We start from the raw sequence: 115,343 nt of genomic DNA on the forward strand, positions 1-115,343 counted from the left end.
AAAATTGAAGCCAGGTCGTATGTATTGGATGGATTAAATGCCGGTGTGCCGGGAGCAGGATTTGAAAAGTCGAATGTTAACATTTCCCACTGATTGGCTACTGTTGTTAAAACATCTGTTTCAACAGAAAGACCATTGTTGGGATTTGAGTGATTATCTACCTTTAATTTAATGTCTAACCCCGCTGCCGGTGAATACACCATCACCGTCATTTTTTTATTACTGTTAGTTAACGGTATAGGATGTGCGAACCCTAAAGATGTACCAATGGTTGTTCCTGCCCAAGTTTGTGCTCCGGCAGTTTTTACTACTTTCATTACATGGTTATTACTATTTACAGGATCAACAGTTAGGGTAGAAACATCACCCCCAAAATCAGACATGGTATAATTTGTATTCGGATCTTCGAAAGTTACCGGTAAGTCTATTTGTTTTGAAACCTGAATAGTATCGGTATATTGAGTGGTTGCACTACCCCCACTTAATGCTATTACTTTTACAACATACGTTCCTGCATTTAGGTAATTGTGGGTTATAACCTGCCCCGGTAGCGCTGATGTATAGGGCTCAGGGGTAATATTGGTTGAATCACCAAAATAAATTTTGAAGAAAGTAGCATACTTAGCTGTGGCACTAACATTAACCGTTAAATTACTGGTTGTTAAATTTACTTGTAAGTTTTGTGGTGCAATAAATGATACTACTAAAGGCTGTGTGAAGGTAGTAGTACCGCCTTTTAAATCGTGTCCCACAATTTTAACCTGATAATTCCCTTCTTTATAAATGTGCTGCACACTTGCACCTGCCCTAATGTTAACCGGAATTGTAGTGGTATCGCCAAAGTACACATCATAACTTACTGCACCCACGCCATTAGGGGTAATGGTTACCAGCCCGGTATTATCCTGCGTAATATTAAACATTACAGATAAATTACTTGCTGTTGCAGCCGTTGAAACGAAAGAAGTGTCAGTAAATGCTTTTTTACAAGCACTAACAACAACAATCAGCATTATAAAAAATGTTATTTGTTTGATTATTTTCATAACAAAATATTTTATGTGTTTAATAGCCTGGATTTTGTGTTAAACCCGAAACCAGAATTTCTTGTTGCGGAATGGGGAATACTTCATTTTTACCCACAACAAACTTTGGCCCTAATACAGTAGCTGCCTGGCCGGTACGAACTAAGTCAAAAAAGCGTTCTCCCTCCATGGCCAATTCTAATCTTCTTTCATTTAAAATAGCATTATACAAAGCCGGTCCTGAAGCAGTAACATCATGGCTGGCATCATTTACTTGAAAAGCTCTTCTTCTTACCATATTAAGGTATTGACGTGCTAATGCATCATTAGGTGATGTGCTTTTATTCAATGCTTCGGCAGCCATTAACAAAACATCGGCATAACGAATGGTTCGGAAATTGTTCAAGTAGTTTAATTCAGGCTGACCACTGGTTTCACCAATACGAGGTAAATACTTTTGATTGTATAAGCCTGTGTTTTTATAAGGAGCCACCTGATAAGTTATACCCCAGGTAGGATGCGCAGCAATATATGCTTCAATATCAAAACAGGTAGCAGCTTTGCGCTGATCGCCATTTTCATAAGCATTATTTAAGTTTTGAGTAGGCAAATTAGTACTCCATCCCGGAGCATAGGGCATTAAAGGAGAAGTAGCTTTTAAATTACGTACACCGCATTGCTGTACTGAATAGTTACCCTGACCTTGCAACACGTTTGACCACTGATAGTATGGTGATGTATTGGTGTATTGTATTTCAAATACTGACTCAGGACCATTTTCGCCGGACTTTAAAAATATGGAAGCAAAATCATTTACTAACGTAAACGCATTGGCGTTAATAACACTTTGTAATACAGTTGCTGCAGAATCATATTTGTTTTGATACAAAAACACTTTTCCCAACAATGCCTGTGCGGCATATTTTGTAACACGTCCCGGCTGTAATTGTACAGTAGGAAGCACTCCAATGGCACTATTCAAATCACTTTCAATTTGCAAATAAACATTTGCTTTGGGCGATCTTTTTAGCGTACCTGAATTGGCAAAGTCTAAACGTTTATCAACAAACAAGGGTACATCGCCAAACATTTTTACAAGTGTAAAATAATAGTAAGCACGTAAAAAGTACACTTCACCATACATGGCATCCTTGCCGGCAAAATTGATGGTATTACCTGCAGGATTTTTGTCTTTGTACTGTACCAAATAGTTGGCACGGTTCACTCCTTCATAAGCATATTGCCAAATTTGGGCTAACGTACCATTTACAGGAGTTAGCGTATAATCATCAATTTGCTGCAGATCTAGCACATCAGAAGCACTTTCGCCACCGGCAACTGAATTATCAGAAGCAATATCGCCAATAGGCACTACCTGATTTAACCATTGCAAGGGTGTATAAACACTAATTTCCATTGTACGGTAATCAGACTCAGACTGCAAATAATCTAATGCAGTAACAAGAAAGGCATCGTGTGGATTATAGTCTATATATCTTTTGCAGGAAGCAAGTATGACTATCACACTAAAAAACGTAAAAATTTTTATATATTTTTTCATAACTGTTAGCATTTTATAAAAGTTTTAAAATCGCAGATCAATACCAAAGTTGTAAGAACGTGCTTGAGGATAAGCACCTAAGTCAACACCGGTATTTAAAATGCCGCCTGATATTTCTGGATCGAATCCGGAATATTTAGTGAAGGTGTAAGCATTCTTAACCTGCATATATATACGCACTTTATTAAATGCATTTTTTGCAAACGATTTGGGGAAAGTGTAACCCAACTCTAAATTTTTAATTTTTACGAATGAACCATCTTCTACATATCTATCAGAAACCCTTGCATTATTATTGGGGTCAGTAAATGAATAGCGGGGATAGCGAGCATCATTGGTAGTTCCGGGGCCGGTCCAACGTGCCAATATGCTTCTGAATTTATTGGTGAAGCTGGCATTACGTTCATAGGCACGATAAATATTATTACCTACTGATGCATACAAGAAAGCAGAAAAATCCCAGTTTTTATATTCTAAATTTAAGCCCCAACCCATTGTAAATTTTGGAAATGGATCGCCAATTTTTGTTTGGTCTTTACTATCAATAACCCCATCGCCATTAATATCAACATATTTAATATCGCCTGGTTGAGCACCGGGTTGTGACGCCCATTTGGCAATATCGGCAGCAGTTTGGAATAAACCCGCTGTTTTATAGCCATAAAAATATCCGGGCGACTGGCCTTTTTCAAACACCGTAACAGTTTGCGATTGACCATTGAAAAAACTTCCACCTACTAAACGAGCCGTATTATCAGAGTTAGTGGCTGTAACTAAATTTTTTGAACTGGTGAAGGTTACGGATGAATTAATGTGAAAATATTTTCCAATATGGTCATTATAAGTTAGTGTTGCATCTACTCCACGGCTGGTAGTTGAACCAATATTGGCTAACGGAGCCGGTATTGTACCCAAGTACAATGATTGTGAAGGAGTGAATAACAAACCATTTACATCTTTTCTAAAATAATCGGCAGTAATTGAAAAGCGATTATTAAAGAAATTCATATCGAAACCCACATCAAACTGTGCTTGTCTTTCCCAAGCCAAATTAGGATTGGCTTGTGAACCCAATGATGAACCGGGCGTAAACATATTACCAAAGCTGTAACCATTACTATTACCTATATTATTATAAGGTCCGCCGGTAATAATGGTAGTACTTTGAGGACTGGTATTGCCGTCATTTCCGGTAGTACCATAACTGGTTCTTAATTTCAGGTAATTAATAAAGTTAGAATGGAAGAATTTTTCATTGGAAACTATCCAACCGGCAGAACCTGCAAAAAAGTTACCAAATTTATTATTAGCGCCAAATGCATAGGAACCATCTCTTCTGGCACTGAATGAAGCAAGGTATTTTCCTTTATAATCGTAGTTAATGCGTGAGAAATAGGATATGTTTTTTCCGAAATATTGATAATAATATCCGGTTTGTGCATTGGTATTAGTAGCTGTATTTACACCTGTTGCAGCAGTATAATCGGCAAAAGTCCATGAATTAAACGGAACATCTTGCCTTGATACACCAATTTGATTACCGGAATTACGCAAGAATACAATACCTGCCACTGTTTCAAAATGATGATCATTTCTCCATTTAAAATTATAATTGGCAAATGTTTCCCAACGATAATTAAAATTACTGTTACGGGTTGACGAAACTGAATTATGCCTTCCTGTAACTGTACTGCCATCAGCATTCAATGAATTATCAACATTCAACGGACCATAGAATACTAAGGGATAAAATGCTTTTGCATTATCATTATAAGCAGTATAACCAAAACGAGAGGTAATTTTAATATTCTTCACTACATCATACTGCAATTCAAACTTTCCATAAATTTTATTACCGGCATCTTTATTATAAGTATTGGCCAAATCGGTTAATGGATTATGCACTTCCTGCAGCAATAAATTACTGAAACCGTAAGTTCCAATGGTATTGGGTACGGTATTGTAAACCGGTACAGTAGGGTCAAAGTTTAAGGCTTCACCAATAATACTATTAAATGAATTTTCAGCAACACCCTTTGAATTCAACAATACCCCGGTTGTATTCAAAATAAACTTCAACTTAGGCATTAATTGGAAATTGAGGTTTGCAGTAAAATTGCCTCGTGAATAATCACTCTTACTTCCGCCACCTACAATACCTGCCTGATCGGCATAGTTTGCGGAAAGAAAATAGGATACTTTATCAGAGCCGCCCGTTACTGAAAAGGAATACAATTGCAAGGGTGCCTTTTTAAAAATTTGGTCTTGCCAATTTGTTCCAACGCCCACTTTACTTAAATCCGGGAAAATTACCGGACCACCGGATGTAGTGCTGCCCTCATTTACAATAGCTGCATATTCCGTAGCATTTAAAACACCAATGGTATTGGCTACTTCTTGCATTCCATAGTTCGCATTTAAATTGAATTGTGTTTTTTGATTGCGACGTCCCGACTTTGTGGTAACTACAATTACACCATTACCACCTTTCACACCATAAATTGCTGTGGTGGCGGCATCTTTTAATACGTTAATGGATTCAATGTCTGATGGACTTAAAGAGTTAAAATCAACCAATGATTGCTGAACCCCATCAATAATCACCAGTGGGTCAGATCCGGAATAAGAAGGAATACCGCGAATTAATACAGTTGGAGTTACACCCGGCGAACCACTTTGTATAATGTTAACCCCCGAAGCTCGTCCCTGAATAGCATCTTCAACCCTTACCGGATTAGCTTTTTCAATATCGGCTGCTTTTACCGTAGAAATGGCACCGGATACATTCGTAAGCTTTTGTGTACCATAACCAATAACAACTACATCATTCAAATCATTCACCGATTCTTCCAATGCAAAATTTTCTATCCCGCCGGCATCAACCGTTCTGGTAACTGTTTGCATGCCCACATGCTTTACCACAATTTGTTTCCCTTTTTGAGGTATGGAAAGTGTATAATTACCTTCCGAATTAGTAGTTGTTACAATAGGTGTGCCTTTCACCTCAACACTGGCACCAACTATAGGCGCACCGGTAGCTTTATTAATAACCTTGCCGGTTATTTTTATTACCTGTGCCCGCAACGAAAATGTTGCACTTAAAAAAATGGCAAATAGTAGCCAAAATGGCAATTTTAATTTCATAAGCAAGTAATTAAAAATGAACAATGAACAAGCAAAAAAACACGCCAAAAAGGCAGTATCTTTTTTATATGGAATAAAAAATTGGAATTAGAATGCGTAAACAGTGGCAACGAAAACCCTGCAACTTTACAATGTAGTATGGGCAGTTTGTTGAGCAACATAGCAAGCAATAAGATGGCAAATAGTTATTAAATTCTACACCGTTTAGTGTTTTGTAAAACTAATTGCTACCTTTACCATATAAAAATTTTTTGCCACATCAATACTACATCTATTCATTAAAAGCCTATATTTAAGCCTATTTTGAGTACATCAATACTACATCATGCTTTTCCCTAAAACTATTTTTCAACGATGTATGCCACAAAAACTTAGTTTAATGGTTTGCTTTGTTGCTTTTGTAATTAGTAGCATAGGACAATCATTTATTGGGCAGCGCGAAGTAGTAAATTTTACCAAACAAACCTATAATGCGGGGCGTCAAAACTGGAAAATATTACAAGACAAACAAGGCCGATGCTATTTTGCCAATAATGAAGGGGTGCTCATTTTTGATGGCAGCTTTTGGAAATTATACCCCTTACCCAACAAAACCATAGTTTGGTCGTTCGACTTTGGGAATGACAATAAACTATATGTGGGCGGACAGGATGAGATAGGCTATTTTGCTACCAACAAATATGGCAATTTGTCATATACCTCACTTAAAGAATTACTGGATACGGAAGATCAAAAATTTGCCGATGTATGGAATATTGTGCATTTAGGCAACGATGTTTTTTTTAGAACTACCTCTAAAATTTTTCGATACCATGATGGGAAAATGACGGTATTGCTTCCTTGGTCTGCATGGGGTTATATGGGTATTTATAATAACCAATTAATTGCCCACGATGAGGAAAAAGGAATTATGGTGCTTCGCAATAACCAGTGGCAAACGTTAGTACCAGAAAGCAGTTTGCCGGCAGGGTTTTATATAACCGGAATGGCCCCCTACAACAATGGAAGCTTAATTACGACAGCTAAAAACGGATTATTTGTTTTAAACGACAAAGGCATTAACAGCTTTCAGGCGCAAGGCACTGCTTCACTACAAGGATTTACCGCTGTAATTCAATTAAACAATGGCAGCTATTTATTGGGCACTTATAACAATGGCATTATTCACATTCAAGCCAATGGCACTTTTATAGAAGCCTTTACCAAAGCAGAAGGCTTACAAAACAATAATATTAAAAGTTTATTGGCCGACCAATTTCACAATATTTGGGTAGGATTAGAAAACGGAATTTCATTTATCCCATTGAATAGTGCCATTAAGCATATCAATCCTACGGTATTTAATGATGCTTCCGGTTTTGCCATGGCCCTTCATGACCAACAATTATTTTTTGGATTATCAAATGGCATATATGCCTTACCTGTAACCAATACACATGATTTAAGCTTTTCGCTGAATAATGTACACCGTATTGCAGAGGGGCAAACCTGGCAATTGTACCATTATAAAAATTTATTATTGGCAGGAAAAGAGGAAGGTTTTTTTCAATACAATAATAGTCGTTTTATCCCCATCGATGTTTCAACCGGCTATTGGACCTTTAAACCGTATGATGCTCAAAACGATTCATTTGCATTAGCAGCAGGCAATTATTTAGGTTTACACTTGTTTAGCTATCAAAATAATCACTTTATTAATAAGGGAATAATTCCTAACCTAAACACCTCAGCCCGTTATGTGGCGTACGATAGTGCTTTGCATTGCATTTGGGTATCCCATCCTTACAGAGGTGTTTATAAAATTAATTTACGGAACAATGATGTAAAGTTATATACTGCCGCTAATGGGCTGCCATCTACATTAAACAACCACGTATTTAAAATTAAAAATGAAATTCTTATAGCTACCGAAAAAGGAATTTATACTTACAATGCAGCAGCCGATAATTTTCAACCATCTGCGGGTTATCAACCCATTTTCGACAGTTTAAGTATTCGATATTTAAAAGATGATGCTGCAGGTAATATTTGGTTCGTTCACGAAAAAACGATTGGAGTTGTTGACTTTTCCACTTCAAAACCGTTTATTGTTTACTTACCTGAATTAAGCGGTAAAATATTAAGCGGATTCGAGCATGTATTTCCCATTGATCAAAAAAATATTTTTATAAGTGGCGAATCGGGATTTTACCATTTAAACTACTTACAATACAAACAAAACATTCATCCGCTAACAGTATATATTAGAAATGTGAATGCCAAAAACAAAGAAGCCAACATGGTTTTTGGTGGCTTTTATGGCGAACCTAATGCCGATGTTTCGCAAAGTGCAGCAAACTTTCCTTCTATTACACACAAGTACAACTCCGTTCAATTTCAATATTCCGTTGCGTTTGATGAACAACAAACCAGCATTGAGTATAGATATTGGTTAAAAGGATTTGACAAAGAATGGTCAGAATGGACAAAAAAAACAGAGAAAGAATACACTAATCTTCCTGCCGGGTTTTACACATTCCAAATTCAAGCACGCAATAATTTAAATAACACTTCGGCCATTAGCAGTTATTCCTTTTATATTTTACCGCCTTGGTATAAAACTATTTGGGCTTATTTGGTTTATGGCATTCTACTAATTGCGCTAATCATGTTTTTGTACAAGTTTCAAGAAAATAAAATTCAGCAAAAGCAGGAAAAACGAATGTTGGAAGAACGAAAAAAATACGAAGAAGAACAACGTAATTTGGCATACCAACATCAGTTGGCTTTAGAAAAAGCGGAAAAAGAGTTAATACAATTAAAGAATGAAAAACTTGAATCAGAAATAAATTTTAAAAACGCTGAATTGGCATCAACCGCCATGAACCTGGTGCAGAAAAAAGAATTTTTATTGAAAATTAAAGACGAGTTAAGCAAAATAAACAAATCAGGAAAAGAACAAATTGAACTTAGTGAACTAAAGAAAATTTTGAAAGAACTTTCTGAAGAAAAAAATTTGAATGATGAATGGGAGCAGTTTTCTGTACATTTTAATCAAGTTCATAGCAACTTTTTATTAAAACTAAAATCACTTTATCCCGACCTAACAGCGAATGAATTAAAATTGTGTGCTTATTTACGCATGAATTTATCGAGCAAAGAAATTGCACAATTAATGAGCATTTCAACCCGTGGTGTTGAAATAGGTCGTTATAGATTAAGAAAGAAATTACAAATTCCTTCCGATACTAATTTGTTTCGTTTTTTGTTGGATATTGAAGAAAGTAATACAGACAGTGACAATGCTTCTTCCAGCAACGAAAAAAATGATTAATCATTATAAAACACACTAAATAAACGCTACATTAAAAGAGGGGCTAAAATTTTTTGCCATATATGATACCCATTCGCATTCATGTGTAATTCATCACTTAAAAAAATGGATTGATTAATAGTACCATCTTTATTCAACATGGCATCAAAGACATTGACAAATTGGGTATTAGCTTGTGTTTTCAAATATTGTTGAATCAATTGATTAGCAGCTCGCATTTTTGATAACCATTGAACACGACTTGGGCTTGGCTTTATAGAAACATAATCAACAGGAATAGTTGGATACTTTTCACGAATTAATTTTAAAACTGTTTTTACTCTATCCAGTATTTGCATTGGCGTAATCGTAGTATCCTCAGCAATATCATTTTCACCACAATAAATAACAATTTGTTTGGGATGATAGGGCCAAACAATATCAGGAATATAATGAATTAAATCGGGCAGTGTAGAGCCGCCAAAACCTCTATTAATAATTGTATGATTTGGAAAATAACTCTGCACATCGGTCCATTTTCTGAACGATGAACTACCTACAAATAAAATAGCATTTTTAGGAGGAAAGTGAATGCTATCCTGTTTTTTAAAAGCGGCTATTTCGTCATAAAATCTCGGTGACTGTGCATTTGTTATACCTAAACTCATTATGCACAAGCATACAATTAAAAGCTTTTTCATGTTATTTATTTTTTACCAAACATAAGTGGCCACACTGCCTGCAGGCAGCACAGCTGCAGCATATTTGTTATTAAATTGAATACCAAATGCCTGAGTAGTATTGTTTGAATTAAAAACAATTAATACTTTTTTGCCTTGTGGTGTTAAAAAAGCAACATTAGGCAAGTTATTAATCATATTCGAAGCAATTCGGTACGAGCCGTAAAGTACAAACTTTGATGCATGTGCTATGATATAGTATGCCACATTTCTGATAATACTATTTCCTTGTATAGTTAAAGCGCCTAAACATTGTGTACATCCGCCGGATGTGTGTGGTTCATCATTCGCATCCGCAGCAAGATTCCACTCAAGCACTGTTTTACTCCAATTTCTTGGCGCACCAATAATTAAATTTTGGATGTGCCATTGTAAGTTAGAAGCAAAATCGCCGGGTGCACCTACCCACTGTTCTGTAAAATAAACATGCTTATTAGGAAATGCATCATGCACCTGGCTAAGTGCACTAATATTACCAGCATACAAATGAAAAGCTGATCCGGTAACATACTGCGCAGCACTTGGGTTATTTAAAATTGTTAATGGATAATCAGGTCTGTCGCAATTATGGTCATATAACCAAATTTGCGTAGTAATATTATTGTTTTTAAATGCCGGACCAAGTGCATTTTGAATAAATTTTGCTTGTTCATCGGCTTGCATTACCATACTGGGATTATTGTTTGGATTTAACGGCTCATTTTGTATGGTAATAGCATAAACGGGAATGCCTTGCTGTTGCATAGCCACTATGTACTTAACCAAATATTGTGCATAAACCTGATAATATTGTGGTAATAAACTTCCACCAACGGTAGCGTTATTGCTTTTCATCCATGTGGGTGCAGACCAAGGAGAACCTAAAATTTTTATGTTCGGATTGATTTGTAAAATTACTTTTAAAATCGGAATTAAATCAACAGTATCAGCAGCCAGACTAAAATGTTGCAGTAAAGTATCTGTTGTTCCGTTAGGCACATCATCGTAAGAAAAAACCGAACTATTTAAATCAGATGCACCAATGCTAATGCGTAAAAAATTAATGCCAATACTACCAGAATCATTACCAAATAATTCATTTAATAAAGCTGATTTTTGTGAGGTTGGCAACTGATTAATTAAAGCAGCACTGCCACCGGTTAAGGTAAAACCAAACCCATCCATTGTTTGGTATTGTTGAGTACTATCAACTGTTATAACTGCATTGGTTTTGTTTGTTGAACCGAAATAAATAACAGGTTGCTGCTGCAAACGGACAGTACCGGAAGCATTAGTTAACCAACTATACACTTCACCTGCATATGGCTTTAAAAAATTACTTTGCGCACTGGCACCTATACCGCTTAACAATGTATAGCTTAACCCTGCCAATAAAAGCAACAATTGAATAGAACCAATTTTGCGAAGCTGCATGTATTAAAAATACAAAATACTATCTAAATGCTAACGCTACACCTGCACCAATACCATTATACTTGGCAAAAGTATAATCGGCATAAATTTTCAAAATAGCTAAGTTAAGGCGTACACCCCAAGTATTAGAAATACCCGAAACTGTATAGTTCATTGCTAAAGGGTCGGTAGTGTTCACCACAACGGTATTATTGGGTGGTGGAAAGTTTGTATATAAAGTAGCTTGATATGTTCCATTTACATTAATATTTGATTTTCCTGAATTATAACCGATAGATGTATAAATTTCAAGAATTGAAAATTTTGCAGAAGCAATGGCTTGCACAGTAAAAGCAGAAATGTCATACTGCAGTACAGCATTGTTGCTTTTTATATTGGTTGAATTAGTCAAATCGGGATAATAATCCGCTGAAAGGTGATTGTACGCTGCTAACGCAGACAAATGCAAGAAGGGAACTTTTTTAATAAAGGGTAAATAGTTAGAAAACTCATGTTGCAAACCCACACCAAAAACTCCCATTGATACATTGCTTAAATCAGTTTTGGGAAAATATCGAACTTTTAAATCAGTATGTTTAAAAATACCAACCCCCACTTGCGCTACCGGTAAAGGAACCGATACCGGCAAAAATGAAATATTCTTCTTAAAATCATTACCTATACCCGAAGGGGCAGTAAAATCGGTATAAGCCTGTTGTCCATTTTCTGTAACATTAACATGAATGCTTTGAGAAGAACTTCCACCCATAAATGTAGGTAAGCTTGCACTAGTAGCCCCACCATTTAATTTGAAGGTAGTATAATCAGCATTATTAAAGGTGAAACTTTGTTTACCGGTTGGTACAACTGCTGCTTGTAAACTAACAGATACATCTACACCTAAAAATTTATGAGTTCTTGCTGTACTGAACCAACCTCGGTTCATGTTATAAATTTCACCTTCACCAAAGGGTTGTAAATAATTTCCAACAAATTTGTTGGCATCGGCAGTAGCAGAAGCTATTCCTTGGGCTTTTGATTGTGTTGCAGTAAGTGCAACCAAACAGAGCAGGGCAATTTTTTTCATATTCATGCATTTAGGTTTTATTGAATAGCAGTACTTATGGGCAAATGCTAAATTAGCAAAGCAACTTTTTACTTAATAACTTTTTAAGCAAAATTTGAATATGGCTGCTAAATAATACATAAATGATTGAATTAGCGCAAATATTGCTGCTTATCAAAAAAGAATAGTACAAATTTATGATAGGATTGTTGCTACTTTTTCTTCCGCTAGGCCAAATGAAAGCGTCATCCCGGCTCCACCCAATCCATTTAAAATGTAAACATCGGGCAAGGGTTCTAAAAACACTTCAGTAGCGCCATTGGTCATTTTTGCATAAATACCATTCCAGCTTTGTAATAAATTCCATGACTGAGCATGTACAAACTGTTTTAAGTATTGGGTAACCAAATTATTTAAATAGGCACTGTCAAAAGGATCAAAAGTTAATCCATATTCATGCGTATCACCCACCGTAAATTCTCCTAAATGATTTTGAGAAACCATTACATGTATGCCCCATTTTACATATTCTGACATTTCGGCTTCATAACGTGCTTTTAACTGAGGCAATGAAGGTGCGGCTTTAAAGCTTTGATAATGAATTAAAGAAAGACCGCCACATAATGAAGTACCAATATGCATACCATCGGCACCGGCATTGTAACGCAACATTTGCAGCTTGCATTTGGTAATTGCCAGGCCATTAAATTGCTCAGGAAAAAGTGTTTCAAAATCGGCGCCTGAACAAACAACAACTACATCAGCCTGCAAACATTCTTTACCCAAATAAACTTTACCTGATTCAATGTTGGTGACTGCTTTGCCCCAAATAAATTTTACTTCTAAAAACTCGGATAAATATTGTGGAATTGCAGCAATAGCTTCCCGTGGATCAACAATCATTTCTGTAGCACTATACAAACCTCCTAATAAACCGTTTTCTACTACACCTTCAAATTCTTCTATAATATCTTTTTTCCGCATTAATTCAACGGGCCGGCCGTCAGCATGAAAAGCATCATACAACTCTTCTAATACTTGCATTTCATCATCGTAATAAGCAACATGTAAACTACCCGATTCCCTGTACCATAAACCTATACTGTCCGCAACCTCTTTCCAAATAGCTTTACTGCGCAAAGCACGGTTGTATAAAGTACCCGATGGCTGTCCAATTGGCCATATCATTCCAAAATTTCGAACAGAAGCTCCAACAGCTCTTTCACTTCGTTCAATTATGGTAACACTAAATCCTTTTAAACTCAATGCCCTTGCCGTAGCTAATCCTACAATGCCGGCACCAATAACAATTGCTGATTGCTTATGCATATTGAATACTTGTTTGCGAATACTTTAATCTGAAATAATACAAAGCCATTGCCGTTCCAATAATGCCAATTACTGAAAAAACCATTACGCCCAGCCCATATAATTGCGACCATTGCATTTGTGCATTTGAAAATGTTTTAACCATAATTACAGCAACACTTCCCAAGTAACCAAACGAATCGGCTACGTACATTAAAAAACCAACATTGCCGGTTTGACGATACGTGCCAATCATTCTATCAAACAACATACAATTAAAAGGAATATAACCAATGTATAAGCCTAAACCAACCAGTGTTATCCAATAAACAGGAGGTAATATTTCTTGCAAAAACAACCACGAACAAATACCGGAAATTAAAAAACCGATAATAATTAAGTAATGGGTAATAAAAAATGCTTTGGCATTATTCTTAATTAGTATCATGGAACCAATGAGTAATAATACCATTAATGAAATAGGTATTTCTGTTTCAGTAAAAATAGCGGCATTTTTACCCAAGCCCATTTCGCGAAACATATCAGCGGCGAAATTGTCGCGTATATCACGAAATACCGTTAAAATAACATACACAGCAATTAGCAAAACCAAACCAACACTAAATTGCTTAAAAAAGTGTTTACGTTGTTGTTTGTCTAATACAGTTCTGATAACCCGTTGCGCTTTATCTTCATCAGTGGGGGGTGGAATTTTTTCTAATAAAAAAACCAACCCCACCATTGGTATAGCAAAAACAAGACCTGTTACAAATGGCATCCAAAGTTCATTCACATGGAATTCAACCAATAAAGTTTTTCCTACAGATTTCACAAAACCTGATGAAAAAATAAAACTAACAGCTAAGGCTGCACCTATGAAATCGGTAGCCTTTCTGCCTTCTACAAATGAAAATACAATTCCCCATATAATTCCCAACGGAAACCCATTGATGAATAAAAAAATAATATTGTAGGGTGAAGGTGTAATTGCAAAAAATAAAAGAGCTATCCAGGCAATGGCCACCAACAACAAAATAACCTTACCACGACCTACTTGTTTTAATTCAGCAATGAATTTGATACCATAAAATTTACTAAACATGTATCCTAAAACCTGGGCAATTACTAAGGCATCTTTGTATGGCAATCCAAATACATTGGGCATATCATGAAAAGTTCCCGCAGTAAAAGGCTTTCGGAAAGCATATACCGTTGCATACGTTAAAAATGTAATAACGGCAGCATACAAAGCCACTTTTATATCATTAATCTTTTTGTATGACAAATTCTTTAATGACATTCAATAATGGCTTTCAGTTGTTCTAAAGAGTGTATAACATAATCCGGCGAAAGCACATTTAATTGTTCTTCACTACAAGCACCTGTTGTAATGGCTATTACCAAACCACAATCAGCATTTCTCCCTTCTAAAATATCAACTTCTGTATCACCCACTTTAGCAATATGCTTTGTATTTTGAACACCCGTTTGTTGCATAATTGCTTCAATCATATATTTAGCCGGTCTACCTTCCGGCACCTCATCACTGCATACTACACAACTAATATAAGGATGATTAAACCAGTTTAACCTATGTAAAATAGCATTGGTAATTGGGCGAGTAAATCCGGTATCTAATGCAACTTTAATACCTAAACCTTGCAACCATTCAAATATTTTTTCGGCATAAGGCAATGGTTGTAAAGTTGGAGTTGTTTCGTAAAAGTGTACCATTCTTTTTGTAAAATCATCATGTATGGTATTAGCCGAATTACCGGGCAACAATGGCTTTTGATACTGTTGCAAAATAATTTCAATAGCTTCTATTTTTTTGTAGCCCATTACTTTGTCAACATCTTCCGGTGCAACAGATAATCCTGCTTTTGAAAATGCATCGCGAAACGTTTGATTAATATTTCCATTATCGGCAACTGTTGTTCCGGCTATATCAAAAACCACTAATTCTATTGGCATATTACTGTTGTTGTGTTAAATGTTGAATAATACGTTGGTAATAAGTTGACAATGATGGCAACGGTTTATGCGTTTGCTTTGCTTGTTCGTCCCATTTACGTAAAACAATATATAATGGGAATAAAGGGTCTGCTTCAAACAAAGCGGCTTCCTCTGCTTTCATTTTCCCACCTTGAAATGCTAAGGTTTGCTTACTAGCTTCGGATAGCTGATTGTAATATTCAGGATATTTATAGGTCAGATATCTTTTTGCATTCACATGCGACTCAATCAATTTGGCAATTTTTAATGAGAATCCTTTTTCCAGCACAAAGGCTGCGCCCAGTTTTTCATGATCAACCATACCATATTTGTCCATGTGTGCGGTTGCACTTACATCATTAGGCAATACATGCTCATATAAATGCCCTACATCGTGCAAAAAAGCTGCTAATACCACATCATTGTCATAGCCTGCATCCTCGGCTAATTGTGCACATTGACACATATGTTCTATTTGCGAAACCGGCTCTCCAATATAATCTTCGTGTCCAAATTTTTCATAAAGACCTATAATTTCCTGTGCTGTTTTTTCAATATTACCGGGTACCATACCATTAATTTTGAAACAGTTGTTGAATTGGCTTTGCAACAGGGTGATTAGCCTTAAATGTAAAACCTAAAAGTTCTGCAATAGTTGCTGCAATTTGATCTTGGTAAATCTGCATGGGTTTTTTAATTTCTCCCTCAGGAGTTATATCGGGCCCCATTACCGCCATCCATATTTGTGAAGATTCGGGAATACGGGTACCATGACTGCGCCAATTTTCTTTATTGACATCACCTCGACCATGATCGCAGGTTACTATTAAGGTAGTTTTGTTTTTATATTTCGGGTTACTTTGAATATAATTCCACAAATCGTGTATCATAGCATCTTCAGCATGTGCACTCTTCAAATATTGATCATATAAACCACCATGTGCAAAATCATCGGTTTCATCAAATGCAATGTATAATACTCGTGGTGCATAAGCTTTCATGTACTCACGAGCAGCAGTATAGGTAAATATATCAGGACGAACATTTAAAGGTTGTGCTGTTAAAAACTGCATATCATTAATTAATGATAAAGCGGCATTGTTAAAATGCAAAGTATCTGTATCTGCGTTTACAAATATTCCGCTTTCCCATTTATTTAAGATGTAAGGAAACACATCCCAGGTAGTAAAGGCAGCCACTTTTCCCGTAAAACCTTTTTGTTTATTTAAAAAACCCAATACATTTTCATTTTTGTTTTTTATTTTATCATTCGAATTAACAGCAGTATCGGGATAACCGGTAAATATTTCATTATATCCGGGGTAAGAAAAATTATATGGGTTGGCAACATTCATATCGTTTTCATACAAACGATTGCCATACAAACGACCATGTTGCTGTACGATAGACCATAAAAAAGGAAATAATTTGGCTCTACTTGCTTCAGGTGTTGGGGCTGTAAATTTTTCAGCAATAAAACTGCTGTCGCGGGTAAATTCTTTGTTGGCTAATAATGCTGCATCAACCCCTTTAAAAACTTCTTGCCAACGCATACCATCTAATGTAACAATTACTACGTTTTCTGTTTTATGTTGTGCATGTAGTTTATTTTGGGTAAATACGATTGCTACAACAAGAAATAACATTATTTTTTTCATAAATTTATTTTGCTGTTTTGAAATTAGTTCATTTTGTTAGTTCTTACATATTTTTTTAAATAGCTAATTAACTGCTCGGGTTTATCTGTTTGCAAGCCATTAACACCCATTTTCAAGTACTTATTCCAAATATTTTCATTTTCATTAGCGCTTTCTACATCTAACCAAACTTTTATACCCAATTGTTGGGCTATTTTAATTAGTTTGGGTTGATATAAATTATCAACAACCGCTAGTTTTGTGTCAGAAAAAAATTGTGCAAGCTTATCTTCGGATAAATACGATTCCGGAACACTGGTTATAATGGGTATTTGTGGAGCCATTTGTTGCCATTGCTTATATTGTTGAATATTATTGGGATACACAATAACTTGATGTTGCATGCCGTTTTTTTGTATTTGTTCCCACACTTTTTTAACCGATGCCATTTTAAAATCAAGGTAGATATTTATTTTGTTCTTACACAATTGCAACACTTCTTCTAAAGTTGGTATCTGATATTGCTTGCCATCAAGTGATTTTACAGATAAATTTTTTAGTTCATCATACATCAATGCATTAACGTTACCTATTCCATTTGTAGTTCTATTAACAGTAACATCATGCATTAATATGGGAACACTATCCTTTGTTTCTCTAACATCTATTTCAACATAGGCAGCACCTGCTTCAATGGCCGCTTTAATGGCCGCCAATGTGTTTTCAGGATAAACAGTATGATTACCTCTGTGTGCAATTACTACAAAAGCATTGGAGGAATGAGGCAAAACCCCATTCCCCTGCTGTGCATCAACTGAAACTGAACATAAACAAGTAAGCCAAAAAATTAGAATAAATACACAATGCTTTTGCATAATGCAAACTTTATTATTTTAACAACCATATTTTCTGGTTAAGATCATCTGCACTGAATTGCTGATTTTGTAATGCGGCATTCCAATTAGCTGCATTCTGTGCTTGTTCGGAAACGGGATAAGCCCAACGAATAGGAATTACACCATTATTTCCAACACCACTTCCACCCTGAAAAGCAGGCACACCTGTTCTTCTCCAATTGTAATAAGCCTCATAGCCTGAATTTTGAAACATAGCTATATATTTTTGTAAAACGATTTGCTGGATGGCCATAACCGGATTGGTTGACAATTGCACTGCTGTTTGAGCATAGTAGCTATTAAAATTAAAGCTTACCGGATAAGGGGTTACTTGTGTAGTTGATGTTTTGCCGGGAGGCAAGAAATATGCCGTAAAACCGGGCTGTGTCACATCTATTCCATAAAACTTCATCGATTCAATGATACCGGTTTTGTAAAAGTTTTCAGCATTACCTGAAATCCATCCTCTTTCAATTCCTTCAGCAATATTGAAGCATTGCTCTTTATAACCAACTATAACATCGGGTTCACCAACAAAAGTGGAATAATATCTTTTCCTGTTAGGGAAAGAATATAAATTGGCAGAAGCATTACCATACATTATAGATAATGGCAAACCTGTACTGGCACCAACAAAGTATTGAAATTTAGCAGGCTGCAAAGTATCGCTTCCTACTAATGCCCAAGCCGGTTCACAGGTTACAAAAACACGAGGGTCGTTAATTGAAGTTAATGCACTTACATAAGTACTTGCCATGTTATTGCGTTGGGCAATAGAACCAAAGTTTGTTGGGTTAAATGGATACTGTAAGTAAGTAGCATCGTACTGAGCTGCCATATCATCTGCCTGACTTGTAAATAATGGATATTTTGACGGATTATTCACAATATTGGCAAATTGTGCAGGCACATTCAATGTAGCATCATTGGCTTTATTGCTTAGTTGTATTAACACCCTAAGCTTAAATGCATTCACTGCTTTTTGCCATTTAGTTAAGTTACCTTGATAAAACAAATCTTGCGATGCTAATAATGATTGGTCGTTATTAGCTATTAATGCAGCAAAATGTGTATTAGCCGTATCTAATTGGTTCAATACGTATGCAAAAACCTGTTGTTGTGGTGTATATGACGGTGTAGGATTGCCGGAACCCAATAAAGCTTGAGTTAATGGCACATCACCAAACAACATCGTTAAATTATAAAAATAATAAGCACGAATAAATCTTCCTACCGCTTCATAAGGATTAACAGCACCTGCACCCTTAGCAGTGGCTTCATGCTCCATTTGTACTACATTTTTCAACACTAAATAAGGATCAAACGAACCATTGGTCCATGAGTAAATATTATTGCCATAATAATCGTAGTTATTACAGAAATACTGGTTCCAATTTTGCACATTATTCCAAGAGCTTAGCCCGCCAAGCGTGCCATAACTGCCATTACCGGCCACTGCTGTTAATACATTTCCCAGTATTAAGCCGGGAGGAACATTTGTAGGTCTATTTGGGTCGGCTTGCAAATCATCAATTTTTTTTGAGCATGATGCCAGCATTAGAATACCAACCAGTATAATAGCTATATTTTTAAGATGTTTCATACTGAATATTTTTAACATTAAAATGATAGGTTTAAGTTAAACCCATAACTGCGGGTTGTTGGAGTTTGAAGGCCTGATCCGCTGTCTTGTGTATATTGATCAACATCCAAATCCTTATAACGATTGGGGAAAAAGTATAATAAATTTCTACCCACCAGTGAAACACTTGCACCGCGTATAAAAGCAGTTGACTTTAATTTGTTCACCGGAATATTATAAGTAATGACCACTTCGCGCAGCTTAGCATATGTTTTCTTTATAATATCTAAATCAGGTATAGAAGCCATGCGTGTTACAAAAGGTTGCACCTGACTTTTAGTTGTATTTGTTGTTTCGGTTAATGATTTCATGTTCGTAATTTGCCCGGTAATGGGATCAAGATTAATAGGTGCGCCTGTTAAGTTTACACCTTGCCCGGTATAAGCTGCAATGTTTGCTTCATCAAAAGGCCTTGCTGCACCAAAAGCTCCGGTTGCGCTTTCAATATGGCGACCACCTTGCAATGTTTTTTTACGAACATAATCTTCCATTACACCGCCCACCATACCATCGAACTGAAAACGAAGTGCAAAATTTTTATAACTGAAAGTGTTAATAGCTGCCCAAATGAAATCCGGATCAGAATGGCCATAAATTTTTTGTGCGGATGATCCTAAATCAGAAAATCTTAAATACAATCCTGATGCCGGGTCAATGACCATTTTTCCATCGGGTGTACGCACAAAGGCATTACCGTAAACAAGATCAACACGTGTACCATTTTTTGAATAATTATTGGGATTGGAATTGTTTACCCATTTTCTAACGTAAGTGGAAACATTGGCTGTTACATGCCAACTAAATCCGTTAGCATTGCTTATTGGGTTTGCATTCATGGTAAATTCCCAGCCATCATTGGTATAAGTATTACCATTGGTTAAAAAGCTGGAATAACCCGATGCAGATGATGTTCCCTGATTAACAATTCCGGTATTTAAATAGTGGTAATGCGTAATGTCTATACCCAGTTTATTGTCTAAGAAACGAATATCCATGCCAAACTCGGTAGCTTTTCTTTCTGCAGTTTGAATATTAGCACTGACAGTTTGATTCGTATAACTGGCACTGTTGGTAAATTGATTGGTGAATGTTGGACTTAAAGTATAAACCTGAGCGAATTGATAACTAGGCCCATTATAAGGCGACATCCAATTATATCCGTAGCCGGCAGCCGGTGTTCCGCTTATATCTGGTGTAAAAAAGGCATTTGTTCCTCCACTCTTACTTTCAGCATAAGATGCACGTAATTTTAAAAAGCTAATGGCATGTGGCAAATGCAAATAATCGGATAATACTGAAGCCACATTGAATGAAGGATAAAAATAACTATTGTTATTGGCCGGTAATGCGCTTGACTTATCTACCCGTCCGGTAACGTTGGCAATTAAATAAGATTTATAACCTAAATCAACAGAATAATATGCACTTAACACCTTCATGGAAGAACGGAAAGTGCTGCCCGTTAGTGGGTATAAAGAATTGGAAAATGCGTAAATACCCGGAACATTTAAATAGTTGGTTGAGGTAAAATTCGAATTGAAATTAAAACTACGTACTGTTCCTCCGCCTAGCGCTTCCATATCTAACCATCCAAACAAACTTTTTTTATACCTAACCTGACCATCTACATAAGAATCAAAGAGAGATCTTCTGTCTTCTCTGTAATCACCCATACGTAATTCACGACCATAAGCACCTGCAGAATAAGGCATTTTTTCATAATTGAACATATCATAAGTTGATATACTTGGCCTTAATTGAAATTCCAAATTAGAAGTTGGCTTATAATTCAATGACACATATCCATACACGTTATTTTGATAATGACCTCTCAACCATTCATATGACATGAAATAAGGGTTGTTATAGCGATAATACTCTTCATATTTCTGCTGTATTCCAGCTAATCCGGGTTGCCAGTAATTACGCATATCGCTCATAGCCCAATCAGCACCGCCCCAAAGAATAATATTATAAATTATACTATTAGGTCCATACTGTACATCAGGAATATTTGGAGTGGATTGGCGGCTGTAATTAATGTAACTGCTTAAAGTAAGTTTGGGATTAAAGCGTTGCGTTACATTTCCTGTTACATTAAAATTATTCAACTGTGTATTCGGTACAATTCCTTTTTGATAAGTATTACCAAATGAAAAACGAACATCGGTTTTTTCAGTTGAAGAAGATAATGATATACTATTTGTTGAAAGTAATCCCGCTTGTATAAACTTTCTTAAATTATCTTTTCCGCGTGCTATCCAAGGAGTAGGTTGCACATGGCCAATATAAGTTGATCCGTCAGCAAAAGTGGTAGTATAAGTTTGTGATGGATCATATTTACCATCGTATTGAGGTAATAATTGCCCCTTGAACTGTGGACCCCAAACATCATAATCATAATCGTTTACGCCAACACCAATTGCGCCGGTACCTCTATAATTGGCGGGTCCTGAACCACCACCTCCAAAAGCATATTTACCATTATCACCGGGACCATATAAATCTTGATATTTAGGTAATGCTATAAATCCTTTATTGATTTGAGTACTGGAATTAAAATCAACATGCAGCCCTTTACTTTTAGCGCCTTTCTTGGTAGTTATAATAATGGCTCCATTCTTTCCCTGAAAACCATACAAAGATGCAGCATTAGGTCCTTTTAATATGGTAATGGTTTCAATATCATCGGGATTAATATTATAAGTATCCGACGTAAATGGCACACCGTCAACCACATAAATAGGTTGATCGTTAGCACCATTTTCCCCGCGAACAATAATTCCCGGTGAATGGCCAATTTCTGAATTGATATTGATGGTTAAACCTGCTGCATTTCCTTTCAAAGCGTTGATGGGGTCGGCCTCACGGGCTTTGGTTAATTTAGTTGCATCAATGGTTTGCACTGCATAGCCTAAACGCTTCGATTCTTTTTTAATACCTGTTGCTGTAACCACTACTGCACTTAAATCGGCATTTTGAGGGTTTAATGCCACCGCAACATTTTCTGCATTGTGAACAACCAGTCGCTTACTTTCAAAGCCAACATAGGTAAACTCAAGTACATCATTTTTTTCAACAGAAATACTAAAATCACCATTTGCATTGGTAGTTGTACCTCTATTGGTTTTTTTAACGGCAATAGAAACACCTTCAATAGGGGCTTGCGTTACAGCATCTACCACACGCCCTTTTAGCACAATTGCTTGTGCCTGAACGGAAGCAGTTGCCAATAAGCCTACTGCTAATAATAACAGAAGCTTAAATAGATTGGGGAGAATTTGCTTCATAAACAATTATTTTGAAGCAAAACTATCCGGCCAGTGTTACGGAATTATTGCGCAAAGATTAACAAATGGTAAAGCAATAGTTAACAAAATGAGTAATAAAAGAATATTTGTTTACAAATATTAAACTTTTATGAAAAAATTGTTAACAGAATTCCTCAATCATTATTGTGAGGTTGAAAAAAATAAACTACCAACAAAACAGCATCAGTAGTTCCTGTATTTTCCGGATTATGCCATTCATTCGCATCAAAAAATAAGGAATCACCGGCTTCCATTTCATAAACTTCTTCGCCAATAGTATAGCGTAAGTTTCCTTGCAATAAATATTTAAATTCAAATGCTCGGGTTATAACCGGTTCGCGTTTGGCATTGGGTGTAATGCGTAATAAAACAAAATCTAAATGATATTCTTCAAATGTGGTAGTAAAAATGCGCTGGTAATAAAAACCTTCCGCATTTTCTTTTTCAAATTTCTGATAGTCGTTCTTTTTTTTAAATACAACTTTACTTCCGCTTTGTTGCAGATTTATATTTTTAAAAAAATCATTCAAATCAATTTCCAAGCCTTTAATTAAATTAAGCAGTACATTTAAAGATGGAATTGTTCGGCTGTTTTCAACCTGGCTAAGCATACTTTTAGTAATACCTGCCTTATCAGCTAGTTCCTGAAGTGTAATATTTTTGTCTTTCCGAATTTCTTTCAAGCGGTTGCTTATTTGTATAATAATATCTTCCTGCATAAAAATTCATTGGGTTGTAATATACATTCGCAAAAGCAAATTATGGAACATTCCAAAAAGCTTAACCTCTTATTAAAATATGCTTATGCGCATATTATTTTGTTTTTAGAGTAGCTACTTTTGCAAAACAATATGTTAAAAAAGCTGGTTATATTACTCATGTTGGCCGGAATTGGCGGGGAAACTTTTCAAACCAATTTTATTGAATTGTATTACCGACTCAATACTGCTGCAATAACCCAACAATATTGTATTAATAAAGATAAACCGCAAATGCATTGCAATGGCCAATGCCATTTAGCTAAACAATTAAAAAAAGCAACCCAACCCGAAAGCTCAAATTCAAGCAACAGTAAAAGCTTCAAATTAATAGATTTATTTGCAAATACTTACAATGGTTATACCTACACTTCTTTGCAAGTACATCAAAAATATTATATCGTAAAAAGTGCTTTCATTCCTACCGGTTACTATAATCTCTGCTTTCATCCCCCCACCATTTATGCATAATTTTTAAAATGTAAAGTTTTCTGCGCGGTAGTTTTCAATTACTGTAGCAAACCTGTATTCACATATTATATTTAAAATAAATTTATGCATAAAAAAATATACCTTACACTTGTATTATTAAGTGTAACCTATATCACATTTGCCTGTGCTATTTGCGGCTGCGGTGGCAGTAATTTTTACCTTGGTTTAATGCCTCATTTCAGAACAAAATTTATCGGCATTCGGTACGACTATAGTAATTACAATACTGTATTAGCCAACGACCCAACACAATTCAGTCATAATTACTATAATTCAATACAATTATGGGGTGGTTTAAATATTGCCAAGCGTTGGCAATTATTGTACATAGTGCCCTTTCATTTAAACAAACAAATAGATGATGATGGCATTACCAACCAAAACGGCTTGGGCGATGCTTCGGTAATGGCGAATTATTTATTGTTTCATAAAACAAAAACTTACGAACACAAAGCAGGCATTGAACAACAGCTTTGGGTAGGCGGAGGTGTAAAATTACCCACAGGGAAAATGAATTTGAATCTCAAAGATCCCAACATTACCGTTGCCGATGTAAATGCACAATTAGGCACAGGTAGTATTGATTTTATTATGAATACTATGTATAATATACGCATTGGCAATTGGGGCATCAATACCTCATTAATGTATAAAATAAATACTGCTAAAAATGGCTACATATTTGGCAATAAATTTACCGGTAGTACTATTGGTTATTACAATATTGCCATGAAGCAAATAAACATTATGCCTAATGCCGGAATGATGTATGAAGATGTAGCTGCCAATAAATTAGATGGTACAAGCATTTCAGCAACCGGTGGCCATATTGCCAGTATAATTTCAGGAGTTGAGGTTGGCATTAAAAAAATAAATGTTGGAATTAGTGCAATGGCACCATTTAACCAATATTATGCTATGGGGCAAACAAAATTAAATTGGCGCGGTAATGTACATGTAAGTTTTAGTTTTTAACTTTACACAAAACCATGTATATGAAGCAAATTATCGTATCGGCATCAGCCCTGCTTATTTTAGCAGCCTGTGCCGGCAACAGTAACAAAACGGATGCAAAAAAAGATAGCACCGCAACCACTAGTGCCCCAATGGCTATGCAGGCAAAATTTACTGCTGATATGGTTGATAATCAACGCGACCCTTCATGTGGTATGCCCGCAAAAGCCGGGTTAGAAGATACCATTCACTATAAAGGTTATGTAATTGGCTTTTGTAGCAAAGAATGTAAAGATGAGTTTTTAAAAGACCCCGAAAAGGGTTTAACTGCAGCCGATTTAAAAAAGAAGCAATAACTAAAAAGCCGCTTTAAATTTAAAGCGGCTTTTTAATAAGTTCTAATTGACCTAAAATTCGCTGATATCTCATCCAAACTTCTTGGTAGAGTTGATGCGTAGTAACATTAGGTTCATAAGTAATGATGTTATTTGAATTCACATCTAATTGTGCATTGATTGCCTTAGCACCAATTATAGCTGCACCTAATGCCGAGGTTTCAATAGTATTGGGCAATATAACTTTCATATTGGTTATATCTGCCAACATTTGAACCCAGATGGTGCTTTCAGCAAAACCGCCACCGGCAAATAGGGTATATTCAGTATTATCATCCGTAATCAACTGCTTTATGATGGCATAAACATTTAGCAAAACACCTTCCATAACAGCTTTCATACAATGCGCTTGTGTGTGTTGCCGAGTTAAACCAACAAAAGCTGCGGTGGCTTCAGCATTCCATAAGGGTGCACGTTCCCCGGCTATATAAGGCAACACAACCAACCCATCACTGCCGGGTTCAATATTTACCGTTTCATTGAACAAATTTTCAAAACTGCTATTGGTTTTTAAAATCTCATTTTTAAACCATTGTATTACACTAGCACCATTATTGGAAGCTCCTCCCATAACATAGGATTGTTGATGCAAAAAATAACAAAAAGTTTGAGCAGATGCATTTAATATGGGTTGATGAATAGTGCGCCTTGCAGCAGCACTGGTACCAATTGTAACGGCAATTTGATGTGGCGCTGACACACCCATGCCCAAGTTGGCTAATGGACCATCGCCACCACCAATTACTAATGGAACCTTACTTATCCAATCAGGTAATAATGTATGAGTTCCATGAAATACTGTTTCCGGTGCAACAATGGTACTGAGTTGTTGTTCACTAATTTGAAGTTTATTCAATAGGTTAGTTTCCCATTGTAACTTGTGAATATTACACAAACCCGTTGCCGTTGCTATAGATGTATCAATTACATACTGTTGTGTTAGTGCAAAAAATACATATTCCTTCAAACTGATAAACTTTGCCGCCTTATTAAAAAGTTTGGGTTCATTTTTTTGCAACCATAAAATTTTACAAGCAGGTGTCATGGCATGTACCGGCACACCTGTAATTGTATAAAATTCAGCAGCGCTTTTATTTTGGTACAATTCCTCAGCTTCAGCATTAGCTCGGGTATCATTCCATAAAATACAATTTGTTAGTGCATTTCCATCCGCATCCATCACAATTAAACCATGCAAAGCTGCACTAAAGCTTATACACATGGGGGGGTGTTGCAAATAAGCTGTTACAGCATTTATACATTCAATTACCGCTAATAAAATAGTGTATGGTTCTTGTTCGGCATAACCGGCTTGGGGTTGAAGGGTTGTATTATTAACAGAATAACGATATAGCATTTCTGCTGAACCGGAAAAAGCCACTGCTTTTACCGATGTAGTACCCATATCAATAGCCAAAAAATAGCCCATAGTATCTGCTGCTTATAGTAAAAGTGAAAATAAAATAGGAACAAGTTACAGGATATATTTTTTTTTGCAACAACAAAACTTATAAAAAACAAAAAGCGCCAAATGAATGGCGCCTTTGTTGGTTTGGATGGTTGGTGATAAGCTATTTGATTCCTGCTCTTTTCTTTAGTTCGCTAATGGGCATTGCTATCATTCTGCCCATGGGTTTGTCACCTCTATAAGTAATTACTTTTAACATAACAGCATCTTCCGGCGGTGTTAATGGTGTAGTATAAACGGGATAATATTGATCGGGGAATGAGTTATCGAAACTGTAGTGTATTTGCAAGTCAGGCACTTCCGTACTCATTTCAATTTTTAAAGTGCCATCCTCATTTTTAGAAGCATTAAAAATTGGGTCATACATGCTGGGTGCATATTTTACTTGCTCAATATCTAAGCGTTTAAATTGGTGTTCAACCCTACTAACAAAATCATTCCAATTTTTATTACCTTTTGGCGACCATACAGTTTCAGAAACAGCAAATGCTCTGGGCCAAGTCATATATTGCAAATGCCTGGTATTATACACCTGTTCAGTCCATAAGTTGGCTTGACCACCTAAAATGTATTTACTATCAACACTATCAGGTACAGGTTCAAATTCATAGGCTTTCTGCAAACGTAATGTAGCATAAACTCTTGGTTCAATAATTGAATCACCTTGCATATAATCTAAATATGCAAAAGTAGTTGGGCTCATTACAACCTGGTGTTTCATTTTAGCCGCTTCAATGCCACCTTTCATACCACGCCAGCTCATTACAACTGCATTGGGTGCCAAACCACCTTCTAAAATTTCATCCCAACCCATAAATTTCTTCCCTTTAGACTCTACAATTTTCTCTATGCGTTTTTCAAAATAACTTTGAACCTCTTCCATTGTTTTCAATCCCTCTTTTTTCATCAACTGTTTTATTTCAGGACTTTTTTCCCAAAAGTTTTTCGGACACTCATCACCGCCTACATGTATGTAAGGGAAAGGGAACAACTTCGCTACTTGCGAAAAAACAGTATCTAAGAAGGTATATACTTTGGGATTAGCCGGACACAATGTATTATCAATTAAAGCAATGGGTGGTGCACCATGTGACCAATCCATAATTTCTTCACCTGACCTTACTTGGTATTTATCTGCTCCAACGGTACAGGATAAATCAGGGTAGGAAACAATGGCGGCTAAACTATGCCCCGGCACATCTATTTCAGGAAGTATATTTACGTAATGTTGTTGTGCATAAGCAACCATTTCTTTAATATCATCTTGTGTATAATAGCCACCATAATTACGTGGCTCATCGGGTCGCGGTGCCTTAAATGTTCCAAAATAACCCACCTTTTTTACATTCCAGGCTCCTACCTCTGTTAAACGGGGTAATCCTTTAATTTCAATACGCCAACCCTCATCATCTGTTAAATGTAAATGCAGAATATTGAATTTGTATTTAGCCATTTCATCAATATAATCCATTACCTGTTGTTTGGTAAAGAAGTGGCGAGCTACATCAAACATCAATCCTCTCCATTCAAACCGAGGATAATCTGTAATATTAACTTCGGGCACTTGCCATTTTATATGATTCACTATACTTTTACTTTCAATAGCGGCGGGTAGCAGTTGCCAAAACGATTGTACGCCATAATAAATTCCGGCAGGCGCATTCGCTTGTATCAAAACATTAGTAGGCGTAACGTTTAAACGATACCCCTCTTTTCCCAACAAGGTATCCCAATTATTGAGCAACTGTAATTGAATGGTAGCATCTTTTATATTTTTACTTTCAGCCAAAGAATAACCGGTTGAACGTGCAATTTTTTGCTGCATTTGTTGGGCAATAGCCTGAACTTGTTTATTGTTGGTGTAACCAATTTTAGCAGTAGGCTGCAACAAAAAACTACCCATGCCCTGCTGTACCGACACAGGTATTGGAATAATATTAATACTTGCAGAATGTTGTGTTTGTTGGGCTTTTGCTTGAAGCATTGCAATGCCCAAAAATAAAATAGCAATCGTTTTTTTCATGTATCAAGGTTTTGATGGGGATTAGAAGCAGTTTTATCTAATTGAATTGAATAAATACTGCATCAATTGGCACAAGTTATAAAATAAACACTACTACTGCAATTTAACGCAGCATATTTGTAAGGAAATTCTGATTATTTGATGAAAATCAATATGCATTTTTTTTATTACAATAACCAACCCAACACTAAGCAAACTAATACAATAACAGGCGGCGGAATTTTAGTGTAGTACAAAACGATGAAAGTAGCAATGACAACCGAAATATCTAAAAAACCATTTATTTGTAAATTCCATAATTCAACAAATAAAATATCTTTAATCAAATAAAAAGTGGCACCTGCAATAATACCAACTACCGAGGCATTGATTCCCTCTAACGAACGATAAATAACTGCGTATTTTTTTAAATTATGCCATACGGGGAAAAAGAATAATACCAACAATGCACTTGGAATAAACAAACCAATAGCACCTAAAACACAACCTACCACTTGTAGCGTAGGATCATTTTCACTTTTTAATACCATTCCACCCACAAAAGCACCGATTGAAAAAACAGGACCCGGAATAGCACGCACAATTCCTGAGCCGGTTAAAAACTCATCTCGATTCATTTTCAATACATCAGGTCTTTTTTGTAAAACCCTTTTAGTTTCGGGGCGTGTAACATATTGCTCATACATCATGGGTATTAATACATCGCCACCCCCAAATACCAAGCTGCCATTCCTATACGTGTTTTCAAACAAGTTAAATGCTTTTCGGTATTTCCAATTTTGACGAGTAGCAGTTTCAGATAAATAACCGGCAATAGCAAAAATGAGTAAAAATATTAATAAATTTCCCCATTTGGTTTGTTTAGGCGGTTCGCCTTGTTGCGGAATTCGTTTATCGCTGAAATTAGTAACAATACCTCCTAATACAATTAATGTGGGAAATATCCATGGAGTTTTAAAAGCCAAAAATGTTGCAATTGCTGCAACCACCATTATAACACGGGTTATGGTATTGTGTATGGCCACATGAAACATTCGAACAGCAGAAAACGCCACAAAACCAATTGCCATTGGTCGTATAAATTTAAACAAGGCTATATTAATACCTATTCCGTCTAAATAATTCAATAAAAATGACAGTGAACCCATTAAAATACTGGCAGGTGCAATCCATACCAACAAGGTTAAAATAGCCAATGGAATTCCACCCCGCTTATAACCGATTAAAGTAATAGTTTGAGTAGAAGACGCGCCGGGCAGCATATTGCAAAAACTCAGCAAGTCTAATAACTCATGTTCTGTTATATCTTTTCGTTTTTGCACAAAGGTTTTTAACATCATGGCATAGTGACCTTGCGGGCCGCCAAATGCCGTAATGCTATAAAAAAATACGGCCCTTAAAAAAGCCAAATGCCGTAAAAGTAACATGTGTTATAATAAGGGTGTAAAAATTAAGGCCATAAATTAAGCAAATTTATGTTTGCATAGTTACATAAAGGCATGATAGTTAGTTGAATTGTACATATTTTTAGCAATTAAGGGTTTTAAAGACGACACAACAAGCTGTTTTATTAACACATTTGTTTACTTTTAAACAAAACAAACTTATGCGGTATAGCATTATAATATTCGCAATATTTGTAATATCCTGTAATCATAGTTACTATCGATTAGCCAAAAACTATAGCGTAAATAATAACACAAATGCTACTGAAAGTCCAGACTATAGTCATTTAGATAATTGGGCTGCCATTCCATTAAAACACAACCCTTCAGATAGTGTACCCAAGCCTTTAAGGAATAATTATTTTGCTGATACTTTGGCCGATGTTTTTTTTATTCATCCAACTACCTACACAGACGCATCCAAAGCATTTGGTTGGAATGCACCTGTTAATGATGCTTTGCTAAACGCCAAAACTGATTACAGCACTATTTTATACCAAGCCAGCATTTTTAATGCAATTGGAAGAATTTATGCACCCCGATACAGACAGGCACATTTAAGTGCCTATTTCCCAAAAACACAAGCAGATAGTTTACATGCTTTGGCTGCATTTAATGAGGCTTACAATGATATAAAAAAGGCATTTGAATTTTATTTGCAACATTATAATCATGGACGCCCGATTATTATTGCTTCACATAGTCAGGGCTCAACTCATGCCATTCGATTAATAAAAGAGTTTTTTGACGGTAAACCATTACAACAACAATTGGTAGTAGCTTATGTATTGGGCATGCCCGTTCCGCAGCACAGCTTTCAAAACATCAGTGCATGCAATTCACCACAACAAACAGGTTGTATTTGCAGTTGGCGAAGTTTTAAAGAAGGATATTTACCTTCCTATGTACAAAAAGAAAAGTTCCATGCTATTGTAACAAACCCTCTTACCTGGAAAGCAAGCGAGCCTGATACAAACAGATTAGCCAATAAAGGTGCTGTACTAAGAAATTTTAATGCTGTAATACCACATGTTGTTAATGCAGTAATTGAAAAAAATGTGCTTTGGATGGATAAGCCCCATTTTTTTGGCAGTATTTTCTTACGCACCAAAAATTATCATATTGCCGACTTTAACTTTTTTTATGTGAATATTCGCGAAAATGTTGCAGAAAGAACTAAAATTTTTCTGGAAAAAAAATAGGCCCTGCTAAACAACAAGGCCATTTTTTGATACATACCCCCAATTGAAAAAAATGTATAACGAGTTTTGTTTTTTCTTTTTAGTAGACACCGATTTCAAAAAAACTGTTGCTTATGGATAGAAAAAAGATTGTTAAGTTTAACGACTTCTCTAAAAAAATTGAAGTTATTACAGTTGAAAGCAAAAACTTTCACCCGAAAGTGTGACTTTTAACATTCCTTTTTGAAGATAATAGAAATATTTTTATTTTTTTAATTCGACTATTATCATAAAAAAAGCAGCTTCTGAAAAGCTGCTTTCCTGTTAATTGTTGAATGCGTTATGAAACATTACATTCCATAAACATTCAAAAATTTAATGCGCATAATTTTTAGTTGTTCCCAAGTAAAATCAAACTCACTTAATTCTTGTTGTGCAATTTGTAAGGAAGCCGTTTCACAACTTTTAAAATAATCTAATATTTCTTCTTGTTCATCTTCATCTAACCATTCATCAATGGCATAATCTAAATTTAATTTAGTACCGCTGGCAGCAATGGTTTCCATTTCTTCCAACAATTCATGCAATTGTAAATTTTTATTTTTTGCTATGGTTTCAAGCGGAATTTTTTTATCAACGTTTTGAATAATATAAATTTTGTTACTATTTTTATTGGCCACACTCTTCACCACAAAATCGTCGGGCTTAATAATATCATTATCCTCAACATACTTTGCAATTAGCTCAACAAATGGTTTTCCGAATTTTAACGCTTTTCCTTTACTAACACCCTGACATTTCTCTAATTCTGTTAAGGTAGTAGGGTAAAGAGTAGCCATATCTAATAATGAGTTTTCCAAGAAAATTACGAAAGGTGGTAATCCTTTCTTCTTGGCTTCTTTCTGCCTTAAATCCTTTAGCATTTCAAATAAAACGCTATCGGTAGCTGCGCCGGACTGACCTGCTGAATCATTATCATCGTCATCATCTGCACCTTCTTCAAACAAACGATTTAACACAATTTTGAATGATACCGGTTTTTTCAAAAACTGTAATCCTTTGTCGGTAAACTTCAATAATCCATATTCTTCAATATCTTTACGAATAACATTTTCTAATAATGCTTGCCGAATTAAGCTGTTCCAATAATGACTGTCTTCTTCTTTACCAATACCAAACTCCGCTAAATTTTCGTGGCGGAACATGGTAACTTGTGGGGTCAGCTTTCCGGTTAAAATATTTACAATATAATCTGCAGCAAATTGTTCATCTAATGCTTTAATAACTTTTAATAGTTTCACCAGGTTGTCCTTAGCTTCAATTTTTTCTTTAGGATGTTTACAATTATCGCAGTTATTACAGTTTTCTTCCGGCCAATGTTCGCCAAAATAATGCAACAATAATTTACGGCGGCAAACGCTACTTTCGGCATAAGCCACGGTTTCATCAATTAATTGTGCACCCACCTCGCGTTCGCTTAAGGGCTTATCGCGCATTAAATGCTCTAATTTAGAAACATCTTTGTGCGAATAATACAACAAACAAAGCCCTTCCATGCCATCGCGTCCGGCACGGCCGGTTTCCTGGTAGTAATTTTCAATGGATTTGGGTATGTTATAATGTATAACAAATCGAATATCGGGCTTATCAATACCCATTCCAAAAGCTATGGTAGCTACAATTACCTGTACCTCTTCGTTTAAAAATTTGTCTTGCCGTTCCGCTCTCAACTTTTGGTCTAAACCTGCATGGTAAGCCACTGCTTTTATATTATTAGCCACCAATAATTCAGCCAACTCTTCAGTTGTTTTCCGGTTTAGAGTGTAAATTATTCCGCTTTTTCCTTTGTGACTGGTAATAAATTTTACAATGCTTTTAATGGTTTGCTCTTTACTGATTTTAGGTACCACCTCATAATAGAGGTTGGCCCTGTTAAATGATGACAGAAAAATATTCGGTTCACGCAAGCCCAAATTTTTTACAATATCACTTTGTACTTTGGGGGTTGCAGTTGCAGTTAATGCAATAACAGGTACAGTAGCATTAATAGCATCCATCATTTCGCGTAACCGCCTGTATTCCGGCCTAAAATCATGTCCCCATTCCGAAATACAATGCGCTTCATCTACGGCAAAAAACGAAATCTGCAAGTCGGAAAAGAAATCAATATGCTCTTGCTTTGTAAGCGTTTCGGGTGCTACATATAATAATTTTGTTTTACCGGCTAACAAATCTTCTTTAACCGCTTTTATTTGCCCTTTATTTAATGATGAGTTGAGGAAATGCGCTACATGATCTTTTTCACTGTAACCTCTTATCAAATCCACTTGATTTTTCATTAATGCAATTAGTGGCGATACCACAATGGCACATCCCGGTTGCATTAAAGCAGGTAATTGATAGCATAAGCTTTTTCCGCCACCGGTGGGCATAATTACAAAAGTATCTTTACCACTTAACAAACTTTGTATGGCTTTAAGTTGGGTTCCTTTAAATTCCGAAAACCCAAAATGCTCTTGTAAAGCCTCTTGTAATTGGGATAATGAAACAGTATGATTGCTTTCTTTAGTTGTGGTTGAAGCAGGAGATTTGGATTTTACAGTTTTTTTGGCAGTTGCACCAGCCTCAGTTTTTTTCTTTGTCGTTGCCATGTATGGAAATAATTTATTCTATGTTTTTAAATTTCTGCATTTATTAAATTACAACTTTTTTCTGAATTAGCAGGTTAAATTTTATTGGGAAAAAAATTGTTTTGTAAAAAGGTGGGCGAAGTTAATAAAGCAGAAGGGGAAACGCAAGAGTTTGTTGTTAAAGTTTACCTTTGCGCTGCATGAACCATCAAATTACTGAAAAAGCAAAAGAAACCATAGCCATTGAAGCTGCCGCTATTCAGCAATTAACCGGCTTTGTTAATGAACAGTTTGCAGCTGCCGTTCAGGCTATTTATAATGCCAAAGGAAGGCTGGTAGTTACCGGTATTGGGAAAAGTGCTATTGTAGGTCAAAAAATTGTTGCTACTCTTAATTCAACAGGTACACCCGCCCTGTTTATGCATGCTGCCGATGCCATTCATGGCGACTTAGGCATGGTACAACAAGATGATTTGGTAATGGTGATTAGTAAAAGCGGCGAAAGTCCTGAAATTAAAGTATTGGTACCTTTTATTCAACAATTAGGTAACCCCATCATTGCTTTAGTGGGCAATACCCAAAGTTTTTTAGCGCAAACCGCACAATATGTAATTGCTTGTACTGTTGAAAAAGAAGCCTGCCCCAATAATTTAGCACCAACAACCAGTACAACTGCCCAAATGGTAATGGGCGATGCATTGGCCATTGCCTTAATGACTTTAAATGGATTTGATGGAAAAGATTTTGCGAAATACCACCCCGGTGGTAATTTGGGCAAACGGCTTTACTTAAAAGTTGCCGACTTGTATGTGCATAACGCTATGCCTAAAGTAATGCCCAACGCTTCATTAAAAGAAGTAATTGTGGAAATTACGCAGAATAGACTTGGCGTAACCGCTGTGGTTGAAAAAAATAACGATTTATGCGGTATTATAACGGATGGCGATTTACGCAGAATGCTAAACAAGACTGATGTATTAACCAACATTACGGCAGCGGATATTTTTACCCCCAACCCCAAAACCATTACACCACAAGCATTAGCCGTAGAAGCTTTGGAAGTATTAAAAAAATACGATATTAGCCAACTGGTAGTGGCAGAAAACAACCAATACCTGGGCATTATACATTTGCACGACTTAATTCGTGAAGGCATTATTTAACCACACAAACTTTTTGATTGTGAATAAAAATTACTATGTAGCTATTATGGCCGGCGGAATTGGCAGCCGCTTTTGGCCTAAAAGCAGAACCGCTTACCCTAAACAATTTTTAGATATTTTAAATACCGGCAAAACATTAATTCAATGGACATATGAACGCTTTGCCAATTTTATTCCGACAGAAAATATTTTTGTTGTAACCTCTAATGAATACACCTCGATTGTAAAGGCGCAATTGCCACAATTAAATGAAGCCAATATATTAGCAGAACCCAGCAGGAAAAATACAGCACCTTGTATTGCTTATATGGCTTTTAAGCTGCAAAAAGAAAATCCTAATGCCGCATTAATTGTTGCACCCAGCGACCATATGATTTTGGATAGTGATACTTTTCAACAAATAGCGTTAAAGGCACTAAAATTTGTATCGGACCATAAAGCATTATTAACCTTGGGCATCAAACCCACCTATCCCAATACCGGCTATGGTTATATTCAACATGAAGTACAGGAGTTTAAACCGGGTATTTATAAAGTAAAAACATTTACAGAAAAGCCCAATCTTGAATTGGCTAAAACCTTTTTAAGCAGTGGCGATTTTTTATGGAATGCCGGAATTTTTGTTTGGAAAGTGAGCAGTATTTTAGAAGCTTTTGAAAAATACCAACCCGAAATGTATGAATTGTTTGATGCAGAAAAACAACAATTTAATACACCGGAAGAGAATAATGCACTCAACCGCATTTATCCGCTTTGCACCAACATTTCAATAGATTTTGCCATTATGGAAAAAGCGGATAACGTGTATGTATTACCGGCAGCATTTGGTTGGAGTGATTTGGGTACATGGAACAGTGCCTATGAAAATTTAGACAAAGATTATTTAGGCAATGCTGTAGCTAGCGACAATATTATTGTAATTGATGCCACTAAATGCATGATTAGTGCCGAACAAGATAAACTTGTTGTTGTACAAGGCATTGATGATTGCATTATTGTTGACACCGACGATGTGCTATTAATTTGCAAAAAAGATAAAGAGCAAGCCATTAAAGAATACGTTGCTGAAATTAAACGTAACAAAGGCGATAAATACTTGTAAAATTTTTTAACATCAACTATATGCCCCTTTGATAAGTTGAAATCAAAGGGGTTTTTCTTTTCAATTTTGTTGCTTTAATCCAATTAATTGGTTTTTAATCCATAACTTACCACACCATTCCCACAAAGCCCGACTTATATTTTTTTATTCACCCTTAAAAGCTTTGTTATGGTAACTGTAATTATACCTACACTGAATGAAGCCGAAAATATAACTGCGGTTGTAAATTTTGCCCAATCAGACAAATTAGTTTCGGAAGTAATTGTAGTTGATGATAAATCGACTGACAACACTGTTATATTGGCCCAAAAAGCCGGGGCTAAAGTAATTACCAGTACCAAATTGGGGAAAGGCGCTTCCATGAAAGATGGTGTTTTATGTGCAACCAATGATGTGATTTTATTTTTAGATGGCGATATTGACCCATACCCGCATTTCACCATTCCTTTACTTACACAGCCTATTTTGCAAAATGAAGTTGATTTTACTAAATCATCCTTTAATCGCAATGCCGGAAGAGTAACCGAATTAGTTGCTAAACCATTATTAAGTATTTTTTTTCCGGAATTAATGCGCTTTAGCCAACCATTAAGCGGTATGATTGCCGGAAAGAAATCTCTATTCCAACAAATTGATTTTAGAGACGACTATGGTGTTGACATTGGCATATTGATAGATATGTATTTAATGCATGTGCGCATGAAAGAAGTGGAAATTGGCTACATTGAAAATAAAAGTAAACCTTGGCATGCTTTAGGGAAAATGAGTAAAGAAGTAGCACAAACCATTATTTTAAAAGCAGCTACATCAAAAAATGCGCATTATAATTTAGAAGAATTATCAGTAATGAACGAAATACGTTCGCAAATGGAATTTGCCTTAACCGAACATATTCCGGAAACCAACAAATTAGTTGTGTTTGACATGGACAATACCTTGCTGCGTGGCCGATTTATTGATACCTATGCTGCAGTGAATAACATGACCAAAGAATTAATGAATATACGCGCAACAGAAACAGACCCACTAATTGTTACCAAAAAAATGGCCACATTATTAAAAGGAAAATCATTAGCCGATTTGTTGAAAATTGTTGATGCCATCCCAATTGTTGATGATGCGCAGCGTGTTATTCAAGAATTAAAGAAAAGAGGCTATTTAATTGGCATTGTTTCCAACAGTTTTGATTGTATTACCAATCATATAAAAAACAAATTAGGCATGCACTTTTCCTTAGGGAATGAACTTGAATTTTCAAAAAGCATCTGCACCGGTGAAGTAAAAATCCCTTCATTTTGGTTTAGCCGCAAAGACAGTTTATGCCGACACACCATTTGCAAAACCAATGCCATGTTGGGTATTTTAGAAAAACATCAAATTAAAAGAGAAAATACCATTGCTATTGGCGATAGCCTAAATGATATGTGTATGATTAAAGAAGCAGGGGTAGGTGTAGCTTTTTGTTCAAAAGATGAATTAGTAAACCATCATGCCGATATTATTATACAAGATTACAGTTTTGAAGAATTGCTTAAGTTGGCTAAGTAGCTATATCTTCCATAAATATTCATGCTTTCAACAAAACACAATTTCATAAAATACTTAGTTGGAAAATTTATACCTATTTATTTTACTCGCCTTATTGGCTGAAATTGCCGGAACAGTAGGTGGTTTTGGTTCTTCACTATTTTTTGTACCTATTGCTTCCTATTTTTTGGATTTTCATTCTGTGCTAGGGATAACTGCTTTATTTCATGTATCCAGCAACCTATCTAAAATTGCTTTCTTTAGAAAAGGGGTCAACGTTATGTTAATTATTTATTTGGGTATTCCGGCAGTACTATTTGTGTTGGCTGGTGCATGGCTAACGCAATTTATTGCTACCAAAACATTAGAAATTGTATTATCAATATTTTTAATAGTCATTAGTCTGGTATTTTTATACTTCAACAATATTTTTATTCAGCCATCCAAACTAAATGCCATAACAGGAGGTACGTTATCAGGTTTTATTGCCGGATTAGTAGGAACCGGTGGTGCCATCAGAGCGCTTGTATTTAGTGCCTTTCAATTAAAAACAGAAGTATTCATTGCCACATCTGCTGTTGTTGATTTAGCTATTGATGCATCGAGAAGTTTTGTTTATTGGCATAACGGCTTTGTACATGCGCACGATTTATATTTAATTCCCATATTATTATTGGTGAGCATTGCCGGTACCTTTATCGGGAAAAAAATTTTGCAGTACATATCTGAATCATTATTTAAAAAAATAGTGCTTTTTTTAATATTACTCACCGGAGTTTTTACACTTTTCAAATTACTGTATTAATACCATTGCAAAATAAACCTTAGAATTTTATCAATAATCGTCTAGCCATCTTGCTATATTCTGCCCATTTATTTTTGTTCATTGCATGCATTACTGCATTTTATCTTTACTTTTAATTTTTTATACAATCCCTTTATATGCATGTAGTTATTGTTCATAACTCAAAAATTCCGGTGCTAAAATATGGTGGCATTGAAAGGGTTATTTGGTATCTTGGTAAAGTATTGAAACAAAGGGGACATAAAGTTAGTTTTCTTGTTCCTAAAGATTCTTCTTGTTCTTTTGGGAATGTAATTATATATGATTCGAAGAAACAGTTTAATGAACAAATTCCATCTTCAGCAGATGTAGTTCATTTTAACATGTTACCAAGAGAAAAAATTGATAAGCCATACATTTTCACCATGCATGGCAATGTTGATGATAACACATTACTTGACATAAACACTGTTTTTGTATCACAAAACCATGCAGCACGTTTTGGTTCTTCATCCTATGTATACAACGGCATGGATTGGGATGATTATGGCCAACCGGATTTAAACAATGAAAGAAGCCGCTTTCATTTTCTAGGTGATGCATCATGGCGCATCAAAAATGTAAAAGGCGCCATTCAATCAATATTACGTACACCCAACGAAGAATTAATGGTATTGGGCGGTAAACGTTTAAATTTTAGAATGGGCTTCCGTTTCACACCCAGCAAACGCATTCATTTTTATGGCATGGTTGGCGGTGAAAAAAAATTAAGCTTACTCAACACTTCCAAAGGCCTGGTATTTCCCGTTCGTTGGCATGAACCTTTTGGTATTGCCATAACAGAAAGTTTATATTTTGGTTGTCCGGTTTTTGGTACACCATACGGCTCTTTACCTGAAATTGTTCAGTCGGATGTTGGTTTTTTAAGTACACATGCCGGTGAATTGGCCAACGCTATTGTTAATAGCAATGCATACAGTCGCAAAAGATGTTATGAATATGCTCGTGATGTATTTAATGCAGAAAAGATGACAGATGCTTACCTATTGAAATATGAAAAAGTAATGAATGGTGAAACGTTGAACGAAAAGCCACCACAACTACTAAAAATTCAAGAAGAAAAATTTTTACCTTGGTTTTCCTCATGAAATAACAAACATATATGTCGCTAATTATTGTTGCCATTGCCATATTGGTCTTAATACTTCTCATTAGCTGGGCTAAAGTAAATGCGTTTTTGGCGTTTCTCATTGTTTGTTTGTTAGCTGGAGTAGCCTTACAATTACCGTCACAAACCATTATCAGCTCCATTGAAAAAGGCATGGGCGACATGTTGGGTTCATTGGTTATCATTATTGCATTAGGCGCTATGTTGGGTAAGCAAGTGGCAGCAAGTGGTGCTGCACAGCAAATTGCACAAACATTAGTTCAGGCCTTTGGTAAAAAATATATTGCATGGGCCTTAACATTAACGGGTTTTGTAGTAGGCATTCCATTGTTTTACGGAGTGGGCTTTGTGTTAATGGTGCCGCTAATATTTTCTGTAACATTTCGCTATCAGCTTCCGGCAGTTGCAACAGGTTTACCATTGCTAGCAGCATTATCTGTAACACATGGTTTCTTACCACCGCATCCATCACCTTCTGCACTTGTGGCTTTATTTCATGCCAACATGGGTATAACTTTGTTATACGGTTTAATCATTGCCATTCCTACCGTTATTATTGCAGGTCCCTTATTTTCAAATACATTAAAAAAAATTAATTCAACACCGTTAAAAGCATTTCAAATTGAACTAATTCCAACAGAAAAATTACCCGGAGTATTTGTTAGTTTCTTCGTTCCTTTAATTCCGGTTATATTAATTGGCCTATCTACACTTATTCAAACATTTACAACCAACTCACAATGGTTATATCAGTTTGCTGCATTTGTAGGTAACCCTTCAGTAGCTTTATTAATTGCGTTAATCACTGCAACTTTTTTGCTTACAGGTTCAGATAGAGAAAGTATGACAATAATTATGAACCGATATGGCGATGCCGTGAAAGATGTGGTAATGATTTTATTAATTATTGGCGGAGCAGGTGCATTAAAAGAAATTTTAACACAAAGTGGTGTCAGCGACCAAATTGCACATGCATTAGAGGGCACTTCAATACATCCATTAATATTAGGATGGCTCATTGCTGCATTAATAAGGGTATGTGTTGGTTCATCAACCGTTGCAGGATTAACCACTGCAGGTATTTTACTGCCTTACATTAATGCCAATGGTGTAAATAGTAATTTAATGGTGCTTTCCATTGGTGCAGGAAGTTTGTTTTTTTCGCATGTAAACGATCCCGGCTTTTGGATGTTCAAAGAATACTTTAATGTTAGTATCAAAAACACCTTTAAATCATGGTCGGTTATGGAAACAATAGTTTCTGTACTTGGTTTAGTGGGTGTGCTACTAATTCAATTATTTGTTTAAAATGTTAAGTACAAAAGGCCCGATGCATGGGCATTCTATCGCTTCAAATTTTAATTCTAATTTAATTCTAATTTTCGCTTCAAGGTAAAGGCGCTAACTTTACAAAATCTTATAGAGTATTTTATTAATTTATTAAGCAATGCCAGAAAAAATTGCCGTAATTGGAAGCGGCAGTTGGGCAACAGCACTTGTAAAAATTTTTTCAGAAAGCGGAAACAAGGTATCATGGCTGGTTCGAAATAAAAAGCAAGCCGATTATATTGTTACCAATAAAAGAAATCCGCGTTACCTTAGTCAGGCCGAATTAGACCTCACTTTCATTCAACCCACCACACAGCCGGCTGATGCCTTGTTGCAGGCTAATTGGGTTATTTTTGCTGTTCCCGCTGCTTATGTTCAAACCACTGTTCAACAGTTAAAAAACGAGTGGATGCAACAGGCACAAATAATTGTGTCAATAAAAGGTTTTGTTCCGGGCACGGGAAAAATACCCGGCCAATACATTACTGATACTTTACACTTAAGCAATGATTATATTGTATTAAGTGGTCCTTGTCATGCAGAAGAAATTGCTTTACACAAATACACATACGTTACTTTATCTGGCCAGGATGAAAGTAAACTTATACAATTACAAAAAAATATTACATCCCCATATATCAAAACTATTTTGAACAATGATGCGGTAGGTGTAGAATATGTAGCAATTTTAAAAAACATCATTGCGATTGCCAATGGCATTGCCGATAGTTTACAATATGGCGATAATTTTAAAGCTGTACTTACCAGCAATGCCATGCGTGAGGTGCAGCAAATAGTAAACAAAGTAGCACCACAGCAACGCGATTTTTTTGACTCGGTTTACTTCGGTGATTTATTAGCCACAGCCTATTCTGACTTTAGCCGCAACAGAACACTGGGAAAATTAGTAGGAAGAGGTATTCAGGTGCGTAAAGCGTTACAAATGATGGAAATGGTAACAGAGGGATATTATGCATCGAAAGAATTACACAGCATTTTACAATCACCTCGTTTAAACGTACCTGTTATTAATAGTGTATATAGAATTTTACACGCCCATGCTAACCCATACTATGAAATGAAATTATTAGAACAACAACTTCAATAAAATTAATTAATCATGATTTTAGCAACTGATTTAGATGGGACTTTCTTAGGCGGAAAAAGTATTGATAAACAAAAATTGTATCGCCTTATCCGAAAGAACAAAACCGTAAAACTTGTTTTTGTAACGGGAAGAGGTTTGGAAACGGTTATACCATTATTGAACGACCCCATTATTCCTAACCCCGATTTCATTATTTGTGATGTGGGTGCTACCATCGTAAACGGATATACGTTAGAGCCTATTGATCCCATTCAAAACCCGATTGAACAGATATGGCCCGGTGAATTAAAAATACTGGAACATTTTAAACATGTAACCAACTTACAACACCAGGAAGTTCCACAACAAAGGCGTTGTTCATTTTATTTAGATGATGAAAATTTAATAGCACAACTTTCAACATTGGCCGAACAATTAGGATGCGATGTATTACACTCTGCAGGTAAATATTTAGATGTATTGCCCAAAGGCATTAATAAAGGAAGCACACTTACCAAATTAATTAACTACTTAAATGAAGATACAGAAAAGGTTTTAGTGGCAGGTGACACTTTAAACGATTTAGCCATGTATGAATGTGGTTTTAAAGGTGTTGTTGTGGGTAATGCAGAAACCGCATTGAAAAAAGAAGTAGCCAATAAACCTAATATTTATACAGCCAAAAATGCCGGTGCAGGGGGTATTATTGAAGCTATTGAACATTTTGAAAATTTAGCAGCAGAAATGGAAGCTTTAGATGAAATTTCTATTCATAAGGAAAGCAGTAATGTACCCCAACTGTTAATGCTGTATCATCGCTTCCCCTATGAAACCATTGAAGTAAATGGTGAAAAACAACATATACCGCCTAAAAGTCCTAATGGTATATTACCAACTCTACAAGGCTTTTTTGCAAATGGCCGATCCGGTGTGTGGATTGCTTGGGAAGAAGTGAATAAAAATAATGCGCCTTTACGCAATATTTATATTGATAAAGAAAAATATCCCAACTTGATGGCCGCCAGAATTGGGCTAACGAAAAAAGAAATTGAAATTTTTTACAAACTATTTTCCAAAGAAGCATTTTGGCCTACCATTTTTGCATTTATTGATAGAGCGAAATTCAATCATCATCATTGGGACCATTATGTAAACATCAACAAATTGTTTGCTCAAAAAGCTGCTGAGCAGGCCGATTATAATGCTATTGTTTGGATTCACGATTATAATCTGTGGTTGGTACCGGGCTTTTTACGTGAATTAAGGCCTGATGTTACTATTGCTTTTTTCCACCATACAGCCTTCCCTTCTGCCAACTCGTTCAATATTTTACCATGGCGTGGCGAAATTATTGGTAGTTTATTGCAGTGTAATTACATTGGCTTTCACATTCCCCGCTATGTTGAAAATTTTGTGGATGTTGCCAAAAGCTTATTCCCGGTAAAGGAATTAGAAAAAGTAAATTGTGCGCCACGCTATTTAACTTATAGCACTGCATTGGGCGTGCAACAAATGACTACGTTAATTGATACAGGTCAAAACAAAGTAAAATTAGGTGCCAACCCCGTGGGCATTAATGTGCAATACATTAAAACACTCATGCAGCAAGCAGAAACTCAAAAACAAATTGCTGACATAAAACAATTATTTGCAAATAAAAAAATGATAATAAGTGTTGAAAGATTGGATTATGTAAAAGGCCCATTGGAAAAGGTAATGGCGTATGAACAATTTTTAAATGATTATCCGGAATATCATGGCAAAGTTGAGCTGGTAAATATTTGCACGCCACCGGCGCAAGGAATGAAAATTTATGAAAAAACGCAGCACGATTTAGAGCAAGCTGTTGGCAGAATAAATGGGCGTTATGCAAATATGCATTGGGTACCTATTCGTTTGTTTTTCCGTTCGTTTCCTTTTGAAGAGATTATATCTTATTATGCAGCAGCAGATATTGCTTGGATAACGCCTTTGCGTGATGGATTGAATTTGGTGGCCAAAGAATACATTGCAGTTCAGGGCGAAATGCCAAATGCAAGGGGAGTGCTTGTTTTAAGCGAATTTGCTGGAGCTGCTGTTGAACTGCCTTATGCCATTCATACCAATCCGTACGATGGGCTTTCTTTAAAAGAAGGTTTAGTGCAAGCCTTATCAATGAATGAAGAAGATGCAAAAATGCGCTTGCAACGATTGTATGAACAGGTAAGCTACTACGATATTGATTATTGGGCGAAAGATTTTTTACAGCAACTCAACTAAGTTTATACCGGAATGCCATTTTTGTCACTCATTCTATCTTCAGCACAAATCAATGCAATACACGGTTGTATTTTTGATGGAAAACAGACACTCAAAAAGCAGGAATGAAATAGTTTTTATTGCATAAAAAAACGGATGTTATAAAATAACATCCGTTTTTAGTGGTGGTGTGGGGCGGGATCGAACCGCCGACACAAGGATTTTCAGTCCTTTGCTCTACCGACTGAGCTACCGCACCATCCTTTCCCCTTCGGGGCAGCAAATATAGGGAAGTACAGTTATTTTCCGGCAAGTTTAGCCAAAAAATATTTTAAATTCTACTTTTTCACTATATAACTTCTGCCCATTATAATGAAAATTAGAAATTACAGTTTTTAGGTGTGCGTGCAAAAGGGATTACATCACGAATGTTAGTCATACCGGTAACAAATTGCACCATTCTTTCAAAACCCAATCCGAATCCGGCATGTGGCACAGTTCCAAAACGACGGGTATCTAAATACCAATTCATTTCTTCCACCGGTATGTGCATGTTTTCCATACGTTGCAGCAATTTTTCTAACCGTTCTTCCCTTTGTGATCCACCAACAATTTCACCGATTCCCGGTGCTAAAATATCCATAGCAGCAACGGTTTGTTTACCGGGTTCACAACCATCATTTAGGCGCATGTAGAATGCCTTAATATCAGCAGGATAATTGGTTACAATTACCGGCTTTTTAAAATGCTTTTCTACCAAATAACGTTCGTGCTCGCTTTGCATATCAATACCCCAGCTTACTTCATATTTAAATTTTTTCTTTTTGTATGCAGGGCTATCCAACAAAATTTGTATAGCTTCCGTATAAGTTATTCGCTCAAAACGGTTGTTTACTACAAAATTCAACTTTTCAATCAAACCCATTTCACTGCGCTCATTGGCCGGCTTCTGTTTTTCTTCTTCCGCCAAACGTTGGTCTAAAAATGCCAAATCATCGGCATTGTTTTTCATTACATATTGTATAATGTATTGAATGAACTCTTCGGCTAAATTCATGTTGTCTTCTAAATCACAAAAAGCCATTTCTGGTTCAATCATCCAAAACTCGGCTAAATGGCGGGTTGTATTTGAATTTTCGGCGCGGAAAGTAGGTCCGAATGTATAAATTTCGCTAAAAGCCATAGCACCCAATTCACCTTCCAGTTGACCACTTACCGTTAAATTGGTCGATTTTCCAAAAAAATCTTCTTTAAAGTTTACAGAACCATCTTCGTTTCTTGGAGTACCATCAAATGGTAATGTTGTAACCCTAAACATTTCACCGGCACCTTCTGCATCGCTGGCCGTAATAATGGGTGTATGTAAATAAATAAAACCACGTTCATTAAAAAACTGGTGTATGGCAAAAGCCAAAGCATGACGAATTCTAAAAACAGTACCAAATGTATTGGTTCTAAAACGGAGGTGTGCTATTTCACGTAAAAATTCCAGACTATGTTTTTTGGGTTGCAAAGGATATTTTTCTGCATCACAATCACCCAATATTTCTACATTTTCAGCCAATAATTCAATTGTTTGTCCTTTTCCCACACTTTTTGCAATGGTTCCGGCAATTTTCAAGGAAGCACCGGTAGTTATGCGTTTTAAAATATCTTCCCCTAACATACCTAAAGGCACAACAATTTGTAAGTTAAGATTGGTACTGCCATCATTTAATGCAATAAATTGATTATTCCTAAAAGTACGTACCCAACCCATTACCGTAACCTTGGCATCAATGGGTGTTGTTTGTAACAAAGCTTTAATTTTTGTGCGCTGGTTGAACATTTGGCCGCTTTTAAAGTTTTAATTGATAATGAAATAAGGGGTAGCAAAAATACAGTAATAATGTGCATGGTTACCCGTTTGTAGTTGACATTGGCTTAAAAAGACATTGGTTTTACTGAAAATGCAGTAAATTTGAGTGGTTTTTAAAGAAATTTTTCGTGATTTTGAAGTTTTTACAGTATCATTGCAGCGGAAACAAACTGGTTTGACACGAATTTCAATCCCGCAGACATATCAGTTTATCTCTTTTCCACCTTTACCAATCATTTTCAAGTTTCATTACATTATTTAAAAAGAGATTGAGAACGCTAAAGAAACATTTTTCTATTTAACACATTCTATGTACGACATCTTACAACTGAACGACATGCTAGTTCCAGAATTACTGGACATTGCCGAAAACCTGAAAATTAGCAACGCAAAAAAATTAGACAAGCAGGAATTGATTTATAAAATCCTGGATAGTCAGGCTGTTGAAGCCAGTGAAAAGCAAGAAAAAAAAGGAAATAAAAAAACTTCGGCACGTGGCAAAAAAGCTGCAACTGTGAAAGCAACTACCGGCAACAGTACGGAAGAAGCGATTGTTATGCAAGATGAACCCGAGTTAGAAGCTGAAACAACAACTCATCATAAAAAAGAAGCAGAACGTCCTAACTTGCGTCATCGCAAAACTAAAAAAACAGAAGAGGAACCGCCGGCAGAACAACTGGAATTAATTCCTACCAGCTTAGATGAAAAAACGGCTTTATTGGCTCAACAAATGCTAAAAGCTACCGAAGAAAAAGAAAAAGCTGCTCGCGAAAAAGAAAAAAAATCAGGAAGAGAGCATCACCACACCTCTAAATCAGAAAATATTACACCGGAAATTACTGATTTAGAAAATGAAACCGACGCATTAATAAAAGAACCGCAGGAAGAAGCTGCTATTTTACCCGTTGAACCTATTGCGCCACAACCTAAACCACAACGCCAACCGGTTTTTAATATAGAATTTGATGGTGTTATTAATGGCGAAGGTGTTTTAGAAATGATGCCCGATGGATATGGATTTTTAAGAAGCAGCGATTATAACTATTTAAGCTCACCCGATGATGTGTACGTTTCGCCTTCACAAATAAAATTGTTTGGTTTAAAAACCGGTGATACGGTTACCGGCTCTGTTCGTCCGCCTAAAGAAGGGGAGAAATATTTTGCTTTATTAAAAGTAGATGCCATAAATGGTAAACGCCCCGATGAAGTACGCGACCGTGTACCATTTGATTACTTAACACCACTTTTCCCATACGAAAAGCTAAACCTGTTTACCAACCCCAACGATTATAGTACCCGCATCATGGATTTATTTACGCCCATTGGTAAAGGGCAACGGGGATTAATTGTTGCTCAACCCAAAGTTGGTAAAACCATGTTGTTGAAAGCCGTAGCAAATGCTATAGCTGCTAACCACCCGGAATGTTATTTAATGGTGGTTTTAATTGATGAGCGCCCTGAAGAGGTAACTGATATGGAACGCAGCGTAAAAGCAGAAGTAATTGCTTCTACCTTTGATGAACCTGCTGAAAAGCATGTAAAAGTTTCAACCATTGCTTTACAAAAAGCCAAACGTTTGGTTGAATGTGGGCACGATGTTGTTATATTGTTAGATAGTATTACCCGTTTAGCCCGTGCACACAATACGGTTGCCCCCTCAAGCGGTAAAGTATTAAGTGGTGGTGTTGAAGCAAATGCCATGCAAAAACCCAAACAGTTTTTTGGCGCTGCCCGTAAAATTGAACACGGAGGTTCATTAACCATTTTGGCTACTGCTCTTATTGATACCGGCAGTAAAATGGATGAAGTAATTTTTGAAGAATTTAAAGGAACCGGTAACATGGAATTGGTATTAGATCGCAAACTGGCCAACCGTCGTATTTATCCGGCTATTGATTTAGTAGGCTCATCAACCCGCCGCGATGATTTATTATTAGATAAGGAAACTTTACAACGTATGAATATTCTTCGTCTATTCTTAAATGACATGAATACCGAAGAAGCAATGACAGAATTACTAAAAAGAATGCGTGGTACTAAAAACAATGAAGAGTTTTTAGCCAGCATGAATCGATAAATCCTATGCCTAATGATGAAGTTAAACCCGTACCAATTCGTACGGGTTTTTTTATGAATGAATACTAATTATTATTCCGCATTGTCTTCAACACTATCATTCTTGTCAGTATCGTTTAAAGCGGGTGTATCTAAAATAGCATTTGCCTGATTTGCCGGCAATGCCTCTACGTTGCGCAACTTTCTTTCAATAGCCCTGGTTCTTACTTCCGATTTGTCAATTACATCAGTTGCTTCAATTAATTTCTTTTTGGTTTTAGCTAACACATCACCAAATTGTTTAAAATCAGTTTTAACTGCACCTAATAAATCCCAAACCTCACTGCTTCTTTTTTCAATAGCCAATGTTCTAAAACCCATTTGTAAACTGTTCAGCAAGGCGCTAAGTGTTGTAGGCCCTGTAATGGTTATTTTATATTCTTTTTGCAATAACTCAAATAAGCCGGGTACACGTAATACTTCACCAAATAAACTTTCAAATGGCAAAAACATAATTCCATATTCGGTAGTATTTGGTGGATCAATATACTTTTCTTTGATTTCTTTTGCACTGCGCTTAATAGCATTAATAAACGATTTTCGGCTTTCTTCAATTTTTTCTGCATCACCCTTTTCATAAGCATCGGTTAAAGCCTCATAATCTTCTTTCGGAAATTTTGAATCGATGGGTAACCAAACAATTTTTTCAAAATTGCGGCCATGTGGCATTTTAATTGCAAATTCAACCAGCGCACCACTGCCGGATTTGGTTTTTACATTTCGTTCATATTGTTCTGTGGTTAATAAATCTTCAATAATATTTTGTAATTGATACTCACCTAATACACCTCGTTGCTTCACATTGGTCATTACTTTTTTTAAGTCGCCTACACTTGTGGCTAATGTTTGCATTTCACCCAAGCCCTTATGCACTGCTTCGAGCCGATCACTTACCAATTTAAACGATTCACCTAATCGTTTTTCTAGGGTATCATTTAATTTTTCATCCACGGTTTTACGCATTTCTTCCAATTTCTTTTCGTTTCCTTCTTGTAAATTTTTTACCGAAGTTTCAAGGGCTTGTTTCAGTTCACGCATTTTTTCAGTATTGCCCGCATGCTGGTTTTGAATATTGTTTTCAAATAAGGCAAACTGTTCCAACATTCGGTTTTTATATTCCTTTAAAGCCTCATTTAAGTTGGTTTGAAATAAAGCTAAATTTTGCTGCAATGCAGTAATACCTGCTTGGCCATTTGCATCAATACGTTGCTGAAAATTATTGAAAGAATTTTCAAGCGTAACCCGAATGGCATTTAGTTTTTCTTCGTTAGCATTAGAAAGTTGGGTTAATTGTAATGTAATGGTTTGTGCAAAATTGTTCAACTGTAAATTAGTTTCAGTGCGTAATGCAGCCGATGCTTCAGCATTTTCTTTACGATTAATGACAAATTCCTCTTTCAAATTTTTTTCAATATCCTTTACGGTAATAAGCCATTGATTTAGCAAAAGTTTTATCTCATTCAATGCTTCATTATTTTTTTGACCGCCAATTTTGCTGAACAATAAAAATTGAACAAGCAAAACCACAATTACAATTACCAAAATAATTAAGGTTAACATGGTTACTTTTTAATTAGCAGTGAGAAAATAGATAGAAAACCATCAGCAGGTAGTTTTTAAAACTTGAATTACCCGCCTGTTTTAATAGCGTACGAATTTAGCCAAATGTGTTATTAATTTTGAATGATGAATTGGTGAAATATATTTTGCCGTGTTGATTTAATTACAATTTTTTACTGAATACTACTGCTGCCATTGCAGTTGCATGTACATTTGTATAAATGGCTATTGAAGTAATAAATATTGAAACTTTTTTACAATTAAGGCAACAATTGCCGGTTTTTGATGTTCGTAGCCCGGGTGAATTTGAACATGCCCATATACCCAATGCCATTTCATTACCATTATTTACAAATGAGGAGCGAGCCATTGTAGGAACACAGTATAAGCAAGTAGGCAAACAACCGGCAATTAAAACGGCTTTACCATTTTTTGCAGAAAAAATGGTACCGATGATTGAAACCGTTGAAAAGGTGATAACTAAAAACAAATTACCCAACGAAATAATAGTGCATTGTTGGAGAGGCGGTATGCGAAGTGCCGGCGTGGCCTGGTTATTAAATTTATACGGATTTAAAGTTTACACCCTACAAGGTGGTTACAAAGCTTTTAGAAACTGGGCATTGCAGCAATTTGAAAAAAACTATCGCTTAAATATTATTGGTGGATATACAGGCAGTGGCAAAACAGAAATTTTAAAAGTTTTACAACAGCAAGGCCATAACGTTATTGATTTAGAAGCATTAGCCCATCATAAAGGTTCTGCTTTTGGTGGAATTGATATGCCTGCTCAACCCTCACAAGAAATGTTTGAAAATAGCTTGGCTTTGCAATTATATCAGCATACAACTTTAGTGAATAATGCATCGCCCATTTGGTTAGAAGATGAAAGCCAACGTATTGGCACCGTTAATATTCCAATAAAACTATTTGAACAAATGCGGCAATCGCCTGTTTATTTTTTCGATATCCCATTTGAAGAAAGATTGAAACACATTATGGAAGGCTATGGTAAGGCCCCTAAGGAAAAATTAATTAGCGCTATTATGCGCATTAAAAAAAGATTGGGTGGCTTGGCAACTAAAAATGCCATTAATTTTTTATTGGAAGAGGATGTAAGCAATTGCTTTTCTGAATTGCTTATTTATTATGATAAACTTTATTGGAAAGGCTTACACAATCGCAACAATGTTTTGGAACTGGTGAAAACCATTCCGGCACTGAATACAAATGCACAGAACAATGCCCAATTACTACAAGAATATTTAAATAGTACAGAACATGATTGATTCAACACCTATAAAATTAACGGCCTATTCGCATGGTGCCGGATGCGGATGCAAAATTGCACCCAAAGTATTAGATGAAATTTTGCAACACAATACTGCAGCACCAAACTATGCACAATTATTAGTAGGCAATCATTTGAAAGATGACGCAGCAGCATATGACTTGGGAAATGGAACTGCATTAATTAGTACTACTGACTTTTTTATGCCCATTGTGGATGATGCATTTACATTTGGCAAAATTGCAGGTGCCAACGCTATTAGCGATGTATATGCTATGGGGGGAAAACCCATTTTGGCTATTGCTATTTTAGGATGGCCCGTTGATAAAATTCCGGCTGCTGTTGCAGGGCAAGTAATTGAAGGCGCAAAAGCCATTTGCTTAGAAGCCGGTATTCCATTAGCCGGTGGGCACAGTATTGACAGCCCCGAACCTATTTTTGGTTTGGCGGTTAATGGTATAGTTCCCATTCAACATTTAAAAAGAAATAGTACAGCTAATGAAGGCGATGTAATTTTATTTACCAAACCTTTGGGCATTGGTATTCTGTCCACTTCACAAAAAAGAGGAATACTAACGGAACCCCATTTACAATTAATGATTAAGCAATTAACACAATTAAATAAAGTAGGCGAGCAACTTGGCAGCATAAGTAATGTACATGCCATGACCGATGTTACCGGATTTGGTTTATTAGGCCACTTAACAGAAATGTGCGAAGGCGCATCACTTTCAGCAGAAGTTTTTTATAGCAAAGTGCCTGTTTTAGCTGAAGCAAAACAATATTTGTTACAAAAAGCAATTCCGGGAGGTACGAAACGCAATCAAGACAGTTACGGACATAAAATTAGTTGGAATGGAAACTATGATAAAGAAGAGGCAATGAATTTTTTAACTGATCCGCAAACCAATGGGGGATTATTGATTGCTGTTTCGCAGGAAGGTTTATCATTAGTGCAAGATGTGCTAAGAACAAACCACTTATATGCTGAAGTAATTGGAAAATTTGTTCCTAAGCAATCAACAGCAGTAGTAGTAAAAGACTAATTAGTACCTTATTCCGAATACAAAAAAGGCAACACGTTAACGGTGTTGCCTTTATGTTATAGTTTTTCGTACAATTTTCTAAGTTTATCGCGAGTCATTATTTTTTCCCAATCTTTTCCTAAAGCATTTTCCCAAAGCGGTTTCATGCCTAATGATACATTCATCATTGTTTCAAATTGTTCATCGGTAAGGCCTTTACAAATACCCGTAGGAATTTCAACCTTATTTTTTTCAACCATGCGTTTAAATTCTGCAACACCTTCCGGGTAATATTCTTCTAAATGATTCATTACAATACAATTACCAATACCGTGTTTGGTTCCTAATAAATAACTCAACCCATAACTTACTGCATGCGCTACACCTACTTGCGAATATGCTATACTCATTCCGCCGGCATAAGAAGCCATCATAAGTTGGTTATCGCTTTCATCATCCCAAACATCTTTTTCTAAAAATACGCGTTGACAAAGTTGCAAAGCTTTTTCGCCATAACTTTTACTAAACTCATTCAAATAAGTACCTTGTAAACTTTCAATACAATGAATGTAACAATCCATTCCTGTATAAAAACGTTGGTTTACAGGTGCATCTTTAATCAATTCGGGGTCCAATACAATTTGATCGAAAGGTGTAAAATCAGAATTCATTCCAAGTTTTCGGGTAGGCCCGGTTAGCACGGTAGTGCGAGATACTTCGGCACCTGTACCACTTAATGTAGGAATACCTACTTTATAAACACCGGGAAATTTTACCAAGTCCCATCCCTGATAATCGGCTGAAGATCCCGGATTTGTCATCATTAACGATACCGCCTTTGCTAAGTCCATTGTGCTACCGCCGCCAATGCCAATAATACCACTAATGGTACCAAATTCATTTTTAAGTTGTTGAGCTAAAGCATCAACCTGCGAAGTTTTAGGCTCATTAGTTACATCAGCATAAATAATAATATCTTTACCCCGTAATGGAATTCTATTAACTAATGGTTTCCCATTGAAAAAATGGTCAATTAAAAAAATCATAGGTGCATCGCCCTTGCGTTGTGGCGATAAAATTTCATCTAACTGGTTAAAACAACCACGTCCATACACCACATAACCAATCATTTTAAAATTTCTAAATTGCATAGTAAAAGTGCTTTGGGTTTTAGTACAGGTTTAATTGCTGCCGAAAGCATTACAAATATATTACCGTATTTAGTTTCTTTACCAAATTGATTTCATAGGCCAAAAAGTTACACGCTTAAATAAAGCATTTTCACCGGTGCTGTATAGAGCTACGCCATTATTTTCCTCTGCCGGAAATACTTGTACGGTAAGCACTTGTTCACCATTATTTACAAATACTTCTACAATACTTTTATCAAAAAACACCTGCAGCTTAAGTTCATTATTCAATAAACGAACCGGGGCAATACTGGTAGGCCTGGCAGCGAAAGCTGCACTAAAATAGTCGGGTGTATTGTTGCGATTAATAACGAGTTGCTTAGCAGCAGCATTGTAACTAATGTTTAATGCAAGACCGTTACCTACTGCAAGTTGTAATCCGGTTTCGCCCGTAGTGGCGGGTTGCATAATAATTTCACCTTCCCATACATTTCCTTTAAAAGGAAGCAGCTCAGTAGTTTTATTTATTTTTTTGTTGGCATAAATAACCGGCTGTTTTCTTAAAGTTGCCAAAGCAGCAACAGGTTGTTGAATGAGTTGCCAAACATCATTAATTTTTTTTAATTGCAAAGTGCGCGGTAATGATGCGGCGCCCTTCCAGGGATAAGTAGGAATTTGATTGGCATAATACCAGTTATTTACCCAACCTATACTTACCGGTTTTCCGATGGGATTACTATGATAGGCAATGGCAGCATAATAATCAGTTCCATAATCAGGTTTTAAAGTAGTGCCATTGGGTGTTTCACTGGTAAAATTTTTACCATCGAAATTGCCCACAAAATACTGCATGGTTGCATTTTGTGAAGTTAATAAAACCCATTTATAACTTCCCGGCTGGTCATATATAGGCACACGCATTAAATCGGGACATTCCCAAACACCTGTTGTATCGCCGGCAGGACCGAATATGCCAACCTGTTTCCAATCGCGTAAATTAACAGAACTATAAAATGCTATTTGATGGGTTGTAGGATACGACAAACTCATTATCCATTTTTTTTCCGGCGCATACCAAAAAACATTAGGATCGCGAAAATCTTTTTTGTTTTCATTCAACACCGGATTGCTTTTGTATTTTGCCCATTGTAAGCCATTGTCGGTACTATAAGCTAAGTTTTGTGTTTGCAAAGTATCCGTGCTACCTGTATAAATAGCCACTAACGGCGGATTTTGAATAGAGCCTAAGCCACTGGAATTTTTTGTATCAACTACAGCAGATCCCGAAAAAATCATAATTCCATTTTCTTCTTCTAAAGCTACCGGCAATTGTTTCCAATGAATCAAATCTTTACTAACTGCATGCCCCCATGACATGTGCCCCCACACGTTTGCAAAGGGATTGTATTGGTAAAACAAATGATATTGACCTTTATAAAACACCAGCCCGTTGGGGTCATTCATCCAATTGCGTTCAGGCGTAAAGTGAAATTGCGGACGATAATTTTCACCATATAATTTTAATTGTGCCATTACTGTTCCATTTAACATACAGCATAAGAACAAATAGAGTAAATGTTTTTTCATGCAACTTAATTTAATTGGCAAAGTAGGGGCAGCAAATGTGGTTGGTTTTAATGGATACCGGAAAAGTATATAGTTATTTATTTCGCAAAAATATTGATTAATAAGCCGGCTGCGAGAGAAAAATAATATTAAATTTTTTTGAAAATAAAATAGCCTGCTCATTTCAGAAGCAGGCTATTGATTAAACGATTTTTATGAAACGGATGGTACAAAATTATTACCTGCCGGTCCTTTGTATGTAGCATTTCCAAAACCTAAAATGGGATAAAAGATAAAGGGAAGAAAAATTAATCCAACGGTAAACCCTTCTTCTTTACCAAAGCTTTTTGAAAGCAAATTCAAAACCCAAATGCCCAACACAATATTTACAATGGGAATAAACATGAGCAAGAACCACCACCAAGGTTTCCCTACTATTCTAAGTAATACGATTATGTTGTAAATGGGAATAATGCAAGCCCAACCCGGTTGATTAGCTTTTTGGAAAATTTGCCATTGCGCTATTAATACTAAAATAATGATTGCCAAATAAGCAAACATAAATGTGCCAAATAAGGCAAAGGGAAAATCGTTCATAAGCAATTTTTTTTGAATGAAAGTTTTAAAATGGTTTAAGAACAAAATAATTCATTCAAACAACATTTGCAACAAATTCAAAAAATAATTATTGCATATTTTGTTGTAATAATTGCCCGGCTCTTTCCAAATCTGCGGGTGTATCAATTTCAACCCCCATGTATTCAGTAACCACCATTCTTAATGGCACACCATTTTCCAAATACCGCAAGCACTCAATTTTTTCAGCAGCTTCCAAAGGTGTAATCGGCCATTTTGTAAATTGAAGTAATGCTTGCTTTTTAAAAGCATATACGCCTATATGTTCGTAATAAACCGGATTCACATTTTTATCGCGTTGATATGGAATAACACTTCTACTAAAAAACAAAGCGTCCATTTTATTATTCACGGCCACCTTTACATAATTAGGGTCGGCAATTAATTTTTCATCGGTTAATACCTGCATTAATGAAGCTACTTGAACACTTTCATCATTTCTAAAAGCATCTAACAATTTTTGTAGTGGTTGTTTTTGTACAAAAGGCTCATCGCCTTGAACATTTACAATGATATCAACATCTAATTGTTCAGCAGCTTCAGCAATACGATCGCTTCCGCTTTCATGTTCTTTTTTACTCATCAACGCTTTACCACCATGTTGTGTAATTTCATTAAAAATGATAGGACTATCGGTTACTACCCACACATCATTAAATAAACCTGTAGCTAAAGTATTATCATAGGTATGGCGAATAACCGTTTTATTACCCAGTTGTTGCATTAACTTGGCAGGATAACGAGTAGCAGCATAACGGGCAGGGATTAGCGCAACAATATTCATGTGTTTTTTTTACAAAGATGGCAGATTTCCGGCACTACTTATTGGTTTTTTGAAAAGGGAATTTTAACAAACGCATAAAATTCTCGTCATCGGCGTTGGAATAGTATTTATCTAATCCATACTTAATTTTTTGAGGGGACAAATGCCTGAAAGTACCCAATAGCCGATCCCAAATGGATAATATTGCACCATAATTACTATCGGTATAAGGCTGTTGCCAATGATGGTGAACTTTGTGCATGTTAGGCGAAACAAATACAAAACTTAATGTATTATCAATCCATTTAGGCAAACTAATATTAGCATGTGTAAAGGCAGTGATGGCTACCAATATGGTTTGAAAAATCATTACCGAATACATAGGTGCCCCACTTAACCAAATACCAATAAAGAAAAATAAACCACGTAAAATACTTTCTATGGGGTGATGGCGTAACCCGGTAGTTACATCTACATTATTATCGGCATGATGAATAATATGAAACCGCCAAAGCCAGGCATTTTTATGTTGCACAAAATGCACTAACCATCCACCAAAAAAATCGAGCGTAATAAAGGCAATTATAATAGTGCCCACAATACCTGCATGCAACCAATAAACTAAACCAAAACCGCTTACTTTACACCAATCACTTAAAGCCACAATGCCAATGGCTAAAAACGTATGTATAATTAAATGAATGAGTGTGAATAATAAATTTACCCCTGCATGACGCACTTTAGTTTTTTTATAATGCATGGGCAATAAAGGAATTGCACCTTCTAAAATCCAAAAAAACAATAAACCCGATACTAAAATTATCATCCTTTCTACCGGGTGTTTATCTAAGGTTTGAAAATATTGCACCAGATTTTCAAGCATGGCAAGACTGTTTTAGCATCAATTTACTAAAATTTTAAAAAGGGCACAAAAAAGCCCCGTCTTACAAAGAAGACAGGGCCAACAATTATGTAAATATTATATTAATTATTCAGCATTAAAGGCATTACCAGCATAATTAATTCCTCATTTTCAGCTTGCTCGGCGGGTTTAATAATACCGGCTTTAGTAGGCGTTGATAATTCAATGACCACTTCAGGAGTTTCGGCGGCATTCAACATCTCAATCATAAATTTAGCATTGAATGCAATTTGCAATTCACCCCCGTCAAATGTACAAGCCATTCTTTCATTACCCTCAAAGCTAAAATCAACATCTTGTGCAGTTAAATGCAGTTCATTACTGGTAATGTTTAAAGCTACCTGATTGGTGCTTTTATTTGAAAATACGCTTACACGGCGCAGTGCATTTTGAAAATCGGTTTTATTAACTACTAATTTGTACGGATTATCAACGGGTATAACCACTTTATAATCGGGGAAACGAGCATCAATTAACCTACAAGTCATTTGAATTTGGCCATGACTTACAAACAAGTGGCTATTGTTGTAGCTAAGGCTAATTTCATCATCATTATCGGGTAAGGCATTCTTAAGCAGATTCAGCGGTTTTTTGGGAACAATAAACGAATCATTGGATGTGGCTTTGGCATCGGTGCGTTTGTACTTCACCAAGCGGTGTGCGTCAGTTGACACGAACTGAACAGCATCGGTAGTTAATTCAAAAAACACACCGGTCATTGCAGGACGCAAATCATCATTACTAACAGCAAATAAAGTTTTATTGATTGCAGTTACCAAAGCACTGCTGGTCATTTTAAATGCGGTAGCGTCATCAGCAACGGGTTCCTTGGGGAAATTATCCGGATTTTCGCCCATTACCTTGTACTTACCATTTTCACTGGTAATTTCTACTGCATGGTTTTTATCAATATCAAAAGTTAAAGGCTGTTCAGGAATATTTTTTAGGGTATCCATTAATATTTTAGCAGGAATACAAACTTTTCCATTGGTTTTACTTTCTACTTCTAATTGCACCCGCATTACAGTTTCTAAATCGGTAGCCACCACATGTAGTTTTTTTCCTTCAATTTCAAACAAAAAATCTTCTAAAATGGGCAGTACGGTATTGGCACTAATAACGCCACTAATGTGTTGCAGTTGTTTTAAAAGGGAAGATGAGGATACAATAAACTTCATATTTTTCTTAATTTTTGTAATGGCAACAAACCTACTGTAATTTGTTAATATTTCATACACAATTTATGCCCTATTTCAAACAGAATGACCACATTTGACATAGAAAGGCATAGATTTGAATAGCAAAGCATAAGTTTACAAGTATGCCGCAACAACTAACATGGGAAAAAGCGCTACAAAAAATGAAACATTTTTGTGCTTATAGAGAGCGCAGTCATTATGAGGTTAAAGAAAAATTATATGCGTTAGGGCTACACAAACCCGAGGTAGAAAAAATGCTGAGTTTGTTAATTGAAGACAACTATTTAAATGAAACCAGATACGCTACACTTTTTGCCGGCGGTCATTTCAGGCAAAAAAAATGGGGTAGAAAAAAAATTGAATTTGAATTGAAACAGCAAAAAATCAGCAGCTTCAACATTAAAAAAGCTTTAGCGGTAATTGACGAAACTGAATACAGGCAAACACTTCAACAACTGGCTTTAAAAAAATGGCAAACCTTACGTGGACAGCAGCCTATTAATAAAATGGCAAAAACACAAGCTTATTTAGTTCAAAAAGGTTATGAGCCCGGCTTAGTGCATCAGCAAATACAATGGTTAAAACAACAAACCACCGTTTCATGAAAATCTGGGTCTGCTTATTATTCTGTTGTTCCATTTCACAAATTTTTGCCCAAAAAAATGGTCCTGCAAATTGGCAACATAGCATATCCATTACTACCGATAACGATGCATACTTGCTTCAGGATAATGATAAATATTACACCAACGGCTTATACTTTCAATATAATTTCAGTCACCAAAAACAAAATGCTACAATAGTGCAAAGTATTGAAGCCGGACAAGCTTTATACACACCTCGTTTACTTACCTTTTACCCCGATAGTGTGGATAGACCTTATTGTGGTTATTTATTCTTAACCTACAAACACTTACGTTTACAACAGCATTATGGCCTACAATGGAATGTTTCTGTTGGAACAATTGGCAATAATTCTTTGGGCCAAAATTTTCAAAATGGATTACATCATTTGTTGGGGCTTTATCCGGTAACCGACTGGTATAAACAAGTACAAGTGCCTATTACTATTAATGCAATGATTCAATACATGCCATTTATTCATGCATTAACACAATCAAATACAGCCAAAATTATTCCGGTATTTACGGCAAATGCAGGAAATGTTTATACTAACGCAAAAGCAGGTGCATTTTTTGTTTTGGGAAAATTAAACGCCAATACAAACAGTGCCTTATGGAATGTGCCGGCTTACAACCCGTCAAAAAGCCATCAAAGCCTGGAATGGTTTGTGTACTTTTATCCTGAAATTACTTTACAAGGATACAATGCTACCGTACAAGGCAGTAGCAGTAATACAAGCAGCACAGTTGCCGGAACACCCGAAAAATGGATGTACCAACAAAATTGGGGAATAGTATTGGCGCAAGGCCATTGGATGGGAAAAATAGAAATTGTTTATCAAACAAAAGAATGTATTACACAATACTTGCCACAACGGTATGCATCCATTCAACTAACCTATTGTTTTTAAAAACAGTGCAATGAAAGACTTACGCATTAGTTTGGTACAAACCCATTTACAATGGGAAGATATTGCAGGAAACTTGCAACAATTGGAAGCCAAATTACAATCCATACCAATTGGTACACATATAGTTGTTTTACCCGAAATGTTTAGTACGGGTTTTAGCATGCAACCCGAACGGCTTGCCGAAACCATGCAAGGCAACACTATTTTGTGGATGAAAAAAATGGCTGAATCAAAAAAGTGTATTATTACCGGCAGTTTAATTATTCAGGAAAACGACTGCTATTATAACCGATTAATTTGGATGTTACCGAACGGGCAAATGGGTTTTTATGATAAACGCCATTGCTTTGCTTATGCGGGAGAAGATAAACATTACACACCGGGCAATAAACGATTAATTGCATCAGTAAACGGATGGAAAATTAATGTACAAATTTGTTACGACTTGCGCTTCCCGGTTTGGGCTCGTCAGCAAGCCAATAACCCACCGGAATATGATGTTTTAATTTATGTTGCCAATTGGCCTGAAAAAAGAATACATGCCTGGAAAAGTTTGCTAATAGCAAGAGCCATAGAAAATCAATGTTATGTAATTGGTGTAAACAGAATAGGTAATGATGGCAATGGTATTGCCCATAGCGGTGATAGTATGGCTATAAACCCATTGGGCGAAATTTTATGGCATGAAGCCAATAAAGAAGCCATTGGAGATGTAACTTTAAGTAGCGATTTTTTAAACGAGGTAAGGTCCCGATTCCCCTTCTTGGCCGATGCCGATAAATTTTCCATTCATGCCTAATGACTATGTTTTATACGGACGCCATGTTTTTACCGGCAATGCTTTATTAAACAACCAATCCATCCACATTCAAAATGGCATCATTAACAACATTGAACCATTTGATGATGCTCATTCACCCCAACAAATATTTGACTATATAAGCCCCGCCTTTATTGATGCACAAATTTATGGTGCGAATGAGCTATTGCTTTCCGCATTTCCCAATAGCAAAAGTATATGGGCATTGCAAACGCATTGTAAACAATGGGGTACATTACATTTTTTACCCACTATTGCCACCAATACAAAAGAAATAATGTATGCCGGCATTGATGCAGTGAAGCAATACTGGCGCGAAGGAGGCAAAGGTTGTTTAGGCTTACATTTAGAAGGGCCATGGATTAACAAAGAAAAAAGAGGCGCACATATTGAAAGTATTGTACATAGCCCCACCATTACTGAAGTAGAAGAACTATTAGCCTATGGCAAGGGTGTCATTAAAATGATAACCCTAGCGCCTGAAGTTTGCAATGAAACAATCATTGAAATAATAAAACAAGCAGGTATTATAATATCGGCAGGGCATAGTAATGCCAGCTTTGAAGAAGCGACCCATGCTTTTAACAATGGCATACCAACGGTTACCCATTTGTATAATGCTATGAGTCCGTTATCGCATCGAGCACCGGGAATGGTGGGTGCAACATTTTTACATCCAACAGTTTATGCATCTATTATTCCGGACGGTTATCATGTACATTTTGAGGCAGTAAAAATTGCCTGCAAACAAATGCCTAACCGCTTATTTGCTATTACCGATGCTGTTACTACTACGCATACAGGTCCATATCAACACACATTAAACGGTAACAAGTATGAAAGTAATGGCATTTTAAGTGGCTCGGCATTAACAATGCATCAGGCATTTAAAAATTTAGTTAACCGGGTAAATATAAATATTACGGATGCTTTGGCTATGTGTTCCACTATACCTGCTAAAGTCCTAAAGTTAGATGACGAGATAGGGTATATAAAAAAGAATTATAAAGCAAACATAATAATGCTGAATTCCGAACTAAACATAATCAGTTGTCTTGATTAAATAAGTTAAAAACCAAGTACTATTTCACCTCACTTACCCCGGAAACACTATAGCCCGTTGAATTAATAGTATGAATAATATCATCTAATGTTGTTTCTAGCATATTAAACTCAACTATTGCGGTTGATTCACTGAACGAAGTTTCAAAATTTACAACCCCCTTATGATTTGCTAAACTCATTTTTATCGTATTAGTACATGCCTCACATTCCATACCTTCTAACATTAATTTCACTTTCTTTACCACAGTTTTATCTAGATAAGCAGGTTTTTCAATATTTTTAATTTTCGGAATAAAAATGGAGGAATAAAAAGGAAAAGTAATTAATAACAAGGACAATAAAGTTATTGAGCTTAACAAGTAAAACTTCTTAGATAATGAAAATTTACTATTAATCTCAGTATTCTTATCTAATTTGGGTATAGAAAAAAATTGATACCAAGAAACTACTAATGAAATGAAGGTGATACTAATTAAAGCCGGCCTATAGGGTTCCATCCATGAAAAAAAAGCAGTAACTGTATGATTTTTTGTTATTAGTGCAACAACAGGCATTATACAGCTCAATGAGGTAATGAATGCTAAGATTAAAGCAATCAATCCTAATTGAATTTTGGCATTCACTGTTCTCATACAGGGTCATTTATTTCTAAACAAATTCACCTTTCTAAGTTAATACCTTTGCAATTTTTTTTCACACTTTATTCAATAAAATTTTAATCACCTTTAACTCGTTTATGTATAAGTGATGTATTTTATGCTTCTTTACCAATTGCAAGTAAATTCAATAACCATCATTTAATAACAAAAAAACATTCATTTCATATATGCATAACAGACATTATAAATATTTATGGAAATACCACGATAGCAGCCTAATTTTAAACAATGAATAAAAATTGTTGTTAATGGAGCTAATTAAACGTTGTATCGGCATGAAGCCACTAAAATATGTTCAGCTATTTGCATTAATATTTTTTTTAAGTGCCTGTACCAATAAAAGCAATGTTCCGGTAGTTGGTTTTGCCGATGCATTTGAAGACAATACCATTGAACAAGCCAAAACAGGATTTATTGCCGCATTAAAAGCCAATGGTTTTGATGAACAGAAGGGTACCGTTAAAATTATTTATCGGAATGCACAAGGCAGTATTCCTACTTTAACTCAAATTATTCAGTATTTCATTACACAGCAGGTAACATTAATTGCAGCCAATGCTACATTACCAACTATTACTGCCATTCAAAATACCAAAACCATTCCGGTATTTATGATGGTAGCCGCAACACCCCAATTAATGAAATTGACCGACGCCCAAGGACATGCGCCAGCCAACTTATTTGGCGTTGGCGAAAATTTGAATTATATAGATACTTCATTTTTATTGATTCCGCAAATATTACACCCAAGCAATAACCAACCGCTTACTGTTGGAATGATATTTAATCAGTCGGAACCACAATCAGTAGAAGCCATTAACCGCATTCAACAATTGGCAAATGCAAACCATATTAATTTGGTTTCTTTACCTGTTAATAGTAGTGCCGATGTGCCTTTGGTAACGCAATCCTTATTATCAAAACACATTGATGCATTTTTTGCCAATCCGGATAATACCGTTTTTGCTTCATTTGAAAATATTGTGCAGGCTTGTAACCGACAACATGTTCCTATTTTCACGAGCGAAGCCGGTTTAGTGGCTCGTGGTGCGGTTGCCGCTTTTGGCGCAAATATTTATGATTGGGGATACCAGGCAGGTGAGCAAGCTGCCTTGTTCTTAAAACAAAAATCAACCAACGGTTTACATTGGGAAATGGTTAAAGTACGTAACAGTGTTTATAATCCTGCTGTTGCAAAAACTTATAACTTACATTTTCCATCCGATTATAAACCCATTCAATAATGGAATTTTATTTATCAGCTTTGGTATTGTCGCTTTGCTTAGGAGCTATGTCAATGGGGGTTTTTATTTCCATGCGCATTTTTAATATTCCCGATATTACCACCGATGGAAGCTACACATTAGGTGCAGCAGTAACTGCCCTTTTATTAGTTCAACATTGGCCGGTATATATTGTGGTTTTAATTAGCATGCTGTCCGGTTCCTTGGCTGGTATATGCACCGCTTTCATTCATACTAAATTAAAAATTGATGCCTTGTTGGCGGGCATTTTAGTAATGACCGGCTTGTATTCCATTAACCTAATCATTATGGGCCGCTCTAATATTCCATTGATTAATTTACATACCTTATTTTCCTACATTCAAATTTTTCCGCATTCCATTTATAACACTTTGGCTACAGGTATCATTATTATTGGCGCCTTTGCAATATTGTTATGGTATATATTGTTAACCGATTTTGGCATTGCGATGCGTGCAACCGGCAACAGTTCCAGCATGACACGTTCATTGGGTATTAATAACAATAAAATGAAAATTATTGGCTTAGCTATGGCTAACGCACTTACTGCTTTAAGCGGGTCATTGGTTGCCCAGTACCAAAATTTTACCGATATAAACATGGGCATTGGTATTGTTATTGTAGGCTTAGGTTCAGTATTAATTGCCGATGCACTGCGTATTTGGTTCAATATTGTGGCTATTGGTGCTCAAATTGCATTGGTAATTGCAGGCAGTTTTATTTTTCAAATGGTATTAGCTGTTACGCTTTCCTTAGGGGTTGACCCCAACATATTAAAGCTGGTAACAGCATTGTTTGTATTGCTTATTGTTGCCCTGCCAAGGGTTAAAAATGTTCTTAAACCAAATGAATAATAGGGCAATGATTCAGTTAGAGCAAGTAACAAAAATATTTAATGCCGGAAGAGTAAATGAAATTACGGCACTTAACAATGTTTCATTGCAAATTAATGAGGGGGAATTTGTAATTATTATTGGTGCCAATGGCTCAGGAAAAACAACTTTATTCAATACCATAGCAGGCAGCGTTATTCCCACTAAAGGGAAAGTATTCATTGCGGGTGAAAATGTTACTTTTTTGCCCGACTTTAAACGCAGCAAATATATTGCTCGTGTTTTTCAAAATCCTTTTGATGGCACGGCGCCGGATTTAACCATCTTAGATAATTTTAGATTAGCAGCCCTGCGTACGCAACCCAAACATTTAACCATTGGCAATACTACAGCATTTAAAAAAAGAGTGAGAGAAGTAATTGCTCGCCTAAACTGGGGATTAGAAAATAAATTGAACCAACCCATGGGCACATTATCGGGCGGGCAACGACAAGCACTTACTTTATTGATGTGCATTATGGATAATACCAAAATTTTATTGCTGGATGAGCCTACAGCCGCATTAGATCCTAAATCTGCCGAAATTATTTTAAATACTGCACAACACCTCATTCAGGAATACCACTTAACTGCCATTTTTATTACGCATAATTTAAAAGATGCACAACAATACGGCAACCGGCTTTTACAAATTCATGAAGGTAAACTGGTTCGCGATTTGGATGCAACAGCCAAACAAAAAGTGTTATTACAAAATATGTATGAATGGTTTGGTTAATCTTTAATAAAAAATCAGGGTAACGTAAACGCATTGCTGCCACCATGCAATGGGTATGAATGTTGCTTCCACTCTAGTTTTCCGCTTAACTTTTCAGGCAAATGAATGTTAACTTGCCATTGCCCATTTAGTTTTTTATAGGCCACTGCAATTGTACCATAGGGATGAGGAATTTGTCCACTTATGTTGGTAAGCTTACCCAAATGCGGACTAATTTTTACGCTTTTAAAACCCGGTGCATCACTATCAATTCCCAAAACAGTTCTATAAATTTCAATATTCGGACTTGCACCCCATGCATGACAATCGGAACGTGAACCATTGATGTCAGAAGTTTCAGCCCAGGTTGTTAAACCCATTGCTAAATTTTGTTGCCAAATACTTAACCAATCTAAATAATCATTTCCCAAACCCGCTTTAATAAGTGCCTGATGCACATAGTACTTAAAATAAATGGAAGCCGGTGCCAATTGCTTATTATTCAAAAGTTGCCTTGCTATATTTTTAGCGGTAGTACCATCAACAGTATTGGTTAAAATAGCTAAAGCATTAGCATGCTGCGAAAACAAATTGCCATCATCAATATCTGACAACAAACCTACTTCGTTACGCCAATACTTTTGCATAATGGTATGTTGTAACTGAGTGGCCTTTGTGTTATATAATTTTTCATAAGCAGGCATGCCTAATTGTTTCTCTAACTGCGAAGCAATTTGATAAGCCCAAAGCAGTTGTAGATCTAATATAGCCGAAGAGCCATTTTCAGAATAAGGTGCAGTACCACCATTCCATCCCGTGTGCCCATCTACCCAATCAGTAAACATCCAGTAAGGAACATGTTGTAACGAGCCGTCTTTTTGTTGGTATTGCTGAAAAAACCATAAAATATTTCGTACCCCTTGCAGTTTTTGAGCAATGAAAATACTATCGCCCCTATATTTCCAATAATCAGCTAACATGCCAATATACCATAATGAAAAGGTTGGTATTTGTTGAGGCGTATAGGAAGGATGGCGACTTAAAGTAATACCTTCCGCCATTCTTGAATGGTCCATTTGGTTTAAAGCGTTTCTAACCAATCTGTCATCACCGCTATTGTATAAAGCAACTAAAGCCTGAATTCTGCTATCGCCAATGTATTGCAATTGCTCATAGTAAGGGCAATCCATAAACGTTTCAATAGCACATAAACGAGCTGTATGCCAGCCGGTTTGCAATATTTTATGCAGCATGGTATCCGATGTTTCAACAGCTGCATTTAGTTGATAGGGATAGCCAATAAATGTAGTATAAATATCTTGTACCGTTATAGGTTCATTTGTCGTAACTATCTGCAGTTGAATATAACGAAAGGTACGCCAGCTTAAACTTGTAAACAATTGATGCTGCTCACCGGAAGCTATAATACTATCTTTTCTACCTAAAATAACTTTATTTGCAATTTCATTTCGGTTGCCTTTTTGCAGTGTAGGTTTACCATTCGCATCTTTCTCAAATAAAGCTTCCGCATAGGTTAAAGTAAGCGTAGCATTATTACCACCGGAAAATAAAACATGAACAAAGGCATTGGTAAGTTGTGCATTATCTAATAACAAGGTTGCGGAACTGTGTGCAGGAATTTGTATAGGAGAATTGCCCAATAAAAAATTATTATTGGCTACTACACCAATGGCACTGCGTATGTTTTTAATTCTTGTATCAGTTAATTCCATTGGAGGTAAACTGCCGGGTACCAACATCCATTCATTAATATCGCCAACACCTTTTGGTTTAGCCCCTGACCAACCAATATTTACTGCAGAAGGCCATGAATCATCATTAAAATCAATTTCTTTCCAATGCAAAGGCATATGGTGCATATTCACAATTTCACCAGGACCTGCAACATAATATCCTGCATACCCAATACCCGCAAGCGGTTGATAAGCTTTACAAATAAAACTTTTCCAACTGCTATTGGTATTAACTGCACTTTCATCCGCTGAATTACCTTGCATTAGCCAACCTGTACGATGCGATATTTGTGCTTCAGGTCTGTAACTGCTTTCATTCCACACCTCAGCAGCAATAATATTAAAGCCCGTTTTTAAAAAAGGTTTTAAATCAATGGTTGTATAATTCCAATAGTTCAAGTCACTTCGTGCCGGACCTAAGCTAACTAATTGGCCATTTACATAAAGTTTATAACGATTGTCTGCCGATACATGAACCCAATATTGTTGTGGTAATTGAACAATGTTGATTTGTTTTCTAAAAAAATAAACACCATAATCATTGAGTGCGGTGTTGGGTGCTTGTATCCAATGAGCGGACCAGGTTTGGTTTTGTAATGCCACATTTATTGGTTGGGCAACAATGAAATTGCCAATCACAACACTTAAAAAAAAGCCTATTACCTTTCGCATAAACAAAACATTTTAAACCCACTCATTTAAATTTCGGGTTGCCAACCCGGTTCATATGTTCTTCCCCATAATGCCATAGCCTCAGCATCATCAATAATATGTCCGTTAGCTGGATTGCAATACAATGTACGGCCTACCCTTTGTGCTATATTAGCTAAATGACAAAGTAGTACACTCTTGCTACCTTCTGTTACGGGAGAAGTAATTTTCGTTTCCCCTTTTACAGCATCAATAAAATTGCTGAAATGATAAAAATCTAAATTACCATTGGCACTTACAGGGTTAGAAGGATCAGCTACCACTTCGCTTTTTACTGCTTTAACTAAGTGATTGTCTTTATCGTATATAGCATAATCGCCACCCCCTTTATTTACCAAGGTGCCTTTATCACCATAAATAATAAATCCTCTACCGGCACCCTCTACAGGATAAATATTACAACTTCTACTTTCCCAGGTAATGGCTTTTTTATCACCGAACTCAAATCCGGCCACTTGCGTATCAGGTGTTTGCCAATCATCTTTAAATGCATAACGACCACCGGTTGACGTAACTTTACTGGGATAATCAACATTTAAAAACCAGCGGCAGCAATCAATTTCGTGTGTACCATTGTTGCAAGCTTCGCCGGTTCCCCAATGCCAAAACCAATGCCAGTTATAATGTATTAAATTATCCTGGTAAGGTTTTCGTGGTGCAGGACCTTGCCATAACTCGTAATTTAATGTAGCAGGTACCGGTACCACCTTGCCGTAGCCAATGCTAGTTCTATTGTTTGCATACCAGCCTTTTGCAAAATAAGTATTACCAATAATGCCATTGTGCACTAAATTAACCGCTTCAATTAAACTGGGAAATGAACGACGCTGATTACCCATTTGAATTAACTTGCCATATCGCTGCATAGCGGTTACAATCATTTCGCCCTCATGCGGATTTTGGCCGCAGGGCTTTTCAACATAAACATGTTTTCCGTTTTGCACACCTAATATTGCAGCAGGTGTGTGCCAATGATCAGGTGCTGCAATTACTAAAGCATCAAAATCTTTTTGGGTAACCAATTTCCGAATATCAGATACAACAATGGGTTTCCGTTGGGCATCTTTCAATGCATCTAAACCATTTTTTATGGCGCCCTGCTCAACATCGCAAATGTAAGCCACTTCAACATTCGGCAACTGCGAAAAACTTTTAGCCAAATAAGCCCCTCGACTATTTACACCCATTACCGCAACAATTACTTTATTACTGGGTGCTAATTTTCCAAAAACCGGAAAATTTAAAATGGTTACACCGGCCGTAGCCAATGTAGCTTGTTGCAAAAATTTTCTTCTTTGCATAAACTATTTTTTTGTACTTAACTGTATTGCTACTATGTAGCTTTTCTTGCGTCGCACACTTGTACTTTTAGTACACTATTCGGCTATTGTAACGTTTTAATTTTAATGCTTCTAAAGCTAACCTCATTGCCGTGGTCTTGTAACAAAATATGTCCTTGCTTTGCCTCGCCAAAATTTTTCCAAATTTTAAATTTGCTAATAGCAACTAAAGCCCTGAATGCATCAGAACCTCTATCATATTCCAACACTTTTATACCATTTAAATAATGTTCTACATGGTTATTGGGGTACACCACAATTCTTCCGGTATTCCAACTACCAACAGGATGCACAAAGCGTGATTCTTTTTTGGCAGGTATTAAATCATATAACGATGCTAGCGTTCTATCCCCATCTCTTCCCAGTTTAGCATCAGGGTGTAGTGCATCATCTAAAACTTGATATTCCAAACCAATAGCAGAACCTTCATTATGTTCCGTTAAGGTTACAAAATATTTCACACCACTATTAGCGCCGGGTGTTAATTTAAACTCAAACGATAAATCAAAAGCGCTGTATTGTTTATCAGTTACTACATCACCGCCATTGCCACCTTCTTTTCCTTGCGATGCCAGCACCGTAATCATTCCATCTTTTATTTGCCAATCGGTTTTAGGAAAATGATCTTTATAAGCACCACGCCATCCATCACTATTTTCGCCATTAAACAATAATTGCCAGCCCCATTGCTTTTCATAGGGGCACAAATAATTGGGAATATTATTAACAACGTATATGGCTTTATGAAAAGGACTTGATTGAATATTTTTAGTTTGTATGCGAATATTTTTAAAATACACTTTTTCACCGGCTAATGCACTGTTATTTCCTATGCTATGTACTTGTAAAGCAATAAAACCCTCTTTATCCATCGTATCTACAACATATGCTGCGGGAACACCATTAATCCATGTTTTTATTTCATTTCCTATGCATTCTACTTTTATGTGATTGAATTTAGCAGGCATATAGGCTTTTTGTGCATCGGGATTTAATGAAAGTGGATACAACCAATCGCGCCGAGCTTCATCATATAAGCCACCTGTCCATTTGCGGGAAGATGGGTCTAATTCATATTGATAACCATATACCCTACCTGCTTCATTTACATGGCTGCGCAATTGCACACCGGAATTAGAGGTACTATCCGGCAACATAGCATCTAATTCTAAAACAAAATTTCCGTAAGTGTTTTTCGTTCTTAAAAAACTGTTGGGTGAACCTGCAACCGTTTCACCCACAATCATCCCATTCTGTACGCTAAACTTGGCCGTTCCTGCAGCTTGTTCCCAACCTGTTAAATCTTTCCCATTGAATAAGGATATCCAATTTTGAGCAAATAAGTTATTACTAATGGTTGCGCTACATATTATTACAACCAGTGCAAATAAACGTTTCATGTGGCAGCAATTAAGGTATTGAAAAATTACAACCTTCACTTAAAACCAACAATTAAATTATACTTATTACTTGCCTGTTTTTGCAGTCAATATGTATGCGTACTTCCATGCTGTTTCAAAATCGATAATTATTCTGTTGCTATCACTACAAGCAATACTAATGCGGTAAAGCCTTTCAAAAGGTTGTACATCCGAAAATAATAGGAATGACATTCGTTTTCTATATCAGTTTGATATTTATCAAAAAAATGTAATCAAGCTATGATGCTAAAATGTTTCCATTCATTCTAAAATATAACAGTGAAGCCATTCACACAAAAAATTTATAAACCAAAAGCCAAATTCAGGGCCTACTATAGTAGGACAACTTACAACAAACAACTAACTTTAAACACCTAAAACCTAACGATATGCTGAAAAGAAGAGATTTTTTAAAAACAACCGGAATGGCTGCATTAAGTGGCTTAGCTGTTTCCAAAGCGGTTGCCTCAGGCAGTTTTTGGGAAACAATGCCGCCTGCCGGAGTTCAGTTGTATACCTTTTTTAATGTAATTGATGCAGATGTACCGGGCACTTTGCAAAAAATTGCTGACATAGGTTATAAAAACATTGAATCGGCTTTTAGCAAAAAAGGCGGTTATTATGGCATGACCCCCAAAGCATTTGCAGCGTTGGTAAAGGATAAAGGACTTTCCTGGAAATCGCACCATGTATTAGGTGCGCCGTTTCAATTGCCACCCGGTCGCAAAATGCCTAATGGGCCCGATGGGAAACCCATTGTTATTCCGCCTATGAAAAATTTACGCGACAATATGCAGGAGCTAGTTGATGAAGCTGCTGAAGGCGGTATTCCTTATTTGGTTTGTGCCAGCATTCCACTCAATACAACAGATGAAATAAAATCGGCGATGAACACTTTGAACAAAACGGATGAGGCTTGTAAAAAGGCCGGTATTCAGTTTGCTTACCATAACCATTACACCGAGTTTAAGCCGGTTGATGGAGTTTTGCCTTATGATATTATTTTAAAAGAAACACCTGTTGCATTGGAATTAGATTTGGCATGGGTTACCAAAGCCGGCGTAAATCCGGTTACGTTATTTGAACAAAACCCGGGGCGCTACAAATTATGGCACGTAAAAGATATTGACAAGGATTTAAAACAACCACAGCCGGTAGGTACAGGTGTTGTAAATTTTAAAAATATTTTTGAGCACGCAAAAACCTCAGGCATGCAATATTATTTTGTTGAGCATGATAATCCTGCTGACCCATTTGCCAGCATTACCACCAGTATGCAAAATCTGAAAAAAATTTGGGGCAGCATTGCTTAAAAGTTGTTTAAAACAAAAGTTGGCGTAAACTAATTGCTTAGCATTATTGTTTGAACAAAAAACTCATAACATGAGCAGTACAAAAATAGCTTTAGTAACCGGTGGCAACAGGGGATTAGGAAAAGACATGGCTTTACAATTAGCACACAAAGGACATAACGTTATTATTACTTATCACCAAAACCGTGAGTTGGCCATACAAACAGTTGCTGAATTAGAGCAATTAAAAGTTAAATCCGTTGCATTACATTTAAACCTTTCAGATGTTAAAAGTATTCCGGCATTCATTGTAACTTTAAAAGATACATTGCACAGCAATTTCAATGCTACCCATTTTGATTATTTAATTAACAATGCCGGCATGGGCGCAACTGTTCCATTTGAAGAAGTTACAGAAGCATTGTTTGATGAATTTTTGAACGTACATTTTAAATCGGTGTATTTTTTAACGCAACACTGCATACCTATTTTAAATAACGGAGGTTGTGTTATTAATATTTCCAGTGGCACCACCCGTTATTGTAATCCGGGTTATTCTGTTTATTCTTCCATGAAAGGAGCGGTTGAGGTATTTACGCGTTATGTAGCCAAAGAATTAGGTCACAAAGGCATTAGAGCCAATGTGGTGGCACCGGGCCCTGTTGAAACCGATTTCAATCATGCTGCTATTCGCAGTAACCCTTTAATGAAAGAACGATTGGCATCACTTTCGCCATTAGGCAGGGTTGGCGTTGCCGAGGATATAGGTAGTGTAGTAGCTTTTTTATGCAGTGATGAAGCACGTTGGATTAATGGTCAGCGTATAGAAGTGAGTGGCGGTATCAATATTTAAATTATACAAGAAACGCCATAGTGAAAATACTATGGCGTTTATTTTTTAGTTTACACAACACTATAGGTTTAATATGCCGGCTGCCAGCATATGTGTTTGTTGCAAGGCATTTTTTTCGTAGGGTGAAGGTAATTGAGGCACCTCTTGCATGGGTTGTAAAGTGATCATTTTTACTTGCACGGGTTGTTGGGTTTGTTGGGCAATTGTCCATACCTCTATTTTTCCTTTCCACTGATTCGCCTTTTCATTTGGCAAAATTTTAAATGTAGTTGTATTATTCATTGCTTTCATTATAACGGAATAGCTGCCCCAATGTCCATCTTGCTGTTGTGTATTAAAATTAACTGATTGACCATTTTGTACAATTTGAATAGTAGGAAATGGCTTTCCTGTATACGCACTATCCGGCTGCATCATAACTACCAAACGGGTTTGTTGAATATTTTCATTTGTATTCAACTTTACATCCAGGTGGTTTGATGAAAATTGTACTTCACCCTTAATAGCCTCATTAGCTTTAGGTTCATGAATAATTAGCTGATTGATGTTCTGCAACTCATTATTAACGGTAACAGATTTTACCATTTCGGGATTCAGAAGTTGTACTTTACCTGTGGTTGCTAAAACTGCAAAATTCAGGGCTTCATGATTCGTATTTGTTTCCTGCATAATGGCATTTGTTAATAAGGGTTTTACCGCTTTTTGTAAGGGATAAACCCGATAAACAGCCACTTCAAACCCCTGTAATTCAGGTAACACAATTGTTGCACCTGCTGCATATAAATTTGGCGATACCCAATGTGTTGGATAAATCCTTTCCAATACAAGTGAAGCGGCCGTATCAGCTATTCCATATTGTGTAGAAAGTTTTACAGTAAGTTGCTCAGACTGAATTTTTGGATTACGAACTGCAATGATACCTTCATTGTTTTTGAAATGCGAAAACCCATATGCGTTACCATTGGCAGGATTGCCACCCACCATAAAGGTTTTATCCATCAAGGAAAAATGTTGTTTAGCCCAATTCAAGGAAAGGCTTAATACTTTCCATTCATCATCATTTAATAAATCGGGCGAAAGATATAATTCATACATGGTAACACCTCTGCTAAAATAAAAAACCACATCATCGGCAAACTTTGCTAACGGATCATCATTGCCGCCAACAGAAGCTAAATTCCCTTTAATAATTCCATGCGTCATCATATTACTCAAAGGAAACCATACATCTTGTCGATTAAAATCATCGTACAATACAATATCTTTATAAGTCATGGCTGCATCTCGGTCGTTAATTACCGGTGTGTTAGCATAACCATAATCAGCCCCTTGCATCCAAATTTGGTTGGCGTATTGTAACCACCATGGACTTAACCATGTGCCTGAAGTAATATTCAAATATTCTTTAGGGTTAATAGCGCGAACAGCTTTGCATTTTTCAATAACACTTTCAACTGCAGCTCTGCGAGAATGGTAACCAATGGCGTGGCCATTACCGGATTCACTGGAAGAAAACTGAATGCCATCCCATTTAAAATATCCAACACCTTGTTTAGTAAAATCGGTTACGCGTTGTTCAAACAATTTACTGTAATTGGGCCCGGCAATGTCTAACATGGCATCATTAGGTGTTTTACCAACGGTTTCATAGCCATGCGCTTTCATCCAATTTATACGTTTCATTCTAAACGAATAGCCGCCGGTAGGCCCTAACCAAATACCTAACGTGGTACCCATTGGCTTTAATGCATTTACAATAGGCTGTAATCCATTGGGAAAAGTTGTTTTATTCAACATCCAGTTACTTTCATACACATCCCATCCATCATCTAACACAAAAGCATTTAAATGAATGCCGTATTTGTCTGTCATGTTTTTCTTAAACAAATCAATAATGTGCAATATGTTTTTTTCATTCATTACATGATCGGGGGCAACTTTTGGATAAGAAGGTGAACGCAAATCGTACCAGCTATTGTATAATGCATAAGGTTCATCGAGCATTACTTTTATTTCATTAACGTAATTATAAAACCAATCCTGCACTGCCTTATTAGGCGATAATCCTTGTACTACCCAACTACTCTCTATCCATTTATCTTTTACAACAACGCCCATCAATTCCTTACATTTTAATTGCAAATCATTTTCATTAATACGCGTAAGCAACGAATTAGCTGCGGGATATTCCACCCCAAAAAATACACCGCCTTGTTGTAACTGTGCGGCACAAGGCTGACCAAATTCGCCCTTTTTCAAAATAGTAAATGATTCTGTTTGGTTGTGTTGTTGTAACGCCACATATTGAGCAGTGGTACTGCTTTCTTCACGCATACTGTAACCATCATACTTTTCATTGTTAAAATACACTTTCCCTTTTCTGGCATTAAAAGCTTCAACCCATTGTTTTTGCAAAGTAGTATCAATCAATGCAATTTTTCGTTTTGCATAAAATGCATTTTCTAAAAGCAAATAGGTAATTCTAAGGCGTAATGTATTTTCTTTGTCAATGGGTTGAAAGTATAACTGTAATGCCTTGCCATTAGGCAAACTTGTCCATTCGTATTGCTGAAAAACAAAATCTTTTTTGGATAAAGTAACTTGTAAATCGCCATTAAAATCTTTTCCCGGGGCACTCCAATCTGTCCACATCAATTCTACTGAAAAATCGGCATCGGTATAAACTGAATAAGGCTTTGAATTTTGATATTGTTGTAACCAATTCGCATTAGCCGAAAGTACATCGCTTTGAATTTGCTGATGCTGTACAACAATTTGCTGGCTAACTTTTGAGTTTGATAAAATAAATATTTGCTTATCACCATTTTGTTCAACATGCGATACTACTTGTGCGGAAGCATTTGTTAAACCAACTAAAGCAAAAAAAATAGATGCAAGAATAGCAGTTATTGGGTTATTGTGCATAACTAAAATATTTTGAAAGAAATATGGCAATACCTCTTTCAAATATAAGCTATTCCGAACGTTTAATTTTTACACAAACGTTTGTGAAACTGCATGGGTGTTTAAAATGTTGTTGTGAATGTGGCTTTATTTCAGTTGCTGTATTACTTTTTTCAATTTATTACTTACTTCTTCCGCCAATTCACCCAATAAAGGATTCTGAATGGCTTGCATGGAAGCAATGGGATCAACCGCAGCAACTTCAACTTTTCCCGGTGCAATTTCCTGCACCACCACATTACAGGGCAGCATTGTACCAATTTTTTCTTCGGCCTGTAATGCCCGATAGGCAAATGGCGGATTGCAGGCACCTAAAATTGTATAAGGGGGAATATCTACATCTAATTTCTTCTTCATGGTTGCCCGCATATCAATTTCGGTAAGTACACCAAAGCCTTCCGTTTTCAATGCATCGGTTACTTTTTGAATGGCATTGGCAAAATTATCATGCACAATGGTTGAGAAATAATAAGACATAACCGTTAATTTAAGATGAAAGAATACGTAAAATTATTTCTCAAAATCCACATTCACTGTGACAAAAGTCATACCTACTTCGATTTTTGAACGGGTGGAATTACCCGAAGAAAATTGGGAAATTTTTCGGGCTCGTCATAGTATAATAATAATTGTTGACGAGCATTGTATAAGAACATTGAGGGATACTTCCTTGGCGTAAACCGCTGAATAAATTCATTGTTTACATCGCGTAATAATGTAACATTGGGTTTACCAATTAAGTTAGGGGCAAAACGCGTTAAAAAATTAGCCATTGCTGCTTCAGAATCTAATGATACTAAATACATGCCAACATTTTTAAAGGCAGCATAATGTGCATTGATTTGTTGAAAGGCATGTTGACAGTGATCACAAGTAACATCAAAAAACACAATGAACAATAATTTATCTTTGGCCAATTGGCTACGACCAAAAGGCTTGCCATTGAATTGATAAAATTGAAACTCAGGAATTTTCTTGGCGGGTGAAGGTGGTTGTGCTTGCAAACTAAAACTTACAAACAAAGAAACAAAGAAATAAATGCCTATTTTAAAAAAATGCTTCATGCGTATATATGGCTGTTAAAAGGTTGACTGTATAAAAATACTAAATTGAAAGTCATTCTTACTTATAAATTTCCTATCCATTCGTCTTCCGCAATCTTTGAATAGGAAGCTGCTCATCAATCCAGTCAATATTAAAAACCTTATTGCATTAAGCTTAGTAAAAAAATGATACCCATTGCCGTTAAACCCATCCATAATGTGGCAATGGTGTAAACGCGTAACATTGGCTTCATTTCTAAAGAAGAGAATTTTGTAACCACCCAAAAATAAGAATCATTCGGGTGTGAAACAATCAATGAACCTGCCCCCATAGCCAACACCGCAAATGCAGGACCGTTACCGGTTGACAAACCCAATACATTTAAAAAAGGTAAAACAATAGAAGCAGCTGTAATTACAGCCACTGTGGTTGATCCTTGTGCCGTTTTTAAAAGCACTGCAATTAAAAATGGAAAAAAGATTCCCATTTGTTGCATGGGTAAAATTGTAGCATATTGATGAATATTGGCAGCTGCTAAAATTGCTCCAAAGGCCCCTCCTCCCGCAGTAATTAAAATAATACCTGCGGCTTTTTCTACGGCTGTTTGTAAAATGACAGGTATGTTTGCTTTATTATTTTGTAAAGCCGAATATAGCGCTAACAGAATACCCACAAACAAAGCAACTTCCGGCGTTCCCAACCAAATAATGAAAGTGGGCAATTGTATATTTTTCCCATACGTAAGTAATATCGACCTTCCTGCAATTAATAGAATAGGCACAATAATGGGCAAAAATGCCATAAACGCAGAAGGGTAGGATTGTTTCATTTCAGTGGATAATGTATCAGGTACTTGTTGCTTTAAAGCAACATCATCCCATTTTTTTGCTGCATAGCGTCCCCAAAAGTAGGCTACGAACATGGTTGGAATAGCCACCAATATACCCATCCATAATAAATTACCTAAATCAACTTTTAGTGCAACAGCAGCAGCAGTAATACCCGGATGTGGCGGCACTAAAGCATGTACAGCCAGCAAGCCGGTTGAAAGGCATACAGCCAATACCAACATGGGCATACCTGTTTTTCGCGCTAATGATTGATTGATTCCACTTAATACAATGTAACCCGAATCGCAGAAAATGGGTAAGCCAACTAAAAATCCTGTTAAACTCATCGCCAAAGTTGCTCTACGTTCTCCTATCCATTTTAAGATAACATTTGCCATAACGGTAGTAGCTTGACTATATTCAAGCAATCCGCCCAATATTGTTCCTAACACAATTAATAAACCAATTGATTGTACCGTATTACCCAAACTGGTTTTAATGGTAACAATCATGGTTTCAATGGGCATTTGCATGCCAATACCTACCACTACAGCAGCTAAACACAGTGCAATAAAAGGTGGCCATCGGTATTGAACAGTTAACAATACCAATAAAGCAATGGCAACAATAAAAACAATCATTAATTGTATCATAACATTTGCCCCTTTTATACAATAGTTAGTGAATAAATACCATCACTATATCCATAACATTGGTTTGAGTGGGGCCGGTTTTAATTAGTCCATTCACCTGCTCAAAAAAGTGGTAGGCATCATTATTGTTTAAAAATAAATCCGGCTTTAAACCCATTTGTTTGGCTAATTGCATTTGTTCGTAATTTGTAAACGCCCCTGCAGCATCCGTAGGGCCATCCGTTCCATCAGTACCTATAGCTAATACAAATGCATTTAGATGAGAAGGCAGGGCTAAGCCTGCGGCCAAAACCAGTTCCTGATTACGGCCACCCAGTCCATTTCCTTTTATGGTAACAGTTGTTTCACCACCCCATAACAAACAGGCGGGTTTAATGCCCGTGTAATTTTCTGCATATTTCACAATGTCTTTGGCTACCTCTTTCGCCTCGCCTTGCAATTGAGAAGAAACAATTTTGGCATAAAATCCCATTTTTTCAGCAGCCTGTTTTGCCGACTGCAATGCCATTCCGTTATTGGCTAATATAACGAATGAAGTTTTATTGAAACAGTTTTCACTAATTTTTGGTGTGTCGGGAATTTCCCCATTCAGTCCTTTTTGTAAATGTTCATAAATAGCTGAAGGAACTTTAGACAATAAATGATACCGTTGAAGAATACCCCATGCATCTGCATAAGTAGAAGCGTCGGGAACAGTTAGTCCGGAACCAATTACCGAAGAATCATCATTCAAAACATCAGAAATAGCTAAAGTTAATACCGTAGCCGGCATCAATAATTTAGCCAAATTTCCCCCTTTTAACGTGCTAATGTGTTTACGAACGGTATTCATTTCATGAATAGCAGCACCACAGTTTAATAAAAGTTGAAACGTTTTTTGTACATCGGAAAGCGTAATGTTGTTAGGCAAGTCTGCTACTAAAGCCGATGCCCCACCGGACAGTAACACCAAAACACAATCATTGGCTGTTACCGATTTTGCAAACTGTATAATGGCCTCAGCCGCTCGTACACTTTGTTCGTCGGGTACAGGGTGGCCTGACTCAATCACAGTAAAATGCCGCAAAGGCAAAGCATGCCCATACTTGGTAACCACTAATCCTGCAGCAATCATATTCCCCAATTGTTCTTCTACGGATAAAGCCATTGCTGCTGCAGCTTTCCCAATAGCTAGTACGTAAATTTTAGATTCATTGCATGGAATAATTTTATTATTAATGAGTAAAGAAGCATTTGATTGTAGAAAAATGTTTTTAAACAAATTTTCAGGTTGAACAACAGAAATTGCTTGTTGAAGAATAGTTAATGCCTTACTATAAATATCAGAGTGAATCATCGTGCTTTATAATGGAAAACGATATCTTAATTCTTCAAAGCCGCATACATCATGTCCTGAATTTTCTGTGCAATATCACCGTGGCTGTTAGGTGTTTGTTGGGTAAAAATAATGCCCACCAAATGCGCTTTTGGATCAGCCCAGTAAGTAGTTCCCCAAAATCCGCCCCAAGCAAAACTGCCTTTATTGCGAGGCCCGTGTGCTGCACCCTTTTCACTAACTATTTCAAATCCTAAACCAAAATCATTTTCGCCATTAAATTTAAAATTCAGTTGGTTGCTTATCATCATTTCAACACTACGTGGTGACAGCAAGGTATGTCCGTTATAAGTTCCTCCATTTAACAGCATTTGTAAAAAAGCTGCATAATCCATGGCAGTCGAAGTTAAATCTGCACCACCGGAAAAATAGGTTTTCTTTTCTAAAGGATAATTGGGATCAACCCCCATCATTGTTTTTTCCCAAGGAATAATGTGGTGAAGCGAATCTTCGGTATAGGCAACCACCAAGTGATTTGCTTCATTTGCGGGCACATTAAAAAAAGTATGCTGCATGCCTATAGGTTCAAAAATATGTTTCTGAAAATAAGTGCTTAACGATTCACCGCTAATTACTTCTACCAAACAACCTAATAAATCATAATTCAATCCATAAGTCCATCTTTCACCGGGCTGATGTGCTAATGGTAATTTAGCCAATGCATTCATGGCAGACAATAAAGTTTCACCTTGCTTTGCCAAACCAAATCCGGGAACAATACCCGCTTTAGCATATATGGCTTTCATGGAAGCACTTCCAATACCGGGATAATCTAATCCGGAGGTGTGGGTTAATAAGTCGCGAATAGTAATAGGGCGTTTTGCAGGCTCGGTAGTGTAAGTGGTATCTTTTTCATTAAAAGATTTTAGTACCGTCATACTTTTATAAGCCGGAATAAAATCACTTACCGGTTCATCTAACAACAACTTACCTGCTTCATACAATTGCATTATGGCAACAGCAGTAATGGCTTTGGTTTGTGAAGCAATTCTAAACAAATCTGTACGCTGCATTAATTGCTTTGTTGCTTCATTAGCATAACCATAGGCTTTATATTGTACTACCTGATTATCTTTCACCACCAGTGTAACAGCACCATTCAGCCAATGTTGCTGAATATATTGTTGCACCAGTCCATCAATTTTAGCCATTCGTTCCTCATTCACTGAAGCATTTTTCCCGCTTGTTTGAATGGTTTGTGCAAAAAGGGAAAAGGGGAGAACAAGTAAAAAAACGAAAGCGTATTTTATTAAAGTTTGTAGTTGTTTCATAAACAAGTTATTTCAATTACTTTCAATATACTTTTTTTTATGGCAATTTTCAGATTTTTAGCAATAATTTTTTCATTTCGTATTTTTAATAAAATAGTTGCACATGTTTAAAAAATTGTCAATAACGACATACAGGTTTTTGGGTATAATTGTATTGTGTTTGTATTTAAAGCCTGCAGTTTCGCAAACCATTCGCCATACTATAATGGTAGATGGAAGAGAAAGAAATTTTCTCGTGTACATTCCCGAACAATACGCTAATGCACAAAACTTAAAAGTAATCATTGCCTTACATGGAGGTGGAGGTACCGCCGAAAATACTGAACAATTTTATCGATTAAATCCTGAAGCAGATCGCTTTGGTTACATGGTTGTTTATCCCAATGCCATTAATAAAGCCTGGAATTTTCCGGGCACAGCCAGCAGAGTGAAAAAACTGGATACAACGGTGAATGATGTGCACTTTATGAACGCATTAATTGATACCTTAATAGCACGTTACCACATTAATAAAGCGCATGTGTTTTTTACCGGTATGTCGCGTGGAGCCATGTTTTCACTGTATTTGGCAACTGCCTTAAACCATAAAATTGCGGCCATTGCGGCTGTGTGTGGAAGTATATCCGAAGAAAATGCTACCGATTATCATTTTGACAGGCCTATTCCTGCCTTAATAATCAATGGTACAGCCGACCCATTGGTTCCTTACAATGGGGGATATGGTAAATGGAATAGAAATAATTTCAGTGAATCGGCCAATTTTATTGCCACTCCCAAACTCATTCAGTTGTTACTACAACAAAACCATTGTGTAAATGAAAGTGGCGTAACTGTTCAAATACCCAATAAAGATCCATTAGATGGATGTACGGCCAATGAAACTAAATACAAATGTTCTTCTGCCCCTGTTGAAAGCATCACCATACAAAATGGTGGGCACACTTGGCCGGGAAGTTCACAATACTTACCTAAAATTATAGTAGGAAGGGTTTGTAAAGATTTTAGTGCTGCAGAAAAAATTGTACTGTTTTTTAATGCAGTTCCTTAATAAAAGTTTTGAAAACGCATTTCAAATATTTCTTTTAAATTATTGATCAATTGTTGCCTGTTTAACTTCAATCGTCTTTAGCCATTTTACATGTCGGCGCCCCGTAACAAAATCAATCGGTGTAAGTACTAAAATTCCATCATTCATTGTTTTGAGTGATTCGTCATTTTTGGCTGTAATAATAAATGTATGTTCGCCTACAGGACTATTCAACAATTCATTCCAAGAATACACAACCGAATAGCCGTCTGCAGCTGTAAGCACATAATAAAATGTGCTGAACAGCTTGGGATTTGCTTCAATCAGCTCAGCTTTTTGTAGCACATCTTTTAATAATATTCCTTTTAAATGAGTGAGCTTTCCACGTGCTTCGCCTAAATAATTGGTAATAACAACATCGGGAATATTTACTGTTGGGTATTTCTCCAAATCGGTTAATGTAATAATAATGGGTTGTTTAACCTTACCCTGAATGGTAAATTGCTGCGTAGGTGTAACTGCTTTTTGAGCGGATACTTGCAAAGAAATCATTACTGTTAAGAATAATAATAGGTATTTCATACGTAAAGTTTTAACTCAAGCATTTATTGGTTGAAATTTTATGGAATCAGCAAAAATACACAAATGCAGTAACGTTATGGTGTAACATCATGTAAGCCCTTTCCGGCTAAAATATAAGGAAGATACTTTTGAATACGCTTTAAACGTGTAGCAGATTGTTTTGCTTGGGCAAAATACAACAAATATGCCCGTTGCCTGCCGGGGGTTAATGCATGAAATGCTTTTTGTAATGCATTGTTTTGTTTCAAAAGTTCATCAAATTCAACAGGAATAGCGAATGCATTGGTGGGTTTAGGTGCTAAAGTTAAACCAGCCTGCTCTACCTCAATAGCTTCTTTAATATGTTTGGTTATCTGTTTTTTCAGTTGAATTATTTCACTCAGATTGGTAAAACGAATTTGGCGAGATGCCTGCACATTAGGGGTTTGTTGAATCAATAATCCATCTGCATTATTTAAAAGCGCTCCTTTAAAAAATAATAATGCACAATAATGTTTAAAGCCATGCATTAACACCACATTTTTTTCATGCAGCATATAACAAGGCCAACCCCATTTTATGGTTTCTTGTAGTTGAAATGGTAGTAAAATATTTCGTAAAGCAACAAATTCATGATGCCATTTTTGTGATTTCAAAAAAAACGAATCAGCATTTGTAATGATTGATTTCATGTAACCGAGAATTGATGAAGTAGTCAAATTAAACAATATTTTCAAATACCGCAAACACTTAAAAGTATTTAGCGGGTGTCCGTTTAATTATCCACTACAAATAACCTACCACCATTTACACATGGTTTTTATAATAGTATTCTGCATTTATCGCTACAAATTACAGCTATGCAAATGTCAATGCCAACACATTAAAATATTGAAAGGTTTTACATGGTTTCGGCTGAGCAGAAAGGATGATTGATATTTAAAGGTATAAACCGAAAACAAGTAGCGTTTTTTCTAGATGTTATGATATTAGCGAAAAAAGTGCCTGAAAATCAGAAAAACTGAATACAATAACTTTTATGGCTTCGCTTAGCAATTGATTTTGTATCATAATACCGGCATTCTAATCATAAACTTAAACTGAAAGAAATTGTGTTTATGCACAATGAAGCCGCATGACGCGAAAACCCTTTCAACGATAGACATTTTACTTAACAATCTCTTCGAAATGATGAGTTGTTTTCACTGGAATTTTTGAGTAGTATTGGTCTGTGTTTTTTTCCATAAAGTGATACCTTCCAATACATTGTTAAGGGTAGCCTATTTCTTCCGAAGATGGCTTTATGATTAATTTTAGTTACACAGGTGATTGACATTTCTAAATTGGTATTACAGGAGAAAAAAATTTGTAGATCGCTTCAACTTTAAAATATTGTTTCTTAAAAAGAACCATAAACAAGTTTTATTTTTAGCAACTCTTTTAAAATAATAATTTTTTTTATTTTTTTGGTTTTCTTTATTATTAACTAACTCATGATGTAATTTATAAATAATTCCCATAAAGGTGTAAATGATTATACACGTCTGTAGTTTTTGTTACATATTACTGTGCTGCTTCAAAATATTTATCTTTATTTTCCAACAATTCATCTTTTAGAATTGCAAACAACCTAACTGCATTAGCATTATATAATGGTTACTATTTTTTTGAGTTTTCATCAAAGGCATTACAACAATTTTTGAATGCAGATAGCATTATGATGCATTAATTTATTAGCTTCTTTTAATGATTGGGCAAGGAATCTATAATTTTCTTATCATTCTGATTCACTATAATGATTTGAATAAAAAAATTACTATTTATCTGCAATAAGAATATTTCCTAAACTTAATTAAGATAAACTATTTATATCAATGTAATCGATTATGAGTCACCATGGTTGATTAGAATTTACAAGAATAAACAATCGGATTAAGTTTTTTATATCTGTTAAAACTTGAGAAAGTAGCAGTTTTTTTCTTTTACTTTACCAAAAATTTAATTGCAAATTTTTTGTATATCTATTTTACAGCAAGACCGGAAGCCAAAGCTGAAAGCTTAAATATTATAGCAAGTTTCGGAAAGCCAAAGTTAACTGCTGTTCTTCGTCTTTCGGTTAACAAGTTCTTTAGGAGAGAGACCGAATTGTTTTTTAAAAGCAAACGAAAAATGCGATAATGTTTCAAAACCTAAATCCAAATAAATGTCAGAAGGTTTCTGCTTTTTCTTCTCCAAGAGAAAATAAGCTTCCTTTAAACGTTTTTTTACTAACCAGCGGCTTGGTGTGTCGTTAAAAATTGCCTGAAAATCGCGCTTAAAAGCAGATAAACTACGACCTGTTAAAAATGCCAAGCGGCTAACGCTTACATTGAATTTATAATTTTTATTGACAAACTCCTCTATGTCTATTTTTTGCGGAATGGTGTAATTAAATAATATACCCGCTAAATCCGGTTCTTGTTGCAATAAAATTAAAAGTAATTCCTCACGTTTTACATCTGCAAAAGGTTCCTTGAGAATTCCTTGATGAATATATGAAGATAATGATTTAAAAAAAGCATGTAACAACTCATTGGGCTTTAATTTTATAAACGTGTCTTCAGAATTGAAAGAGACTGTTTGCGTTTTATATTTTTTTTGAAAGTTTTTAAGAAATATTTCGTCAAAATGAATAAATAGTGTCTCGTTTTGATTGTTTATTTCTTTCTTACTATATCTGGCAAGACGGTTTTTTCGTATGAGTCCAAATTCCCCTGTTTTGAAAACTAATGTTTTATTCCCATCATAACACATTGTTTCACCATTCTTAATATAAAAGAAAATGTGTTCGGAAATAAAGTGTTCTCCTAAAATTTTGGCATTTATATATTCTGAAGTTTTATCAAATTTCATTTTGATAGTCTGTATTCTGATTTACGAAGCAGCCCAAGACAAAAAAGCCGGCGGATAACGTTCCCCTTTAAATGCACCTTCTGTAAAGGTTTTATCCAATAGTTGAAGTTCACTTTTTGTGAAATTTATTTGTAGTGCTTCTATATTTTCTTTTATTCGCTCGGGTTTTGTCATTCCAATAATAGGAATAATATCAGTTCCTTGATTTAAAAGCCATGCCAATGCTATTTGACTGGCACTTGCATTCTTAGTTTCGGCAAATTTTTTAAGCCATTCTACCATTTTTAAATTGTGTTTCAAATTTACATTTTCAAATCGAGGTAAAATATTTCTAAAATCATTTTTAAGTAATGGAAACTTGATTTTACCTGTAAGTAAACCATAGCTAAAAACGGAATATGGAACGATAGCTGTACCTAAATTTCTTGCAACTTGCAAAATCTCATATTCTACAAATCGTGTTGCTAACGAATATTCAATTTCCAATGCAGATACCTTATGTATTTTATTTGCTCGTATTAACTGCTCTGCATTGGCTTCAGATAAACCTAAATATTTAACTTTACCTTCTGCAATCAAATCTTTTATTGCACCAACAGTTTCCTCAATCGGAACTTCAGGGTCAATACGACAAGGTTGGTATAAATCAATCTCATCTACTCCTAAACGTTTCAGAGAGTAGGCACAGTAATTTTTTATGGCTTTTGGACTTCCGTCCAGTCCTTTAAGATGTCCGTTTGGATTGATGACTGCACCGGTTTTAACACTTATGAATACGTCTTTTCTTCTTTCTTTAATTACTTCACCAATTGTAAGTTCACTTATACCACAACCGTAAAAGTCAGCTGTATTGATGAAATTAATACCGGAATCAATTGCAAGCTGTAATGTTTTAATTAATTGTTTTTTAGACTGATACCATTCTGTTAAACTGTTTATTCCCCAGCTTGTTCCTATAGATATAGCTGAAACTTCCGGGCCATCTTTTCCTAATTTTCTTTTTTGCATTTTTAAATAATTTCCGTTACAAATTCGCTTTTGGGCACTCTCCATTTTTTAAGATTTACTAACCAGTCATTGTCTTCATCTCTATAACCTATAGGCATTGCAAGCACACTTTTAAGTTCAGATTGGTTACTAATGCCAAGAAACTCATCCATTTTTGTTTTATCGAAGCCCTCCATTGGTGTAGCATCTACCTTTTGCTCTGCAGCTGCCAGAAGTGCTATCCCAAAAGATAAATAAGCTTGTTTGGCACAATGGTTTTCCTGCCAATTTTTATCAAATGATTCAAGATGAACATAAAGCCTTTTGATATATTCATCGGAATAGTTTTCGGGCTGACCACGTTCAATAGAAGTTTGTCTTAGTGGTGTCTGTATTCTATCGAAGGTATATTTAGAAAAAGCCGCCCATACTAATAAATGGGAACAAGTTGAAATTTGGCTTTGGTTAAAAGGAAAATTTTTAAAAACAAGCTCGTTGATTTGTTCGAGTTTTTTACCTTGCTTAATAATAAATATTCTGTATTGCTGCAATCCGAAAGAGGAAGGTGCTAATCGGGCTGCCTCTACTATATAATCTAACTTTTCCTGCTGAACGATTTTACCGTTCATTTTTTTTGTAGCGTAACGCCATTTTAAATCTTCTAACAATGCCATGTTGTATATTTTTTTATGAAGCAAAATTGAGCAGAAAAAAGTCAGTTTACTTTCTTTAAAAGTCCAAAATTATTGTCGTGAGAAGTCCAAATATTGTGTGGATGGTTACGATTTATATAATGAATTTCGAATCGATAGCGTATTATAACCAAACTTTTAAAATATTGGTTCAAGTTCATTTAAAGCTCATAGAAACTGTTCGTTTTTGAGGACATACATCATTCTATTAATAACCAATATTTAAGAGTGCAAGACTGGCTATTTTGCCGTATGATTTAGGGAAAATGTATAAATTTTTTTTGGGTTTATGTGTTGAGTTTTGCTGTATTCTCTTTTCAAAGAATTGGCATTTTGCCTTTCATTTTACTCATTGTTTTACCTTAGTTGCTTTAACTTTTAGCAGAATCAATAACTATTAAACATCTTCAACACCATTTTATTCCTCTTTACGTTTTACCAATAAATACCAATTATTTTCAAGTGGCAAGTATCCATAATCGTAGCAAAAAAAATAAGTATCGCCCTTTTTATTGGTGTAGGTATGTGTATGGTATGAAAATGAAAAACCCTTTTGCTCTAATTTACTTTGGGGTATTTTCAACATACCCAGCTCTGCAGGCAATAACTCTTCCAGTATTTTTCTATTTTTTATTAAAGCATTATTAATGTTGCGAACATAGCTGCTATAATGGCTTTTGGCCTTTAGTTCATTGTTGTAGGTATTGCGGCAAGCATCGTCACAAAACTTTTTATCGGCTCGGCCTTTAATGGATTTTCCACAACACAAGCAGGTTTTGGAAGTAGCGGATAATGGCATTAGCAAAGGGTTTTGGAAACAATATACAACTTTTTTTATCTGTGTGCAAACGTTTATACACATTTATATCCGATTACAAATAATTAAAAACCGACTCAGGGTTTTGGGCTGTTGCAACTTTGTGTTGTTGAAGCGGGAAATGACGTCGGCCCGGCTTTAATTGAAATAAATAAAATTCATCACCGCTATGCGAAACAAAAGCATGGCACAAATTGAAAAGTTATGTACGCATTAAAAAACAAAGTTCAGTTAATTGGTAATTTAGGTAATGCACCCGAAGTTAAAAATTTAGAAGGCGGTAAAAAAATAGCACGCTTTAGTATAGCCACTAATGAAAGTTACCGAAATCAAAAAGGCGAAAAAGTCAATGAAACCCAATGGCATAATATTGTAGCCTGGGGAAAAGTAGCTGAAATTGCAGAGAAGTATTTACAAAAAGGAAGTGAAGTGGCTGTTGAAGGCAAACTGGTATCACGCACCTATAATGATAAAGACGGCAATAAAAAATACATTACCGAAGTGCAAGTAAATGAGATTTTGATGTTGGGGGAAAAACAGGGCGGGAAAGCCTAAATTGGAATGCAGGTTATATGTGCCGGGGAAGCAAAAGTTCAGCTTCCCCGGTTATAACCAACCGTCTTGGTGCATAATATCGTATTGAAATGAAATTGATTTGTTAGTTGCAATGGGATATTTTCAAAAATCGTTTGAATACAATTTATATTCCGTTTTACTGATTGATTTGGATTTTCATATTTCAAGAAAAATACAACAAAGCACCTTTAACATTACTCGTAAATGCAAAAACATTATTCACTAAAACTATTGCATGCAATACAAAAATTGCAGTGAATGGTTAATGCAAGAATTTCTGCTTCATTATAGTATTTGGCAACCAACAGGTTTGCACCTATCTTTATTGCGTCATGATATCCGATATAGCTGATATAACGAATACGGCATTTGAATTAGCTGCCGATTTTATTCAATATACCCAAAGCAATGTGTTTTTAACCGGAAAAGCCGGGACCGGAAAAACAACATTTTTAAAATACATTAAAGCCAATTCACTTAAACAATTGGCCGTTGTTGCCCCAACAGGTGTAGCAGCAATTAATGCGGGTGGTGTTACCATACATTCGTTTTTTCAATTACCCTTTAGTCCATTTATTCCTGAAACAAATTCAGGCATTTATTTTCAGGAAAATTCTGTTACAAACAAAAATGCTACACCCGCTATAATGGACCGCCATTACTTATTGGGTCGCATTAAATTAAACAATGAAAGAAGAAAAATATTCAATGACCTGGAACTATTAATAATAGATGAGATTAGTATGGTCCGTGCCGATGTTTTAGATGCCATTGATTTAATTCTACGTCATTTTAGAAATCGGAATAAAGAACCTTTTGGTGGTGTACAGGTATTGTTTATTGGCGACCTGTTTCAACTGCCGCCTGTTGCCAAACAAGAAGAATGGCAAATACTATCAAAATATTATGATAGCCCATTTTTTTTCAGCAGTAAAGTCGTACAAAATGCTCCGCCTGTATATATAGAACTGGAAAAAATTTACCGACAAAAAGATTCCGACTTTATTGAGATACTAAATCAAATTCGCAATAACCATTTAACAACATACGGGCATGCATTACTGCACGAGCATTATCAACCCAATGCCAACATCAATAGCAGCGATGGGTATATTATGCTAACAACACACAACGAAAAAGCAGATGCCATTAATAGCCGACAACTTCAAAAAATAAATTCACCGATTCATGTTTTTGAAGCATTGATAGAACCTGATTTTCCTGAAAAAAATTATCCCGCAGAATTAGCCCTTCAATTAAAAGAAGGTGCACAAGTAATGTTTATAAAAAATGACGGTGATAAAGCAAAGCGATATTTTAATGGAAAGATTGGTATAATTGAACAAATTGAAGACGATAAAATATTGGTACGTTGCCAAAATGAACCCGAACTGATTGAAGTAAAAAAACACAGATGGGAACATATTCGATATGTACATAACAGCGAAAAACAACAAATAGAAGAAGAGGTTGTTGGCGCATTTACGCAATACCCCTTGCGATTAGCTTGGGCAATCACTATTCATAAAAGCCAAGGTTTAACTTTTGAAAAAGCAATTATTGATGCCGGTTCAGCTTTTGCACCTGGTCAGGTTTATGTGGCGCTAAGTCGTTGCACTTCACTTTCGGGTATCATTTTACATACGCCCATCAACAATCAAAGTTTACAAACCGATGTTCGAATTATTCAATGTATTGAACAATTTAGCCAGCCCAATGCGCAACAACTATTTGAGGCGAAAAAGTTATTTCAACAAAAAACAATACTTCATTTATTCAATTTGAATACATCCATCACAACTATTAAATCATTGCAACTACTTATTGAAAAAAACCTGAAGGCCTTTTCCGAAAATGCATTATTGCTAGTTGAGGACATTCAAACAAAAATTGAAGCACTGGAATCAGTAGCAAAAAAATTTGAGCAACAACTTTTTCAACTATTCTTGCAACCTTTATTACCCGAGCAAAACGAGAACTTACAAAATAGAATACAAAAAGCGGTTCCTTTTTTTACTAATGAAATGAACAGCATCTTAAATTCAATTAAAACTATTCATATAAGCACCGACAGTAAATTACTGGCATTAGAGTATAACGAAACACTTAAACACTTATACTTTGAAATATCGCAACAGCAATTTTTAATACAACAATGTAAGCATGGCTTTTTTTTAAATGAGGTTTTACAACATAAAAAAAATTATGCTGCGCCCTATTTTTCTGTGAATGCTTATGCAACAGGCAATGAGCAAAACATCCATAATGTTCCGCATGCAGGTTTATTTAAGCAATTAAAAGCTTTACGCGATAGCCTTTGCGAACAAAAAAAATTACCTGTTTATCTTGTTGCCTCCAGCAATAGTTTGTATGAAATGACAAAATTTTTGCCTTTAACACTGCAAGATTTAAAAAAGATTAATGGCTTTGGCCATGTTAAATGCGAACAATATGGTTTGTTGTTTTTAGATATCATACAACGCTATTGTAATGAACACAATTTAGAAACACAAATTAACCAAGTGAATACTTCACCCAAAAAGCAGGCTAAAGGGCAAACCAAAAAAGAAAGCAATACGAAACTAATAAGTTTGCAACTTTTTCAGCAAGGGTTAAGTATAGCTACGATTGCTAAAGAACGTAACCTAACGGAAGCAACGATTTTCAAACACTTGGCGCATTATGTAGAAGAAGGCTTATTACCTATTTCAAACTTTCTTTCTGAAGAAAAACTATCAACCATTTTATTAAGCATACAAAACCAATCAGAAAATTTAAGCATATCAACTATTAAGCAAAAAATGCCTGACAACTATTCTTATGCTGATATTCATATGGCCATGGCCCATAAACGTTTTATGGAAAAAGAAAAGGCAGATACAATGTCTTAAATTTTTGCAAGTGGGAACAAAGCAAATATCATGATTCATTTCCGTTGCGCTGATTTACCGATGTAGTTGCTGCATTATTAATGTGACGTACTGCATAAAAAGCAATGATAAAGCTTAACAAGCCAATTCCCGAAAGTGAAGCGTAACCTAAATAATGTTGCAAAGGTGCACTTATAAAGCTGCCCATTACCGAAGCAATGGCCAATATAGCATTATATAAACCCATTGTTGCCCCTTTATTATAGGGGGAAAGTTTTACTACTAAATCAGTACCTGAAATACTAATTAATGGCCAGGTTATTACCAACAAAATAAAACCGGGAATAGCCACCAATTCTTTACCGGCTAACAAAAAAAAGGCGCCAAGCAAAATAAAAAAACCAACCATTCGCAATAACAAAGCAGACCGAAACACACGACTACTGCCCCATTTGGCAGAAAGTTTTCCACCATAAGTATATAACACAATTGCTACTGCCGCAAACAAACCATATAAAAATGAAGTGAGTGATGGTGATATATTATACGCATGCTTTAATGTAACGGGTAAATATGCAAAAAAGGCTGCAATGCCAAAACATTGTAAAAACCAAGCCATCATAAAACGGCCAAATGGTGTTGTTATTTTCGATTGAATGCCGCCTACACTTTCAAATAATTTTAAAAAAGCGAAATGAAAACTATTTCCTAACGACTCAACTCTTGCAAATGATCCAAAATATTGAATGCCGGTTATTTTTAATAATGTTTCTTTTAAGGTTGTTAAAAAAACATGTTGCGTTTTAGTACTAGGAATCGTTTTTCTTACCATTAACAAGGCCGGTAATAAAATAGCGGCAGCAGCAATAAACCCGACACGAATATTAATTACAAAAGCGCTGGCCATCAGTAAACCCGTTACCTGACCTACGCCATAAAATGTTTGTAGCCATGCAATACGCGCCTCCCATTCATGTTGCGGATTAAATTCAACTACAAACAAAGTGGCAACCGTTGTTATTGCAGCAACCGAAGCTCCTGCTAAAAATGCCAAAATCATCCAAATCCATAAATCGGTGAAATATGTAATACTAAAACCAACCAACATTAAAACAATGATGCCCGAAAAAAATAGGCGACGGTGCAATTGGTATTTGTCTGCCAGTCTTCCCCAAATAAAGGAAAACAATAAACCCAAGTTATAAGCACCTAAAACAATACCAACCCAACTTAACCGACGAGAAAGATCAGCCACCATTAATGGAAGTAAAATAGGCATTAAGCCTGCTGCAATCACTCCAATTAGTGCATACCCATAATACCATTGCACAATCCACTTCTTAGGTTCTTGTAAATACTGCAACAATCGTTCAATGCGTAACTCAATACTTTTTTTACTAACTATTTCCTTGTTTAAGAACATGCGCCTATTTGTAGGTTAAACAATAATGTTGGTATAGTAATCGGGTTGAGCGAGTTGTTACAATATACTGAAAAATGCTGATTTAGCTAAACGCAAATACTACTAAAATGCTAAAGTTTTTAAATGCAGAAATATACATTCAACAAATAAAGTTTTCATTATTTGTTTTGTAAAATTTGTTGCACAGCCAATTGTAAAGCATTGGGCGGAAATGTAAGATGCTGATGCTGTAAAGGTATTACTGCTATATCGGGTAAAACACCTTTTCCATTTTTAGGTCGGTTATTATTCAATACCACTCTGTACATGGGCAAAGTAACACGCATTAAACTATTGGGCAATTTAATATGTGGTAAAAACATGGCATTATTACCATAATAAGCACCGCCGGATGGCGTGCCAATAATCTGAATATTAGATTGACCCTTTAAAGCACCGGTAAACATAGCCGCTGCGGAAAAGGTATAACCATCTTGCAACAACAATACCTTTCCGTTATAATGATGTTTGGTTTTAGGTTGGTACACATGATTTTCTATACGTCTGCTATGAAACCAACCATCGCTTCCTTTAAAAGAACCAAATTGCATGGGAAACCAATATAACCACCAAGGAACGATATGCGATTTATCCCACATGGTTCTATGTACAGATGCTGCAGTATCGGCTACTTTAAAGGGTTGCTGAATTAAATATTTGGTTAACAAAACAGATTTGTTGACATTCCCACCGCCATTGCCTCTAACATCAATAATTAAATTGGGAATTTTCATTTTATGCAGTTCCCTGAATGATCTTCTAAAAAAACCTCGTAACCTTCCGCCACTAAAACTACTTACATGCATATATGCAAATCGATGTAAAGAGTCAATTCGTAAAGAACGTTTTTGTTCTAAAGCGCTTATTTTCTTGGATGGTAACGGATAGGCCTTGCTACTACGAATAATTTTAGCTTGTTGATGTACAGTATCTTCTTTTGGAGAATAGTTTTTGATGCTCGTTTCGCGCTGAATGCCCAATGTATCAATGTATTGAATTTGATACATTGTATCTAACCCAAAAATCATTTTATACCAAGCAGGAAAATTATTGCTGATTACTTGCGCTTTAAACCAATGGTTATTGGCATCTGCACTAATGTATTGATACAATGAGTCAATAATTTGTTGTGCTGAAATATGGTTGATAGCTGACACTTCCAATCCCCGTATTAAATTGGTATCTTTTGAATGCATGTTTTTTAATACATACAAATGATTTTCCCAATTGTACAAATACAAGGGAAACATGGGGTATCGGCTTTCAATTAAATATTTAACATATTGCTTTGAAAAGCGAACAGCGGTATGTCCACATTCAATAGTAGCCAACATTCGCGCAATGTTATTATGAAAACTTAATTCCGTAAGTGAATCTTTTGCAGACTCTTCCAGGGCCTTAAACGCACTATCAATGCTTGCCTTTGTGGCATACCAATATAATCCGGGATGATTTTGTTGTAAAGTTTTTTGTAGAACAGCTACATCGTTTTGTAACTGTTTTGGTGGAATTTTTTGTTCAGGTGCATATTTGCTAACGGCACAGCCTTGCAGTAGGCTTATTAAACAAAGCATTGATGCAATAAGCCTACGAGCCTGTTTTTTTTTAGCCATATTTATATTATCCCTGAAATGCATTCCATCCCTGAGCTGTAATATCATATAAATTGCCGCCGCGGCTAATCATTTTTTTTCCTTCTTCTACATCGGTCATATAGCCTACTACTGCAATTTCTTCATTTAAAGTTATGGCATCATAATCTTCTTGCTTTAAAGTAAATACCAATTCGTAATCTTCTCCACCATTTAAAGCACAAACAGTAGGGTCAAGTCCAAATTTAAAAGCAGCTGCTCTCGACCTTTCATGAATCGGTAATTTATCTTCATACAACCGACAACCAAGATTGCTTTGTTTGCACAAATGCAGTACCTCGCTGCTTAAGCCATCACTAATATCCATCATAGCTGTAGGCATAATATTGTTTTGTTCAAAAAATGCTATGATATCTCGGCGAGCTTCAGGTTTTAATAAACGACCAACAATATAATCTTCACCCTCTAAGTTGGGCTGTATATTAGGGTTTTCTAAAAAAATTCTTTTTTCGCGTTCCATTAAAGTAAGGCCTAAAAATGCACCACCAAGATCGCCTGTTACACAAATTAAATCGCCTTTTCGGGCAGTACTTCTTTTTACAAACTTATCCGGTGCAACTTCTCCAATGGCCGTTACTGAAATAACCATGCCTTTTTTTGAGGTAGAAGTATCACCACCAATTAAATCAACGCCATACTTTTCGCAGGCAGCATAAATACCTTCATACAATTCGGTTAGTGCTTCTACACTAAATCTGTTGCTGATGCCAATGCTCACTGTAACATGCGTGGGTTGTGCATTCATGGCATAAACATCACTTAAGTTAACAATAATACTTTTATAGCCCAAGTGTTTTAGTGGGGTGTACATTAAATCGAAATGTACTCCTTCTAACAATAAATCGGTCGTAATTACAGTTTGTTTTCCAAAATGGTCAATTACAGCAGCATCATCACCCACACTAACAATAGTTGATGCATTTTGTATTTCAAAATTTTTGGTTAAATGTTCTATTAAACCAAATTCTCCAAGTGTTGCAATTTCAGTTCTGTTTTCCATACTCTATTCATTTAAAGTGTACCGCCATTTACAACCTGTAACAAACTGTTGTGTATAATTCCATTGGTAGCTATAATGTGTGGTTGGTATGGGCTGTATGCATTTCCTTCAAAATCAGTAACCTTACCGCCGGCTTCCTGTACCATTAAAAAACCGGCAGCACTATCCCAGGCATTTAATTTATGTTCATAAAACCCATCAAACCTTCCTGCTGCCACCCAACATAAATCAATGGCTGCACTTCCCAATCTTCTAACGGGAACACCCTTGCGTATCAATTTATCAAACACCACTAGCGGACCGTTGGGTGCATCAATATAACTATAAGGAAATCCGGTTACCAAGCAGCTATTCAATAAAACATCTTTATTACTTACACCAATGGTTTTTCCATTTAACGTAGCCCCCTTTCCTTTCTCGGCTAAAAAAAACTCATTCATAAACGGATTCAGTACTGCTCCCAAAACCATTTCCCCATTTTTCTCAACAGCAATACTCACACAACAAATAGGAATGCCGTTGGCGTAATTAATGGTACCGTCAATTGGATCAATAATCCATTTATATTCTGAATCTTGTTTCAATTCACCAACTTCTTCGCTTAAAATGGCATGATGAGGAAATGCGTTTTTAATTACTTCAATAATTGCAGCTTCGCTTTTCGTATCTACTTCCGTTACCAAATTATTCATTCCCTCGCTTTTGAATGCAATGGAAAAATGCTGATCGAAATAAGATTTCATAATATTGGCGCCTGCTTCTGTTGCCTGTATTAATGTTTCTTTTAACATGCAACAAAGATAGTTTTCCCAGCCTACATTTTTATGTTATATTCTGCCAATATGTATTGAAACCCTATTTTTACAACTTAAAATCATTTTTGGCATTGGGTACTATGCAGCTTTCTGTTATTATAGTTAGTTATAATGTACAACATTTTTTGGCACAATGCCTGCTATCGGTACAAAATGCGCTGAAAACCATACCTTCTGAAATTATAGTGGTTGATAATGCCTCTACCGATGAAACCGTTTCAGCATTGCAGCCATTATTTCCTAACGTGCAATGGATGTGCAACACAACCAATGAAGGATTTTCAAAAGCCTGTAATCGGGCAGCAGCTTTAGCAAAAGGTGAATATTTTATTTTTTTGAATCCGGATACATTGGTGCCTCCTTCATTTTTTATCAGCTTGCTAAATTTTGCAAATAAATGTGCCAACTGTGGAGCTATTGGTGTAAAAATGATAGATGGCGCCGGTAATTTTCTGCCAGAAAGCAAACGTAGCTTCCCAACTCCATTAGCTGCCTTTTTTAAGCTTTGTGGTTTAGCCGCATTATTTCCACGTTCTGCTTATTTCAATCAATATGCCTTAGGACAGTTACATGAAAATGACATCCATACCGTTTCTGTACTAAGTGGTGCATGCATGCTGGTTCCACAAAAAGTTTTTAAGTCTATTCAGGGTTTTGATGAAGCATTTTTTATGTATGGGGAAGATATTGACTTAAGCTATCGAATTGAACAAGCAGGTTATAACAATTATTACTTGGGCACATGTTGCCTTATTCATTTTAAAGGAGAAAGTAAGCCAACAGCGCATTTGCAACATGTACAACAATTTTATGGTGCCATGCGCATTTTTGTGCAAAAACATTACAAAGGAACAAAAGCCTTTTTAATGCGTGTTATATTGCAATTCGCCATTTTTTTTGCCGCTGTAACCTCATCGCTTTTAAAGCCGGTTCAAAAGCATTATTTAATGTTGATTGATGCAGTAGTGGTAATAGCTGCCAATGTTTTTGCAATATTGGGTTGGAAATATATGGCACATAACGGCCTACCCTTTAACACTTATTTTGTTACACCTGCCCCCATGGTGTATGCCGGTATTTTTATTTTTGTTTTGTGGATGGGCGGACTTTATGATGGGAAATATAAACTTTCACAAACCATTATTTCAGGTTTATTGGCACTCATTATATTATTGGCTTTTTATGCATTATTAGCGGAAAGCATTCGATTTTCGCGCGGCGTAGTAATACTTTCCGGGGTTTTGGCTTTATTTGGCATTGTATTGTTAAGAACAATTTTTAAGCCTTATCAAAATAACATGTCATTAATTGATAGCAGCTCTATTGTTATTGGCAATCAAGAGGCACAAATTGCTTTGAAAAATTTATTGCCTCAAGCTAATGACGTTATAGATGCTTTTCAAGAAATGAATGCCGAAGATTTTTTAAAAAACAGCAAAACCATTGCATCATTACGATTAAGGCTGCCCTTAATTTTTTGCTGGGATGAAGAAATTTCCCTTGAGTGGATTATTGAGCAAATGCAATTAAATAAAAACAAATACGTTTACCGATTTTTTAATAGCACCACTCAATCTATTATTAGCAGCAGCAACAAATGGCAAAAAGGAAATGTAGTATCCGCTTTACCTATATATGCCATTTGCCGTGCGGAACAAAAAAGAATGAAACGTTTATTAGATGTAATATTTGCTCTGTTTTGGTTGGCAATGTTTGAAATAATAATATGGCGAAAGCAAGGACAAAAGCTTCTTACTAATGCTTTTTTGGTTTTGCAAGGGAAAAAGACATGGATTGGTTATGCCGGCAATAATCCTAATTTACCCAATTTGTTGCCCGGCATTTTAAATACTATTGGCAATAATAGTAGCCAACCCCTAACTTTGCCGCCAACCCTTATACAAAAACAAGATGAATGGTATGCCCTGCACTATGAATGGCCAAATGATATTATCTTTATGTATCAACACCTGAATGCACTTTTTAAAAATGCTTAACTTACAGCATAGAATGCACCAATTACATCGGTTTATGTAACTTTTTAATTGATTGAATTTAAAATACGCTCATCAATGGCTATCATTGAAATACACTTGCCAAAATCTGTTGCAAAAGCTTTACGATTGCCCGCCAATAATCCCGAACGCCAACAAATTCGCGTATTAAAAAAATTATTGCGTAAAGCACGATTTACTGAATTTGGCCAATATTATCGTTTCGATGAAATTTTATTGTGTAAAAACCCGGCCAAAAAATTTAAAATGAATGTGCCCACTTTTAATTATAGTTCTATTTACAAGCAATGGTGGCACAAAACTTTAGATGGGGTACCTGATGTATGCTGGCCCGGTAAAATTAAATACTATGCACTTTCATCCGGAACCTCAGAGGCTGCCAGTAAATACATTCCCATTACCAACGATTTATTGGCAGGCAATAAAATGGTAATGATTAAACAATTACTAACCCTGCGTAATTACGAAAATATTCCCTACAGCTCTATTAGCAAAGGATGGTTAACCTTGGGTGGAAGTACAGACTTACAAAAAAACCTGGGTTACTATGCCGGCGACTTAAGTGGTATAACCACCAAAAAAATGCCTTTATGGTTTCAACCCTTTTATAAACCGGGTAAAAAAATTGCCAAAGAACGCGATTGGAATAAAAAATTAGAAGAAATAGTTGAAAAAGCACCGGAATGGGATATTGGTTTTGTGGTAGGTGTTCCGGCATGGATTCAAATGTGTATGGAAATGGTTATAAAAAAATATAACCTGAATAACATACACGAAATGTGGCCCAATTTGGCATTTTTTGTGCATGGCGGCGTAAGTTTTGAACCCTATAAAAAAGGATTTGAAAAATTACTGGGTAAACCAATTACTTACATTGAAACTTATTTGGCAAGCGAAGGATTTATTGCATACCAAGACCGACAAAACGCAAAGGGAATGCGGTTGGTAACCAATGAACACATATTTCTTGAGTTTGTTCCATTTAATGATAGCAACTTTGATAGCAATGGCGATATGGTTGAAAACCCGGAAACCTTTATGGTGCATGAGGTGGAAGAAGGGAAGGAATATGCCCTGCTCATTAGTACCAATGCAGGCACCTGGCGGTATTTAATTGGCGACACCATAAAGTTTGTTGATAAAAGCCGTTGTGAAATTATTATTACCGGTCGCACCAAACATTTTTTAAGTTTAGTTGGTGAGCACTTAAGTGTTGATAACATGAACAAAGCCATTCAACTAACCAGTGAACAACTGAATATTTGCATTCCGGAATTTACCGTTGCCGGTATTCCTTACAACAACTTCTTTGCACACCATTGGTACATTGCATGCGATGAACAAATTGACCCCCAATTGTTAAAACAACATATTGACGAAAACCTGAAAATTTTAAACGACGACTATGCCGTTGAACGCAAAAGCGCTTTAAAAGAAGTGTTTGTTGATGTGTTGAGTGAACAACAATTCCTTGACTTTATGCAACTAAAAGGAAAACTGGGTGGTCAACACAAATTTCCAAGGGTATTAAAAGGTAATATGTTAAAAGATTGGGAGGAATATTTGCACCAACAGCCTGCCCACAGCAAATAACATTTATCTTAGTAGCCTGTTTTTAGGCTATGATAGCACCATTTTTAAAAGGATTGGCTTTGGGGGTAATGCTTGCCATTTCGGTTGGCCCTGTTATATTTTCCATTATTAAACAAAGTATCAATAATGGCCATAAAGGTGGTTTCACCTTTGTTGCCGGCGTTAGTGCCAGCGATATCACTTTGGTTTTATTTAGTCAGTTGTTTACCGAATTATTTCGCTACTTACTCGATTTTAAAAAGGAAATAGGCATTGGCGGCAGTATTTTATTAATCGGCATTGGCATATTTGTTTTCTTTTTTAAAAAAGTAAAAATTAATGAAGACGGCAGTCAAGTTCTTGCTATGAGTACAGGCGATTACATTAAAACCTTTTTCTCGGGCTATTTTATGAATACACTAAATCCGGGAGTTATTGGCTTTTGGTTGGTAATTGCCACTTCAGTAGTTGATTTTTCACGCAGTTATCGTATTGTTATGTTTAGTACCTGCTTGCTTTTTGTTTTATGCACCGATATTGCCAAAGTGCTATTAGCAGGGAAACTCAGACAAAAACTTACACCTCAAAACATACATCGCATTAACAAAATTTCGGGATTAATACTCATTGGTTTTGGCATTGCCTTAATTTGGGGCACTTTAGAGTTTAGCAGCCGCTTTTAACCTAATTTTAGTTGTATAACAATTATACCTAACGTAACTTTCCTTTAATGAAATATATCTTACTGCTGCTGCTTTGCATCAATACATTACCGTTATTGGCCCAAAACGACTTTGTACTGTTAAAGAAAAATGGTTATACCATCGATCGTTTTTTTAATGGCAAACCCATTACCGTTTATACCAAAGACAAAAACACCTATTCGGGGTTTGTGTTTTTTTGCCGCGATGACAGCATTATTATTCATTTAGGATATATGGGTTTAAAACCCACCGCTTTTGGTAGCACAATTGATAGTATTTTTATGGGTTTTGTTACCATTGCCGTAAAAGATATTGCCATTATTCCGGCAAAAAGAATGACCGGCGCTGATGTGGGCAACTTAATATTTAAAGCAGCGGTAATTATTGGCGGTATTGCTATTGTCAATCAGTTTAACTTAACCGTGCCCGCTATTTATTTAGCTCAATTTGGTTCAGCAGTAGCATTAAATTTCATTACCAACTATCTTCAGCCTTTTAAAAACAAACAACCACCGGGTTATAAAATAGGAAAAAAATTTACGCTGGAATATATTCATCTGCCACCGGCAAAATAGTATATTGCCAACATGGCTGCAAACAAATTTTTTTCAAAATGCTGGAAATGGACCAAACGAGTGGTGCTGTTTCTTTTTCTTTCTTCCTTATTGTATGTTATTGTTTGTAAATGGATAATGCCACCCATAACCCTTACCCAAATTAGCAACGCATTCAGCTATGGGTTAAAGCGAGATTATGTTTCATGGAATAATATTTCGTACAATGCTAAGTTAGCTGCGATAGCCAGTGAAGACCAATCATTCCCTGATCATAACGGATTTGATTGGGATGCCATTCAAAAAAGCCTGCATCCCAAGAAAAACAAAAAAAGCCGTATTCCTTTAGGTGGTGCCGCCAGTACCATATCGCAACAAACAGCTAAAAATGTTTTTTTATGGCAGGGTAGTGGCTTCACAAAATACCTGCGCAAAGGGCTTGAATTTTATTTTACTTTCTTAATTGAAAAAATTTGGGGTAAGCAACGCATTTTAGATGTGTATTTAAATACCATTGAAATGGGGCCCGGCATTTTTGGTATTGAAGCGGCAGCTCAGCAATATTTCCATAAACCGGCAAAAAATTTATCACGTGCCGAGGCTGCCATGATCATTGCCTGCCTACCAAATCCCAAAAAGTTTACCGTAGTACCCATAAGCGGACGTGTTGCCTGGCGTTACCCGCAAATTTTACAACAAATGCGTAATATAGAAGATGATGAAGATATTCAGAAAATTATCGGCAATAACCGCTAACGGTTAGTCGCTTGTGTAAGTTTATTTTTTGAACAGCGCCTCTACCGCTTTAATGGCAATGGCAGTACGTTGGTCATAATTGCCCGATATCAATTGCCAAGGCGTAGTTTGATTAGCCAATACATCGGTATAAATAGCCATTAACTCTTTTCTGGGCGTTTCATCGGGATATTCTCTTAATGCATCTTTAACCCATTCCACATCAATATTGCACAACAAGTATAAGTCATACTTTCTTGCTACAATATTTTCCAAAATAAATTGACTGCATTTTCCAAATACATATTCACTCCACACTTTCATTACATACATATCTGTATCAATGAATAAACAACAAGGTTTCGGATTTAAATTTTCAACTTCCTGTGCAGTCTTATCTTCAAGTGCCAATTGGCCGGCAGCAATTTTTTCCAAATCATCATAATTATATTTTGGTCCCTTTGTTTCTAAATACTCTCTGGCATATTCCGGTACCCATAAGGTATTAAAATGTTGCGCTAAGTTTTTACACAGGGTGGTTTTACCTGTGCTTTCAGGACCTAAAACCACTATTTTTTTAATGTTTGTATACTCCAAGCCGGTTTTGTTTTCAGTACTTTATTAAATATGTTACAATCTTTATCGTGTGCGCCGGGCAAATAACCAATGCTCATTAAAAACTCATTCACAATTTCGCCACCGGTAAATTTAAAATGCTTTTTAAATAACAACACCCAAGCTTGTTTTGTTTGTGGATGGTGCATATCAAGCCAATTTTTAAATGAGCCGTGTTGATTTTGTAATTGCATAATAACATTTGCGTTATGAATGGCTGCATTAATTTTTAAGCGATTACGAATAATGCCGGCATCATTCAATAATCTGTCAACATCTTTTTGTTGATAAGCAGCAACCTTTTGAATATCAAAATTATGATAGGCTTTTCTAAATGCCGCTTCTTTCTTCAAAATGGTTGTCCAACTTAAACCGGCCTGGTTAATTTCTAACACTAACCTTGCAAACAATTCATTATCGTCAGAAATCGGAAACCCATACAGGTTATCATGATAATGCTTATGTAACGTATATCCGTTGGTGTTATTATCTTGTTTAGCAATAAATGAGCAATAAGGCAACATAATTTCAATTCATTTAAGCATGAGATTGTTTGGCTTTTTTCATCCAGCTAATTAAACCCATTATAGCTAAAATTAATAAAACCAAATACTGGAAACTGGTAAATACCAAGCCTTTATAAAAATTAAGCGGTATTGAGGCAATATTAGTTAATATCCACCACCACCAGTTTTCTACTTTCTTTTTGTTCATTAAATACATTCCGGTAAAGGCTGCAGCTGAAGTAAAGGCATCGGCTTGTGGTACGGTACTATCGGTAAAATGGTGCAATACTAAGTAAAGAATTACCCAGCATACTGCAAAAAAACCAACACTTAACCATTGTTGCGATTTTGTATTATAGCTAATATGCAATACCACTTCATGATTTTTCTTTCTGCTCCACATTATCCAGCCGATAATACTCATTACCGTGTAATAAAAATTAACCGAAGCATCGGCATACAAACCATGCACCACATATAAATAAATATAAATACTGGTGCTAATCATGCCCACCGGATACACCAAAATATTTTCCCTTCGGGAGAAGAAAACGCTGGCAATACCACAAATGGTGCCAATAAATTCTAATAAAGAAGTTTCCTGAATACCCTGAATAAGTTGGTGCCAGATTTCCGATACATTCACGAAATAAGGAATTATTAATGGCATCAAAGATAGATGGTAATACATTTAGTAACTTGCTTACTCAAAAATTTACAAATATGATTAGAACAGCAACTGCCGTTTGGAATGGCTCCGGTAAAGAAGGCAATGGCCATCTAACCACTCAAAGCACAGTATTAAATCAACATCAGTATTCTTACCACTCACGTTTTGAAAATGGTGTGGGTACCAATCCGGAAGAATTAATTGCTGCTGCGCATGCCGGTTGTTTTACCATGAAGCTTAGCTTTGTTTTAGGCGCCATGGGCTTTACACCCGAAACCTTGGAAACACAATGTGCCATTACATTAGATAACGGCGTAATTTCTCAATCACATTTAACCGTAAAAGGTAAAGTGCCGGGTATTTCTAAAGAACAATTTGATGCAGCCGTTAAAGATGCAGAAACCAACTGTCCGGTTTCAAAAGCATTAAACATGGCTATCAGTTCCGAAGCTACTTTATTGTAATAAAGCATACACTGCAAAACTTGCCAACCAATGTTCGCCGCCATAACTGCCCGATGCAATATGGGGTAAACTGGCATTCATATGTGCTATTGCCGAGCGTTGCAACATTTTTTTGCGAGGATCGTTGTTGGGCAATAATTTGGCTATGCCTTGCATACACCAGCTTCGGCTTAATGCCAAACCGTCTAAATGCACAATGGTTAAATCATTCCTGTCCGATACTACCGGCAGTACGGTTAAATGTTGTAAACCGGCCGGAGTATAAAATTGATTGAACCATTGTAAAAACTGTGTTTTATTTAAAACACGGCGCATTAAATCGGCTTCTTCTAACGAAGGCGATAAAAAGTCGGTGCCATCGGGCTCCCATAATGCCGGTATTTTTTTGTCGTTTAAAAATAACTTTTTAGCTGCATGAATAAGTGCTTGTTCAAATACGGTATTATGTGCTGCACGGGCATAATCTAATGCCAATACCATTCCAAATGCAGTATTGGGATGCACGCCGGTTCTGTTAGGATAAGTTTGTTTGGGCAAAAAACGCATCCAAAGGTTTACCACTGTATCACACAATGGCTCAAGTGTTTTTCTCCACTGAATAGCATCAGGATTATTCCACCCTAATAATTCTTTTTGCAACTGCAATAACCAAGCCCATCCATAAGTTCGTTCAAAACTACTGTTCAGTGGTGTATTAAAGTATGCCGCTTCACGAGCAATATTTTCGGGAGTAATGTTTTCATTTAATTTTTTACGAATCATTGCTGCTTCGGGCAAATGCGGAAATTTTTTTAATAATGCCACCAGCATCCAATGCCCATGCACTGTGCTGTGCCAATCGAAACAACCGTAAAATGCCGGATGCAATTGTTTAGGCGTTAATAACTGACTACTGTCGCTAATGGCAACATGATTTACTTTGTTGGGATATTCCTGCTGAATACAACGCAAGGGCAATGCTGCCAAATATTTTGCACCGGTATCGGTAAGTACAAATTGACTGCTATCAGAAGTTAAATAGTAAAACTTTTGTGCTTGCGCCAACAAGCTTTGTAGCCCTGTAATGCCCAATAAAGCTATTAAAACAAATATTCTTTTCATGGTATGTATTGAATTTGAATACAAGTTAAACGAAGTGGTTGAATTTGTAATTTTATGCAGAAAGGTAATGCTTAAACTGCTATAGTTGGCTTTGTTTATTATTTTTACGTTCATCAACAAATTTTTCCTATTGAAAACATCACTTACATTTTTACAAAAACTGGCTTATGCATTAATCAGTATTTGCCTCATTATTCTTTTGCTGTATTATGCACAATCGTTTTTTATTCCATTGGCATTTGCAGCATTGTTTACTTTGTTACTGATTAGTGTAGCCGATATTTTTGAGAAATGGGGCATATCGCGAGGTATTAGTGCACTTATTGCCGTATTGCTGGCTATTTTAGTAGTACTATTTGTGTTTTATTTCATCTCATCTCAAATCATTAGTTTTCGCAGTGATGTGCCCAAGGTTGCTCAGCAGTTGTATATTGCTGTAACCGATTTGGAAAACTGGGCTCAACAGCGCTTTCACATCAGCGACCAACATTTAAAAAAGTTTATTGATTCCATTACTGCTCAATCTATGAGCAGCACATCGGCCATAGTAGGCAGCACTGTTTCAACCTTATCGAATGTTCTGGTGTATTTGGTGCTCATTCCCATTTATACATTTTTGTTTTTATTGTATCGGCATATTATAATTGGTTTCTTTGTAAAAAGCTTCGGCAATACCCATGCGTTAACCGTTATTAATGTTTTGCACCGTATTCGGTTAATGATTAAAGATTATATTTTTGGTTTATTAATTGAGTTGTTAATCGTTGCCATTTTAAATTACATAGGCTTATTGATTGTTGGCGTTCAATATGCTATTTTGCTGGCAGTAGTTGCAGCCATCTTAAATTTAATTCCTTATTTGGGCATATATACTGCCACGTTATTTGGCATGTTGGTTACTTACACCAACAATACTCCGTCAGCCGTACTGGGTGTAGCTATTGTTATGATTGCAGTACATTTAATAGATAGTAATTTTTTATTGCCTAAAGTTGTGGGCTCTAAAGTAAAAATAAATGCTTTGGCAACTATTTTAGGAGTTGTTGTTGGCAGTTTGCTTTGGGGTATTCCGGGCATGTTTTTGGCATTGCCTATACTTGCTATTTTAAAAATTATATTCGACTCTGTGGAAAGCCTTGAACCCTGGGGCTATTTACTGGGCGATGATAGCGAAACAAAATCTTCAAAATCCGCTAACCGCAAAAATTTTTTCACCAAATTACTTAACAGAAAAAAATAATACAAGTAATTGGCCGGTATTTATTTTATTTTCTTTTTTAAACGTTGGTGCGAAAAGTAGGTCTTTATAACTAAATTTATCAGTAACCCTTACAATATGCGGCATTTAAAAATTGCAGTTATTAGCATTGGTATGCTATGCACGTGGTTAACGCAGCCCCTGTTTGCACAACAAAAATCAGATAGTACCCACACTCAATCGTATTTCAAAGCTTCATTAGATTACTTAAGCAATGCCGTATACAATGGTCGTAAAGACTCTACAGTGTTGCCTTATATAACACCCACTTTTGGTTATTACAACAAATCGGGTTGGTATGTTAGTGCCAGCGCAGCTTATGCTGCTGCCGCTAATGAAAATAGAATTGATTACTTTTCATTTGATGCCGGCTATAACTTTTCCATTAATAACTTCAGTGGCGATGTGCGTGCCAACAAAACCTTTTATAATGCCCAAAGTACCGCCATTAAAAGTGATATTAAAGGTGGTTTCGGCACCGACTTAAGCTATGACTTTAATTTTTTACAACTGGGAGCCAGCGCCGATGTTATTTTCGATAATAAAACGGACGTAGCTTTCAATACAAATATTGCGCACGCTTTTAACTGGGGACCCGATAAACAACAATGGAGCTTAACACCAACCCTGGCGGCAAATTTCAGCAGTTTACATTTTTATGAAGGATACACCAATAGAAGAGTAGGAAAGGCCATTAAGAAAAATAATCCTAACGTAGTTTCAGTAAAAGCTACTACTGTTGTTCCAAATCCGGGAGTAACATTGTTAGACTATGAAGCATCCATGCCTTTAACTTATGATGCCAAAAAATGGGGCTTTGCCATCACCCCCACTTATGCTATACCGGTAAATAAAATTGAAACAACAACCACCGCAACTTATACTTTAAAAAACCGTTCAACCATTACCACTACTAACAATACCACTCCCGCTTCGGAAAAAAACTTGTCGAACACATTTTATTTGGAATGTAGCGTTTACCTGAAGTTTTAAAACAAAAAACCCTTCTTCAGTATGAGCCGAAGAAGGGAAAAACTATAAAAAATGAAAAACTATTCAGCTTCCGCTACTACTTCTTTTACTTCCGGAATCATGCGTTTCATCATACCTTCAATACCTGCCTTTAAGGTAATCATTGAAGAGGGACAACCACTGCAGCTTCCTTGCAACATTAAATTCACCACCCCTTCTTTATAGCTGCGGAATTGAATGGCACCTCCATCCATTTCAACAGCAGGTTTCACATAATTCTCCAATAATTCTTTAATGCGTTTTACCACATCATCGTCATCAGCCGCAACAACATTGCCGGCTTCTTGCTTAATTTGGGCAACTTCTTCCTCATTTACAATAGGACCACCGTTTTCCAAATAATCTTTTAAAAATTGTTTTATGGTAGGAATTACATCTTGCCAATCACCTGTTTCAGGTGTTTTGGTTAAGGTTACAAAATTGCTGGCAATAAATACACTTTTAATAAAAGGAAAACTAAACAACTCCTTCGCTAATGGCGAAGGGCCGGCACTTCGCTCATCCTGAAAATCAATGCTTTTTCCGGGATATAATAATTTATTGGCCACAAACTTCATGGTTTCCGGATTGGGCGTCATTTCAGTATAAATACTAACAATGGTATTGCCGGTTTTTATCATAACACTTCAATTTATAAATTCAAGTACAAAATTACTAAAATATTGCGGATGCAGCATGCTAAAATAGAAATGCCCTTGGTTTTTTCGGCTATCGAAAATGCTTAGACCTTACTTTTCAAAAATTGAACTTACTTTGAATACACGGGATTGTTTTGTACCTAACAATTATGGTTTTGAACAAGTTTTCTAAAGCATTTCAGGCAACCCATATTTCTATTTTGGCTGAGCCTAATTCATTTCTAACAAAATTTTTCCCTTTTGGTTGCCGCTTTCATAAGCTTGAATAGCTTCCATAAACTGCGTAAAAGGAAATTTTTCTGACACCGGTAATTGAAATCCGGGCTGCTGTAAGTTTTCTATTAAATAGGTTTGCATTTCCTTTTGCTCATTTTCCGATAAGGTTTGCAACCAGGCATCCACGCCAAAGCCCATGAGAGATAAATTTTTAAAAACAATGGTATCATTGTACAATTGCGCGGGCTGATCATCTAACAACCCATATATCAATACCTTACCAAATGGCGCAACGGTTGGTAACAATTGTGTTAGCAGGTTGCCGCCTACAGCATCGAACAATGCATTAACACCTTTATTTTGAGTGATGGATAAAATTGTATTGGTTAGCTGCGGATTTGTTGATAATACCACTTCCGTAGCGCCCAATGCTTTTAATGCTGCTATTTCTTCTGCTTTCCGAACTACCGCAATGGTTGAATATTTTTTTTGTGCCGCTAATTGAATGACAATTTTTGAAAGGGCTGAATTTGCAGCTGTTAACAACAACCAATTTCCTTGTTGCAAGCGTGCTTGCGATAATAGCCCGTATGCAGTAATTGGATTGAGAGAGAACTGAGCGGCTTTCTCTATCGAAAAATTGGCAGGTAACACAATTATCTTTTTTTTCGGGTACCACCACATATTCCGCCCAAACATTTTTATGACGAAAAGCCACTAATGTTTGAGTGGGTGTTAGGGTGTTTTTTCCTTGCTGCATTACTACACCCACACCCTCTAACCCGGCAATTTGCGGTAGGTTGGGCTGCATTCTGTATTTACCGGCAATGAATAATATGTCTGCAGGATTAATGGTAGATGCCAATACTTTAATTAACAACTCTCCTTCCAAAGGCTGCGGCTGAGGCACCTCTTGCAATGTTAGTACCGATGTTGCTTTTCCGCTTTGTTCAAATACAATGGCTTTCATTTACTATTATTTTACGAATTGTAACAGTCCATTACTGCTGCACAATTCTAATTTTTGCATAATTCAACATAATCTTCTTTTCACCATTGTGCTGAAATTGAATGGTGGCAATGGGATTATGGGCACCACCTTCAATTTTTACAATTTTGCCAAAACCAAATTTTTGATGTTCAACAGTTTGACCGGCCTCCATATCGTGTGGATCACTGGGTTCAAAATTGGCAGAAGGTATATGCTCCACCACTTTGGGCGGAGGAGGTGTAGCCGGCATGTATGAGGGTTTGCTGCTTGCTTTTTTCGCAGGGGGTGGCCCGTATTTTTTTTCAGCAGCATCTACATCGCTATAACCCATGCCCCTTTGCATACGAGCAAAGGCACTACCGTTATTAAAGCCGTTGCCTGCATTATTCCGAGCACCGCCACCCGCATAGGTTTTATCCAATAAACTATCCGGCATTTCTTCCAAAAAGCGGCTGGGCTCATTCTGCACCAAACTGCCAAATCGGTAGCGTGCATTGGCATAACTTAACCAAAGTTTTTCTTTAGCACGTGTTACGGCAACATAAAACAACCGACGTTCTTCTTCCAATTCTTCTCTTGAGTTTATACTCATGGCATTCGGAAATAAGGTTTCTTCTATGCCACCCACAAACACACATTTAAATTCCAAACCTTTAGCAGCATGGATGGTCATTAGCTTTACAGAATCCGCATCAGGGTCATTGTCTTTATCCGCATCGGTTAATAATGTAATTTGTTGTAAATAGCTGCCCAATGATTTATCTACCATTTCGCCATCTTCATTATCGGGCATTTCGGTCCATTCTTTAATACTATTCAGCAATTCCTGTACGTTTTCATAACGGGCCAGGCCTTCTGTGGTTTTATCGTTAAACAATTCTTTTACCAAATTGGTGTGTTTTCCCACCTGTACAGCAACATCGTATGCATTATTGGTTGCCATAAGGGTTTGAAAATACCGAATCATGGTGACGAAGTTTTGCATGGCTTCTAAAGTTGCTCCTTTAAAACCATTGGCAGCTGCCGATTGCAATACTTCAAACAAAGTAGTATTTTGTTCATTGGCAATAATTACGGCTTTTTCGAGTGATGTTTTTCCAATGCCCCGAACAGGGTAATTGATAATACGCTTTAAAGCTTCTTCATCTTTGGTGTTTACAATTAAACGCAAATAAGCAATGTAGTCTTTAATTTCTTTTCGTTGATAGAAGCTTAATCCGCCATAAATTTTATAGGGAATACCCATACGCCGCAAGCTTTCTTCAAACGAACGGCTTTGAGCATTGGTTCGGTATAAAACAGCAAAATCTTTGTTTTCATAATGATTGCGCAATTTCTGTTCCTGAATGGTATCAGCCACAAATTTGCCTTCATCATTATCCGTCATGGTGCGTACCAGTTTAATTTTTTCTCCGGTTGCATTTTCTGTCCATAACAACTTAGGAATTTGCCCTTTATTATTTTTAATTACCTCATTGGCCACTTTAATAATGGTATCGGTGCTTCGGTAGTTTTGCTCCAGCTTCACCAATTTTACATCATCATAATCTTTTTGAAACTGTAAAATATTTTCAATGGTGGCACCTCTAAAGCTGTAAATACTTTGAGCATCATCGCCCACCACGCAAATATTTTCATGCATGGCGGCCAACAACTTGGTAATTTGATACTGAACAGGATTGGTATCCTGATACTCATCAATCAGTATATACTTAAACTTGGTTTGGTATTTATGCAAGGCATCATGATGCGTCTTCAACAGTTCGTACATTTTCAACAAAAGGTCATCAAAATCCATTGCTCCATTTTTAAAACAACGAGCCGCGTATGCTGCATAAATTTGAGCAATAGCCGGCCGATTGGCCCGCATATCTTCTTGCTGAATGTAATAATCCGTAGCATATTCAGCCGGACCCACCAACGCATTTTTAGCGGCTGAAATACGGTTGTGTACAATATTGGGCTTATAGTGTTTATCGTCTAAATTCAATTCATTGATCACTGTTTTTAATACCGAGCGACTATCATCCGTATCATAAATAGTGAAGTTAGCCGGGTAGCCTAATTTATGTGCTTCGCCCCGTAAAATGCGGGCAAATACACTATGAAAAGTGCCTATGTACAAATTGCGGGCATCATTATTACCTAAAATTTTTTCAACCCGCTCCTTCATTTCTTGGGCCGCTTTATTGGTAAACGTTAAAGCCAAAATATTAAAAGCATCAACGCCATTGGCCATTAAATGGGCAATACGAGTGGTTAATACTTTTGTTTTTCCACTACCGGCACCGGCAATAATTAACAACGGGCCATTAATGGTAGTAACCGCTTCGCGTTGAGGTTCATTCAATCCTTTTAAATAATGTGGTTCTGTCATTGGTTTCGTATTCGGCTTTTTGAAATTGAAGCTTGCAAAAATGGTTTATTGTGCATTAAGTTTATTCACAAAAGAAGGGTGTACTTTCTCCATTTCCGGGCTGCAATATAAAGGCAATGCTGCGTAAAAAGGTAGTATGTGCATATTCTTATTTTAAAAAATTCAACAACTCATTGGCATTTTTAAAACTATGTTTGTTGTAACTTGCCGCTTATTATGAAACCCCAATTATTTCTTCCGATTGCTTTTCAGCATTTAGCAACAGCCCCCGACAACATTATAGTTTTGGCAGGCGATATTGGTGGAACCAAAGCGAATATGGCTTTATTTAAAGTAAATGGCAATGGCTTTACCACATTAAAAGAGCAACGCTACTCGAGCAAAAACTACCATTCCTTTCAGGAAATTTTGAACGATTTTTTAGCCGGGCAACCAACCCCTCAAAGGGTATGTTTATCGGTTGCAGGCCCTATTATTGAAGGCTCGGTAAAGTTTACCAACTTAAGTTGGGAAATTAATGCAAGAGAAATCAGCAGTTTAATCAATAATTGCCCCGTAGCTATTTTGAACGATTTAGAAGCTACCGCTTACGGATTAGCAGCATTAAAACCCGATGAGGTACATATTTTACACAAGGGAAAAGATGAAACCCCCGGTAATATTGGCATTTTAGCCGCCGGTACCGGATTGGGTGAAGCAGGAATGTATTTTGATGGTAAAGCTTATCATCCTTTTGCAACCGAGGGCGGGCATAGCGACTTTGCTCCCCGAACGCTTCAGGATATTGAATTGATGCATTTTTTGCTGGAAAAATACCCTAAACATGTTAGCTGGGAACGTTTATTAAGCGGTTTGGGCATTGAAAATATATGGGACTTTTTAACTCAAAGAGAAAAAAAACATTGTCCTTCGGATGTTGAAGCTACTATTGTTTCAGCCACTGATAAAGCGGCTGCCATTAGCCATGCTGCTGCACAGGGAATTTGTCCTGTTTGTATAGAAGCTTTGGCCTTATTCAATCGCTATCTTTCCATTGAAGCAGCCAATTTAATTTTAAAATTCAAGGCTACAGGCGGCTTATACCTGGCCGGTGGCATTGCCCCTAAAGTACTTCCTTTGCTTAAACCCGAGGTTTGGGATGATACCTTTCAAAACAGTGGTCGCATGCGCCAATTATTAGCCGAAGTTACCGTTTATGTAGTGTTAAATCAACAAGCCCCCTTATTGGGTGCAGGCTATTACGCCTGGTTGGGTATGCAGTAATTTATTGTGTTTAATATGTTAATGAAAGGTTAATAAAATTGGCTGTTGGCACTACTTTTTCATGATATGGATTAGTTTGCAGCTTTCAAGAATTTAAAATGTGCGGTCCGATGATGAAGTTTTGCAAACAATCCATCCAATTTATCCTATTTGCTGTTACAATGTTTACCCTTTTCAGCTTTGCGCCGGGTAAAGCTTATGGCCCTACTGCCACTTCTAATAAAAGCAACGTTACCAAAAGTTCATTCAGTTTATACCAAAAATTGGCTTTGGCCGCAAAAGGGCTTTCCTATCAAGCATTTGAAATGGCCTACACCGGTATGCACGAATTATACGAGGCAGGCAAAATTCAAAATAATCAACTGCTAACCATCGTTGATTTTAGTTTACCCTCTACCCAAAAAAGATTATTTGTAATTGATGTAATAAAGGGGGCTTTATTGTTCAATACCTATGTAGCACATGGTAAAAATTCAGGTAAGTTAATGGCCACTCGGTTTTCAAACCGCCCCAACAGCTATGAAAGCAGTTTGGGATTTTATGTAACGGAAAATACTTATAAAGGAAAACATGGTTTTGCCCTTCGCTTAAATGGTTTAGAACCCGGCATTAATGATAACGCTTTGAACAGAGGCATTGTAATGCATGCGGCCAATTATGTAAACGAACAATTTATTCGCATGCAGGGCTATTTGGGAAGAAGCGAAGGTTGCCCCGCATTGCCGCCAAAAATTACTTCAGCCATCATTAACACCATAAAAGAGGGTAGTTGTTTGTTTATATACAGCACTAACCAACAATACTTGGCACAATCAACCCTTGCACAGGCATTGCCGGACAGCCTTCTTCAAAACGCGGAAGTGAATGCGGCCAATAGCCTTTAAAGCTGCCACTTTCATGCCTATACCATTTTGATTAAGTTTGGTGCTTAACGCCCATGTCTTTTAGTGCCCCATGGTTATTGTATATATTGGCAGTGCATTGCCTGCAAACATATTTTTCCACAATTTGTGCAATAAATTTATTCCCCTATTTTTGCCATCCTTATAAAAATTTCTTACTAACAATTATAATTATGTCTGTTATTCAACGCATACGCGACAAAGGTGCCTGGTTTATTTTCGGCATTATTGCATTAGCATTATTGGCGTTCATTTTACAAGATGGTTCTTTTCGCCGGGGTAATTTCTTTTCTAACACAACGGTAATTGGTAAAGTAAATGGCCAAAAAATTGAACGTGCCGATTTTGAAGAAAAGGTAAGCATGTATGGCGGTCGTGGTGCCAATCGTGAACAGGTGATTGCGCAACTGTGGAATAATGAAGTTGCCAGTATTATAATGGAACAGCAATACAAAAAATTGGGATTAACCATTACACCGAAAGAGGTTAGCGATATTTTATTTAATCCTGTTACTTCTCCTTTAAAGCGTGAATTTACCGACCCTAAAACAGGTATGTTTATGGTGGATGAGGCCAAAGCTGCTTTCGATAGATTGAAAAAATCGAGAAATGCACAAGAAATGGCACAAGTGGAAGAGGCTTATATAAAACCGGCCATTCAGCAAGCCTTACAAGCTAAATACCAAGCTTTATTACAGCAAGCCATGTACGTTCCAAAATGGTTGGTGAATAAAACTGTAGAAGATAATAATCTTTTATCTAATGTTTCCTATGTTTATGCACCTTATAGTGCCATTCCTGATTCTAGCGTTAAAGTAAGTGATGATGAAATTATGGCCTATGCCAACAAACACAAAGACGAATATAAACGCGACGAGGAAACACGTAATATTGCTTATGTAACTTTTAATGCAGATCCAAGCTCAGCCGACTCATTGGCTGCTTTTAATGCTGTTTTGGCCAAAAAAGCTGAATTAGCTTCCAACACAAATATTAATACTTTTTTTGCCCAAAATACATCTGATTTACCTTACTACGACGGCTATATTTCTAAAAATCAAATACACCAAAAAAGCATTGATTCTATTGTAAAATTACCCGTAAATGGTGTGTATGGCCC

At 36.2% G+C, this 115,343-nt stretch carries 93 protein-coding genes, 1 tRNA gene and 1 pseudogene (2 of these 95 running past the window's edge); 39 read left to right on the forward strand and 56 right to left on the reverse strand.

The window, feature by feature from the left end; translation table 11 throughout:
- The 3 genes in view from LX80_RS07775 to LX80_RS07785 are tightly spaced (at most 24 nt apart) and all read right to left on the reverse strand, a layout consistent with a single transcriptional unit that may run on beyond the window.
- Positions 1–1,046 carry the beginning of a hypothetical protein gene (locus tag LX80_RS07775; protein ID WP_111294945.1) on the reverse strand. Its footprint begins 1,060 nt before the window's first position, so 1,046 of the gene's 2,106 nt are visible here — the first part of the coding sequence; it begins with the start codon at positions 1,044–1,046; the stop codon falls past the left edge of the window.
- Between the two features lie 19 nt (positions 1,047–1,065).
- Positions 1,066–2,586: a RagB/SusD family nutrient uptake outer membrane protein gene (locus LX80_RS07780; protein ID WP_111294947.1), complete on the reverse strand. Its 1,521-nt coding sequence runs from the start codon at positions 2,584–2,586 to the stop codon at positions 1,066–1,068.
- Between the two features lie 24 nt (positions 2,587–2,610).
- Positions 2,611–5,730 carry a SusC/RagA family TonB-linked outer membrane protein gene (locus tag LX80_RS07785; protein WP_111294949.1) on the reverse strand — a complete coding sequence of 1,040 codons (3,120 nt, stop codon included), beginning with the start codon at positions 5,728–5,730 and terminating at the stop codon, positions 2,611–2,613.
- Between the two features lie 325 nt (positions 5,731–6,055).
- Between LX80_RS07785 and LX80_RS07790 the strand changes: the two genes are divergently transcribed.
- Positions 6,056–9,043 (forward strand): ligand-binding sensor domain-containing protein, encoded by a 2,988-nt coding sequence (locus tag LX80_RS07790; protein ID WP_111294951.1) that lies wholly within the window; start codon positions 6,056–6,058, stop codon positions 9,041–9,043.
- A 26-nt stretch (positions 9,044–9,069) separates the two neighbouring features.
- Here LX80_RS07790 and LX80_RS07795 read toward each other — a convergent pair whose 3' ends face one another.
- The 12 genes from LX80_RS07795 to LX80_RS07850 all read right to left on the reverse strand — a co-directional run bounded on the left by LX80_RS07795 (position 9,070) and on the right by LX80_RS07850 (position 23,728).
- Positions 9,070–9,723, reverse strand: a complete 654-nt coding sequence (locus tag LX80_RS07795; RefSeq protein WP_111294953.1) for a GDSL-type esterase/lipase family protein — start codon at positions 9,721–9,723, stop codon at positions 9,070–9,072.
- A 12-nt stretch (positions 9,724–9,735) separates the two neighbouring features.
- A complete protein-coding gene (locus LX80_RS07800; protein WP_111294955.1) occupies positions 9,736–11,175 on the reverse strand; it encodes a glycoside hydrolase family 30 protein in 1,440 nt (479 codons plus the stop codon).
- A 19-nt stretch (positions 11,176–11,194) separates the two neighbouring features.
- Positions 11,195–12,247: a DUF6588 family protein gene (locus LX80_RS07805; RefSeq protein ID WP_111294957.1), complete on the reverse strand. Its 1,053-nt coding sequence runs from the start codon at positions 12,245–12,247 to the stop codon at positions 11,195–11,197.
- Between the two features lie 168 nt (positions 12,248–12,415).
- A complete protein-coding gene (locus tag LX80_RS07810) occupies positions 12,416–13,549 on the reverse strand; it encodes a TIGR03364 family FAD-dependent oxidoreductase (protein ID WP_111294959.1) in 1,134 nt (377 codons plus the stop codon).
- A complete protein-coding gene (locus LX80_RS07815; protein ID WP_111294961.1) occupies positions 13,542–14,828 on the reverse strand; it encodes a DUF5690 family protein in 1,287 nt (428 codons plus the stop codon). The genes LX80_RS07810 and LX80_RS07815 overlap by 8 nt, the downstream gene beginning before the upstream one ends.
- Positions 14,819–15,502 carry an HAD hydrolase-like protein gene (locus LX80_RS07820; protein ID WP_111294963.1) on the reverse strand — a complete coding sequence of 228 codons (684 nt, stop codon included), beginning with the start codon at positions 15,500–15,502 and terminating at the stop codon, positions 14,819–14,821. The genes LX80_RS07815 and LX80_RS07820 overlap by 10 nt, the downstream gene beginning before the upstream one ends.
- Position 15,503: 1 nt before the next feature.
- On the reverse strand, positions 15,504–16,094 hold the full coding sequence (locus LX80_RS07825) for an HD domain-containing protein (protein ID WP_111295176.1): 591 nt from the start codon (positions 16,092–16,094) through the stop codon (positions 15,504–15,506).
- A 4-nt stretch (positions 16,095–16,098) separates the two neighbouring features.
- On the reverse strand, positions 16,099–17,181 hold the full coding sequence (locus tag LX80_RS07830; RefSeq protein ID WP_111294965.1) for an alkaline phosphatase family protein: 1,083 nt from the start codon (positions 17,179–17,181) through the stop codon (positions 16,099–16,101).
- 23 nt (positions 17,182–17,204) lie between these two features.
- Entirely contained in the window at positions 17,205–18,035 is an 831-nt protein-coding gene (locus LX80_RS07835; RefSeq protein WP_111294967.1) for a glycerophosphodiester phosphodiesterase family protein, read from the reverse strand.
- Between the two features lie 13 nt (positions 18,036–18,048).
- Complete coding sequence (locus LX80_RS07840; RefSeq protein ID WP_170120404.1) at positions 18,049–19,659, reverse strand: SusD/RagB family nutrient-binding outer membrane lipoprotein; 1,611 nt, start codon at positions 19,657–19,659, stop codon at positions 18,049–18,051.
- Between the two features lie 17 nt (positions 19,660–19,676).
- Positions 19,677–22,988 carry a SusC/RagA family TonB-linked outer membrane protein gene (locus LX80_RS07845; RefSeq protein ID WP_111294971.1) on the reverse strand — a complete coding sequence of 1,104 codons (3,312 nt, stop codon included), beginning with the start codon at positions 22,986–22,988 and terminating at the stop codon, positions 19,677–19,679.
- A gap of 155 nt (positions 22,989–23,143) precedes the next feature.
- The gene (locus tag LX80_RS07850) at positions 23,144–23,728 is read right to left on the reverse strand and encodes a helix-turn-helix domain-containing protein (RefSeq protein ID WP_111294973.1); all 585 of its coding nucleotides are present in this window, start codon (positions 23,726–23,728) and stop codon (positions 23,144–23,146) included.
- 132 nt (positions 23,729–23,860) lie between these two features.
- On the opposite strand from LX80_RS07850, the gene LX80_RS07855 reads away from it, so the two are divergent.
- The 3 genes from LX80_RS07855 (at position 23,861) to LX80_RS07865 (ending at position 25,569) form a co-directional block, all read left to right on the forward strand.
- The gene (locus tag LX80_RS07855) at positions 23,861–24,238 is read left to right on the forward strand and encodes a hypothetical protein (protein WP_111294975.1); all 378 of its coding nucleotides are present in this window, start codon (positions 23,861–23,863) and stop codon (positions 24,236–24,238) included.
- Between the two features lie 84 nt (positions 24,239–24,322).
- Positions 24,323–25,234 carry a hypothetical protein gene (locus tag LX80_RS07860; RefSeq protein ID WP_111294978.1) on the forward strand — a complete coding sequence of 304 codons (912 nt, stop codon included), beginning with the start codon at positions 24,323–24,325 and terminating at the stop codon, positions 25,232–25,234.
- Between the two features lie 20 nt (positions 25,235–25,254).
- Positions 25,255–25,569, forward strand: coding sequence for a YHS domain-containing protein (locus LX80_RS07865; RefSeq protein ID WP_211307730.1), 315 nt, complete (start codon positions 25,255–25,257; stop codon positions 25,567–25,569).
- Between the two features lie 19 nt (positions 25,570–25,588).
- Here LX80_RS07865 and LX80_RS07870 read toward each other — a convergent pair whose 3' ends face one another.
- The 3 genes from LX80_RS07870 to chrA form a co-directional block, all read right to left on the reverse strand.
- Positions 25,589–27,037 carry a gluconokinase gene (locus LX80_RS07870; RefSeq protein WP_111294982.1) on the reverse strand — a complete coding sequence of 483 codons (1,449 nt, stop codon included), beginning with the start codon at positions 27,035–27,037 and terminating at the stop codon, positions 25,589–25,591.
- Positions 27,038–27,179: 142 nt separating this feature from the next.
- Positions 27,180–29,099 carry a beta-N-acetylhexosaminidase gene (locus LX80_RS07875; RefSeq protein ID WP_111294984.1) on the reverse strand — a complete coding sequence of 640 codons (1,920 nt, stop codon included), beginning with the start codon at positions 29,097–29,099 and terminating at the stop codon, positions 27,180–27,182.
- Between the two features lie 167 nt (positions 29,100–29,266).
- Positions 29,267–30,526: a chromate efflux transporter gene (chrA, locus tag LX80_RS07880; RefSeq protein WP_111294986.1), complete on the reverse strand. Its 1,260-nt coding sequence runs from the start codon at positions 30,524–30,526 to the stop codon at positions 29,267–29,269.
- A 179-nt stretch (positions 30,527–30,705) separates the two neighbouring features.
- Between chrA and LX80_RS07885 the strand changes: the two genes are divergently transcribed.
- Positions 30,706–31,746: a DUF3089 domain-containing protein gene (locus LX80_RS07885; RefSeq protein ID WP_111294988.1), complete on the forward strand. Its 1,041-nt coding sequence runs from the start codon at positions 30,706–30,708 to the stop codon at positions 31,744–31,746.
- A 329-nt stretch (positions 31,747–32,075) separates the two neighbouring features.
- Here LX80_RS07885 and recQ read toward each other — a convergent pair whose 3' ends face one another.
- Positions 32,076–34,376 carry a DNA helicase RecQ gene (gene recQ, locus LX80_RS07890; protein WP_111294990.1) on the reverse strand — a complete coding sequence of 767 codons (2,301 nt, stop codon included), beginning with the start codon at positions 34,374–34,376 and terminating at the stop codon, positions 32,076–32,078.
- Positions 34,377–34,555: 179 nt separating this feature from the next.
- Between recQ and LX80_RS07895 the strand changes: the two genes are divergently transcribed.
- The 8 genes from LX80_RS07895 (at position 34,556) to ggpS (ending at position 44,774) form a co-directional block, all read left to right on the forward strand.
- On the forward strand, positions 34,556–35,518 hold the full coding sequence (locus tag LX80_RS07895; protein WP_111294992.1) for a KpsF/GutQ family sugar-phosphate isomerase: 963 nt from the start codon (positions 34,556–34,558) through the stop codon (positions 35,516–35,518).
- A 19-nt stretch (positions 35,519–35,537) separates the two neighbouring features.
- Positions 35,538–36,620 (forward strand): mannose-1-phosphate guanylyltransferase, encoded by a 1,083-nt coding sequence (locus tag LX80_RS07900; RefSeq protein ID WP_245898016.1) that lies wholly within the window; start codon positions 35,538–35,540, stop codon positions 36,618–36,620.
- Between the two features lie 168 nt (positions 36,621–36,788).
- Positions 36,789–38,168, forward strand: a complete 1,380-nt coding sequence (locus tag LX80_RS07905) for an HAD-IB family phosphatase (RefSeq protein ID WP_111294994.1) — start codon at positions 36,789–36,791, stop codon at positions 38,166–38,168.
- 58 nt (positions 38,169–38,226) lie between these two features.
- The gene (locus LX80_RS07910; protein WP_111294996.1) at positions 38,227–38,952 is read left to right on the forward strand and encodes a sulfite exporter TauE/SafE family protein; all 726 of its coding nucleotides are present in this window, start codon (positions 38,227–38,229) and stop codon (positions 38,950–38,952) included.
- Between the two features lie 137 nt (positions 38,953–39,089).
- The gene (locus LX80_RS07915; protein ID WP_111294998.1) at positions 39,090–40,079 is read left to right on the forward strand and encodes a glycosyltransferase; all 990 of its coding nucleotides are present in this window, start codon (positions 39,090–39,092) and stop codon (positions 40,077–40,079) included.
- A 14-nt stretch (positions 40,080–40,093) separates the two neighbouring features.
- Entirely contained in the window at positions 40,094–41,407 is a 1,314-nt protein-coding gene (locus tag LX80_RS07920) for a gluconate:H+ symporter (RefSeq protein WP_111295000.1), read from the forward strand.
- A gap of 139 nt (positions 41,408–41,546) precedes the next feature.
- On the forward strand, positions 41,547–42,536 hold the full coding sequence (locus LX80_RS07925; protein ID WP_111295002.1) for an NAD(P)H-dependent glycerol-3-phosphate dehydrogenase: 990 nt from the start codon (positions 41,547–41,549) through the stop codon (positions 42,534–42,536).
- 12 nt (positions 42,537–42,548) lie between these two features.
- Positions 42,549–44,774, forward strand: a complete 2,226-nt coding sequence (gene ggpS, locus LX80_RS07930; RefSeq protein ID WP_111295004.1) for a glucosylglycerol-phosphate synthase — start codon at positions 42,549–42,551, stop codon at positions 44,772–44,774.
- Between the two features lie 162 nt (positions 44,775–44,936).
- Here ggpS and LX80_RS07935 read toward each other — a convergent pair.
- Positions 44,937–45,012: transfer RNA gene (locus LX80_RS07935), tRNA-Phe, on the reverse strand.
- Between the two features lie 120 nt (positions 45,013–45,132).
- Positions 45,133–46,581, reverse strand: coding sequence for an asparagine--tRNA ligase (asnS, locus tag LX80_RS07940; protein ID WP_111295006.1), 1,449 nt, complete (start codon positions 46,579–46,581; stop codon positions 45,133–45,135).
- A gap of 367 nt (positions 46,582–46,948) precedes the next feature.
- On the opposite strand from asnS, the gene rho reads away from it, so the two are divergent.
- Positions 46,949–48,688: a transcription termination factor Rho gene (rho, locus tag LX80_RS07945; RefSeq protein WP_245898017.1), complete on the forward strand. Its 1,740-nt coding sequence runs from the start codon at positions 46,949–46,951 to the stop codon at positions 48,686–48,688.
- A 71-nt stretch (positions 48,689–48,759) separates the two neighbouring features.
- Here the strand turns inward: rho and rmuC are convergent, their stop codons facing one another.
- On the reverse strand, positions 48,760–50,286 hold the full coding sequence (gene rmuC / locus LX80_RS07950) for a DNA recombination protein RmuC (protein WP_245898018.1): 1,527 nt from the start codon (positions 50,284–50,286) through the stop codon (positions 48,760–48,762).
- 221 nt (positions 50,287–50,507) lie between these two features.
- On the opposite strand from rmuC, the gene mnmH reads away from it, so the two are divergent.
- Positions 50,508–51,575 carry a tRNA 2-selenouridine(34) synthase MnmH gene (mnmH, locus tag LX80_RS07955; protein WP_111295010.1) on the forward strand — a complete coding sequence of 356 codons (1,068 nt, stop codon included), beginning with the start codon at positions 50,508–50,510 and terminating at the stop codon, positions 51,573–51,575.
- Positions 51,568–52,623 carry a selenide, water dikinase SelD gene (gene selD, locus LX80_RS07960; RefSeq protein WP_111295012.1) on the forward strand — a complete coding sequence of 352 codons (1,056 nt, stop codon included), beginning with the start codon at positions 51,568–51,570 and terminating at the stop codon, positions 52,621–52,623. The genes mnmH and selD overlap by 8 nt, the downstream gene beginning before the upstream one ends.
- A 56-nt stretch (positions 52,624–52,679) precedes the next feature.
- Here the strand turns inward: selD and LX80_RS07965 are convergent, their stop codons facing one another.
- The 6 genes from LX80_RS07965 to dnaN form a co-directional block, all read right to left on the reverse strand.
- Complete coding sequence (locus LX80_RS07965) at positions 52,680–53,753, reverse strand: iron-containing alcohol dehydrogenase family protein (protein ID WP_111295014.1); 1,074 nt, start codon at positions 53,751–53,753, stop codon at positions 52,680–52,682.
- A gap of 78 nt (positions 53,754–53,831) precedes the next feature.
- Positions 53,832–55,319, reverse strand: a complete 1,488-nt coding sequence (locus LX80_RS07970) for a glycoside hydrolase family 32 protein (RefSeq protein WP_170120405.1) — start codon at positions 55,317–55,319, stop codon at positions 53,832–53,834.
- A 192-nt stretch (positions 55,320–55,511) separates the two neighbouring features.
- Positions 55,512–55,895, reverse strand: a complete 384-nt coding sequence (locus LX80_RS07975; protein ID WP_111295182.1) for a DUF5684 domain-containing protein — start codon at positions 55,893–55,895, stop codon at positions 55,512–55,514.
- Between the two features lie 88 nt (positions 55,896–55,983).
- Positions 55,984–56,718 (reverse strand): 3-deoxy-manno-octulosonate cytidylyltransferase, encoded by a 735-nt coding sequence (gene kdsB / locus LX80_RS07980; protein WP_111295018.1) that lies wholly within the window; start codon positions 56,716–56,718, stop codon positions 55,984–55,986.
- Between the two features lie 34 nt (positions 56,719–56,752).
- Positions 56,753–57,580, reverse strand: a complete 828-nt coding sequence (locus tag LX80_RS07985; protein WP_111295020.1) for a sterol desaturase family protein — start codon at positions 57,578–57,580, stop codon at positions 56,753–56,755.
- A 101-nt stretch (positions 57,581–57,681) separates the two neighbouring features.
- Positions 57,682–58,797, reverse strand: a complete 1,116-nt coding sequence (gene dnaN, locus LX80_RS07990) for a DNA polymerase III subunit beta (RefSeq protein WP_111295184.1) — start codon at positions 58,795–58,797, stop codon at positions 57,682–57,684.
- 143 nt (positions 58,798–58,940) lie between these two features.
- Here dnaN and LX80_RS07995 point away from each other — a divergent pair, with 143 nt between their 5' ends.
- Genes LX80_RS07995 through nagA form a run of 4 tightly spaced genes read left to right on the forward strand, consistent with a single transcriptional unit; the run spans position 58,941 to position 62,235 of the window.
- The gene (locus tag LX80_RS07995; protein WP_111295022.1) at positions 58,941–59,423 is read left to right on the forward strand and encodes a regulatory protein RecX; all 483 of its coding nucleotides are present in this window, start codon (positions 58,941–58,943) and stop codon (positions 59,421–59,423) included.
- On the forward strand, positions 59,420–60,352 hold the full coding sequence (locus LX80_RS08000; protein WP_170120406.1) for a lipid A-modifier LpxR family protein: 933 nt from the start codon (positions 59,420–59,422) through the stop codon (positions 60,350–60,352). Before LX80_RS07995 ends, LX80_RS08000 begins: the two co-directional genes overlap by 4 nt.
- A 10-nt stretch (positions 60,353–60,362) precedes the next feature.
- Complete coding sequence (locus LX80_RS08005) at positions 60,363–61,151, forward strand: amidohydrolase (RefSeq protein WP_111295026.1); 789 nt, start codon at positions 60,363–60,365, stop codon at positions 61,149–61,151.
- Positions 61,144–62,235 (forward strand): N-acetylglucosamine-6-phosphate deacetylase, encoded by a 1,092-nt coding sequence (gene nagA, locus LX80_RS08010; protein WP_111295028.1) that lies wholly within the window; start codon positions 61,144–61,146, stop codon positions 62,233–62,235. Before LX80_RS08005 ends, nagA begins: the two co-directional genes overlap by 8 nt.
- Positions 62,236–62,254: 19 nt before the next feature.
- Here nagA and LX80_RS08015 read toward each other — a convergent pair whose 3' ends face one another.
- Positions 62,255–62,869: a cation transporter gene (locus tag LX80_RS08015; protein ID WP_111295030.1), complete on the reverse strand. Its 615-nt coding sequence runs from the start codon at positions 62,867–62,869 to the stop codon at positions 62,255–62,257.
- A 275-nt stretch (positions 62,870–63,144) separates the two neighbouring features.
- Between LX80_RS08015 and LX80_RS08020 the strand changes: the two genes are divergently transcribed.
- From LX80_RS08020 to LX80_RS08030, 3 genes are read left to right on the forward strand one after another with little or no spacing between them, the layout of a single operon-like run.
- On the forward strand, positions 63,145–64,140 hold the full coding sequence (locus LX80_RS08020; RefSeq protein WP_211307731.1) for an ABC transporter substrate-binding protein: 996 nt from the start codon (positions 63,145–63,147) through the stop codon (positions 64,138–64,140).
- Positions 64,140–65,015 carry an ABC transporter permease gene (locus LX80_RS08025; protein ID WP_111295034.1) on the forward strand — a complete coding sequence of 292 codons (876 nt, stop codon included), beginning with the start codon at positions 64,140–64,142 and terminating at the stop codon, positions 65,013–65,015. The genes LX80_RS08020 and LX80_RS08025 overlap by 1 nt, the downstream gene beginning before the upstream one ends.
- A gap of 7 nt (positions 65,016–65,022) precedes the next feature.
- Positions 65,023–65,772 carry an ABC transporter ATP-binding protein gene (locus LX80_RS08030; protein ID WP_111295186.1) on the forward strand — a complete coding sequence of 250 codons (750 nt, stop codon included), beginning with the start codon at positions 65,023–65,025 and terminating at the stop codon, positions 65,770–65,772.
- A 14-nt stretch (positions 65,773–65,786) separates the two neighbouring features.
- On the opposite strand, the gene LX80_RS08035 is transcribed toward LX80_RS08030, so the two are convergent.
- The 3 genes from LX80_RS08035 to LX80_RS08045 all read right to left on the reverse strand — a co-directional run bounded on the left by LX80_RS08035 (position 65,787) and on the right by LX80_RS08045 (position 70,956).
- Positions 65,787–68,177 (reverse strand): alpha-L-rhamnosidase-related protein, encoded by a 2,391-nt coding sequence (locus LX80_RS08035; protein ID WP_111295036.1) that lies wholly within the window; start codon positions 68,175–68,177, stop codon positions 65,787–65,789.
- Positions 68,178–68,203: 26 nt separating this feature from the next.
- A complete protein-coding gene (locus LX80_RS08040) occupies positions 68,204–69,517 on the reverse strand; it encodes a Gfo/Idh/MocA family protein (RefSeq protein ID WP_111295038.1) in 1,314 nt (437 codons plus the stop codon).
- A gap of 83 nt (positions 69,518–69,600) precedes the next feature.
- Positions 69,601–70,956, reverse strand: a complete 1,356-nt coding sequence (locus LX80_RS08045) for a 3-keto-disaccharide hydrolase (RefSeq protein WP_111295040.1) — start codon at positions 70,954–70,956, stop codon at positions 69,601–69,603.
- A gap of 410 nt (positions 70,957–71,366) precedes the next feature.
- Here LX80_RS08045 and LX80_RS08050 point away from each other — a divergent pair, with 410 nt between their 5' ends.
- Together LX80_RS08050 and LX80_RS08055 are read left to right on the forward strand one after the other, a co-directional pair.
- Complete coding sequence (locus LX80_RS08050; protein ID WP_111295042.1) at positions 71,367–72,290, forward strand: sugar phosphate isomerase/epimerase family protein; 924 nt, start codon at positions 71,367–71,369, stop codon at positions 72,288–72,290.
- A 70-nt stretch (positions 72,291–72,360) separates the two neighbouring features.
- Complete coding sequence (locus tag LX80_RS08055; protein WP_111295044.1) at positions 72,361–73,122, forward strand: SDR family NAD(P)-dependent oxidoreductase; 762 nt, start codon at positions 72,361–72,363, stop codon at positions 73,120–73,122.
- Positions 73,123–73,182: 60 nt separating this feature from the next.
- On the opposite strand, the gene LX80_RS08060 is transcribed toward LX80_RS08055, so the two are convergent.
- From LX80_RS08060 to LX80_RS08085, 6 genes are all read right to left on the reverse strand, one after another.
- Positions 73,183–76,047, reverse strand: coding sequence for an alpha-galactosidase (locus LX80_RS08060; RefSeq protein WP_146250429.1), 2,865 nt, complete (start codon positions 76,045–76,047; stop codon positions 73,183–73,185).
- Between the two features lie 126 nt (positions 76,048–76,173).
- Complete coding sequence (locus tag LX80_RS08065; protein ID WP_111295048.1) at positions 76,174–76,563, reverse strand: DUF302 domain-containing protein; 390 nt, start codon at positions 76,561–76,563, stop codon at positions 76,174–76,176.
- 74 nt (positions 76,564–76,637) lie between these two features.
- Positions 76,638–77,150: a peroxiredoxin family protein gene (locus tag LX80_RS08070; protein WP_111295050.1), complete on the reverse strand. Its 513-nt coding sequence runs from the start codon at positions 77,148–77,150 to the stop codon at positions 76,638–76,640.
- Positions 77,151–77,290: 140 nt separating this feature from the next.
- Positions 77,291–78,613 carry a GntP family permease gene (locus tag LX80_RS08075; RefSeq protein ID WP_111295052.1) on the reverse strand — a complete coding sequence of 441 codons (1,323 nt, stop codon included), beginning with the start codon at positions 78,611–78,613 and terminating at the stop codon, positions 77,291–77,293.
- Between the two features lie 25 nt (positions 78,614–78,638).
- The gene (locus LX80_RS08080) at positions 78,639–79,949 is read right to left on the reverse strand and encodes a glycerate kinase type-2 family protein (RefSeq protein WP_111295054.1); all 1,311 of its coding nucleotides are present in this window, start codon (positions 79,947–79,949) and stop codon (positions 78,639–78,641) included.
- Positions 79,950–79,975: 26 nt separating this feature from the next.
- Positions 79,976–81,259 carry a serine hydrolase domain-containing protein gene (locus LX80_RS08085; protein WP_111295056.1) on the reverse strand — a complete coding sequence of 428 codons (1,284 nt, stop codon included), beginning with the start codon at positions 81,257–81,259 and terminating at the stop codon, positions 79,976–79,978.
- Positions 81,260–81,362: 103 nt separating this feature from the next.
- Between LX80_RS08085 and LX80_RS08090 the strand changes: the two genes are divergently transcribed.
- Entirely contained in the window at positions 81,363–82,307 is a 945-nt protein-coding gene (locus tag LX80_RS08090) for an alpha/beta hydrolase family esterase (protein ID WP_111295059.1), read from the forward strand.
- 39 nt (positions 82,308–82,346) lie between these two features.
- Here the strand turns inward: LX80_RS08090 and LX80_RS08095 are convergent, their stop codons facing one another.
- From LX80_RS08095 to LX80_RS08120, 6 genes are all read right to left on the reverse strand, one after another.
- The gene (locus LX80_RS08095; RefSeq protein ID WP_111295062.1) at positions 82,347–82,868 is read right to left on the reverse strand and encodes a molybdopterin-dependent oxidoreductase; all 522 of its coding nucleotides are present in this window, start codon (positions 82,866–82,868) and stop codon (positions 82,347–82,349) included.
- Positions 82,869–82,942: 74 nt separating this feature from the next.
- Positions 82,943–83,539, reverse strand: coding sequence for a YdeI/OmpD-associated family protein (locus tag LX80_RS08100; RefSeq protein ID WP_111295064.1), 597 nt, complete (start codon positions 83,537–83,539; stop codon positions 82,943–82,945).
- A 1,399-nt stretch (positions 83,540–84,938) separates the two neighbouring features.
- Positions 84,939–85,739, reverse strand: a complete 801-nt coding sequence (locus LX80_RS08105; RefSeq protein WP_111295066.1) for a helix-turn-helix domain-containing protein — start codon at positions 85,737–85,739, stop codon at positions 84,939–84,941.
- Between the two features lie 21 nt (positions 85,740–85,760).
- Positions 85,761–86,747 (reverse strand): aldo/keto reductase, encoded by a 987-nt coding sequence (locus LX80_RS08110; protein ID WP_111295068.1) that lies wholly within the window; start codon positions 86,745–86,747, stop codon positions 85,761–85,763.
- A 2-nt stretch (positions 86,748–86,749) separates the two neighbouring features.
- Positions 86,750–87,400, reverse strand: coding sequence for a nitroreductase family protein (locus tag LX80_RS08115; protein WP_111295070.1), 651 nt, complete (start codon positions 87,398–87,400; stop codon positions 86,750–86,752).
- Between the two features lie 436 nt (positions 87,401–87,836).
- On the reverse strand, positions 87,837–88,217 hold the full coding sequence (locus LX80_RS08120) for a DUF2116 family Zn-ribbon domain-containing protein (RefSeq protein ID WP_111295072.1): 381 nt from the start codon (positions 88,215–88,217) through the stop codon (positions 87,837–87,839).
- A 222-nt stretch (positions 88,218–88,439) separates the two neighbouring features.
- Between LX80_RS08120 and LX80_RS08125 the strand changes: the two genes are divergently transcribed.
- Both LX80_RS08125 and LX80_RS08130 read left to right on the forward strand, forming a co-directional pair.
- Positions 88,440–88,790, forward strand: a complete 351-nt coding sequence (locus LX80_RS08125; protein ID WP_111295074.1) for a single-stranded DNA-binding protein — start codon at positions 88,440–88,442, stop codon at positions 88,788–88,790.
- Positions 88,791–89,143: 353 nt separating this feature from the next.
- Positions 89,144–91,702, forward strand: coding sequence for a helix-turn-helix domain-containing protein (locus tag LX80_RS08130; protein ID WP_111295076.1), 2,559 nt, complete (start codon positions 89,144–89,146; stop codon positions 91,700–91,702).
- Between the two features lie 28 nt (positions 91,703–91,730).
- Here LX80_RS08130 and LX80_RS08135 read toward each other — a convergent pair whose 3' ends face one another.
- The 4 genes from LX80_RS08135 to LX80_RS08150 all read right to left on the reverse strand — a co-directional run bounded on the left by LX80_RS08135 (position 91,731) and on the right by LX80_RS08150 (position 96,586).
- On the reverse strand, positions 91,731–93,104 hold the full coding sequence (locus LX80_RS08135; protein WP_111295078.1) for an MFS transporter: 1,374 nt from the start codon (positions 93,102–93,104) through the stop codon (positions 91,731–91,733).
- Positions 93,105–93,262: 158 nt separating this feature from the next.
- On the reverse strand, positions 93,263–94,756 hold the full coding sequence (locus tag LX80_RS08140; protein WP_170120407.1) for a S41 family peptidase: 1,494 nt from the start codon (positions 94,754–94,756) through the stop codon (positions 93,263–93,265).
- 7 nt (positions 94,757–94,763) lie between these two features.
- The gene (gene thiL, locus LX80_RS08145) at positions 94,764–95,795 is read right to left on the reverse strand and encodes a thiamine-phosphate kinase (RefSeq protein ID WP_111295082.1); all 1,032 of its coding nucleotides are present in this window, start codon (positions 95,793–95,795) and stop codon (positions 94,764–94,766) included.
- Positions 95,796–95,806: 11 nt separating this feature from the next.
- Positions 95,807–96,586 (reverse strand): inositol monophosphatase family protein, encoded by a 780-nt coding sequence (locus LX80_RS08150; protein WP_111295084.1) that lies wholly within the window; start codon positions 96,584–96,586, stop codon positions 95,807–95,809.
- A 104-nt stretch (positions 96,587–96,690) separates the two neighbouring features.
- Here LX80_RS08150 and LX80_RS08155 point away from each other — a divergent pair, with 104 nt between their 5' ends.
- The 5 genes from LX80_RS08155 to mtgA all read left to right on the forward strand — a co-directional run bounded on the left by LX80_RS08155 (position 96,691) and on the right by mtgA (position 102,211).
- The gene (locus tag LX80_RS08155; protein WP_170120408.1) at positions 96,691–98,607 is read left to right on the forward strand and encodes a glycosyltransferase family 2 protein; all 1,917 of its coding nucleotides are present in this window, start codon (positions 96,691–96,693) and stop codon (positions 98,605–98,607) included.
- Between the two features lie 75 nt (positions 98,608–98,682).
- The gene (locus tag LX80_RS08160; RefSeq protein ID WP_111295088.1) at positions 98,683–100,218 is read left to right on the forward strand and encodes a GH3 family domain-containing protein; all 1,536 of its coding nucleotides are present in this window, start codon (positions 98,683–98,685) and stop codon (positions 100,216–100,218) included.
- A gap of 29 nt (positions 100,219–100,247) precedes the next feature.
- On the forward strand, positions 100,248–100,880 hold the full coding sequence (locus LX80_RS08165; RefSeq protein ID WP_111295090.1) for a LysE family translocator: 633 nt from the start codon (positions 100,248–100,250) through the stop codon (positions 100,878–100,880).
- 47 nt (positions 100,881–100,927) lie between these two features.
- Positions 100,928–101,476, forward strand: coding sequence for a hypothetical protein (locus tag LX80_RS08170; RefSeq protein WP_146250430.1), 549 nt, complete (start codon positions 100,928–100,930; stop codon positions 101,474–101,476).
- Positions 101,477–101,488: 12 nt separating this feature from the next.
- Positions 101,489–102,211: a monofunctional biosynthetic peptidoglycan transglycosylase gene (gene mtgA / locus LX80_RS08175; RefSeq protein ID WP_111295094.1), complete on the forward strand. Its 723-nt coding sequence runs from the start codon at positions 101,489–101,491 to the stop codon at positions 102,209–102,211.
- A gap of 21 nt (positions 102,212–102,232) precedes the next feature.
- On the opposite strand, the gene LX80_RS08180 is transcribed toward mtgA, so the two are convergent.
- From LX80_RS08180 to pnuC, 3 genes are read right to left on the reverse strand one after another with little or no spacing between them, the layout of a single operon-like run.
- Entirely contained in the window at positions 102,233–102,787 is a 555-nt protein-coding gene (locus tag LX80_RS08180; protein WP_245898019.1) for an AAA family ATPase, read from the reverse strand.
- Positions 102,760–103,329 (reverse strand): DNA-3-methyladenine glycosylase I, encoded by a 570-nt coding sequence (locus tag LX80_RS08185; RefSeq protein WP_111295096.1) that lies wholly within the window; start codon positions 103,327–103,329, stop codon positions 102,760–102,762. Before LX80_RS08185 ends, LX80_RS08180 begins: the two co-directional genes overlap by 28 nt.
- A 13-nt stretch (positions 103,330–103,342) precedes the next feature.
- A complete protein-coding gene (gene pnuC, locus LX80_RS08190) occupies positions 103,343–103,957 on the reverse strand; it encodes a nicotinamide riboside transporter PnuC (RefSeq protein WP_111295190.1) in 615 nt (204 codons plus the stop codon).
- A 77-nt stretch (positions 103,958–104,034) separates the two neighbouring features.
- Between pnuC and LX80_RS08195 the strand changes: the two genes are divergently transcribed.
- Positions 104,035–104,445: an OsmC family protein gene (locus LX80_RS08195; RefSeq protein ID WP_111295192.1), complete on the forward strand. Its 411-nt coding sequence runs from the start codon at positions 104,035–104,037 to the stop codon at positions 104,443–104,445.
- Here the strand turns inward: LX80_RS08195 and LX80_RS08200 are convergent.
- Positions 104,437–105,546 carry a DUF2891 domain-containing protein gene (locus LX80_RS08200; protein WP_111295194.1) on the reverse strand — a complete coding sequence of 370 codons (1,110 nt, stop codon included), beginning with the start codon at positions 105,544–105,546 and terminating at the stop codon, positions 104,437–104,439. The two genes, LX80_RS08195 and LX80_RS08200, sit on opposite strands and share 9 nt — an antisense overlap.
- Positions 105,547–105,676: 130 nt before the next feature.
- On the opposite strand from LX80_RS08200, the gene LX80_RS08205 reads away from it, so the two are divergent.
- Both LX80_RS08205 and LX80_RS08210 read left to right on the forward strand, forming a co-directional pair.
- Positions 105,677–106,786 carry an AI-2E family transporter gene (locus tag LX80_RS08205; protein WP_170120409.1) on the forward strand — a complete coding sequence of 370 codons (1,110 nt, stop codon included), beginning with the start codon at positions 105,677–105,679 and terminating at the stop codon, positions 106,784–106,786.
- 96 nt (positions 106,787–106,882) lie between these two features.
- Positions 106,883–107,797: a hypothetical protein gene (locus LX80_RS08210; protein WP_111295100.1), complete on the forward strand. Its 915-nt coding sequence runs from the start codon at positions 106,883–106,885 to the stop codon at positions 107,795–107,797.
- 59 nt (positions 107,798–107,856) lie between these two features.
- Here the strand turns inward: LX80_RS08210 and LX80_RS08215 are convergent, their stop codons facing one another.
- The 4 genes and pseudogenes from LX80_RS08215 to LX80_RS08230 form a co-directional block, all read right to left on the reverse strand.
- Entirely contained in the window at positions 107,857–108,456 is a 600-nt protein-coding gene (locus tag LX80_RS08215; protein WP_111295102.1) for a NifU family protein, read from the reverse strand.
- 228 nt (positions 108,457–108,684) lie between these two features.
- On the reverse strand, positions 108,685–109,374 hold the full coding sequence (locus tag LX80_RS14625) for a zinc-binding dehydrogenase (protein ID WP_245898020.1): 690 nt from the start codon (positions 109,372–109,374) through the stop codon (positions 108,685–108,687).
- Between the two features lie 67 nt (positions 109,375–109,441).
- A pseudogene (locus LX80_RS14700) lies at positions 109,442–109,660 on the reverse strand (alcohol dehydrogenase catalytic domain-containing protein); the annotation flags it as partial.
- A gap of 31 nt (positions 109,661–109,691) precedes the next feature.
- Positions 109,692–112,058 (reverse strand): ATP-dependent helicase, encoded by a 2,367-nt coding sequence (locus LX80_RS08230; RefSeq protein ID WP_111295106.1) that lies wholly within the window; start codon positions 112,056–112,058, stop codon positions 109,692–109,694.
- A gap of 216 nt (positions 112,059–112,274) precedes the next feature.
- Between LX80_RS08230 and glk the strand changes: the two genes are divergently transcribed.
- The 3 genes from glk to LX80_RS08245 all read left to right on the forward strand — a co-directional run.
- Positions 112,275–113,321 (forward strand): glucokinase, encoded by a 1,047-nt coding sequence (glk, locus tag LX80_RS08235; protein WP_111295108.1) that lies wholly within the window; start codon positions 112,275–112,277, stop codon positions 113,319–113,321.
- Between the two features lie 110 nt (positions 113,322–113,431).
- Entirely contained in the window at positions 113,432–114,205 is a 774-nt protein-coding gene (locus LX80_RS08240) for a murein L,D-transpeptidase catalytic domain family protein (RefSeq protein ID WP_211307732.1), read from the forward strand.
- A 191-nt stretch (positions 114,206–114,396) separates the two neighbouring features.
- Positions 114,397–115,343, forward strand: partial view of a peptidylprolyl isomerase gene (locus LX80_RS08245; RefSeq protein WP_170120412.1) — the 5' end (the start) only. Its footprint extends 1,153 nt past the window's final position; 947 of the gene's 2,100 nt are visible here — the first part of the coding sequence; it begins with the start codon at positions 114,397–114,399; the stop codon falls past the right edge of the window.

Source organism: Hydrotalea sandarakina, assembly GCF_003254115.1.
Lineage (GTDB): Bacteria > Bacteroidota > Bacteroidia > Chitinophagales > Chitinophagaceae > Hydrotalea > Hydrotalea sandarakina.

Coding starts and splice junctions, on each gene's coding strand:
- LX80_RS07815 (WP_111294961.1), bottom strand. CDS start 14,828: ATGTCATTAAAGAATTTGTCATACAAAAAGATTAATGATATAAAAGTG.
- LX80_RS07915 (WP_111294998.1), top strand. CDS start 39,090: ATGCATGTAGTTATTGTTCATAACTCAAAAATTCCGGTGCTAAAATAT.
- LX80_RS08070 (WP_111295050.1), bottom strand. CDS start 77,150: ATGAAGCATTTTTTTAAAATAGGCATTTATTTCTTTGTTTCTTTGTTT.
- LX80_RS08030 (WP_111295186.1), top strand. CDS start 65,023: ATGATTCAGTTAGAGCAAGTAACAAAAATATTTAATGCCGGAAGAGTA.
- LX80_RS08200 (WP_111295194.1), bottom strand. CDS start 105,546: ATGAAAAGAATATTTGTTTTAATAGCTTTATTGGGCATTACAGGGCTA.
- LX80_RS08165 (WP_111295090.1), top strand. CDS start 100,248: ATGATAGCACCATTTTTAAAAGGATTGGCTTTGGGGGTAATGCTTGCC.
- LX80_RS08055 (WP_111295044.1), top strand. CDS start 72,361: ATGAGCAGTACAAAAATAGCTTTAGTAACCGGTGGCAACAGGGGATTA.
- LX80_RS07790 (WP_111294951.1), top strand. CDS start 6,056: ATGCTTTTCCCTAAAACTATTTTTCAACGATGTATGCCACAAAAACTT.
- LX80_RS07975 (WP_111295182.1), bottom strand. CDS start 55,895: ATGAACGATTTTCCCTTTGCCTTATTTGGCACATTTATGTTTGCTTAT.
- LX80_RS08025 (WP_111295034.1), top strand. CDS start 64,140: ATGGAATTTTATTTATCAGCTTTGGTATTGTCGCTTTGCTTAGGAGCT.
- LX80_RS07785 (WP_111294949.1), bottom strand. CDS start 5,730: ATGAAATTAAAATTGCCATTTTGGCTACTATTTGCCATTTTTTTAAGT.
- LX80_RS08130 (WP_111295076.1), top strand. CDS start 89,144: ATGATATCCGATATAGCTGATATAACGAATACGGCATTTGAATTAGCT.
- LX80_RS14625 (WP_245898020.1), bottom strand. CDS start 109,374: ATGTGGTGGTACCCGAAAAAAAAGATAATTGTGTTACCTGCCAATTTT.
- LX80_RS07920 (WP_111295000.1), top strand. CDS start 40,094: ATGTCGCTAATTATTGTTGCCATTGCCATATTGGTCTTAATACTTCTC.
- LX80_RS07865 (WP_211307730.1), top strand. CDS start 25,255: ATGAAGCAAATTATCGTATCGGCATCAGCCCTGCTTATTTTAGCAGCC.
- LX80_RS07795 (WP_111294953.1), bottom strand. CDS start 9,723: ATGAAAAAGCTTTTAATTGTATGCTTGTGCATAATGAGTTTAGGTATA.
- ggpS (WP_111295004.1), top strand. CDS start 42,549: ATGATTTTAGCAACTGATTTAGATGGGACTTTCTTAGGCGGAAAAAGT.
- LX80_RS08085 (WP_111295056.1), bottom strand. CDS start 81,259: ATGAAACAACTACAAACTTTAATAAAATACGCTTTCGTTTTTTTACTT.
- LX80_RS08155 (WP_170120408.1), top strand. CDS start 96,691: ATGCAGCTTTCTGTTATTATAGTTAGTTATAATGTACAACATTTTTTG.
- LX80_RS07780 (WP_111294947.1), bottom strand. CDS start 2,586: ATGAAAAAATATATAAAAATTTTTACGTTTTTTAGTGTGATAGTCATA.
- LX80_RS08060 (WP_146250429.1), bottom strand. CDS start 76,047: ATGCACAATAACCCAATAACTGCTATTCTTGCATCTATTTTTTTTGCT.
- kdsB (WP_111295018.1), bottom strand. CDS start 56,718: ATGAATATTGTTGCGCTAATCCCTGCCCGTTATGCTGCTACTCGTTAT.
- thiL (WP_111295082.1), bottom strand. CDS start 95,795: ATGGAAAACAGAACTGAAATTGCAACACTTGGAGAATTTGGTTTAATA.
- LX80_RS07870 (WP_111294982.1), bottom strand. CDS start 27,037: ATGGGCTATTTTTTGGCTATTGATATGGGTACTACATCGGTAAAAGCA.
- dnaN (WP_111295184.1), bottom strand. CDS start 58,797: ATGAAGTTTATTGTATCCTCATCTTCCCTTTTAAAACAACTGCAACAC.
- LX80_RS07885 (WP_111294988.1), top strand. CDS start 30,706: ATGCGGTATAGCATTATAATATTCGCAATATTTGTAATATCCTGTAAT.
- LX80_RS08140 (WP_170120407.1), bottom strand. CDS start 94,756: ATGGCTAAAAAAAAACAGGCTCGTAGGCTTATTGCATCAATGCTTTGT.
- LX80_RS08210 (WP_111295100.1), top strand. CDS start 106,883: ATGCGGCATTTAAAAATTGCAGTTATTAGCATTGGTATGCTATGCACG.
- LX80_RS07995 (WP_111295022.1), top strand. CDS start 58,941: ATGCCGCAACAACTAACATGGGAAAAAGCGCTACAAAAAATGAAACAT.
- LX80_RS08005 (WP_111295026.1), top strand. CDS start 60,363: ATGAAAGACTTACGCATTAGTTTGGTACAAACCCATTTACAATGGGAA.
- LX80_RS08160 (WP_111295088.1), top strand. CDS start 98,683: ATGGCTATCATTGAAATACACTTGCCAAAATCTGTTGCAAAAGCTTTA.
- LX80_RS07905 (WP_111294994.1), top strand. CDS start 36,789: ATGGTAACTGTAATTATACCTACACTGAATGAAGCCGAAAATATAACT.
- LX80_RS08195 (WP_111295192.1), top strand. CDS start 104,035: ATGATTAGAACAGCAACTGCCGTTTGGAATGGCTCCGGTAAAGAAGGC.
- LX80_RS08170 (WP_146250430.1), top strand. CDS start 100,928: ATGAAATATATCTTACTGCTGCTGCTTTGCATCAATACATTACCGTTA.
- LX80_RS07825 (WP_111295176.1), bottom strand. CDS start 16,094: ATGGTACCCGGTAATATTGAAAAAACAGCACAGGAAATTATAGGTCTT.
- LX80_RS07830 (WP_111294965.1), bottom strand. CDS start 17,181: ATGAAAAAAATAATGTTATTTCTTGTTGTAGCAATCGTATTTACCCAA.
- LX80_RS07805 (WP_111294957.1), bottom strand. CDS start 12,247: ATGAATATGAAAAAAATTGCCCTGCTCTGTTTGGTTGCACTTACTGCA.
- LX80_RS08135 (WP_111295078.1), bottom strand. CDS start 93,104: ATGTTCTTAAACAAGGAAATAGTTAGTAAAAAAAGTATTGAGTTACGC.
- LX80_RS08110 (WP_111295068.1), bottom strand. CDS start 86,747: ATGCAAAAAAGAAAATTAGGAAAAGATGGCCCGGAAGTTTCAGCTATA.
- LX80_RS08080 (WP_111295054.1), bottom strand. CDS start 79,949: ATGATTCACTCTGATATTTATAGTAAGGCATTAACTATTCTTCAACAA.
- rmuC (WP_245898018.1), bottom strand. CDS start 50,286: ATGTTAACCTTAATTATTTTGGTAATTGTAATTGTGGTTTTGCTTGTT.
- mnmH (WP_111295010.1), top strand. CDS start 50,508: ATGGCTATTGAAGTAATAAATATTGAAACTTTTTTACAATTAAGGCAA.
- LX80_RS08045 (WP_111295040.1), bottom strand. CDS start 70,956: ATGAAACGTTTATTTGCACTGGTTGTAATAATATGTAGCGCAACCATT.
- LX80_RS07810 (WP_111294959.1), bottom strand. CDS start 13,549: ATGCATAAGCAATCAGCAATTGTTATTGGTGCCGGCATTGTAGGATTA.
- mtgA (WP_111295094.1), top strand. CDS start 101,489: ATGGCTGCAAACAAATTTTTTTCAAAATGCTGGAAATGGACCAAACGA.
- LX80_RS07970 (WP_170120405.1), bottom strand. CDS start 55,319: ATGAAAAAACATTTACTCTATTTGTTCTTATGCTGTATGTTAAATGGA.
- LX80_RS07895 (WP_111294992.1), top strand. CDS start 34,556: ATGAACCATCAAATTACTGAAAAAGCAAAAGAAACCATAGCCATTGAA.
- LX80_RS08000 (WP_170120406.1), top strand. CDS start 59,420: ATGAAAATCTGGGTCTGCTTATTATTCTGTTGTTCCATTTCACAAATT.
- LX80_RS08020 (WP_211307731.1), top strand. CDS start 63,145: ATGGAGCTAATTAAACGTTGTATCGGCATGAAGCCACTAAAATATGTT.
- LX80_RS08240 (WP_211307732.1), top strand. CDS start 113,432: ATGATGAAGTTTTGCAAACAATCCATCCAATTTATCCTATTTGCTGTT.
- nagA (WP_111295028.1), top strand. CDS start 61,144: ATGCCTAATGACTATGTTTTATACGGACGCCATGTTTTTACCGGCAAT.
- rho (WP_245898017.1), top strand. CDS start 46,949: ATGCTAGTTCCAGAATTACTGGACATTGCCGAAAACCTGAAAATTAGC.
- LX80_RS08185 (WP_111295096.1), bottom strand. CDS start 103,329: ATGTTGCCTTATTGCTCATTTATTGCTAAACAAGATAATAACACCAAC.
- LX80_RS08120 (WP_111295072.1), bottom strand. CDS start 88,217: ATGCCATTATCCGCTACTTCCAAAACCTGCTTGTGTTGTGGAAAATCC.
- LX80_RS08150 (WP_111295084.1), bottom strand. CDS start 96,586: ATGTTAAAAGAAACATTAATACAGGCAACAGAAGCAGGCGCCAATATT.
- LX80_RS07985 (WP_111295020.1), bottom strand. CDS start 57,580: ATGCTTGAAAATCTGGTGCAATATTTTCAAACCTTAGATAAACACCCG.
- asnS (WP_111295006.1), bottom strand. CDS start 46,581: ATGTTCAACCAGCGCACAAAAATTAAAGCTTTGTTACAAACAACACCC.
- LX80_RS07840 (WP_170120404.1), bottom strand. CDS start 19,659: ATGAAACATCTTAAAAATATAGCTATTATACTGGTTGGTATTCTAATG.
- LX80_RS08230 (WP_111295106.1), bottom strand. CDS start 112,058: ATGACAGAACCACATTATTTAAAAGGATTGAATGAACCTCAACGCGAA.
- LX80_RS07855 (WP_111294975.1), top strand. CDS start 23,861: ATGTTAAAAAAGCTGGTTATATTACTCATGTTGGCCGGAATTGGCGGG.
- LX80_RS07965 (WP_111295014.1), bottom strand. CDS start 53,753: ATGCAATTTAGAAATTTTAAAATGATTGGTTATGTGGTGTATGGACGT.
- LX80_RS08100 (WP_111295064.1), bottom strand. CDS start 83,539: ATGAAATCAATCATTACAAATGCTGATTCGTTTTTTTTGAAATCACAA.
- glk (WP_111295108.1), top strand. CDS start 112,275: ATGAAACCCCAATTATTTCTTCCGATTGCTTTTCAGCATTTAGCAACA.
- LX80_RS07860 (WP_111294978.1), top strand. CDS start 24,323: ATGCATAAAAAAATATACCTTACACTTGTATTATTAAGTGTAACCTAT.
- LX80_RS08105 (WP_111295066.1), bottom strand. CDS start 85,739: ATGAAATTTGATAAAACTTCAGAATATATAAATGCCAAAATTTTAGGA.
- LX80_RS08090 (WP_111295059.1), top strand. CDS start 81,363: ATGTTTAAAAAATTGTCAATAACGACATACAGGTTTTTGGGTATAATT.
- LX80_RS08215 (WP_111295102.1), bottom strand. CDS start 108,456: ATGATAAAAACCGGCAATACCATTGTTAGTATTTATACTGAAATGACG.
- LX80_RS08040 (WP_111295038.1), bottom strand. CDS start 69,517: ATGCAAAGAAGAAAATTTTTGCAACAAGCTACATTGGCTACGGCCGGT.
- LX80_RS07845 (WP_111294971.1), bottom strand. CDS start 22,988: ATGAAGCAAATTCTCCCCAATCTATTTAAGCTTCTGTTATTATTAGCA.
- LX80_RS08095 (WP_111295062.1), bottom strand. CDS start 82,868: ATGAAATACCTATTATTATTCTTAACAGTAATGATTTCTTTGCAAGTA.
- LX80_RS07820 (WP_111294963.1), bottom strand. CDS start 15,502: ATGCCAATAGAATTAGTGGTTTTTGATATAGCCGGAACAACAGTTGCC.
- LX80_RS07800 (WP_111294955.1), bottom strand. CDS start 11,175: ATGCAGCTTCGCAAAATTGGTTCTATTCAATTGTTGCTTTTATTGGCA.
- LX80_RS08015 (WP_111295030.1), bottom strand. CDS start 62,869: ATGAGAACAGTGAATGCCAAAATTCAATTAGGATTGATTGCTTTAATC.
- LX80_RS08125 (WP_111295074.1), top strand. CDS start 88,440: ATGTACGCATTAAAAAACAAAGTTCAGTTAATTGGTAATTTAGGTAAT.
- selD (WP_111295012.1), top strand. CDS start 51,568: ATGATTGATTCAACACCTATAAAATTAACGGCCTATTCGCATGGTGCC.
- LX80_RS08050 (WP_111295042.1), top strand. CDS start 71,367: ATGCTGAAAAGAAGAGATTTTTTAAAAACAACCGGAATGGCTGCATTA.
- LX80_RS08115 (WP_111295070.1), bottom strand. CDS start 87,400: ATGGCATTGTTAGAAGATTTAAAATGGCGTTACGCTACAAAAAAAATG.
- LX80_RS08075 (WP_111295052.1), bottom strand. CDS start 78,613: ATGATACAATTAATGATTGTTTTTATTGTTGCCATTGCTTTATTGGTA.
- LX80_RS07850 (WP_111294973.1), bottom strand. CDS start 23,728: ATGCAGGAAGATATTATTATACAAATAAGCAACCGCTTGAAAGAAATT.
- LX80_RS07925 (WP_111295002.1), top strand. CDS start 41,547: ATGCCAGAAAAAATTGCCGTAATTGGAAGCGGCAGTTGGGCAACAGCA.
- recQ (WP_111294990.1), bottom strand. CDS start 34,376: ATGGCAACGACAAAGAAAAAAACTGAGGCTGGTGCAACTGCCAAAAAA.
- chrA (WP_111294986.1), bottom strand. CDS start 30,526: ATGTTACTTTTACGGCATTTGGCTTTTTTAAGGGCCGTATTTTTTTAT.
- LX80_RS07875 (WP_111294984.1), bottom strand. CDS start 29,099: ATGAAAAAAACGATTGCTATTTTATTTTTGGGCATTGCAATGCTTCAA.
- LX80_RS08035 (WP_111295036.1), bottom strand. CDS start 68,177: ATGCGAAAGGTAATAGGCTTTTTTTTAAGTGTTGTGATTGGCAATTTC.
- LX80_RS08065 (WP_111295048.1), bottom strand. CDS start 76,563: ATGTCTTATTATTTCTCAACCATTGTGCATGATAATTTTGCCAATGCC.
- LX80_RS07835 (WP_111294967.1), bottom strand. CDS start 18,035: ATGCAAAAGCATTGTGTATTTATTCTAATTTTTTGGCTTACTTGTTTA.